Annotated in this window: 97 protein-coding genes and 2 pseudogenes (2 of these 99 only partly in view); 49 read left to right on the forward strand and 50 right to left on the reverse strand. The window is 59.9% G+C overall.

The window, feature by feature from the left end; translation table 11 throughout:
* From KI235_RS16310 to KI235_RS16320, 3 genes are all read right to left on the reverse strand, one after another.
* Window positions 1–807 carry the 5' portion of a PLP-dependent aminotransferase family protein gene (locus KI235_RS16310; protein ID WP_039012086.1) on the reverse strand. 591 nt of this gene lie to the left of the window's left edge, so 807 of the gene's 1,398 nt are visible here — the first part of the coding sequence; it begins with the start codon at window positions 805–807; its stop codon lies off the left edge, out of view.
* A gap of 96 nt (window positions 808–903) precedes the next feature.
* Window positions 904–2,394: a hypothetical protein gene (locus KI235_RS16315; protein ID WP_003202187.1), complete on the reverse strand. Its 1,491-nt coding sequence runs from the start codon at window positions 2,392–2,394 to the stop codon at window positions 904–906.
* 680 nt (window positions 2,395–3,074) lie between these two features.
* Window positions 3,075–4,100, reverse strand: a complete 1,026-nt coding sequence (locus tag KI235_RS16320) for a zinc-dependent alcohol dehydrogenase family protein (RefSeq protein ID WP_003202189.1) — start codon at window positions 4,098–4,100, stop codon at window positions 3,075–3,077.
* 257 nt (window positions 4,101–4,357) lie between these two features.
* Between KI235_RS16320 and KI235_RS16325 the strand changes: the two genes are divergently transcribed.
* Both KI235_RS16325 and KI235_RS16330 read left to right on the forward strand, forming a co-directional pair.
* Entirely contained in the window at window positions 4,358–5,272 is a 915-nt protein-coding gene (locus tag KI235_RS16325; RefSeq protein ID WP_003202191.1) for a LysR family transcriptional regulator, read from the forward strand.
* Window positions 5,273–5,786: 514 nt separating this feature from the next.
* Complete coding sequence (locus tag KI235_RS16330) at window positions 5,787–6,422, forward strand: LysE family translocator (protein WP_003202193.1); 636 nt, start codon at window positions 5,787–5,789, stop codon at window positions 6,420–6,422.
* A gap of 27 nt (window positions 6,423–6,449) precedes the next feature.
* Here the strand turns inward: KI235_RS16330 and KI235_RS16335 are convergent, their stop codons facing one another.
* The 11 genes from KI235_RS16335 to thrC all read right to left on the reverse strand — a co-directional run bounded on the left by KI235_RS16335 (window position 6,450) and on the right by thrC (window position 17,851).
* Window positions 6,450–8,339 carry a methyl-accepting chemotaxis protein gene (locus tag KI235_RS16335; RefSeq protein WP_027911546.1) on the reverse strand — a complete coding sequence of 630 codons (1,890 nt, stop codon included), beginning with the start codon at window positions 8,337–8,339 and terminating at the stop codon, window positions 6,450–6,452.
* 104 nt (window positions 8,340–8,443) lie between these two features.
* A complete protein-coding gene (locus KI235_RS16340) occupies window positions 8,444–9,205 on the reverse strand; it encodes an ATP-binding cassette domain-containing protein (protein WP_003202197.1) in 762 nt (253 codons plus the stop codon).
* A gap of 52 nt (window positions 9,206–9,257) precedes the next feature.
* Window positions 9,258–9,968 (reverse strand): ABC transporter permease, encoded by a 711-nt coding sequence (locus KI235_RS16345; protein WP_003202199.1) that lies wholly within the window; start codon window positions 9,966–9,968, stop codon window positions 9,258–9,260.
* Window positions 9,965–10,693 carry an ABC transporter permease gene (locus KI235_RS16350; protein ID WP_027911547.1) on the reverse strand — a complete coding sequence of 243 codons (729 nt, stop codon included), beginning with the start codon at window positions 10,691–10,693 and terminating at the stop codon, window positions 9,965–9,967. Before KI235_RS16350 ends, KI235_RS16345 begins: the two co-directional genes overlap by 4 nt.
* A 52-nt stretch (window positions 10,694–10,745) precedes the next feature.
* Window positions 10,746–11,528 (reverse strand): transporter substrate-binding domain-containing protein, encoded by a 783-nt coding sequence (locus tag KI235_RS16355; RefSeq protein WP_027911548.1) that lies wholly within the window; start codon window positions 11,526–11,528, stop codon window positions 10,746–10,748.
* A 173-nt stretch (window positions 11,529–11,701) separates the two neighbouring features.
* Complete coding sequence (locus KI235_RS16360; RefSeq protein ID WP_003202205.1) at window positions 11,702–12,019, reverse strand: multidrug efflux SMR transporter; 318 nt, start codon at window positions 12,017–12,019, stop codon at window positions 11,702–11,704.
* A gap of 134 nt (window positions 12,020–12,153) precedes the next feature.
* On the reverse strand, window positions 12,154–13,356 hold the full coding sequence (locus tag KI235_RS16365) for an aminotransferase class I/II-fold pyridoxal phosphate-dependent enzyme (protein WP_013693449.1): 1,203 nt from the start codon (window positions 13,354–13,356) through the stop codon (window positions 12,154–12,156).
* A 51-nt stretch (window positions 13,357–13,407) separates the two neighbouring features.
* A complete protein-coding gene (locus KI235_RS16370; protein ID WP_013693450.1) occupies window positions 13,408–14,826 on the reverse strand; it encodes an aldehyde dehydrogenase family protein in 1,419 nt (472 codons plus the stop codon).
* A 2-nt stretch (window positions 14,827–14,828) separates the two neighbouring features.
* On the reverse strand, window positions 14,829–15,878 hold the full coding sequence (locus tag KI235_RS16375) for a homoserine dehydrogenase (RefSeq protein ID WP_212795161.1): 1,050 nt from the start codon (window positions 15,876–15,878) through the stop codon (window positions 14,829–14,831).
* Window positions 15,879–15,995: 117 nt separating this feature from the next.
* A complete protein-coding gene (locus tag KI235_RS16380; RefSeq protein ID WP_003202213.1) occupies window positions 15,996–16,433 on the reverse strand; it encodes an Lrp/AsnC family transcriptional regulator in 438 nt (145 codons plus the stop codon).
* Window positions 16,434–16,447: 14 nt separating this feature from the next.
* Window positions 16,448–17,851: a threonine synthase gene (gene thrC, locus KI235_RS16385; RefSeq protein ID WP_014338220.1), complete on the reverse strand. Its 1,404-nt coding sequence runs from the start codon at window positions 17,849–17,851 to the stop codon at window positions 16,448–16,450.
* Window positions 17,852–18,100: 249 nt separating this feature from the next.
* Between thrC and KI235_RS16390 the strand changes: the two genes are divergently transcribed.
* Window positions 18,101–18,583 carry a DinB family protein gene (locus KI235_RS16390; protein ID WP_212795162.1) on the forward strand — a complete coding sequence of 161 codons (483 nt, stop codon included), beginning with the start codon at window positions 18,101–18,103 and terminating at the stop codon, window positions 18,581–18,583.
* A gap of 56 nt (window positions 18,584–18,639) precedes the next feature.
* On the opposite strand, the gene KI235_RS16395 is transcribed toward KI235_RS16390, so the two are convergent.
* Both KI235_RS16395 and KI235_RS16400 read right to left on the reverse strand, forming a co-directional pair.
* Window positions 18,640–19,533, reverse strand: coding sequence for a dihydrodipicolinate synthase family protein (locus KI235_RS16395; RefSeq protein ID WP_013693452.1), 894 nt, complete (start codon window positions 19,531–19,533; stop codon window positions 18,640–18,642).
* 29 nt (window positions 19,534–19,562) lie between these two features.
* Entirely contained in the window at window positions 19,563–20,258 is a 696-nt protein-coding gene (locus KI235_RS16400) for a B3/4 domain-containing protein (RefSeq protein WP_003202221.1), read from the reverse strand.
* Between the two features lie 160 nt (window positions 20,259–20,418).
* Between KI235_RS16400 and KI235_RS16405 the strand changes: the two genes are divergently transcribed.
* On the forward strand, window positions 20,419–21,021 hold the full coding sequence (locus tag KI235_RS16405; protein ID WP_003202223.1) for an XRE family transcriptional regulator: 603 nt from the start codon (window positions 20,419–20,421) through the stop codon (window positions 21,019–21,021).
* A 355-nt stretch (window positions 21,022–21,376) separates the two neighbouring features.
* On the opposite strand, the gene KI235_RS16410 is transcribed toward KI235_RS16405, so the two are convergent.
* Window positions 21,377–22,294: a LysR substrate-binding domain-containing protein gene (locus KI235_RS16410; RefSeq protein WP_003202225.1), complete on the reverse strand. Its 918-nt coding sequence runs from the start codon at window positions 22,292–22,294 to the stop codon at window positions 21,377–21,379.
* A 188-nt stretch (window positions 22,295–22,482) separates the two neighbouring features.
* Between KI235_RS16410 and KI235_RS16415 the strand changes: the two genes are divergently transcribed.
* The 4 genes from KI235_RS16415 to KI235_RS16430 all read left to right on the forward strand — a co-directional run bounded on the left by KI235_RS16415 (window position 22,483) and on the right by KI235_RS16430 (window position 26,513).
* Complete coding sequence (locus tag KI235_RS16415) at window positions 22,483–23,232, forward strand: SDR family NAD(P)-dependent oxidoreductase (protein WP_003202227.1); 750 nt, start codon at window positions 22,483–22,485, stop codon at window positions 23,230–23,232.
* A 95-nt stretch (window positions 23,233–23,327) separates the two neighbouring features.
* A complete protein-coding gene (locus KI235_RS16420; RefSeq protein WP_212795163.1) occupies window positions 23,328–24,629 on the forward strand; it encodes an MFS transporter in 1,302 nt (433 codons plus the stop codon).
* A 16-nt stretch (window positions 24,630–24,645) separates the two neighbouring features.
* A complete protein-coding gene (locus KI235_RS16425) occupies window positions 24,646–25,494 on the forward strand; it encodes a transketolase (RefSeq protein WP_003202231.1) in 849 nt (282 codons plus the stop codon).
* Complete coding sequence (locus tag KI235_RS16430) at window positions 25,491–26,513, forward strand: transketolase family protein (RefSeq protein WP_003202233.1); 1,023 nt, start codon at window positions 25,491–25,493, stop codon at window positions 26,511–26,513. Before KI235_RS16425 ends, KI235_RS16430 begins: the two co-directional genes overlap by 4 nt.
* Window positions 26,514–27,092: 579 nt before the next feature.
* Here KI235_RS16430 and KI235_RS16435 read toward each other — a convergent pair.
* Complete coding sequence (locus tag KI235_RS16435) at window positions 27,093–29,375, reverse strand: heavy metal translocating P-type ATPase (protein WP_039012117.1); 2,283 nt, start codon at window positions 29,373–29,375, stop codon at window positions 27,093–27,095.
* A gap of 239 nt (window positions 29,376–29,614) precedes the next feature.
* On the opposite strand from KI235_RS16435, the gene KI235_RS16440 reads away from it, so the two are divergent.
* Window positions 29,615–30,262: a BON domain-containing protein gene (locus tag KI235_RS16440; RefSeq protein WP_003202237.1), complete on the forward strand. Its 648-nt coding sequence runs from the start codon at window positions 29,615–29,617 to the stop codon at window positions 30,260–30,262.
* Between the two features lie 145 nt (window positions 30,263–30,407).
* The gene (locus KI235_RS16445) at window positions 30,408–31,775 is read left to right on the forward strand and encodes an erythromycin esterase family protein (protein ID WP_212795164.1); all 1,368 of its coding nucleotides are present in this window, start codon (window positions 30,408–30,410) and stop codon (window positions 31,773–31,775) included.
* On the opposite strand, the gene KI235_RS16450 is transcribed toward KI235_RS16445, so the two are convergent.
* From KI235_RS16450 to KI235_RS16460, 3 genes are read right to left on the reverse strand one after another with little or no spacing between them, the layout of a single operon-like run.
* Window positions 31,757–32,452 (reverse strand): alpha/beta family hydrolase, encoded by a 696-nt coding sequence (locus KI235_RS16450; protein WP_028236823.1) that lies wholly within the window; start codon window positions 32,450–32,452, stop codon window positions 31,757–31,759. The genes KI235_RS16445 and KI235_RS16450 overlap by 19 nt on opposite strands.
* Entirely contained in the window at window positions 32,445–33,149 is a 705-nt protein-coding gene (locus KI235_RS16455; protein ID WP_003202241.1) for a phosphoribosyltransferase, read from the reverse strand. The genes KI235_RS16450 and KI235_RS16455 overlap by 8 nt, the downstream gene beginning before the upstream one ends.
* A gap of 56 nt (window positions 33,150–33,205) precedes the next feature.
* Window positions 33,206–34,096 carry a universal stress protein gene (locus KI235_RS16460; RefSeq protein WP_013693456.1) on the reverse strand — a complete coding sequence of 297 codons (891 nt, stop codon included), beginning with the start codon at window positions 34,094–34,096 and terminating at the stop codon, window positions 33,206–33,208.
* A gap of 342 nt (window positions 34,097–34,438) precedes the next feature.
* Here KI235_RS16460 and KI235_RS16465 point away from each other — a divergent pair, with 342 nt between their 5' ends.
* The 3 genes and pseudogenes from KI235_RS16465 to KI235_RS30480 all read left to right on the forward strand — a co-directional run.
* Window positions 34,439–35,005, forward strand: a complete 567-nt coding sequence (locus tag KI235_RS16465) for a phosphoribosyltransferase family protein (RefSeq protein ID WP_003202245.1) — start codon at window positions 34,439–34,441, stop codon at window positions 35,003–35,005.
* Window positions 35,006–35,117: 112 nt separating this feature from the next.
* A complete protein-coding gene (prs, locus tag KI235_RS16470) occupies window positions 35,118–36,110 on the forward strand; it encodes a ribose-phosphate diphosphokinase (RefSeq protein WP_027911561.1) in 993 nt (330 codons plus the stop codon).
* A 109-nt stretch (window positions 36,111–36,219) separates the two neighbouring features.
* Window positions 36,220–37,152 (forward strand): annotated as a pseudogene (locus KI235_RS30480) (HAD-IIB family hydrolase); the annotation flags it as partial.
* 795 nt (window positions 37,153–37,947) lie between these two features.
* Here KI235_RS30480 and KI235_RS16480 read toward each other — a convergent pair.
* From KI235_RS16480 to KI235_RS16495, 4 genes are all read right to left on the reverse strand, one after another.
* A complete protein-coding gene (locus tag KI235_RS16480; RefSeq protein WP_027911562.1) occupies window positions 37,948–38,655 on the reverse strand; it encodes a haloacid dehalogenase type II in 708 nt (235 codons plus the stop codon).
* A gap of 120 nt (window positions 38,656–38,775) precedes the next feature.
* Window positions 38,776–40,224, reverse strand: coding sequence for an APC family permease (locus KI235_RS16485; protein WP_003202255.1), 1,449 nt, complete (start codon window positions 40,222–40,224; stop codon window positions 38,776–38,778).
* A gap of 204 nt (window positions 40,225–40,428) precedes the next feature.
* Window positions 40,429–41,169 carry an IclR family transcriptional regulator gene (locus KI235_RS16490; RefSeq protein ID WP_003202258.1) on the reverse strand — a complete coding sequence of 247 codons (741 nt, stop codon included), beginning with the start codon at window positions 41,167–41,169 and terminating at the stop codon, window positions 40,429–40,431.
* A gap of 58 nt (window positions 41,170–41,227) precedes the next feature.
* Window positions 41,228–42,196, reverse strand: a complete 969-nt coding sequence (locus KI235_RS16495) for a helix-turn-helix domain-containing protein (RefSeq protein ID WP_212795165.1) — start codon at window positions 42,194–42,196, stop codon at window positions 41,228–41,230.
* Window positions 42,197–42,411: 215 nt separating this feature from the next.
* On the opposite strand from KI235_RS16495, the gene KI235_RS16500 reads away from it, so the two are divergent.
* From KI235_RS16500 to KI235_RS16510, 3 genes are all read left to right on the forward strand, one after another.
* Window positions 42,412–43,785, forward strand: a complete 1,374-nt coding sequence (locus KI235_RS16500; protein ID WP_212795166.1) for an aspartate aminotransferase family protein — start codon at window positions 42,412–42,414, stop codon at window positions 43,783–43,785.
* A 44-nt stretch (window positions 43,786–43,829) separates the two neighbouring features.
* Window positions 43,830–45,284: an aldehyde dehydrogenase family protein gene (locus KI235_RS16505; protein WP_212795167.1), complete on the forward strand. Its 1,455-nt coding sequence runs from the start codon at window positions 43,830–43,832 to the stop codon at window positions 45,282–45,284.
* A 107-nt stretch (window positions 45,285–45,391) separates the two neighbouring features.
* Window positions 45,392–45,955: a cytochrome b/b6 domain-containing protein gene (locus KI235_RS16510; RefSeq protein ID WP_038858677.1), complete on the forward strand. Its 564-nt coding sequence runs from the start codon at window positions 45,392–45,394 to the stop codon at window positions 45,953–45,955.
* A gap of 38 nt (window positions 45,956–45,993) precedes the next feature.
* On the opposite strand, the gene KI235_RS16515 is transcribed toward KI235_RS16510, so the two are convergent.
* The 4 genes from KI235_RS16515 to KI235_RS16530 all read right to left on the reverse strand — a co-directional run bounded on the left by KI235_RS16515 (window position 45,994) and on the right by KI235_RS16530 (window position 50,278).
* Entirely contained in the window at window positions 45,994–47,496 is a 1,503-nt protein-coding gene (locus tag KI235_RS16515; RefSeq protein ID WP_198286651.1) for an alpha/beta hydrolase domain-containing protein, read from the reverse strand.
* Entirely contained in the window at window positions 47,493–47,867 is a 375-nt protein-coding gene (locus KI235_RS16520; protein WP_027911566.1) for a DUF6152 family protein, read from the reverse strand. The genes KI235_RS16515 and KI235_RS16520 overlap by 4 nt, the downstream gene beginning before the upstream one ends.
* A 76-nt stretch (window positions 47,868–47,943) precedes the next feature.
* Window positions 47,944–48,747, reverse strand: a complete 804-nt coding sequence (locus tag KI235_RS16525; RefSeq protein ID WP_212795168.1) for a hypothetical protein — start codon at window positions 48,745–48,747, stop codon at window positions 47,944–47,946.
* 193 nt (window positions 48,748–48,940) lie between these two features.
* Entirely contained in the window at window positions 48,941–50,278 is a 1,338-nt protein-coding gene (locus KI235_RS16530) for an alginate export family protein (protein WP_039012131.1), read from the reverse strand.
* Between the two features lie 234 nt (window positions 50,279–50,512).
* On the opposite strand from KI235_RS16530, the gene KI235_RS16535 reads away from it, so the two are divergent.
* From KI235_RS16535 to KI235_RS16590, 12 genes are all read left to right on the forward strand, one after another.
* A complete protein-coding gene (locus tag KI235_RS16535; RefSeq protein WP_028236817.1) occupies window positions 50,513–50,896 on the forward strand; it encodes a DUF6152 family protein in 384 nt (127 codons plus the stop codon).
* 75 nt (window positions 50,897–50,971) lie between these two features.
* Window positions 50,972–51,736 carry a hypothetical protein gene (locus KI235_RS16540; RefSeq protein WP_039012132.1) on the forward strand — a complete coding sequence of 255 codons (765 nt, stop codon included), beginning with the start codon at window positions 50,972–50,974 and terminating at the stop codon, window positions 51,734–51,736.
* Window positions 51,737–51,781: 45 nt separating this feature from the next.
* Window positions 51,782–53,278, forward strand: a complete 1,497-nt coding sequence (locus KI235_RS16545) for an alpha/beta hydrolase domain-containing protein (RefSeq protein ID WP_244864255.1) — start codon at window positions 51,782–51,784, stop codon at window positions 53,276–53,278.
* 21 nt (window positions 53,279–53,299) lie between these two features.
* Window positions 53,300–53,782, forward strand: a complete 483-nt coding sequence (locus tag KI235_RS16550; RefSeq protein ID WP_039012134.1) for a DUF6644 family protein — start codon at window positions 53,300–53,302, stop codon at window positions 53,780–53,782.
* Between the two features lie 40 nt (window positions 53,783–53,822).
* Complete coding sequence (locus KI235_RS16555) at window positions 53,823–54,311, forward strand: DUF6644 family protein (RefSeq protein WP_039012135.1); 489 nt, start codon at window positions 53,823–53,825, stop codon at window positions 54,309–54,311.
* Window positions 54,311–55,051 (forward strand): hypothetical protein, encoded by a 741-nt coding sequence (locus KI235_RS16560; protein ID WP_027911574.1) that lies wholly within the window; start codon window positions 54,311–54,313, stop codon window positions 55,049–55,051. Before KI235_RS16555 ends, KI235_RS16560 begins: the two co-directional genes overlap by 1 nt.
* A complete protein-coding gene (locus KI235_RS16565; protein ID WP_039012138.1) occupies window positions 55,048–55,980 on the forward strand; it encodes a zinc ABC transporter substrate-binding protein in 933 nt (310 codons plus the stop codon). Before KI235_RS16560 ends, KI235_RS16565 begins: the two co-directional genes overlap by 4 nt.
* Before the next feature lie 14 nt (window positions 55,981–55,994).
* Complete coding sequence (locus KI235_RS16570; RefSeq protein WP_235395283.1) at window positions 55,995–56,675, forward strand: metal ABC transporter ATP-binding protein; 681 nt, start codon at window positions 55,995–55,997, stop codon at window positions 56,673–56,675.
* Window positions 56,672–57,577 carry a metal ABC transporter permease gene (locus tag KI235_RS16575; protein WP_027911577.1) on the forward strand — a complete coding sequence of 302 codons (906 nt, stop codon included), beginning with the start codon at window positions 56,672–56,674 and terminating at the stop codon, window positions 57,575–57,577. Before KI235_RS16570 ends, KI235_RS16575 begins: the two co-directional genes overlap by 4 nt.
* Complete coding sequence (locus tag KI235_RS16580; RefSeq protein ID WP_235384585.1) at window positions 57,574–58,569, forward strand: metal ABC transporter substrate-binding protein; 996 nt, start codon at window positions 57,574–57,576, stop codon at window positions 58,567–58,569. Before KI235_RS16575 ends, KI235_RS16580 begins: the two co-directional genes overlap by 4 nt.
* Before the next feature lie 55 nt (window positions 58,570–58,624).
* A complete protein-coding gene (locus tag KI235_RS16585; protein ID WP_223527778.1) occupies window positions 58,625–58,915 on the forward strand; it encodes a hypothetical protein in 291 nt (96 codons plus the stop codon).
* An 8-nt stretch (window positions 58,916–58,923) separates the two neighbouring features.
* On the forward strand, window positions 58,924–59,748 hold the full coding sequence (locus tag KI235_RS16590) for a DUF4198 domain-containing protein (protein WP_027911580.1): 825 nt from the start codon (window positions 58,924–58,926) through the stop codon (window positions 59,746–59,748).
* 138 nt (window positions 59,749–59,886) lie between these two features.
* Here KI235_RS16590 and KI235_RS16595 read toward each other — a convergent pair whose 3' ends face one another.
* The 9 genes and pseudogenes from KI235_RS16595 to KI235_RS16635 form a co-directional block, all read right to left on the reverse strand.
* Complete coding sequence (locus tag KI235_RS16595) at window positions 59,887–60,873, reverse strand: MDR family oxidoreductase (protein ID WP_043042660.1); 987 nt, start codon at window positions 60,871–60,873, stop codon at window positions 59,887–59,889.
* A gap of 84 nt (window positions 60,874–60,957) precedes the next feature.
* A complete protein-coding gene (locus KI235_RS16600; RefSeq protein ID WP_043042667.1) occupies window positions 60,958–61,791 on the reverse strand; it encodes an oxidoreductase in 834 nt (277 codons plus the stop codon).
* Between the two features lie 311 nt (window positions 61,792–62,102).
* Window positions 62,103–64,439, reverse strand: coding sequence for a M10 family metallopeptidase (locus KI235_RS16605; protein WP_212795170.1), 2,337 nt, complete (start codon window positions 64,437–64,439; stop codon window positions 62,103–62,105).
* A gap of 123 nt (window positions 64,440–64,562) precedes the next feature.
* Window positions 64,563–65,870 carry a TolC family protein gene (locus tag KI235_RS16610; protein WP_123350701.1) on the reverse strand — a complete coding sequence of 436 codons (1,308 nt, stop codon included), beginning with the start codon at window positions 65,868–65,870 and terminating at the stop codon, window positions 64,563–64,565.
* A 1-nt stretch (window position 65,871) separates the two neighbouring features.
* Window positions 65,872–67,182 (reverse strand): HlyD family type I secretion periplasmic adaptor subunit, encoded by a 1,311-nt coding sequence (locus KI235_RS16615; protein ID WP_027911584.1) that lies wholly within the window; start codon window positions 67,180–67,182, stop codon window positions 65,872–65,874.
* A 19-nt stretch (window positions 67,183–67,201) separates the two neighbouring features.
* Window positions 67,202–68,916: pseudogene (locus tag KI235_RS16620) on the reverse strand (type I secretion system permease/ATPase).
* 535 nt (window positions 68,917–69,451) lie between these two features.
* A complete protein-coding gene (gene fabF, locus KI235_RS16625; RefSeq protein ID WP_043042662.1) occupies window positions 69,452–70,738 on the reverse strand; it encodes a beta-ketoacyl-ACP synthase II in 1,287 nt (428 codons plus the stop codon).
* 53 nt (window positions 70,739–70,791) lie between these two features.
* Window positions 70,792–73,872 carry an efflux RND transporter permease subunit gene (locus KI235_RS16630; RefSeq protein WP_212795171.1) on the reverse strand — a complete coding sequence of 1,027 codons (3,081 nt, stop codon included), beginning with the start codon at window positions 73,870–73,872 and terminating at the stop codon, window positions 70,792–70,794.
* Window positions 73,869–74,978, reverse strand: a complete 1,110-nt coding sequence (locus KI235_RS16635) for an efflux RND transporter periplasmic adaptor subunit (RefSeq protein WP_212795874.1) — start codon at window positions 74,976–74,978, stop codon at window positions 73,869–73,871. Before KI235_RS16635 ends, KI235_RS16630 begins: the two co-directional genes overlap by 4 nt.
* Before the next feature lie 209 nt (window positions 74,979–75,187).
* On the opposite strand from KI235_RS16635, the gene KI235_RS16640 reads away from it, so the two are divergent.
* Together KI235_RS16640 and KI235_RS16645 are read left to right on the forward strand one after the other, a co-directional pair.
* Window positions 75,188–76,648, forward strand: a complete 1,461-nt coding sequence (locus KI235_RS16640; RefSeq protein ID WP_212795172.1) for a TolC family protein — start codon at window positions 75,188–75,190, stop codon at window positions 76,646–76,648.
* Window positions 76,649–76,713: 65 nt separating this feature from the next.
* On the forward strand, window positions 76,714–77,499 hold the full coding sequence (locus KI235_RS16645; RefSeq protein WP_212795173.1) for an SDR family oxidoreductase: 786 nt from the start codon (window positions 76,714–76,716) through the stop codon (window positions 77,497–77,499).
* Window positions 77,500–77,585: 86 nt separating this feature from the next.
* Here the strand turns inward: KI235_RS16645 and KI235_RS16650 are convergent, their stop codons facing one another.
* From KI235_RS16650 to KI235_RS16665, 4 genes are all read right to left on the reverse strand, one after another.
* Entirely contained in the window at window positions 77,586–78,857 is a 1,272-nt protein-coding gene (locus tag KI235_RS16650; protein WP_003202285.1) for an outer membrane protein transport protein, read from the reverse strand.
* A gap of 52 nt (window positions 78,858–78,909) precedes the next feature.
* On the reverse strand, window positions 78,910–79,722 hold the full coding sequence (locus tag KI235_RS16655; protein ID WP_003202287.1) for a thioesterase family protein: 813 nt from the start codon (window positions 79,720–79,722) through the stop codon (window positions 78,910–78,912).
* A 133-nt stretch (window positions 79,723–79,855) separates the two neighbouring features.
* Window positions 79,856–80,476 (reverse strand): TetR/AcrR family transcriptional regulator, encoded by a 621-nt coding sequence (locus KI235_RS16660; protein ID WP_003202289.1) that lies wholly within the window; start codon window positions 80,474–80,476, stop codon window positions 79,856–79,858.
* 101 nt (window positions 80,477–80,577) lie between these two features.
* Window positions 80,578–81,003: a VOC family protein gene (locus KI235_RS16665; RefSeq protein WP_003202291.1), complete on the reverse strand. Its 426-nt coding sequence runs from the start codon at window positions 81,001–81,003 to the stop codon at window positions 80,578–80,580.
* Window positions 81,004–81,105: 102 nt separating this feature from the next.
* Here KI235_RS16665 and KI235_RS16670 point away from each other — a divergent pair, with 102 nt between their 5' ends.
* From KI235_RS16670 to KI235_RS16705, 8 genes are all read left to right on the forward strand, one after another.
* A complete protein-coding gene (locus tag KI235_RS16670; protein ID WP_003202293.1) occupies window positions 81,106–81,984 on the forward strand; it encodes a LysR substrate-binding domain-containing protein in 879 nt (292 codons plus the stop codon).
* Between the two features lie 243 nt (window positions 81,985–82,227).
* Window positions 82,228–82,992: an ABC transporter substrate-binding protein gene (locus KI235_RS16675; protein ID WP_003202294.1), complete on the forward strand. Its 765-nt coding sequence runs from the start codon at window positions 82,228–82,230 to the stop codon at window positions 82,990–82,992.
* 256 nt (window positions 82,993–83,248) lie between these two features.
* Complete coding sequence (mexE, locus tag KI235_RS16680) at window positions 83,249–84,502, forward strand: multidrug efflux RND transporter periplasmic adaptor subunit MexE (protein WP_013693469.1); 1,254 nt, start codon at window positions 83,249–83,251, stop codon at window positions 84,500–84,502.
* Between the two features lie 15 nt (window positions 84,503–84,517).
* Window positions 84,518–87,697 (forward strand): efflux RND transporter permease subunit, encoded by a 3,180-nt coding sequence (locus KI235_RS16685; protein ID WP_003202298.1) that lies wholly within the window; start codon window positions 84,518–84,520, stop codon window positions 87,695–87,697.
* The gene (locus KI235_RS16690) at window positions 87,694–89,115 is read left to right on the forward strand and encodes an efflux transporter outer membrane subunit (protein WP_003202299.1); all 1,422 of its coding nucleotides are present in this window, start codon (window positions 87,694–87,696) and stop codon (window positions 89,113–89,115) included. The genes KI235_RS16685 and KI235_RS16690 overlap by 4 nt, the downstream gene beginning before the upstream one ends.
* 328 nt (window positions 89,116–89,443) lie before the next feature.
* Window positions 89,444–90,502, forward strand: a complete 1,059-nt coding sequence (locus KI235_RS16695) for a tetratricopeptide repeat protein (RefSeq protein WP_003202300.1) — start codon at window positions 89,444–89,446, stop codon at window positions 90,500–90,502.
* Between the two features lie 152 nt (window positions 90,503–90,654).
* The gene (locus KI235_RS16700) at window positions 90,655–92,157 is read left to right on the forward strand and encodes an ATPase domain-containing protein (RefSeq protein WP_003202301.1); all 1,503 of its coding nucleotides are present in this window, start codon (window positions 90,655–90,657) and stop codon (window positions 92,155–92,157) included.
* A complete protein-coding gene (locus tag KI235_RS16705; protein WP_039012154.1) occupies window positions 92,154–93,827 on the forward strand; it encodes a response regulator in 1,674 nt (557 codons plus the stop codon). Before KI235_RS16700 ends, KI235_RS16705 begins: the two co-directional genes overlap by 4 nt.
* A gap of 164 nt (window positions 93,828–93,991) precedes the next feature.
* Here the strand turns inward: KI235_RS16705 and KI235_RS16710 are convergent, their stop codons facing one another.
* The 5 genes from KI235_RS16710 to KI235_RS16730 are packed head-to-tail and all read right to left on the reverse strand — an operon-like array spanning window position 93,992 to window position 100,529.
* Window positions 93,992–94,369, reverse strand: a complete 378-nt coding sequence (locus KI235_RS16710) for a response regulator (protein ID WP_003202304.1) — start codon at window positions 94,367–94,369, stop codon at window positions 93,992–93,994.
* On the reverse strand, window positions 94,362–95,642 hold the full coding sequence (locus tag KI235_RS16715; protein ID WP_212795174.1) for a hybrid sensor histidine kinase/response regulator: 1,281 nt from the start codon (window positions 95,640–95,642) through the stop codon (window positions 94,362–94,364). The genes KI235_RS16710 and KI235_RS16715 overlap by 8 nt, the downstream gene beginning before the upstream one ends.
* A gap of 5 nt (window positions 95,643–95,647) precedes the next feature.
* A complete protein-coding gene (locus KI235_RS16720; RefSeq protein ID WP_212795175.1) occupies window positions 95,648–96,235 on the reverse strand; it encodes a chemotaxis protein CheB in 588 nt (195 codons plus the stop codon).
* The gene (locus tag KI235_RS16725; protein WP_057449882.1) at window positions 96,232–97,047 is read right to left on the reverse strand and encodes a protein-glutamate O-methyltransferase CheR; all 816 of its coding nucleotides are present in this window, start codon (window positions 97,045–97,047) and stop codon (window positions 96,232–96,234) included. The genes KI235_RS16720 and KI235_RS16725 overlap by 4 nt, the downstream gene beginning before the upstream one ends.
* A complete protein-coding gene (locus tag KI235_RS16730) occupies window positions 97,047–100,529 on the reverse strand; it encodes a response regulator (RefSeq protein ID WP_013693473.1) in 3,483 nt (1,160 codons plus the stop codon). Before KI235_RS16730 ends, KI235_RS16725 begins: the two co-directional genes overlap by 1 nt.
* Window positions 100,530–100,813: 284 nt before the next feature.
* On the opposite strand from KI235_RS16730, the gene KI235_RS16735 reads away from it, so the two are divergent.
* The 10 genes from KI235_RS16735 to KI235_RS16780 all read left to right on the forward strand — a co-directional run bounded on the left by KI235_RS16735 (window position 100,814) and on the right by KI235_RS16780 (window position 112,330).
* Complete coding sequence (locus KI235_RS16735; RefSeq protein WP_003202315.1) at window positions 100,814–101,188, forward strand: response regulator; 375 nt, start codon at window positions 100,814–100,816, stop codon at window positions 101,186–101,188.
* A gap of 77 nt (window positions 101,189–101,265) precedes the next feature.
* Complete coding sequence (locus KI235_RS16740) at window positions 101,266–102,558, forward strand: glycosyltransferase (RefSeq protein ID WP_003202317.1); 1,293 nt, start codon at window positions 101,266–101,268, stop codon at window positions 102,556–102,558.
* 69 nt (window positions 102,559–102,627) lie between these two features.
* On the forward strand, window positions 102,628–103,533 hold the full coding sequence (locus KI235_RS16745) for an AraC family transcriptional regulator (protein ID WP_003202319.1): 906 nt from the start codon (window positions 102,628–102,630) through the stop codon (window positions 103,531–103,533).
* Between the two features lie 340 nt (window positions 103,534–103,873).
* Complete coding sequence (locus KI235_RS16750; protein WP_003202320.1) at window positions 103,874–105,184, forward strand: sugar ABC transporter substrate-binding protein; 1,311 nt, start codon at window positions 103,874–103,876, stop codon at window positions 105,182–105,184.
* Between the two features lie 157 nt (window positions 105,185–105,341).
* Window positions 105,342–106,274 (forward strand): sugar ABC transporter permease, encoded by a 933-nt coding sequence (locus tag KI235_RS16755; protein ID WP_003202322.1) that lies wholly within the window; start codon window positions 105,342–105,344, stop codon window positions 106,272–106,274.
* A gap of 10 nt (window positions 106,275–106,284) precedes the next feature.
* The gene (locus KI235_RS16760) at window positions 106,285–107,115 is read left to right on the forward strand and encodes a carbohydrate ABC transporter permease (protein ID WP_003202324.1); all 831 of its coding nucleotides are present in this window, start codon (window positions 106,285–106,287) and stop codon (window positions 107,113–107,115) included.
* A gap of 39 nt (window positions 107,116–107,154) precedes the next feature.
* Window positions 107,155–108,258, forward strand: coding sequence for a sn-glycerol-3-phosphate ABC transporter ATP-binding protein UgpC (ugpC, locus tag KI235_RS16765; protein ID WP_003202326.1), 1,104 nt, complete (start codon window positions 107,155–107,157; stop codon window positions 108,256–108,258).
* Window positions 108,259–108,273: 15 nt separating this feature from the next.
* Entirely contained in the window at window positions 108,274–109,755 is a 1,482-nt protein-coding gene (locus KI235_RS16770) for a mannitol dehydrogenase family protein (protein ID WP_003202328.1), read from the forward strand.
* Between the two features lie 136 nt (window positions 109,756–109,891).
* Window positions 109,892–111,379, forward strand: a complete 1,488-nt coding sequence (gene xylB, locus KI235_RS16775) for a xylulokinase (RefSeq protein WP_003202330.1) — start codon at window positions 109,892–109,894, stop codon at window positions 111,377–111,379.
* A gap of 12 nt (window positions 111,380–111,391) precedes the next feature.
* A complete protein-coding gene (locus KI235_RS16780; RefSeq protein ID WP_003202332.1) occupies window positions 111,392–112,330 on the forward strand; it encodes a carbohydrate kinase in 939 nt (312 codons plus the stop codon).
* 84 nt (window positions 112,331–112,414) lie between these two features.
* Here the strand turns inward: KI235_RS16780 and KI235_RS16785 are convergent, their stop codons facing one another.
* The gene (locus KI235_RS16785) at window positions 112,415–112,696 is read right to left on the reverse strand and encodes a DUF1652 domain-containing protein (RefSeq protein ID WP_003202334.1); all 282 of its coding nucleotides are present in this window, start codon (window positions 112,694–112,696) and stop codon (window positions 112,415–112,417) included.
* A gap of 31 nt (window positions 112,697–112,727) precedes the next feature.
* Here KI235_RS16785 and KI235_RS16790 point away from each other — a divergent pair, with 31 nt between their 5' ends.
* The gene (locus tag KI235_RS16790) at window positions 112,728–112,895 is read left to right on the forward strand and encodes a hypothetical protein (protein ID WP_155252630.1); all 168 of its coding nucleotides are present in this window, start codon (window positions 112,728–112,730) and stop codon (window positions 112,893–112,895) included.
* A 186-nt stretch (window positions 112,896–113,081) separates the two neighbouring features.
* On the opposite strand, the gene ilvA is transcribed toward KI235_RS16790, so the two are convergent.
* Complete coding sequence (ilvA, locus tag KI235_RS16795; protein WP_100263801.1) at window positions 113,082–114,089, reverse strand: threonine ammonia-lyase, biosynthetic; 1,008 nt, start codon at window positions 114,087–114,089, stop codon at window positions 113,082–113,084.
* A gap of 330 nt (window positions 114,090–114,419) precedes the next feature.
* Window positions 114,420–115,343 carry the 3' portion of a PQQ-dependent sugar dehydrogenase gene (locus tag KI235_RS16800; protein ID WP_212795176.1) on the reverse strand. It continues 225 nt past the right edge of the window, so only the last 924 of its 1,149 coding nucleotides appear in the window; its start codon lies off the right edge, out of view; its stop codon occupies window positions 114,420–114,422.

Genomic DNA, 115,343 nt, shown 5'->3' on the forward strand with positions numbered 1-115,343 from the left:
GTGCCGCTCCAGCAAATGCGCGATGGTACGACGGTTCTCTTCAGGAACCAGTGTCCCCCTCGGCATATTCAAGACCGACGACAGCACCACCAGGCGTACCGTTTCGTTCACCAGCAGCTGTTCCAGTTGCTCGACATTGAGTTCCCCCCTGGCCAGCAGTGGCAGCTCGATGACGTTGACCTCCGCCGCCTGCAGCAGGCGCAACACCGCCCAATCGCAGGGCGATTCGATCAGCACGGTGGCCCCCCTGAGTGCCAGCACCGCGATAAGAATTTCCAGGACGCCCCGCAGGTCGGCGCCAATGTAGACGTCATCGGCATTCCAGCAACGGGCCGGCGAAGACGTGTAGCGGGCAGCCAGCGCAGTGCGAAGCTCCAGCTCGCCCCAGGGTTGCGAGGGTGTCTGCGAGGAGCGCGGGTACTGGCGCAGCAGTTCGCGCTCGAGCAGCAACAGCGGGCTGTCCAACGGCTGCATCGACGCCGGTTCATCCGCGCTGAGCACCTGCATACCTGGTCGTCGGGCATTGACGTACAGGGTCTCGAGTAAATCGTCACCGCCGTCCAGGGTGGCCATGCTGGGCACGGGCAGCGCGTAGTAACCGGACTTGGCGATCGAATAGACCCGCCCTTCCTTTTCCAGCAGCGAATACGCGTACTGAATGGTCGATATCGACACGTTCAGACGCTCGGCCAGTTGCCGCAGCGACGGCAGGCGAACCCGCGCATCAACCTCCAGCTCGTTGATCAGCGTGGTCAGGTAGCGATAAACCGCCTGATAGGCGAAGTCTGTCTCCCGGCAATTTTTCATCGGCTCAGGCCAGGACAGCGGGTCGCAGTCAGCTCAGTCGCAACGCCGGGTACAAGGACTGGGGACGAGGTAGATGAGTCCGTCAAACCTCGTTCCTCAATGCCTTGCCGAGCGTTCGTGCAACCCATCGGCAGCCGATCCGCCTTCTGCAGCGTCAACGCCGTCATTGGCCTGCTGCGGATCGGCGCCCGGGGCGCTTTCCGCTTGTTCCGGCAGTGAAACACTCGCCCGGTACAGCTTGCCAAGGATGTCGATGGGCAAGCCGCTGACATCGACCATCCACTGCGCTACCTGATCGGCGACGGTCGCGCCCTGCATGGCCTTGTGCAGGTCCGGCATCGCCACCAGCATGCCGGGGTGGCAGCAACGCAGGAAATGCTCCAGGCCCGTGCCCTGCCCCACGAAGGGCGCGAACAGCATGCACACCAGTTGCGTTTCACTGAGCCCCAGGATCTTTTGTGCTTCAAGGGCGGCGTAGGCACGACGCTCGGGAATCGACGACGGCGAGCCGAACAGCGCCCGAGCCTGTTCGCAGACGTGTTCCGGCAATTGCTTGCGGTGCATGATCATGATCGCCCGCTGCGCGTAGTCGCCGTAGCCGGTTTCATAGCTGCGTCCGTGCAGGTAGCAGGCCTGCAGGCCGTGCAGATGGGCCGACAGCAGCGGGCTGATGTATTCGTTTTCAGGCGCCGATGGCACAAGCCCCTCGGTCTGCACCCGCAGAAACTCGTTGAAGAGCGGCCAGTTGGTTCCCTCCGAACGATCGACGATCAGGTCGTCGATGCCGACGTGGCCCACTCGCCGGCAGGCCTCGAAGTGACCCTCGGGCTTCCAGGCATCGAGGCGCTCCGGCCCATAGAAATGCCGGTAGACATCACCGCCCAGGGCGTCGAGGTGGGCAAAAAGGTTGTCGAAACCGCAGGCGTGCTCGGTCAGCAGGCCGATCTTGCGAGTCGCGCGGCGCAGGCCCGATATGAATTGTTTTTGCTGGCGCGGTGTATCGCTGCTGACCAACGAATCCACGCCCGACTCCCAGCGGGCCATGTGCCGATAGAACTCGGCCATCGCCAGGTAGCCGTCGTCCCCAATCTCCAAGGGGCTGTCGACCGCGCGAAGGTGCCCCAGGACCAGCAGGTCCATGCGATTGGCTTCGTGCCCCGCCATCGACAGGGGCTGCCGGTGATTGAACGGCAACACCTCGCGGTTATCGGCCATCAGCAATTCGACCCGGGGATCATCGTAGACAAACAGCGCGCTGTAGCAGCGGTGGATGTTTTCCAGCGTCGCCTGGGTAGTTTCGCTCAGGCGTGGCGTGGCGACGCGCAAGGTGAAGGTCACCGGATGTCGCCCCGCGATGCTCAACTGTGCGGCCCGCAAGGCGGTCAGCACATAAAAACTTTCCCTGCTCCCATTCTGGACCGTCAACACTCGGTAATCGCCAATCCGCTCGATGCCTCCGGCGGCGACAATTAAACGCTGGATCAAAAGCTGCAACGCGGTACGTTCTGCCCGGGAATAAAAACCTGACAGTCGTTGCAGTATCTGTTGATACACGTGAGTCATTGCCTGCTCATGAATTGCACTCATAGCCATTTACCTGGAAATTCAACTATCGGCGTCGCACCCGCACCAACGTGACTGCGCGACGTGTTGATCTAGATGGTTGTTCTAGCACTCAAAGAGTATTAGCAATACGCTCGAGCATTGCTTGTCGTAATTATTTGATACATATACCGAGAGTAGGCTCACGCCCCTTCACACTCCCGCCTAATGCCCCGAAAACACGGGACCCAAGCGACCGGACGGCACGTCCTAGGAGAATTCCGACAACGTCCCACAGACAATGAGCACAAGAAACAAAGAACTTGCCGAACTTTAATTGGCAGTCTACCCCGCCCCGTCTTCTCCAGGGTCGATAGATATATCTGCAGCTGTTAATGCTCGTTACCCCTTGAATGCATCTTGAAGGATGAAGACCTTCGAAAAAGTTATACCGCACCACGACTTCTTCCTTGATATGGAAATCAGCGTTCAATTATCAAGACTTAAACAATGATTAGAAGATACAGATTGAGGGCAAAAACCAGTTCAGATGTTGGCCGACAGACCGTTTCAGTCTTGAGCGAACCGGGACAGGCCATTCAAGGCGCGAGATGGTGAGGTGCGGACGCAGCACCGCCAGGCAGGAGGTGCCGTAAGAAAGGATGGGGTGTCAGGGCGAAGGCAGCGCAAGAGCCCGGGGCGATGACTCTTGCGCAAGACAGGGTTCAGGCCGGGTCGACGACCTGAAGGGCAACACGTTCACGGCAAGGGCATTCGCCCATGTAACGGTGAGCCTCGACGAACTCGGAGAATGGGAAGACCCGAGTCTTGAGTGGCAACAGCACGCGGTCGGCGGTCAGTTGATTGATATCGCGCAGTGCTCGTTGCAAGGCCACCTGGTCCTGGAGAATGCCCAGTTCCGGCTTGCCAGTGAAATTGCCGATGCAGTGCACAAAGAACTGAATGTTCTTCTGGAACGCCGCGCAGGCTGGAAACGGCGTCTGGTTGCCACCCTGCAAGCCATACAGCACCAGGCTGCCACGCGGTGCCAACACGTCACCCAGCAGCGACATCTGGGGCCCGCCGAGGCCGTCGAAGACCACATCGACGCCACGGTTGTCGGTGAGCTTGTTGATTTGCATCAGCAAGTCCTGCTCTTCGGTGACGATGACCTTCTCGGCGCCCAGCGACAACAGGTACTCACGCTCGTCAGCCGTCTTGGTGGCCGCGATCACCCGCACACCCAGGGCCTTGCCCAGTTGTACGAAGGAAGGGCCGGCGCAATGACTGGCATCGGTGACCAGGGCGAATTGCCCCGGCTTGACCCGCGCCAGGTCCATGTAGGCGAAATATGCGATCAGCAGCGGCGTGTAATGCACGGCGGCTTCGATCGGGCTGAGCACGTCGGGATAACGGGTCAGCGCGGTGCGTGGCAGCACGATGACCTCACCGTACACCGGATAATCGTTCGGGCTCTCGGCCGGGAAACTGGCGACCTTGTCGCCCACGGCCAAGTCATCGACGCCGTCGCCGACGGCCGTTACCACGCCGGCCATTTCATGGCCCAGGCCCGAAGGCAGACGTGCCTGGGACGACGCCAGGTTCTGGCGCCACAAGGTGTCGTACCAACTGATGCCGATCGCTTCGACACGGACCTGCACTTCTCCTGGCGCAGGAAGAGCCGCCGCATGCTCTTCGCATTTGAGCACCTCGGCACCACCAAACTTGTGAAAACGGATCGTGCGGGACATCGCAAACCTCGTCAAAGTAACCTCTAATGCCATGAACTCTATCCGGGCTTTGTACCCAAGACCATCAGTGGCTATTAATAGTCGACATGCCTGTCATTGATTCCGCAGTAAGAAAAACCAACCAATCCTGTAGGACTTAACCTAAGAAAACTCAATTAGCCGGTGCAGAGTACCAGCCTTTCCCCGTAAGATTCATGCCGGCCATTGTTCCCATATGGCCGCTCACGTCAAGCTTACCGAATCTGCCAGGACCCCAGATGAATCGTAATGACCTGCGGCGTGTCGATCTGAACCTGTTGATCGTGTTCGAAACATTGATGCATGAACGCAGTGTGACTCGCGCGGCCGAGAAACTGTTCCTAGGCCAACCGGCCATCAGCGCCGCGCTGTCGCGCCTGCGCAGCCTGTTCGATGACCCGTTGTTCGTACGTACCGGCCGCAGCATGGAGCCTTCGGCCCGGGCGGTCGAGATCTTCGCCCTGCTCTCCCCGGCCCTGGATTCGATTTCCACGGCGGTCAGCCGTGCAGCGGAATTTGACCCGGCCACCAGCACCTCGGTGTTTCGCATCGGCCTGTCGGACGACGCCGAATTCGCCCTGCTGCCGATGCTGCTCAAGCGCCTGCGCGCCGAAGCGCCCGGCATCGTGCTGGTGGTGCGCCGGGTCAACTACATCCTGATGCCTGGTTTGCTGGCGTCCGGTGAAATCTCCATTGGCGTCAGCTACACCGACGACCTGCCGGCCAACGCCAAGCGCAAGGTCTTGCGACGCAGCTTGCCCAAAGTATTGCGGGCCGACACCGCGCCGGGACGACTGACCCTGGACGAATTCTGCGCGCGGCCCCATGCCCTGGTGTCTTTCGCGGGTGACTTGAGCGGCTTCATCGATGAAGAGCTGGCGAAACTCGACCGCAAGCGCCACGTAGTGCTGGCCGTGCCGCAATTCAACGGTCTGAGCACCCTGCTGTCGGGCACCGACATCATCGCCACCGTGCCCGACTACACGGCCGACGCGCTGACCGCCGCCGGCGGCGTACGCGCCGAAGACCCACCCATACCGGTGCGCAGCTTCGAGCTGCACATGGCCTGGCGCGGTTCCCAGGACAACGACCCTGGGGAGCGGTGGTTGCGGTCGCGGATTCAGATGTTTTTTGGCGATCCTGAGAGTCTTTAGGCGTCGTCGGGCAGGCTGTTCAGTTGATCATTTCTGCCTTTTCATAGACCATGGAGATCTATCCACTTCCAGAGGATGAGACACCTGGGGGGCAAATCTGAGGGCATGTTTGGGATGGTTTGAAAAGGATGCCCCCAGCCTAAGGTCCAGCAGCCCAATCTCGAAAAAGTCACACACTGGTGATGGGATTGACGTGGGCAAACTCGGCTGAGGACTATGCCGTGCCAGCGTCTCACTCAGTGAGACGCTCCCAAGTCGCTTCAAGAACGCCGAAGGTTTTGTCGAGAATGGCGGTTCCCCTTTGCTCGGTCCATGCTGACCTCTTCCCTCTTCGCGGTTTTCTAAGGTGTATCACGATCCCGGACGTTGGCGATGGAAAACACCACATTCAGCGCGATCCAGTCCCATGACATGAAAATTAAATCAGCCAGAAAATGCGAGTAAAGAACGCAATGACGGATAGCTTGTGAACACTTAAGCTGCTGGTTATTACGCACCACTCAAGGGGCCATTAATGTCATTTGATTTTCACCACCTTCTACTCGTTTTTACCGCCTACATTGTTGGAGCTGCAAGCCCGGGTCCCAGCAATATGCGGATCATGGGCGTTGCCATGCACCAAGGCAGAAAACCTGCGCTGATACTTGCAGCCGGAGTTATCAGTGGTTCTTTTTTTTGGGGATCAATGGCCGCCACAGGCGTCTCGGCCATTCTGCTTCAGTTCACCCAGGCACTCTTCGTACTCAAGATCGTCGGCGGAGCGTACTTGCTGTTCCTAGCCCTGAAAGCGGGACGTTCTGCTCTGACACCTGACGAGCAAATTGAGAAAGCGCTGGCAGCAGCACCAACCGTCTCGGGCTTTGGCCTCTACCGGCGGGGCTTGCTTATGCACCTTACCAACCCAAAGGCTTTACTGGGTTGGATCGCAACGATGACACTGGGTTTAGGACCACAAGCGACGCCTGAAACGGTTGTAATCATCCTGGCTGGCTGTGCCGTGTTGAGCATTACTATTTTCTGCGGCTATGCGATCGTTTTCTCCACGGCACCGATGATTCGGGGGTATCGCAGGGCGCGCGGGTGGATTGAAGGCACCCTTGCGTTGGTCTTTGGCGCCGCAGGTTTTAGGCTGCTGTTCTCCCGCACGTGATTCAAAGCCAACCCTTGCGAGGATGGCCTAAGTTCGAAAGCCATCCACCAACTGCTTGAGTCGTGTGGCTTGCCGTTCAAGATCGTCACAAGCAAGCAGCGTGGCTTGAAGGTTTTCCAACCCTTCCTGGTTAAGGGTTTTGATCTCGGTGATGTCAACGTTCAACGAATCAATGACCGAAGTCTGCTCTTCAGTCGCGGTCGCCACCGACTGGTTGATGCCGTCAATTTCGCTGATACGCTGACTGACACTGCCCAGCCGCTCACCTGCCTGGTTGGCGATCATCACGCCGTCCTTACTGTAGCGTTCACTTTCATTCATGGTGAGTACCGCCTCCCGTGCGCCCACCTGAAGCTCTTCAATCATCGTATGGATTTCCTGGGCCGACGTCTGAGTCCGGTAAGCCAGGCTGCGAACTTCGTCAGCTACCACCGCAAAACCGCGGCCGGCATCACCCGCCCGCGCGGCCTCGATGGCGGCATTGAGTGCCAACAGGTTGGTCTGTTCGGAAATGCCTTTGATCACTTCAAGAATCCGCCCGATGTTCTCCGTCTTGCCGTTCAGCACCTCTATGTTGTTGCATGACGTGCGGATTTTTCCTGATAGCTTGTCCATGGCATTTATCGTTTGTGTCACTACCTCGCGGCCACCTTCTGCCTGACGTCGGGCATCCGACGCCTGAAGGGAAGCGTCACCAGCGCTACGCGCAATTTCCTGGGCCGCCGCACCCAGTTCATTAATCGCTGCGACAATACTGTTGGTTCGACTGGCCTGGTTGTCCGAGTTGTCCATGGACGAGCTGGAAGTCTGCATCACGCGCTTAGTCACTTCATTAACCTGCTCGGTGGCAAAAGAGACCTCACGTATTGAGTGCTGGATACGCTCAACAAAAAGGTTAAAGTCGCCGGCCAGCTCTCCGAACTCATCCTTTGAATGCACACTCAAGCGACGGGTAAGGTCGCCCTCACCCTGAGCGATATCACGCATGGCTTTACCCATCAGCCTCAGGGGCTGCATCAATACGCGAATCAGTACGCCCAGCAGAAGCAGCGTGATCACCACGGCAATGACCATCGCCAAAATGGCAGAAGCGCGAAAATCACCAAGTGCCTTGTAAGCTTTGCTTTTGTCGATAGACAAACCGACATACCAGTTCACCGAAGGCAGTCCCTTGATTGGTGAAAACATCACGATTTGAGGGACTCCTTCCTGCTCTGTCTCACTGATGTGGGTGCTGAGTGACGGTGTGCTTTGGGGATAGATATCGCTCAGCCGCTTCATCACCCGATCTTTGTCCGGATGAACCAGCACCCTGCCCTCGGCGTTGACCAGAAAGGCATAGCCGATTCCCCCCAGATCAAGCGAGCTGACGATTTTCGCCAGCGTTTGCAACGTCAGATCCCCGCCTACCACCCCAAGCGGCTGGCCGTCGCGACCGACCGGAGTTGCAATGGTCATCATCAACTGACCCGTCGTCACATCCAAGTACGGCTCGGTCAGCGTAGTCCCTCCGGCAGCCATCGCGTCCGTATACCAAGGACGGGTGCGAGGATCGTAATCAGCGGGTAAATCGTCCTTCGGTCGAATGGCGTAACTACCGTCACGACTGCCTAGATAAGTGAAGGTAAACGTTGATAGCACTGACCTCTGCTCAAGCAGTCGCGTGACGTTTTCCGGAACTGGATCGCTGGCAAAGGTCTGAGCAATATGATCAACCAGCAGTATCCGTCCAGAGAGCCAGGACTGAACACTTGCGGCCGTGATCTTGCTCATCTCTTCAAGATGGTTTTCAAGGTTCGTGCGGATCGTTTTGCGCTGAATCGAGTCGTTGTAAAGCGTAAAAAGCGAAAACGCTGCGACAACAACGAATGATGCCGCAAGCAGTACCTTATGACTGAACTTCAGGTTGGCAATCATCATGGTTTATCCATAGGTCCGGGGTGTTGTAGTTGTTATTCGATACCGAGGTAGGTTGATGACTGCTTCGTCGATATGCCCCAGAGCCCCATGGCCAAGGCGTTTCACTTCAGCCCGTTGGACAGAAACTGCTGCAGGCGCTCGCTTCGGGGGCTATCCAGAATCTCAGGTCCGCCCTGCTCTTCAACCAGCCCCTGATGAAGAAACAGCAGTTGGTTCGACACTTTGCGTGCAAACCCCATTTCATGGGTCACCATGATCATGGTTCGTCCCTCTTCAGCGAGCCCTTGGATGACTTTCAACACCTCGCCCACCACTTCAGGGTCGAGCGCCGAGGTGGGCTCATCGAACAGCATGACCTCAGGCTCCATGGCAAGGGCACGCGCGATCGCTACCCGCTGTTGCTGCCCGCCCGAAAGAAAGGCAGGGAACTGATCGGCAACACGAGCCGGCAACCCTACTTTTTCCAGATATCGCCGGGCACGGTCCTCCGCGTCTTTTTTGCTGACACCCAGCACCCTACGCGGGGCAATGGTGATGTTTTCCAGCACGGTCATATGCCCCCACAGGTTGAAATGCTGGAAGACCATGGCCAAACGGGTACGCAGTCGTTGCAGCTCGCGATCATCCGCCACACGCAATCCCGCATGATTTTTAACCATGCAGATCGGTTTGCCATCCAGGCTCATGGCACCGTCGTTAGGTGTTTCGAGAAAATTGATACAGCGCAGGAACGTACTCTTTCCCGAGCCGCTGGCGCCGATCAGGCTGATGACATCGCCCGTTTTGGCTTGCAGGGAAACGCCCTTGAGTACTTCATGGGTACCGTAACTTTTGTGTAGCCCGTCAACCGTCAATTTGTACATGTTCGCAATCATCCTCTAAGCGGATTGGGAGCAGCCCTGTCAGAAACAAGGCTCAGTGAGTCGGCCCTAAAAAAGCCAGCCAGTGACGTTCGGCAATTCGGAACAGGCCGACCAGCGTAAAGGTCACCGCCAGGTAAATCAGTGCCGCAACCCCAAACGATTGAAAGGTTAAAAAGGTCGCAGAGTTCGCGTCACGGGCGACTTTGAGAATGTCCGGTACCGTGGCGGTGAATGCCACCGTGGTCGAGTGCAGCATCAAGATCACTTCGTTGCTGTAATACGGCAGCGAGCGACGCAAGGCTGACGGCATGATCACAAACGCATAGAGCTTCCATCCCGAGAGGCCATACGCTTTTGCCGCCTCGACCTCGCCATGGGCAATGTTGCGAATGGCCCCGGCAAATATCTCTGTGGTGTAGGCGCACGTGTTCAAGGCGAAGGCAAGAATGGTGCAGTTCATCGCATCGCGAAAAAATGCATCCAACACAGGCTGAGCACGTATTGCTGCCAGGCTATAGATCCCGGTGTAGCAGATCAGCAGCTGGATATAGAGCGGTGTGCCCCTGAACAGGTAGGTGTAGAACTGCACCGGCCAGCGCACGTAAAACCTCGGCGAGACTCGAGCGATAGACAGTGGAATCGATACGACAAAGCCGATGAACAGCGATGCACTGAGCAACCACAACGTCATGGCTAGACCGGTAATTTGCTGGCCGTCGCTGTAGACGAATGACCGCCAGTACTCTTGCAGTAGTTCGATCATCGCACCGCCTCCCGTGAACCCGCGGCGTAGTGTTTTTCCAGGCAGCCCAGGACGAAATTGGAGACACTGGTGATGATCAGGTAGGTCAGTGCAGCCAGTACCAGGAAAAAGAACAATTGATAGGTGCTTTTTCCCGCGTCCTGGGCAGCTTTAACCAAGTCAGCCAGACCGATGATCGACACCAATGCGGTGGCTTTGAGAATCACCATCCAGTTGTTACCCAGCCCCGGGAGGGCAAACCGCATCATTTGCGGGAACACCACAAAGCGAAAACGCTGAGCACGACTTAACCCATAGGCGGTAGCGGCTTCGACCTGGCCACGGGGCACTGCCAGCATGGCGCCGCGGAAGGTTTCGGTGAAATAGGCACCGTAGATAAACCCAAGGGTGATAATTCCTGCGACGAAGGGATTGATTTCGATGTACTCCCAGCCCAACGCCACCGTGATGACCGTCAGCCAGGTTTGCAGGCTGTAGAAAATCAACAGCATCAGTACCAGATCGGGCACCCCACGAATCAGCGTGGTGTAGAGCTGCGCTGGCACGCGCAGCAGCTTGATGCTGGAGAGTTTGGCGCTGGCCCCGATGAGTCCGAGCAATACGCTGAGCACCAGGGAGCACAGGGACAGCTTGACGGTCATCCAGGCGCCTTCGAGCAGCAGAGGGCCGAAGCCTTGAAGGCTGAATGCAGAGAGCCCCAATGCGCCTATTAGTGTTTCGAACATGATCAACAACCTATAGCGATAAACGCCCATCCGGCGGATGAGCGCTGGGTGGTTATTTGCCGCTGTAAAGATTCAGATCGCCAAAGTGCTGCTTCTGGATCGAATCATAGGTGCCATCGTCGTGCAGGGCCTGGATCGCTTTATCCAACAAGGCCTTGAGCTCTGTATTGCCCTTGGCGATACCGATGGCTGTCTTGGAGGGAAGATAAGGACTCTCTACCGGAGGGCTCATTTCGTAATCAGTGCCCTGCGCTGACTTGATAAAGCCCAATTGCGCTTGAAGTGTATCCTGCAACGAGGCGTCCAGCCGCCCCGCTACCAGGTCGTAATACACCTGGTCCTGGTTCTGGTAGGACTGGATTTTTACGCCGGCCTTGTCCAGCACGGCCTTGGCGTAGGCTTCCTGGATGCTGCCCTGAAAGTAGCCAACCGTTTTGCCTTTGAGCGACGCCACATCAGCGCTCAGGCCCGACCCTTTCTTGAACACGTAGGAGGTGAACCCGGAAAACAGCTCGTTTGAAAAATCGATGGCTTTTTCGCGGGTGGCCGTCACGGTCATGGATGACAGGATCCCGTCGAACTTGCCGGCTCTGAGCCCCGGAATCAGGCCATCAAAATCGCTTTCCACCCATATGCATTTGACTGAAAGCTTGGCGCAGATCGCGTTACCCAAATCAATATCAAATCCCTTGAGGCTGCCATCTGCTGCCTTGGACTCAAACGGCGCATAGTTGGCATCCACGCCGAAGCGCAAGGTGGAATATTCTTTGGCCGACACTGCACTCGTGCACAACGCCAAGCACGTAATCAAGTACAACTTTTTTAGCGAAATCATAAGTACATCCCTAGATATTGTAGTTGGATTAAGGGCAGTAAACATCTGACAGCGTTAAACGTGACACTCATTATTATTTACCAAGGCCAGAGCCTCGACTTGAACATTACCCGAGTGTCGCGACTTTACGAATATGGCAAACTGAACGTTATCACGAGCAAAATGCTCGCCTTTCAAGCAGACACGAGCTTCATCATTAACAAACCACTGACAATCAAGACAGCCGCCACGATCCGCAGCAGCGTGGCGGGTTCACCCATGAAGAAAATACCCGCCGCAAACGCACCCACCGCGCCGATGCCGGTCCAGATGGTATACGCCGTACCCAACGGCAAACTCTTCATCGAGAACGATAACAACGCAAAACTGGCGATCACCGTGACAAATGTAATGACCGTTGGCACTAATCGGGTAAACCCTTCAGATTGTTTCATCGAAAAAGCCCAGACCACTTCAAACAGCCCTGCAACAATCAAACTTACCCAAGCCATAAGCAACTCCCAAGCAACAAACAGACAGTTCGTATAGACACAATTAACACATCAATCTTATTAAAAAGACCCCCGCAAGCACGGGGGTAAAGACGGGTTGACCAAACCCTGGTTGCGTGACGCCTGTATTCAAATCAGTTGAATGTCGCATCCAGCGCGAACGTAATATCCTTGATCAAGTCATCTGGATCTTCCAGCCCAACAGAAAAACGCAAATGACCGTACTGGCGGAACTCTTCAGGGTACTTGTCAAAGCCACCCCGCCCTTCTGCGCCCACGTGCACGATCAGCGATTCGTCATGCCCTAATGAAACAGCCGATGTGATGATGCGCAGGTTCGAAACAAAGCGGTTCTGGGTGTCGGGATCGCCTTCTACTGCAAAGGCCATCACGGCCCCATACCCCTTGCCCGCAAATTGCCGACGCGCCAACTCGTGCTGCGGGTGGGAAGGCAAACCTGGGTAATAGACGTAGGCAATCCGATCGTCGCCTTCCAGAAACTGGGCCAACTTTTCGGCCGTGTTCAGCAACTGCGTCAAGCGCAATGGCAACGTGACTGAACCGCGCATAATCATCCACGCATTGAACGGGGAAATGGTCGCGCCTAGGTCAACCAATGCATCATTCTTGATCTTGTTGATCAACTGATTGGAGCCGATCACCACCCCACCCATGGCATCACCATGACCATTGATGTACTTGGTCAGTGAGTGAATGACGAAGTCGACACCGTGCTCACTGGCACGGAAAAAAGGAGGAGGAGTGAATGTCGCGTCCACAGAGATAAGCGCGCCATGCGCATGGGCAATCTCAGCCAGCGCTGCAATATCTGCGACTTTGGTGGTCGGGTTGGCGATCGTTTCGGTATGGATCAGCTTGGTATTGGGCCGAATGGCGTTACGCACCGACTCCAGGTCCCCGACGTCCACGAACGTTGCTTCAATACCGTAACGTTCAGGCAGGAGTTCTGCGAAAAGCCGCCAGACCGCCTGGTAGGTGATGTCGCTGACAATGACGTGGTCGCCACTTTTCAAAAATGAAAAAAACACCGAGTGCAAAGCCGCGACACCGGTCGCGAATACCACCGCGTCGCCACATCCCTCAAGGGCTGCGAGTTTCTTCTCAAGGCAGACTTGGTTGTGGCCTTGATTGCGCGTGTACACAAGACCATCCGGGCTGGACCAGTCCATGGTCGCCGGATCTTCAGGCAGGAGATAGGAGTTTGCCATGACCAATGGCGTGCGGACGGCGCCACTGGTGACATCCGCGACATTCCCGCCATGAACAGCCAGTGTCGCTGCAGATAATGTCGAAAGATTGTGCTTATCGGGGCGCATGTCGATTCCTCTTTATTGTTGTGTGATTCGTACTTGAGTCGAGCGAGTTGTTTAGCTTCCACTCACACCGTTAATACAAATGACCTTGGGTTGCGTCATATCCTCATAAGCGAAACGCACGCCCTCACGACCCATGCTCCCGTACTTGAAACCGCCGAAAGGCATTGCATCAAAGCGATAATCGGAAGAGTCGTTGATCATCACCCCGCCCGCCTCCAGTCGTTTAGCGGCAGTCATTGCAACGTTCAGATTGCTGGTGAAGATCCCGGCATGCAGGCTGTATTCGGGTTCGTTAGCCAGCGTCAATGCCTCATCCAGAGACGCAACGCTTTGAAGGATGACAACCGGACTGAACACTTCCTCGCACCACAACTTGCAATGGCGGTCGACGCCTTCCAGCACAGTGGGGGAATAGAGCGAACCAATGCGTGTATTACCAGACAACAAGGTGGCACCTTGGGCAATGGCGTCATTTACCACCTCTTCGGTACGCTTGGCTGACGCCTCGGTAATCATGGGCCCTACGTCCGTCTGCTCATCAGCAGGGTTGCCTACGATCAACTGCCGGGTCTTTTCAACAAAGCGCGTTTTGAAGACTTCGTAGAGAGGGGCCTCGATGAGGATCCGCTGAGTACCGATGCAGTTTTGACCTGCCGCCCAAAAAGCCCCTGACACGCAGGAGTCGACGGTTTCAGCCAAATCACAATCGGCCATCACGATGACTGGCGCATTACCGCCAAGGTCCATCGCCAGTTTCTTGAGGCCAGCTGTGCGAGCGATCTGCTCACCGGTGACAAAGCCGCCTGTGAACGACACCATGCGCACGGCACGGTGAGCAACCAGGGCCTTGCCCAACGCGGCGCCGCCTGTGGCGACAGTGACGACAACCGGAGGCAGGCCCGCGTCGATCAAGCACTCCACCAGCTTGATCGCTGATAGCGGTGTGAGCTCAGACGGCTTGAGAACAACCGCATTTCCCCCCGCAATGGCAGGCCCCAATTTATGGGCGACCAGATTAAGCGGGTCGTTGTAAGGCGTGATGGCGACGATGACGCCTAACGGTTCACGAGTGAACCACCCCTGACGGGATTCAGACCCGACATAGGCATCGAAAGGGATGACTTCACCGGCATTGCGCTTGGCTTCCTCGGCCGACAACTTCAAGGTGTTGACGCAGCGCAACACCTCCTTTCTCGCCTGTTTCAAGGTTTTGCCAGACTCAGCAACGATCAGTCTGGCAAAGGCGTCCTTATCACGCTCAACCGAGTGTGCGGCCTTCTCCAGAATGCGTGCGCGTTCATGCCGCGGTAAATCCTTGGCAATCCGGGCCCCCAGGATGGCGGTGTCGACTATCGTGGTAGCTGACGATGCAGGTATATCTGCCACTTCACCCACCTTGCTGCCGTCAAACGGGCTGAGCACCGTAATGGCGTTATAATCAGCAGCGAGCGAGAGACTCAAGCTATTCATGATTACTTACCTGACGTGGTTTTGTGGTTGTGAATGCTCACGATGTCGGCCAGTAAGGCAAAGGCGGTTTCAAAACGACCTGCCCCCGCCCCCACCACAGTGACGGGACCGAGAATGGCCGTGTTGAACGTGATTGCGTTGGTGGCTCCGCTGACTGCTGACAGCGCGTCACCGGATGGCAACAACTGAGGACTCACCGAGGCCGAAATCGAGCCATCGCTCCGTTTCTCTGCACTGCCAATCAGCTTCCAACGGGCATTCGCTTTCGTTGCCTCGGCGACATCCTTGGCCGTGATTTCAGAGATCCCTTTGCACAAGACATCGCTTGGTTTGAGTTTTGCGCCCAGTAGTTCATTGGCGAGGATGACGACCTTCAAGCGCACATCGTGCCCTTCTACATCCGCTGTTGGATCGGCTTCGGCATAACCCAACTCCTGGGCTTTTGCGACAGCACTCGAGAAGTCCAACCCCGTCTCCATGCTGGAGAGGACAAAGTTTGACGTGCCGTTGAGGATCCCTTTGAAGCCGGTGATTTCCGAGCCTGCCAGTGACTCCTTGGCCAAACGGATGACCGGGGTTCCGCTCATGACAGAACCTTCAAATTCAAAGCGGGCACCGGCACTATCGGCCAGCGCCTTCAAGCTTTGTGCATGCAACGCCACAGGCCCTTTGTTGGTGGTCACGACACTGACGCCCTTCTCCAACGCCCAGCGGCAGAAGGTAGTAGCCGGTTCACCATCCACAGGATTGGTGAAGGTTGCTTCAGCCACAATATCGGCACCTGAGAAACGGATGACGGTTTCGTTCGCCGGTTCAGCACTGCCGCCGGGTAGCGTCCTGAAGCCGCCTTCAGCAGCAGGCACTGCAGCCAATTCATGAGCATCCAAGCCGTCTTTGTTAATGATTGAGCCGAGGTAAAGGTCACTGATACCGACAATCTTCAACGTGAAACCTAACTCATCCGCCCAGCGCGAATTCTTATCGGCAATAAGCTGAGTCAGCGCGCGGTTAACGCCACCAAAACCAAGCAACGCAATTTTGTATTCAGTCACGACAGGGTTCTCATTGTTATGTTGTGGTGCTGAGATAGTAATCCGCCAACTTAACTTTACGAATATGGCAAACAGAACGTTGTTACGAGCAAAATGCTCACGCAACAACGCAACTTGCTACTTAGTGCTGGACAGCACAAAAGAGGTCACGGTGTTCAGGACACCCGGCAACGCCGAAATTTCACTCCATACCCTGTGGATACGATCTGCATTCATCGCCTGAACCGTCAGTACGATATCAAGGTCGCCACTCATCACATTGCAGGAAATGACTTCAGGCATTGCACCAACGGAGCGAACAACTTCTGAATCTCGCATACGGTCTTGACGATAAACGAAGATCAATGCATTAATGGGGCCTGCATCGGCTGAGGGCATACCTTTAATAATTGTGTAGCCTCGGACATAACCATCACGTTCCAGTCGCTCAATCCGCAGCCTGACTGCATTCCTGGACAAATTAACTTTTAGGGCAATATCGTTGTGGGCCAACCGTGCATTTCGGGTGAGTTCTTCCAAAATTTTTTCATCAACTTTATCTAAAACACGTTTCATCTCTGGCTCCGAACTTATAACGAGTGAGACTCCGTGTCTTTGGATAAGGCCTTGACCAGCGAGGTCAGCGCCCTGATGTCGTTAGCAATTGAAGTACAGTCTTGTTCGGCGACTGCAGGAGCACCGCCTGTATTCAGGTGGCCGACAATCTCCGACTTATGGGTTGCAGCGCCAATCTTCGACGGATGTGTCGTCGCCAGGCAAATCATGGGGATCAGCAAGCTGCGCCTGCTCGCACGTGCAGCGCGCAAGCCGATAGCGGTATTGGGGCTGACAAGATACCCACTCTGTGCAAAGACCTCATGAATACAACTGAATGCGTCCGCATCGTCCACAGCCAGTGAGTCAAACAATTTGCGCGCCTCCAACCATTCATCCTGCTCTAAGTGGATGGTGCCCTCGCCTTCTAACAACTGCATATTACGAGCTACTTTTTCTCCACATCGATTTAAAATACTCCACTGCAAGCGCTCAAAATTAGAGGCTAATGAAACATTCATAGTGGGCGTTCTGGTCGTACGAATCTCATTTCGACTGTACAGATTTGATTGGAGAAAGTTATGCAATCCGGCGTTAGCATTCGTGGCAACGATTAGCTGTCGGATGGGCAGCCCCATTTGCTTGGCAATATAACCAGCGTACAGGGCGCCAAAATTCCCAGTCGGCACACTGAAAGCAACCTCTCTTTTAGGCGCGCCGAGCTGAAGAGCGGAATAAAAATAGAAGGACAGGTGCGCGAGTATGCGAACCCAATGCACTGAGTTGAACGAAATAAGATACTGCTGCGCATCATTATTTTGTTTCAGGAACTGCTCACACAAACGATGACAATCAGAATAATCTCCGTCGACCGCAATGTTGACAACATTTCCTTCGTCCTTACTCAGTAAACGTCGGCGATCCTCCATGGTTAAACCCTTGGCGGGATGTAACACCAACACAGTAACGCCCTTCATTCCCGAAAATGCTTTTATTGCAGCAACCCCTGTATCTCCGCCTGTACAACCTACCATCAGCGTTTTCTTTCCAAACTTCAGCAAATCGTGATTGATAAAGCGAGACATCAATTGAAGGCCAAAGTCTTGATAGACGCCTGACGGCCCATGAAACAACTCGAGTATCCACTCGTTACTTGCTGTCTGGTACAGCGGTGTCACTGCGTTGCTTTTAAAACAATCAAAGGTCTCCTCAAGCATCCGGGACAGCTGACCTTGCTCGATCCAGCCCCCCAAAAATGGCTCGATCACATAGCGAGCCAATTCATGAAAGGGCAACCATTCGAGCTTTGAGAGTTCCTCCTTTTTGAAGCGAGGCACCTTGTGGGGCACGTACAAGCCACCGTCAGGCGCGTACGACCCCATCAGCACCTCGCTGAAATCGAATGTTCTACCAGGGGTCCGTGTGCTGACGTACTTCATGATCCAAGACACCCTCAAGCCATTTCCGAGCGGGCCACCTGCAAGGTGGGGCTCTGTTGGAGTTCAATGCGGCGGCGTTAATCGCCTTTGATGAAGCTTCATACCATTGACTATAAAAGTCAATATAGTGACTATTATATCTCGCCAACGGTATTCCGCTCCGTTGCACGCCCCCCCTTTGTCCCAGCTCCTGTGATGTGCCAAGGGCCGACGACGCTTAGAAAGACGCTTAGAAAATGGGAGAACGCCATGTGTGCCAAAAACCTGTTGCACTCGCTTTATCAGTACAAGGCATGGTCTGAGGAGGCGCTATTCCGGTGCTTGAAAGCACCCATTGCACAGTCCTTCCCTGTGGAAATGGAGAAGGCCTGTTATTGGCTCAGGCACATCAATATTGTGGACCAGTTGTTCATCGCCAGACTGCAAAGTAAACCGGAGGAATTTGACGACGTTGTCACTGAGCAAAGGCAAGACTTTCGTCAGCTGGAAGAGGCATTCACAAAGGCAAATCAGTGGTTTGTTGACTACACAAAATCAGTCACCGCAGCGGAGCTGTCTGACCCGGTGGCATTTATCTTCAAGGACGGCAAACCCGGCAACATGACCAAGGAGCAAATCCTTGCTCATGTACTTTCTCATGGCCTGCAGCATCGAGGCGCTGTTGGCACAATCCTGCCAAGGGACATTCTGGAGGGGCACCAGGATCATTTCACAACGTTTTTGAAGCTGTAGATATTGGGACTTCTGCCTCACCCACCAAGGGTGAGGCAGAACATCCCTGTCAACATTCAGCTCAATTCAAGCGCCTGAATCACCGCAGCAATTTGCTCTCGTCCTTCCCCGGCGATGGTTCTGAGCGGCAGGGGTAGACTCGGAGAGTGAGTAAACCCGAGAAGCTCCGCCGCTGTTGCTATCACTCGAAAGCTACCGCCAAATTGCCTGAACAAAGCCCAGAGCGGCTTCAACGATTCAGAAAGGCGCGCGGCTTCAGCGGCGTCCCCTGACAATGCAGCTCGCGTGATTGCGAGCGCTGTGTTGGGGAACAAACCGCCCATGACGGAGTACCAGGCATCGCAGCCGGCATTCATGCCAATAGCCGCTAACGCATCGCCGCTTATTCCGATCGTCACGTGGCTCGGAATCAATTTTCGCAGACGTACCACGCGCTCCCTGGCCAGGTGCGGCGCGTCGGGGACGCCCGGAATTTTGATTGATCTGACGTTGGGTAACTCCGCGATACGCCCATGTAACTCATCGGTAAAATCGAAATGGGTGGTACCCGGATTGTCATAGACACATAGCGGGACTGAGACGTTGGCCGAAACCATTTCGTACATCGAAAAAACATCGTCCTGAGTCAGTTTTTGATACGACACGGGTGGCAGCAATAAGGCTTTGACTCCCACGGCTTGCGCATCCTCGGCCAGCAGCAAAACGTCGCGTGTACGCAGCGCTCCGATGCTCACCATCACAGGCACACCCTCCGCCGCCTCTACCACCAACTGCGCAACTCGAGAACGTTCGGCGCGAGAAAGATACGCATAACTTCCGGTGGATCCGAGAGCCCCGATGGAATCTACTTTCGCCGCCACCAGTTGCTGCACAAGACGGGTAAAAGCATTTTCGTCCACCCCTCGCTCATTCATAGGTGTCAGAGGAAATGCACTAAGGCCGGTAAACATCGTCATCACTCCTTGCAGTGGCTTGTCGACTATTTGACCCCAAGACCAATCAGTGAGCTTTCGATCTGGACGCCTGGCATCATTTGCTGCAACCCTTCGATCAGCTTGTCCCCCGCTTCCGTCAAGGCTTCAAGCGGCATCGCCGGCAAGCTCTCCAAAATGAACCACATGCTCTTCGCGTCAGCACCGAGACGGGTTCTGACACCTTGCCGCCAATTCCAGCGACGGCAGGTCACGCCTTTGTCATCGCGCCAGACAACCTCGCCGGGGTCTGGATACTCGAAAGCAGGAGCGCCCTCTTTCATGGTGTCAAAAGGCTCGGTGCCATCGGCGACTACCAGCCGTGGGGAGCCCACATAGGCTTCAATGTTTTCCCCGCCAACAGGGATGGCGTACTCAATACTGATTGCGTTGTAGAGATCGACGATGGGATCCAGGCTCGGCAAGCTTCCGTCACGTAAAACCCGTTTACGTAGCGCCTCAGCTGAACAAGGCGTCCGCTGCGGCTTTGCGCCGAACTTTCGGAATGTCTCCGCCCATGCGGCCAGGTGCGCATCTCCCCAGCTTGGCCCACCTTCCTGCACGGCCTTGCAAGCGCGATCCAGCGCAGACTGAGCAACCTCAGGATGAATCAGCGGCGCAGCTCCCACCACAATGCTCAGGGCCCTGAACTCCGGAGCCAATTCTGCAACGGCTTGATCGATCAACGGCAGTACGGACAGCATCAAAAACCTCCAGGAACCTAAATGTCATTTAATGCTAGTCAGCGACGACCAATAAAGTCAATATAATGACCACTATCATCTAATATAACGGCTGAGCCGATTGACGCAGCTACTGATAAAGGCCGAAAATCCCAGCACCTTTTTCTAATGACCTTCATCAATGACCACCAATACCAGCCTGTCGACTACCTCTGGTGCTGACGCTCAAGCCGTCAGCCTGGCCGTCGCGCGCACTCTCAAACAGGCGCGCAAAGCAAAGAAGATCACGTTGGATGAGCTTTCCCGCCGCTCAGGGGTGAGCAAAGGAATGGTCGTCGAAATAGAGAAATGTACGGCGAACCCCAGTATCGGCATCCTTTGCAAAATCGCCGCCGCGCTTGGACTGTCTGTTGCAGACATCGTCAATGTGACCGAAGCCCCATCCGCCCATATCATCGACAGCCAAGACATCCCCACGCTCTGGACCGGTGACCTGGGAGGAACGGCGCGCCTCCTGGCGGGAACGTCCGGCCCTAATATGATCGAGCTGTGGCGTTGGGAAATGCATCCAGGCGAATCTTTCGCTTCACAGGGGCATCCTCAGGGCACGCTTGAACTGTTTCATGTGGAGAAAGGCACGCTGAAATGCGTGGTAGGGGAAACAGAGTTGGTCATCCCTGCGGGGAGTTCGGCAGTGGCGAAAACCGATGTACCTCATTCCTATTCCAACGCTGGCAGATCCAAGTTGGTGTTCACCATGTCCGTGACGGAGATGCATCAGTAGATACCGGCAGACTGGCAGCCAGTGAGCATATGTAAGGCGGGCGAACCAGCCAATTTCAAAAGGGCTGTGCCACCGAAAGCCATCAAGCCCCACGTAGCATCACCGCCAGGGCGCGCACTCGCAATTGTGAGTGCATCGCATGCAACTGGGGGCAAAACTGGGGGCATATTTGATTTTTTTCTGCCTGAAAACATTGTTCTAGAGCCCAGTCAAAATGTTTTTCGGGGCTCCTGAGAGCCTTTAATGCGAAATCGCGCACTTCACAATGCAAGATTGGCTCGCTAAAACGCCTCAAAGCTCGTGGTCACGTTCGATTCCCGACATGACGGCGGCCGCCCTTCGGACAGCCATAACGTTAAAACACAAAGCCATGCCCCAACTCCCCTTCCATCCAACCCAAAAATCGCCTGACTCTGGGAAAACTGGAGTGGGCCTTCGGGAACACTAAATGGTGGGCCGCTACCGGAGAGCTCAAAGCTTCGGGGGCGACCTCAACGAGCGAACCGCTGGCGAGGTATTTTTGCGCCAGCAGCGTGCTTTCCAGGGCAAATCCCAACCCGTGGCTCGCCGCTTCCAGGCTCATGTAGGATCGGTCAAAACTCAAGGCGTAGGGTTTTTCGGGGCGCGCCAGGCCATGCTGAGCGAACCACTCAGGCCATCTGAGCAAAGTCGCTTCGGAAAGGATCAGGTCTTCTACCAGAAGATCCACTGCGCTTTTTACCGCGCAGCGTGCGATCAGCTTGGGCGAGGCCAGCACAGCGAAGCTCTCGTTACGCACGGTGCGCACTTCATAGCTGGGCCAGTTGGGCCGGCCATGGCGAATATCGACATCGATCTTGTCCTGGCTGAAGTGCAGTGATTCATAGGAGCAAGATAAATTGATTTGGATGTCCGGGTTGGTCAAGCGAAATGACTCCAGCCGGGGCATCAGCCAGAGCAAGCCAAAACTGGGGGAGGAATGCAGCCGCAGGCAATCCAGGCTAACGTCACTCGCCGCCCGCTCGGTAGCGACCTCAAGGCTTTGCAACAAACCGGAAATGTCCTTCAAGTACTGCTCACCCACCGGTGTCAGCGTCACCCCACGCGCTGCCCGCACAAACAACTGTCGACCAATCATGACCTCCAGTTTGGCCAGTTGGTGGCTGATCGCCGACGGCGTGAGGTCCAGCACTTCGGCGGCTCTTGCCAGGTTGCCAAAACGCGCGGTTTGCTCGAAGGCTTGAATGGCTCTCAGCGGTGGCAGCTTGGATGAAGGGATATCGTCCTGGCGCATCAGTATTCAGCCTATGGTTTGGGGCTCGAACGGGGAGTGCCATTCAAGCATCTGCGGTCTGTATTGACGAGTGCTGAATTTTATTCATGTAGCAGTGACGTTTGCGTTATTGCTCGGCATGTCCACGGGGACCACTCTGAGCCATCGATCGCTGAATCGAACCATAAAAACAATCAGAGGTACCCCTCATGCTTCTTCAAGGCAAAGTCGCGATTATTACTGGCGCTGCATCCGAACGAGGTATCGGCCGTGCAACGGCTGTCACCTTCGCCAAACACGGCGCCCGCGTGGTCATTCTGGATCTCGACGAATCCGCCGCCAGTGACGCAGCGGCTACCCTCGGCGAAGGCCATCTGGGTCTGGCTGCCAACGTCGCCGACGAGGTGCAAGTCAAAGCAGCCGTCGCCAAGGTTATCGAGCACTACGGCCGTATCGACATACTCATCAACAATGCTGGCATCACGCAGCCGATCAAGACCCTGGACATTCGCCCGAGCGATTACGACAAGGTCCTGGATGTAAGCCTGCGCGGCACACTGTTGATGTCGCAGGCGGTCATTCCGGTGATGCGCACCCAGGCTTCGGGCAGCATCGTCTGCATGTCATCCGTATCGGCCCAGCGCGGCGGCGGCATTTTCGGTGGCCCGCACTACAGTGCAGCGAAAGCCGGTGTGCTCGGACTGGGCAAGGCCATGGCACGCGAATTTGGCGCGGACAACATTCGCGTCAACTCCATCACCCCAGGTTTGATCCACACTGACATCACCGGCGGCCTGATGCAGGATGAGCGACGCCACGCAATCATCGAAAGCATCCCGTTGGGCCGGCTTGGCGCAGCGCAGGATGTTGCCAATGCGGCGCTGTTTCTAGCCAGCGACTTGTCCTCCTACCTCACCGGCATCACGCTCGATGTAAACGGCGGCATGTTGATCCACTGACAACAGGTGTCACCACCGCTGTCCATTCAGTTCTGGATCGACGATACGTCGGGCTTCAGGCCCGGCGTTCTATAAAAACAAGAGATCAGACCATCATGATGACCACCATGACGCTCGACGCTGTGTCCACAGTACGCTCCAGCGCGTATCGCAAAACTGCCTGGCGATTGATGCCTTTCCTGATGCTGTGCTACCTGTGCGCTTACCTGGACCGGGTAAATGTCGGGTTTGCAAAGCTGCAGATGATGAACGACCTGTCCCTGAGCGAAACCGTATACGGGCTCGGCGCGGGCATGTTCTTTCTTGGTTATTTTCTCTGCGAAGTGCCAAGCAACCTCATCCTCCACAAGGTCGGTGCCCGTCGCTGGATCGCGCGCATCATGATTTCGTGGGGCATCATCTCCGCCCTCTTCGCCTTCGTAGAAACGGCCTGGCAGTTCTATACGCTGCGCTTTCTGCTCGGTATCGCCGAAGCCGGTCTCGCGCCGGGCTTGCTGCTCTACCTCACTTACTGGTTCCCCTCCTACCGCCGCGCAAAAATGACCGTGCTGTGGTTCATCGCGATCCCGCTCTCAGGAATGATCGGCGGGCCGCTCTCAGGCTACATCATGACCCATTTCGCAGGTTTTCAAGGCTGGGCGGGCTGGCAGTGGATGTTCGTGATCGAAGCCATTCCGACCGTCGTCGTTGGCCTGATGGTGCTGGCCTACCTCAAAGATGGCGTCCACCAGGCGACATGGCTCACCGATGAAGAAAAAACGCTGATCAGCAAAGAACTGGCCGAGGACAACAGCCGCAAAGTCACCCATGCATCGGTCGGGGCGTTCCTGCGGGACCGTCGCCTGTGGATTCTCGCCTGCATCTACTTTTGCGTGGTCATGGGCCAGTACGCGATCACCTTTTGGCTGCCGACGCTTATCCGTAACGCAGGCGTAGCCGATCCGATGCACATCGGCTTGCTCACCAGTCTCCCCTACCTGTGCGCCATCGTCGCGATGGTGCTGATGGGGCGTAGCGGCGACAAGCACCAGGAGCGCCGCTGGCACCTGGTCGGGCCAATGATTGCCGGCGCGCTGGGCCTCACGTTGGCGGCGGTGTTCGGCACCAACCTGATGCTGTCGGTGTTGTGCCTGTGCCTTGCAGCAGCAGGCGTGCTGTCGGCGTCGTCACTGTTCTGGATGCTGCCTACCACATTGCTCGGTGGCGTCTCCGCCGCTGCGGGGATCGCCGGCATCAACAGCTTTGCCAATCTCGCGGGGTTCTGCTCGCCCTACCTGATTGGTTGGATCACCACCACAACCGGTTCGAGCGCCATCGGCATGTACCTGATTACCGGTGTGCTGTGCATCGGTGCCTGTCTGGTGCTGCGTATTCCTGCCGCTTCGGTCAATCGTTGAGTTAACGGAGAACTCCATGACTGTCACATTATCTCGCGTCTCGTCCACCACTCTGGTGCAGCGCGCCCATAACATTCGCCGCCATGCCTTGCGCATGGGGCAAGTCCAGGGCCAGGGCTATGTTGGTCAGGCGCTGGGCGCGGCAGACTTGCTGGCCGTGTCGTACTTTCATGCCTTGAACTACAAGCCCGATAACCCCGAGTGGGAACAGCGTGATCGCTTTTACCTCTCCATCGGCCACTACGCGATCGCACTGTATGCGGCGCTGATCGAGGCTGAAATCATTCCACTGGATGAACTTGAAACCTACGGTTCGGATGACAGCCGCCTGCCCATGTCCGGCATGGCCGCGTACACCCCCGGCATGGAAATCACCGGTGGTTCGCTGGGCCAGGGACTGGGTATCGCGGTGGGCGCCTGCCTGGGTTTGAAGCGCAAGCAATCCGCCTCATTCGTTTACAACCTGCTATCGGATGGCGAGCTGAATGAGGGCTCCACCTGGGAGGCGGTGATGTCCGCTTCGCACTGGAAACTCGACAACCTGATCGCCATCGTCGACGTCAATAACCAGCAAGCCGACGGACACTCCAGCGAGGTGCTGGCATTTGAACCCATCGTTGACCGATGGCAAGCCTTTGGCTGGTTCACCCAGCGGGTAGACGGCAACGACCTGGACGCCTTGGTCAAGGCGTTCGACGCGGCCCGCAGCCATCCCGCCGCACAACCGCGCGTCATCATCTGCGATACCAAGATGGGCAAAGGCGTGCCGTTCCTGGAAACCCGTGAGAAGACTCACTTCATCCGCGTGGACGAGCATGAATGGGATGTGGCCCTGAACAACCTCGAAGAAGGCAAGACCCTATGAGCAACGCAACCAACACGACGGCTCAGGCGCCCGAGGCGCCGAAGAAAAAGCTGACAACCTCCGCGATGATTGCTTCGATTGCCGCTGAAGGTCAGGCCACCAAATCGGCGCCCTTTGGCCACGCATTGGCCGCCCTCGCAGACCAGCGCCAGGATATCGTGGGCTTATCGGCTGACTTGTCCAAATACACCGACCTGCACATTTTTGCCAAGGCGCACCCAGAGCGTTTCTACCAGATGGGCATGGCTGAGCAACTGTTGATGAGCGCGGCAGCGGGCATGGCTCGGGAGGGGTTCGTGCCCTTCGCGACCACTTACGCGGTGTTTGCCTCGCGCCGGGCCTATGACTTCATCTGCATGGCGATTGCCGAGGAAAACCTCAACGTCAAAATCGTCTGCGGCCTGCCTGGACTGACCACCGGGTACGGCCCCAGTCACCAGGCAACGGATGATTTGGCAATCTTCCGGGCCATGCCGAACCTGATGATCGTCGACCCCTGCGATGCCCTGGAAATCGAACAGGCAGTACCCGCCATTGCCGCGCATCAAGGGCCAGTCTACATGCGGTTACTGCGCGGCAACGTACCGCTGGTGCTCGATGAATATGGCTATAAATTCGAGATCGGCAAAGCCAAGACCCTGCGTACGGGCAATGAGGTTTTAATCATTTCCACCGGCTTGATGACAATGCGCGCCCTGGAAGCCGCCAAGGAACTTCAGGCTGATGGCGTGGATGTCGCGGTGCTTCACGTTCCCACCATCAAGCCCCTGGATGAGCAGACTATTCTGGCTGAGGCCAGGAAGCCGGGGCGATTGGTAGTGACTGCCGAAAACCACTCCATCATTGGCGGACTGGGCGAAGCGGTGGCAACCGTGCTGTTGCGCAATGGGGTCACGCCGACGTTCAGGCAAATAGCGCTGCCGGACGCGTTTCTCGATGCTGGCGCGCTGCCGACGTTGCATGATCGCTACGGTATTTCCACCCAGGCTTTGCGCGCGCAGATCAAGGGTTGGTTATAGGGTTTAACCTGCAGGGGGCTGACTCAGCCCCCTGCAAGGGGGCATCCCCTTTTCGAGAAAGATACACATAACTTCCGGTGGACCCGAGAGCCCCAATGGAATCTACTTTCGCCGTCACCAGTTGCTGCACAAGACGGGTAAACGCATTTTCGTCCACACCCTGATCATTCATAGGTGTCAGGGGAAATGCACCAAGGCGAATCTTTCGCTTCACAGGGGGCATCCCTCAGGGCACGCTTGAACTGTTTCATGTGGAAAAAGGCACGCTGAAATGCTTGGTAGGGGAAACGGAGCTAGTCATCCCGGCGGAAAGCTCTGCAGTGGCTAAGACCGACGTACCACATTCCTATTCCAACGCAGGCAGATCCAAGTTGGTGTTCACCATGTCCGTGACGGAGATGCATCAGTAGAACACCCATCAGGCATCCTGTATGGCAGGCCAAACAGCCCATTTAAAAAGGGCTGTGCCACCGAGAGTCACCAGGTTCCACGCAGGATCACTGCCAGGGCGCGAGCTCGCAATTGCTCGTGCATTGCATGCGACAGGGGGAGCACAGTCTTTTTTCCCGGCTTGAATCGCTAGCGCCAATCCAGATAACGAAACAGCTCCTCCTCTTGTTCAAAGTGCAGTTGCACCAAGGTGTCCAGGCGGATCAGTTGATGCTGGATCTCATCGGCAGTTGCCGTGGCGGGGGCGCAACTGAAGTCGTCACTCATGCGTGCCAGCAAATGAATCAGGCGAAAAATCTCCCGGTGGACGTGGCTCATGGCCGATAGCGGGTCCTCACCTGTCATGTTTCGCACCAGCAGTGGATACAGTGTCTGTTCATCTTCGCGCTCATGCTGCGCCAGTGAGGTCTGCAGGTGGTTGACCAACTCCGACAGGTCAGTCCGCGCCTGCTCAGGCGGTCGTCGGGCAAAGTCGTTGGCCAGTCGATGCAGATCGCTCAGTAGAGCACCGAGTTGCTGGTGTTCAGCTTGCAGGTGATCAATATGCTCAGCGGCCAGCTTTCTTTTCCCCTGCGCCCAGAACGGCCCCAAGGCGCGCAAGGCGTTGACGATGATCACCACGTCGATGCCCTCCTGCACCACGGCACCGATCAACGGCGGTAGATAACCGAGGGCCGCCAGCGCCATGGCCAGCAAGGACATTCCCATCCCTACCAGCACGCCTTGGCGGGCGATAAAACGGGTATGCCGGGCGATGTCCAATGCCTCGACCAGACGATCGAGGCGATCGACCAGCAACACAACACCCGCCGCTTGTGCAGAAGCGGTGGCACCGCTGGCTCCCATCGCCACGCCAACGTTGGCCGCCGCCAGCGCGGGGGCGTCGTTGATGCCATCACCGACCATCAATGTGCTGGCGCGCTGGCAACCCTGCTGTACAGCCTGCACTTTGTCCTCGGGGGTCAACCCGGCACGCAGTTCATCTATCCCGGCGGACAGGGCAATCATTTCGGCAGTTTCCAGGCGATCCCCGGTGAGCATGACGATCCGTTCAATCCCTCTATTGCGCAGTCGACGCAGGGTTTGCGGGGTTTCGCGCCGAACCGTGTCGAGGAAGACCAGCAGGCCAGCGAGCTCGCCATCCACTGCGATGAAGCTTGCGCTGCATGCCTGGTAATCCATGTGGCGCAGCATGGTGGTGGCCCAGTCGGTCACAGGCGCATCGTTACTGGCAAACGCCAACGTGCCAAAACGCACCTGTACGCCGTCGACCTGCCCAGACAGCCCTGCACCGGGACTCTCCTCTACCCCTTGCGGGACGCAGAGCTGCAGTTTGCGCTGATGCGCCGCGTCGACGATGGCCTGGGAGATGGGGTGCGTCGAAGCCTGCGCGAGCGAAGCGGCGAGGCCAAGCAGGCGTTGCGGATCGATGGGGCCGTTCGTCTCGATCGACTGCAAGCGGGCATGCCCGCTGGTCAAGGTGCCGGTCTTGTCGAGGAATATCTGTTTAATGCCGGCCAGCGCTTCCAGGGTCACGCCATCCTTGATCAGTATTCCGCGTCGCGCCGCCCGCGAGATACCGGACATGATGGCAATCGGCACCGCCAGTATCAAAGGGCACGGCGTGGCCACTACCAAAACCGCCAGTGCCCGCAAGGCATCGCCGCTCATGTACCAAGCCGTGGCTGCCATCAGCAACGTCAAGGGGATGAAGAACAACGCATAACGGTCAGCCAGGCGTACGAAAGGCGCACGGGAACGGCGTGCCGCCTCGGCCAGGCGCACGATCCCGGCGTAGGTGCTTTGCGCCGCCGTGCGTGTGGTGATGAGCAGGATTGACGCACCGACATTGGAAACCCCGCTGGACAGGTGTTCGCCTTCCCGGCGCGTCTGGGGTAACGATTCGCCGCTGAGCGCCGACTCGTCGAGAACCGCCACAGGGCTCAGCAAGCGACCATCAACCGGAATCACTTCCCCCAGCCGCACCAGTAATGTTTGATTGGGCTGGACCTGCTCAACGGGGATTTTGCGTAAGCCGCTCTCCTCCTGCACCCAAGCAAAACGTGGTGCCCGATCGATCAGCGCACTGAGCTCCCGCTCGGCACGTTGCCGGGTGAAGAACTCCAGGATTCGGCCGCTCGCCAGCATCAAGGCAATCAGCGCTGCTACCAGGGCCTGCCCAAAGACCAGAGCCGCGGTGATCGACAGCAGGGCGATCAGGTCGACACCGCTCTCGCGCCGGGCCAGGCGCTTCAGGATTTCAACCAGCAGGACCCCAGACATTACCAGGCTGCCCGCCGCCCAGCATATCGACGCCCATTCGGGTTGCTGCGCAACATGCGCAACGGCCCCCGCCAGCAGCGTCAGAGCGGTGAACAGCAAAAGAACGGGGTCCAGCCATTTATCGAGCATAAGAAAAACTTCCTCAAAAACGATTGGCCTGCCTCGTTGTGCGAATCCTGGCGGCGCGCCCAGGGCTCGCCCCGCTTTCGTGTCGTTGCCCGTCGGGACATGACCCTTACCCTATCGATCCTAGCGATCAACGGCCAGCGAGCACTGTTACCCACTTGACCTAGCTCAATGTCTTGACGCTGACCGAGGGTAAAAAAGAGGAACGGGCAAATCCTGCCCCTTCTACCGAGGACATCGTCATGAGCGACCTGAGCCTGCGCAACACCATCCTGGAAGAGCTTGAATTCCAGCCCGGTATCGATGCCGCCGACATTGGCGTTGCCGTACACGATGGGGTTGTCACCCTGACTGGCCACGTCAGCGACTACGCCCAGAAAGTCAGTGCCGAACGTGCCGTCAAGGCAGTAAAGGGCGTGCGCGCAGTGGCCGAAGAACTCCAGGTAAGACTGAACAAGGTGGCCGGCACAACGGATGACGCCATCGCCACTCGCGCGCTGCACATCATTGATTGGAGTTCCGATCTTCCAATAGGCGCCGTCAAGGTGATCGTGGAGAACGGCTGGATCAGCCTGGAAGGCCAGGTGGACTGGCAGTACCAGAAGGAAACGGCAGAACGGGCCGTACGCAAGCTTTCGGGCGTGGTCGGCGTGGACAACCGACTCACGCTTCGTCCCCAGGTGGCCGTGGCCGATATCCAGAGGCGCATTGAAGAAGCGCTCAAGCGCAATGCCGAAATCGACGCCAAGGCGATTCAAATCAAGGTCGAAGGCAGTGTGGTCAAGCTTGAAGGCAGAGTGCATCTGTGGCGTGAACGTCAGATCGCGGAACGGGCCGCCTGGTCTGTACCGGGGGTCAACAAGGTGGAAGATCATTTGCTGATCGCCTGAAACTGTAGCCCGTAAGAACCCCTTGGCCCCTGCAACGCTGTCACTTAAGCAAGTAGCTGAATCTACTCTTGAACTGAACAGCATCACCTTTTCTCAGGGTTTTTTGATATTCCGCCTGCGTGCTCAACTTTGAGGGATGACGTTCATGAACTCACCTTCGCAAAAACTGATGGAAAAGCTCTACGGTCGGCAATATCACGTTGATAGAGCCCACATAGCCCCTTTGCTGCGTCAATACGCTGAACCACTGCCGGACCTGGACTCACCCGGCTTTGCCGAACTGTTCAATCGCTACGCCGACGCGCGCGTGGTGTTGATCGGCGAGGCGAGCCATGGAACCAGCGAATTCTATCGAGCCAGGGCGGCGATTACCCAACGGCTGATCGAGCATCACGGATTCAATATCGTGGCGGTTGAGGCCGACTGGCCGGATGCCGGTCATGTCGACCAGTACGTCCGGGGGCTGGCGCATTCGGCGTGGAAACGCCACATCTTCAGCAGGTTCCCGACCTGGATGTGGCGCAACAGCGAAGTCAAGGCATTCACCCGTTGGCTGCATGGACACAATCACCCCCTGGCTGCCGAACAACGAGTCGAGTTCCGTGGCCTGGACGTCTACAGTCTGCGCAACTCCATTCATGAGGTGCTGAGCTATTTGGAACGGGTCGATCCGCATCTGGCCCATGAAGCCCGGCGACGCTATGGTTGCTTGACTCCGTGGCAGGATGATCCCGCGTTGTATGGTCATTTTGTCGAGCGCGACGGTGTAATGCCCTGCGAACAAGCGGTGGTCGAGCAGCTCAACGTCATGCTGGCCGAGCAATTGGCCGGGCTCATCCGCGACGACGAAGCGTTCTTCAACGCGACGCAGAACGCCAGGGTGGTGGTGGCGGCGGAACAGTATTACCGCGCGGTTTATCGAGGATCGACGCTCTCCTGGAACCTGCGGGACCGACACATGTTCGAGACGTTGCGTGCCTTACTCGAACATCGAGGGCCGCATGCCAAGGCAGTGGTTTGGGCGCACAACTCCCATATCGGCAATGCAGGCGCCACGGAAATGGGTTGGAAGGGGCAGTTCAACATCGGTCAACTGTGCCGTAGCACCTATGGGCGTGACGCCGTCTTGATCGGCATGGCCACCGACAGCGGCCAGGTGGCTGCCGCCGATGACTGGGACGGTGAGATGCGGATCAAGGACATTCGCCCTTCCCGGCCGGACAGCTGGGAACATCAGTTCCTCAAAGCCGGGGTTGCGGCGTCCCTGACCGATTGGCGAGATCCGCAGCGAAAAGAACTGCGACGCGTGTTGTCCACCCCTTTGCTGGAACGGGCCATCGGGGTGATTTACCGCCCCGAGAGCGAGCGTTTCAGTCACTACTTCGAGTCGGTACTGGCCGAACAATTCGATGCCATGATCTGGTTCGAGCAAACCAGGCCGGTCACGGCGCTGCCCCTGCCGCAAAACCAGCAACTGGAACTGGAGGACGAAACCTATCCGTTTGGCGTATGAGGAGGTAGGCAGTTTGTTGAGGGCTTGGAAACCAGCAGGTATTTCTCAAACCAGTCGCCGGCAAGCCTGGCGACTTCCTCCAAGGTGCCGGGCTCTTCGAAAAGATGCGTGGCACCCGCCACGACTTCCAATGCCTGCTCACACCGAAGGACCCGGCGAATCTGGTCATTCAAGCCCAACACCAGTGGGTCTTGTGCACCGACAATTTGCAAGGTCGGCGCCTCCACCCTGACCAACGCCGGCCCCGCCAGGTCGGTTCGCCCTCCCCGGCTGACCACTGCCGCGACCGCATCCACGCGCTCGGCAGCCGCCACCATAGCCGCTGCTGCGCCGGTACTGGCGCCAAACAGACCGATTCGCAGCGCGCGCAGGTCAGGGTCGCGGCGGGCCCAGTCAATCACATGGATCAGTCGCCTGGCCAACAAGGGAATATCGAAACGCAACTCCCCGGTCAGATTGTCCATGCGCTGCTCCGGCCCGGTGAGCAGGTCGAACAACAGCGACCCCAGGCCACGACGGGCCAGGACATTGGCCACGTATTGATTACGCGGGCTGGCGCGACCACTGCCACTGCCATGTACGAAGATCACCAGGGCGCGGGTGTTCGCCGGCAAACGCAGATCGGCCGATAACTCCACGCCTGGCAGGTCGATGGATAGAGACTGAGGTTCAAGCATCAACATGCTCCGTCGTGCAACCGCTCGACGCTTCCCGCTGCCAGGCCTGGTGCATGAGATCGATGACTTCTTCGTCCGAAGTCTGGGCAAAATTCAAATACCAATAACCGATCGACATCATCCACTCGGGAATGAGCGGGCAAATCACTTCATTCACTTCGCTGCGCAAAACCTCGACCGTTTCCAGCGGAGCAACCGGCACCGCGACAACGATGCGCGCCGGGGACTGCACGCGTACCGCATGGACCGCAGCCATCATGGAGGAGCCGGTTGCCAGGCCGTCGTCGACCAGGATCACGACCTGGTCCTTGAGCTGCAACGGCGGGCGGGCTCCTCGATAAACCTGTTCGCGCCGGGACAATTCCTGCGTTTCCCGGGCGACCACGGCCTCGAAACTGGCGCGGTCGATCGGGTGCACCCGCAGCGCGTCGTCATTGAGGATTTGTATGCCACCGCTGGCAATGGCGCCCATGGCGAACTCCGGGTGCGATGGGATGCCAAGCTTGCGCACCAACATCAGGTCCAGGCGAACATTCAGGGCGGTAGCGACTTCATAAGCCACCGGGACGCCACCACGGGGCAAGGCGAGGACGATGACGTCAGGTCTGTTGGCGTATTTGAGCAAGGGCTCCACCAGTCGTCGACCGGCCTCGGTGCGGTTCGGCAAAGTGGTTTGCAATGAGGGGCTCTGAATCATGGGAACCTCCTGAGGCAATGATGCCTGTCGCTTCGTTATGGACGATCCTGGCCGCACTAGATGGCTAGAACGCTGCAAGGCACCTGGTAGAGGGTATGTTCCGTCGTGCTGCCCAAAAGCTTTTCCAGGCCATGGGACTGGACCCTGCCCATCACAATCACATCCATATGCTGCTCATCGGCGAACGCACTCAACACCGCCACAGGGTGCCCTTCAATGAAATGACGTCGCTCAGCAGCCACGCCATATCGGTCAGCCAGGTCGAAAAAGGATGTTTCATGTTCTTTGCGCAACTGCGCGCCGAGGTCCGAGAGCGTTAGACCGCCGCCACCCATATCGCCCATGTACACCATCGAGATGTCGCAGGCGTACAGCAAGTGCAACTCGGCATCACATTGGATGGCGAGCCCGCATGCCTGCTGGATGATCCGCTCATTGAGCTCGTTGTCCCGTGCCAGGGTATTGGACGCATCGACCGCCGCCACGACCTTGCGCGGCAAGGGCAGGTTACCTTCACTCAGCAGGTACACCGGTACCGGGCAGTGACGCAGCAAGCGCCAGTCCAGCGGGGTGAGAAAGGCCCGCTTGAACGCTGATTCGTGCTGCACCTGCTTGATCAGCAGGTCAGGCTGCATTTCGGCGACGTGATCGAGGATGTCTTGCTGCATATCATCGGCCCAGGTCACCTCCGTCGTCACGTCGATGCCTGTGTCGCGCAGGTGATTCGCCTGGTTCTTGAGCCAATCGCGATGGTCTTGCAGGTAGCCTTCGCGCGCCTGTTCCCGGTCACCTTCTTCAAGCAGTGACAACAGTTTCCAGGAAGGGATCAAGGCGGCGATGTGCAAGCTCGCACCGCTGGCCTTGGCCAAGGCTGCGGCGTGTCCCAAGGCATGGGAGTGGCGCAGGGCCGGGTTGATGATCAGCAATAACCGTTGATACTGGCTCATGATCGGACTCCATGGAACTTGCACGTTTGTCTCTGCCTGCCACGGCGGGCCACTGGCGTATCTGCCGCTGCAACGGGCACCTTCGTTGTAGATCCACCATCCTCTGTCAGGGCACCCGTGGCGTTGATATATATCAATTACTTTCGTCGGCCGGGCATTCAACGACGCATGCGCGTTGGGAGGGGTGGCGGTTCGCCCTCGTCAATGACCGGTCTTTGTTTGGACCGCGATTGATCAATGTCAATCTCGTCAATGACAACCGGATTAACTTGATTGGAAACCCAGGCACAACGGTGCAGTGCCTGGGTACCTGACCCATGGTTTACCGACAGGAGAAAGGCGATGACGGTCCTACTGGCAAGTCAGCGGGTGCGCCTGTATGACAGCAACGAGCTGGATGACGTACTGCAGGCAATGGCGCGCAAGGCCGCGACTCTCCTGCCCCCGACTCACGCGGCACTGATTGGTATCCAGCGCCGGGGCGAACCACTGGCGCAACGGTTGCGCGAGTACATTGCGCATCGGACCGGCCAGCCGCAATTGCCTCTTTACCCGCTCCGGGTCAAGCGCTACGCCGACGACCTGCAAGTGCTGCATACCTACACCCAATTGACCGAAAACCCGGCCCTGGGCGGTCTCGACCTGGCCAATACCACCTTGCTGGTGGTCGACGATGTGCTCTTCGAAGGCCATTCGCTCTTGCGCACTTGCGCCTACCTGGCGCAACTGGGGGCTCGTCGCGTCCATACCGCCGTACTGGTGGACCGGCATATCTGCCAGCAACCGATTCGGGCCGACATTGTTGGCATACATTTGCAGGTCGCCGCCGATGACATCGTCGAATGCCATGTGCCGCCCTTCGAAGAGGAGTATTGCATTGAGGTGGTGCGCCATGGCGCGGCCCGTTGAGGATGCGCTCGATCAAGGCCGGCGAGCCAGGCAGGCTCGCAATGGCAAAAATGCACATGGATACGTGCCACTGAAATGAGGCGCCTTGCCGGCAGCCTCAGAGGAGTCTTGCATGCTCACCCTGCCCCCGCTTCTTTTTGCCCTGCAAGGTAGCGAGCACTATGCCGCTCGCGTCGCTCAACGGCTTGGCTGCCCGTTGGCACGCCATGAGGAACGTGACTATGAAGACGGCGAACACAAGTGTCGCCCGTTGGATCCGGTAAACGGGCGCGAGGTCATAGTCTTCCATTCCTTGTATGGCGATGGCCGGCAGAGCGCCAACGATAAGCTGTGTCGCCTGCTGTTTTTTTGCGGCGCCCTCAAGGATGCCGGCGCGCGCCAGGTGCAGGTGGTTTCACCTTACCTCTGCTACGGGCGCAAGGACCGCCGCAGCCAGCCTCAAGACCCGACCATCACTCGCTACGTGGCGTCGTTTTTCGAAGCCAGTGGCGTGGATCGCCTGCTGACCCTGGACGTGCACAATCCAGCCGCGTTCGATAACGCATTTCGCCTGCCTGCATGGAATCTGCAGTGCGCGGAACTGTTCGCCGAGCATTTCGCGCCACGCGTCGGCGACGCCGCCGTGGTGGCGGTGTCTCCGGACTCGGGGGGGACCAAGCGCGCTGAACACTTTCGCCAGGCCCTGGAGCGGCAACTGGGACGTACGGTCGGCAGCGCCTTGATGGAAAAGCACCGTGCCCATACCACGCTCACGGGCACCCTGCTGATCGGCGATGTTGCCGGAAAGACCGCCATTATTTTCGATGACCTGATCAGCACGGGGGACACGCTCAAACGTGCTGGCCTGGCTTGTCAGCAGGCTGGCGCCACACGTTTGTTCGCCGCCGCCACCCATGGTTTGTTTACCACTGGCCCTCAACTGTTCGACCCGCCGATCTTTGGACACATCGCGATTACAGACACCGTTGTGCCGTTTCGCCTGCCGCTCGACTGCGTCACGCAACACTTGCAGGTGCTCGACAGCACCGGCCTGATCGCCACGTTCCTGGCGGAAAATGGTGCATTTGCAGGAAACGGCATGCCCAGCCTGTCGCTGCATCGATGACAACATGCAGAACAGGAATGATTCCATTCTGGTTCACCGACCGAATCCTGACTGGACGAAATCCGATTAAACCGAGCCTGGAGAGAGCATGCACTTCTTAGCCTTGGCAATGGATTTTGACGGGACCATTGCCGAAAACGGCAACGTCCCGCCGCAGGTCTGTGCAGCGCTCACGCGCCTCAAAGAGAGCGGCCGCAAGTTACTGCTGGTGACCGGCCGGGAACTGCAAGCGCTCAAGCACCAGTTTCCAAACCTTGATCTGTTTGACCTGGTGATCGTCGAAAACGGCGCGCTCTTGTACGACCCCGTCACGGACACCGAAGAACTCATCGCTGATCCAGCTTCGACCGAACTGGTGGCCAGCCTACGTGACAAAGGGGTCTCGCCGTTGTCGATCGGCCGATCAGTCATCGCCACGTGGCGTCCGTTTGAAAACACAGTGCTCAGCAGCATCCGCGAACTCGGCCTGGAGTGGCAAATGACGTTCAACAAGGATGCGATCATGGTCCTGCCTCCTTGTGTGAACAAAGCGTCGGGCCTGAGTGCTGCTCTGCGAAGACTGGGTATCTGTGAGTTGAACGTGGTGGGCGTGGGTGATGCGGAAAACGACCACGCCTTTTTATCGATCTGTGGCTGTGCCGCGGCCGTGAACAATGCCATTGCGTCGATAAAGTCCAGCGCAGACGTTTGCCTCAGCCAAGACCATGGCCGCGGGGTCTGCGAGCTGGTGGAGATGCTGCTGGAAAAAGACGCCGCGCTGGTACCCATCGAGCGCACCGGGGTCCCGTTGGGCCAGACGGTTGATGCGAACAACGCCTGGCTGCCTGCGGAGTCGGTGATGCTGGTCGTTGGCAACTCAGGCTCCGGCAAATCCAGTTTCATTACCTGGCTGACAGAACGAATGGTCCAGGCTCGCCAGGATTTCTGCATCATTGATCCGGAAGGCGACTATCTGACCCTCGACGGCGCGGTAACGGTGGGAGGCCTGACCACGCCCCCGACGACCGAGGAATCGGTACAACTGCTTCTACAGGCGCGGCTTAACGTTGTGGTCAGCGCCCTGGCCCTGGATCCGGCAGCGCGGGTGCAACTGTTTGGTGAGCTATTGCCCGCAATCCAGCATCTTCGCAACGTTTCGGGCCGACCCTATTGGCTGATCGTCGACGAAGCACACTACATGCTTCCCCACTGTGCCAGTTGGGCACCCGGCTTTCTCGGCAACATGGGGGCAATCATTGTTGCCCTGAACTTCGATCAGGTATGCCCGGCGCTCCTTGAGGAGGTCGACGTGCTGGTAACGTTGGGCAGCACTGCCCGGGAACTGGTCGAACAGTTCGCCAAACGCATACAACACAGCGGGCCCGCCTTTCCAGGGCGTTCACCAGGCCTGGAACATGGCTGTCTGTGGAATATACGAGAAGGCGAACAAGTGGTGTTGCTCGACCAGGTCCAGCCAGACCAGAAGCACCATCGGCACAGCGGCAAGTACGTCTCGGGAAATGTAGGCGCATGGCATGCCTTTCACTTTCCAGCCCTAGGCAAAAGTGCCGCGAACCTGACGGAGTTTTTGTCCCTCTCGATACAACTGCCCGATGTCGCTCTTTGCGAACATTTGAAGGCCGGCGATTTTTCCAACTGGTTCCGCCATGTGATCCGGGACGATGTGCTTGCCAACAAGACACGCCTCATTGAAACGGACAGCACCCTGGCCCCGGGAAAGCATTGGAACAAATCCAACAATGGGTGCAATCGCGCTACCACCTTTAGGGGGTCATGTCGTTTGCATCCGGGCTCAAACGCACTGTTCCCGATTCCACCTGAACAGCCCCTCAAGCAGCTAGAGCTTATGTTCAAGATCGATGAAACTATCCGCCTGCCAATCCCAATCCTGGGCGTCGGCGGCATCGGGTGCAGGCGCTCCGCCATATTCCATGGGCCGGTCGATATAGGCCGTCATCAGCCCGCAATCCCTGGCTGCCGCGAGATCGCTGTGGTGGCAGGCCACCAGGCAGAGTTCATTGGGTTTGAGATCCAGCGCCCTTGCCGTGGACAGGTAGGCGGCAGGATCCGGTTTGTAGGTTTGCGCGAACTCCGCCCCCAGTAGCGCGTCCCACTGCAAACCGTTGTAGCGGTTCATGGCGATCATCAAGGCCACATTGGCATTGGACAAGGTCACCACCGCAAAGCGCCGGCGCAGCAGGGCCAGGCCCTCGGCCACGTCAGGCCACGGGTCCAGGCGACGCCAGGCATGGGCAAGCGTGTGCAATGCCTCGGGGGCAAGCTGGTCGACTTCCAGGCCGTAAGTCGTCAACAACTGGACCAGCGTCTCGTAGTGCAATGTGTCCAGCACGACGAAGCTTCCATGCCCCTTGATGCACTCGCGCAGCGCTGGCGCATACAACCGGCGCCATTGCATTGCAAATTCGGCGGGGCTGACAGCGGGCAGGTAGGTCGACACGAATGTACTCGCCTCACGTGCGATGCCTGAATGCCAGTCAACCACGGTACCGAACACATCGAATGCCAACGCTCGTGGAAGCGTCATCGCAAGACTCCTCTGCTATTTGCGGCCCAGCCTGGCACACCGACCGCTGGGGCACTGGAACGCAGGAATCAATGAGCTTAGCTTTATCCTCGTCAAGCGCCATCGATACTGCGCAGGCGCCTATAGCTTGTGACTGCCTAACACCCGATACCGCTGCGGCGCTACTTTGCGCAGTCGCGCCGCGAGGAACACGCCAGCCAGCAGGGCTGCGGGAATGATGGCGCAGAGGCCGTACGACAAGGTCTTGCTCGCGCCCGTCAACACATCGAAATGCACCACCGCGATAAACAGGACCGTCAGTAGCGCAATGCAAGAGAACCCCGGGAAAATCCGCCCACGCCAGATCCCCAGCTTGAGCTCGGGGTGGCGCCGGGCAAAGGCCCATACTGCGGCGGACGTGAGCGCCATCAGCAAAATCACGCAAAGCGTCGCCAGGTTGGACAGCCAGGCGAACAGTTGCAGGATCGGATCGGCATCCATCGCGGCGAAAATCAGCACGACCACGGCGGAGATCAAGCTCTGCAGCGCCGAGCCCATGTGCGGGCTCTGATGGACGCGATGGGTGGTCCCCAACCGGCTGGGCAGCAAGCCGTCACGCCCGATGGCGTAGAAATAACGGGCCGCGGCATTGTGGAACGCCAGCAGCCCGGCGTAGATGCTGACCATGAACAGCACGCGGATGACCTGGGTCAGGTGCGGGCCGACAAAGTGATCGGACATGCCATAGATAAAGGTCGTCGGGTCCTGCAAGGCCTGAAGCGTGGAGACAATTTTGTCCGCCCCGACGCCAATCACCATCGACCAGACCGACAGTGCGTAGAACCCACCGATCAGCAAGACCGAACAGTAGGTGGCAATCGGGATCGTACGTTGCGGGTTCTTGGCCTCTTCGCCGTAGATGGTAGTGGCCTCGAAGCCGATGAACGCGGCGAAACAGAACAGCAGGCCGATCGACGGGGTGCCGCTGAACACGTGGCGGCCCGCAAACGCGTCGAGATTGATGCCACTGTCGCCGCCGGTCCTGAGAATGGCGAAGTCCAGGAGCAGGATCGCCAGATATTCGGCGATCACAATGACCGACAACACCCGCGCCGACAGGTCGATCTTGCGATAGCCGAGAATCGCAACGCTGGCCATCGCCATCAGCGAGTACGACCACCAGGGCAACACCAGGCCGAACACGCTTTCCATCGTGCCGCTGACCACCCCACCGAACATGCCATACAGGCCGACCTGGAGGATGTTGTAGGCAAACATCGCCAGCACTCCCGCCGCCCCACCGGCCAGGCCACCCAGGCCGCGCGAGGTGAACGCATAGAAGCCGCCGGCGTTGGTGACGTGCCGGGACATGGTCGTGTAGCCGACCGAGAACGCCAGTAACACCAGCAGGGCCAGGATCAGCAACGCCGGTGTGCCGGCACCGTTGCCCAGCATGATGCCAATGGGAAAGCCGCCGGCGATGACACTCAAGGGGCTCGCCGCCGAAACCACGAAGAAGATGATGAAGCCGACACCCAGGGCCCCACGCTTGAGCTCCGTGGAGCTGTTGACCGGGAGAGGTACACTCATGTTTTCTTGACCTTATTGTATGAGGCAGGCGTTGTAGGATCGATGCAGTCAACCGCTCACCGTCACCGGATGGCGTTATTGTTCTTGTCGCACGCTGGATTCGATCCTATGCCTCTCCCTGAACCTCCCACTATCCCAAATCGGTAACAAGAGACCTGTGCTCGGAAAAAACCGGACGGGTCATCATCCATCCCCCCTACCCCCTCATTGCAAGGCGATACGTGCCGTCAGTTCCGATGCCGCGCCGGTAACCAGGTCGCACAGGTAGCCCGGTTGAAATGCCCGAAACCGTTCACTGCGCCCGACCAGGGTCATGCTTCCAAGGACGCGCCGTTTTTCGTCGAAGATCGGCGCCGCAACGCCACTGCGTCCCGGGTGCAACTCGCTTTCGCTGATACAGTAGCCCTGCTTGCGGATGGCGAGCAGACTCTTGGTGAACGGCTTCCACGCCAACCCCAGGTGCAACAATCCGGACGGGATCGCGTGAGCGTCATAGATGCGTCGGATCTGGCGCGGCAGCAGATACGCCAACACGACCCGCGAGGTGGCACTGTGGAAAAGGTCGATCGGGCGCCCCCTGTCGCCACCGACCGGGCCGACATCGGAACCCCGCTGGATCAGCACGTTGACCACTGAATCGCCATGCCACTCACTGACCAGCGCATCCAGGCCGGTATCGTCGACCAACCTGTCGACCAGGTCCCGGCTGCACGCCAGCAACGGATCGTAGTTCGCCATCTGATGTTCCAGCGTGACGATTCGAGGGCCGAGTGCGTAGCCGCGCGGCAACCGCTTCAAGAAACCCGCGTCGCCGAGCTCGCGCAGATAACGATAGGCGGTGGCAGGCGTGTAGCCGAGCTCCTGGCAAATGATGTCCACATCGATGACCGGCTGCTCAGGGCGAAACAAGTCGAAGACTCTGAGCAGGCGGCGAAGGCTATTCATCGTTTCTACATCCTTGTGAAGTCAAGCCAGCCCGTTGCGCAGTGCAGCAGGCGGATATTCAAGCAAGTGCGCAACCGCTGATGGCAGCGCGCGCGGTTTGAGACGGCAGTTCGGCGAACAGTTCCTGATATTCCGCGGCAAAATGGCTGAGGTGATAGAAACCCCATTGGGCGGCGGCATCGCCGATCGAAAGACGCGACGCCTGGGTGGTCATCAAGGTCCGGCGTACACCGTTGAGCCGCACGGAGCGCAAGTAATTGATCGGGGTCGTCTCGGCAACCGAGCGGAAACTGTTCTGCACGGTACGTCGACTCACCTGGAGTCGCTGGCACAACTCGTCGACGCTGGGCACGTTGTTCAGTTCCGCGGTCGCCAGGCGATGGCATTTCTCGACAATGAAGCTGCGCGTGGAGCTTGGCGAACGCTGCTGCTTGTCACAGGCCGGGTCAGTCATGAGTTGCAGCAACTCGTCGAGCATGGCCTGTTCAAATTCCAGTTCCCGGTCCTGCCCATTGTCGAGTTCTTCGTTCGAGAGCGCCTGGGAGAATGCAGCCAGCATCCGACGTCGAGCGTCAGCGTAGCGTTGCGGGGGGAGCCTGATCACTGGCTGGCGGAGTAACTGGCTGATTTCCTTGGCCGACGCAGTTTGCGCCAACGCCTGTTCGAACAATTCGCGTTCGAAGGTAATGGCTAGCAGCTCCATGCCCATCGGCATGTGGAACATGAACTCCTCACCGCCATGAAGAAAGAACAGGCTGCTCTCGTCCACCTCTCGACCCTGCATCCGAATCGAACCCGGAACGGTGATCGGCACGGCAAAGCACATCTTGCCTCGGGGGGCCACGCCATGCTGCACCACGCGTTGGTTGATCTGCTCGCGGAATACGTGGCAACGCCCCGTCGTCAACTGGATGAGCGAACTCTCGGCCGTACCGGCGGTTAACTGGTTGTAGTCCTGATTCCAATCCTGGACGGTGGCGGCGTGGACGTGGATGTCACGAAAATGGCTGATGTTCTGATTTTTCATGATGACGAGCGCCTCGGCCAATATTCTTGTTTTTAGAATGCCTTGTTGCGCGATATTCTCACATTAAGAGAATTATGCAAATTCTCTTTGAGTCATGGCAGTGCTCTGGAGCTGACGCGCGAGGCGGCCCGCCCAATGTGCCGATTCGGGCTACCGGCCTGGAACGGGCCACGAGGATGATCGGGACACTGAAACCGACATCCTGAGAGACCGTCATGAGTGAAGCCAAACTAGAATCCCTCCATTTCGCGGATGCCCCGCGGATTACCACCGCCATTCCTGGCCCCAGGGCCACCGAGGCCCTGGCATTGTCGGCACGTACCGAGTCGATGGCTCGCGGCGGCGCACGCATGCCCGTCGCCATGGACCGGGCGTTCGGCGCGACTTTCAAGGACGCCGATGGCAACACCTACATCGACCTGTCCGCTGGCGTGGGCGTCAGCAGCGTAGGCCGCTGCCATCCGAAGGTGGTGCAGGCCATTCACGAGCAATCCGAAGTGCTGATGCATGCCTTGGAAGTCAACAGCACCCGGCGCACCGAACTGGCCGCCAAGCTCTCCGAGATCGCGCCCGACGGCTTGCGCGGCGACTGCATCACTTTCTTCACGCAAAGCGGCAGCGATGCGCTGGAGGCGGCGATCAAGTTCGCCAAACGCGTCACCGGACGGCACCAGATCATCGCCTTCCACGGTGGCTACCACGGCGTGTGGAACGCCTCCGGTGCGCTGACCACAGGCACGGCCTATCGCAAGGGCTACGGCGCCCAGATGGGTGGGGTCATTCATGCGCCCTACCCTTATGCCTACCGTTTCCCCTTCGACACCACGCACAAAAGCGCCGAGCAGATTGCCGGCGACTACGTGGATTACCTGCTGAACACCCCCTACACCGCCGCCGATGACGTGGCCGCCGTGATCGTCGAACCGGTGCAGGGCGAAGGCGGTTACGTGCCACCCTCCCCCGAATTCCTGCAGCTGTTGCGCAAGGCCTGCGACCGCAGCGGCGCGCTGCTGATCGTCGATGAAGTGCAGTCCGGCGCAGGGCGTACCGGCAAGATGTGGGCGGTCGAGCACTCGGGCGTGAAGCCCGACATGCTCACCTTCGGCAAGGGTATCGGCAGCGATCTGCCGATGGCGGGCCTGATCATGCGTTCGGACCTGGCAGCCGCGATTCCTGACGGATCGATGCCCAACACCTTCGCCGCCAACTCGTTGTCCGCAGCCGTGGCGCTGACCAACATCAGCATCCTCCAGGACCCGGAGCTCGATCTGCTCAACCGCGCTCACACGCTGGGGCTGGAAGCGCAGGAACGTATCCGTGGCTTCGACAGCCCGTTGATCGGTGAAGTCCGTGGTCGCGGCCTGATGATCGGGATCGAGCTGGTCGAGGACCCGGTCACCAAGGCGCCACTGGCACCGGAAAAGATCGGCCAACTCATGGGTTACCTGTTGAACCACGGGGTGCTGATGATTCCCTGCGGTCGCTATAGCAACGTGATGCGAGTCATGCCCTCGCTGACGATCTCGCGCGCGTTGTTCTTCAAGGCACTGGACATCTTTGGCGACGCCCTGGCCTCCCTCAAGGGATGAGGTGTGTATACCCCGACTACTCCACATCAATCAGGGACTGCAAAATGACTCAACACCTGAACCACTTCATCGAAGGCGCGTCCTTCGAGGCCTCCGACGGCCGTCGCATCACACTCGTCGACCCCGTGACAGAACAGATCTACGGCAGCTCCGCGCGCGGCACCGCCGAGGACGTGGACCGTGCCGTAGCGGCGGCACTCACCCAACTTGAAGGTGGCGCCTGGAGCCAGCTCGACGGCGCCCAGCGTGGCCGGCTGTTGTCGAAGCTGGCAGACCTGGTGGAGCGCGACACCGACGTACTGGCTGACCTGGACGCCAATGCCATCGGGCGCTCACCGATCGAGCCGCGCCGGCTGGACGTACCCAACGCCATTGCCAACCTGCGCGCCGCCGCCGGCTGGGCCAACCAGCTGGAGGGCCGCACCATTCCCACTGGCGGCTACTTCGGCAACAAGGCCCTCTCGTACACGATCCGGGAGCCGGTGGGCGTGGTTGGCGCCATCGTTCCCTGGAACTCGCCGCTGATGATCACAGTCTGGAAGCTCGCCGCTTTGCTGGCGGCCGGCTGCACCGTGGTCATCAAGCCTTCGGAAGAGACGCCGCAGTCGGCCCTGCACCTGGCGGCGCTGGCTCAGGAAGCGGGCTTCCCTGACGGCGTGATCAACGTGGTCACCGGCTACGGCAACGAGGTGGGGCGCGCCCTGTGCGAGCACCCGCACGTCGCCAAGATCAGTTTCACCGGCAGCCCCGAGGCCGGACGCGAGATCCAGCGCACCGCTGGCGTACTTTTCAAGCACGTGGCACTGGAGCTGGGCGGCAAAAGCCCACAGATTGTCTTCGACGACGCCTCGTTCGAGGACGCGCTGTTCGGCTGCTCGCTCGGCCTGTTCGCCAACCAGGGACAGATCTGCGCGGCAGGCTCGCGCATCCTGGTCCAACGCAACATCGCTGATCGCTTCGCCGCTGCGCTTGCCGATGCCGCGCGAGCCGTCAAGGTCGGCGACCCTCGGCAACCCGACGTACAGATGGGACCGGTGGCCAAGAAGGCGCAATTGGATCGCGTCAACCGTTACATCCAACTGGGCATAGACCAAGGTGCCACCCTGTTGGCCGGCGGCGTATCGAGCCCTGAACGGGGCTGGTTTGTCCGGCCGACGATCTTCGCCAATGCCAGCAATGACATGGCGATCGCCCGGGACGAGATCTTCGGCCCCGTCGGCACGGTGATCACGTTCGACAGCGAGGACGAGGCGATCGCACTGGCCAACGATTCCAACTACGGCCTGGCGGCCACGGTCTGGACAAGCGACCTGGTGCGAGCACACCGCGTCGCCGCAGCAGTCAAGGCCGGTGCCGTGGGCATCAACTGCTGGAGCCCGCTGGACGCCAACTTGCCCTGGGGCGGCGTCAAGTCCAGTGGCGTTGGCCGTGAAGGCGGATTTAGCGGCGCGTTGGCCTATACCGAAGAGAAAGTCATTACCGTATTGCTACCCAACTGAGAACAAAAAACCGCACTGACCGGACCACCCTCCAAGGCCCTGTGTCGTGGAGGGTGGCCGTCCAAAACGTGCATTTCGATGGCTTGATGATCGATGGAGAGACCGCGATGAATCCGGAAAATCAAACAATAATTGATCGGTATCCGACGTCCCTGCGTATGTTGCACTGGGTGCGCGCCGTGCTCATCGCCGGCCTCCTCTGGGCAGGCTGGCACATGACCGGGCTCGATGACGAAGTGGCGAGCAAATATGAGCTCTATTACCCGTGGCACAAATCCTTTGGGGTGCTGGCGTTTCTGCTGGCCCTGATTCAGATTACCCTGCGCGTGCGCACCCCCAGGCTGCCGCAACCGCCGGAGACGCTGGCGCGCTACGAGAGAGTTTCCTCATGGCTTGCGCACCGCACCTTGTATGCACTGCTGGTGATTGTCCCGTTGATGGGCTATTCGATGTCGAGCACTTACACGATGAGTGACGGGGTGTTCTTTTTCGGGATAAACCTTCCGGAGCTCCTTGGGAAAAATGACGACTGGTTCGTCGTCTTCCAATGGCTGCATAAAGTGCTCGCCTACACCCTGCTCGGCCTGATCGTGGTGCATATTGTCGGCGCCCTCAAACACCGGTTCTTCGACCGGGACCCTCGAAGCGACGTCCTGCGCCGCATGCTGTGACTTGATGAGGCGTTGGCAAAAGATGCCAACGCCTTCACTCACGGCTCGGACCGCAGAGGCCCGGTAAAGTCCGCTGGCAAAGCGACTGGCTTGACGAATACCGCATCCTCCGTCAGCAAATAGCCTTCCTTGATCGCCTGTTGTTTGGCGGCCTCAAAACGACTCGCATAATTTGCATAGCTGCCGTACAACGCCTTCAGCCGCTGCGCGGAATATGGCACTTTCGTGTCGTAGGCTGAGCCGCAGCCGGTTTCCTGATCGGTCAGGTAGGTGGCGCTCGGCACCTTGATCCACGGCGGACGTACACCTCCCAGCAGGTTGCCGGTCTGCGAGTCGCGGGCAACGCTCTTCCCCTCGCGACCGACCCGTTCAGCCTTGGGCATCGGCACACCTTCGCGCACCCAGCGATCCATCGCGTCGAGGATCGCGGACACGACCGTCTCCACCGGCTCGTCATAGAGGGACTGGCATTGCGGATCGTTGCGCTTGTCGCCATCAGCCGGGTGCGGCTCCGTTCCGTCGGAGCCCTGATCGACAAGACGCAGGTGCGGCATGCCCGCGACCTCGTAGTAACGCAGCTTCGGTTGGTCCGTATCTGACGGTAGCGCGATCTCCTGACTGGCATCGTGCACCACCTCCGTCTGACTGTAGACCGTCACGAACGGAGCATCCATGGGGATTTTGCGCGGAACCCTGAGCACCTCGCCCCCCAGGTCGCCATATACAACGTGCCCCGTCATATAGGCGTCGATCAGCGGTTTGCCGTCCGGCATGCGCCACTGCTGGTGACGGCCCTGATCGAGATAATCGAGCCAGAGCTGCCCATTGATTGCCCAGGTATTGACATAGATGCGCTTGACGTCGAGCCCTTGTGTGGGACCGTTTTCAAGGTTTGACTTGAGCAGCAAAGCCAGTTGCGCAGCAATGCCCTGCGCCTGGGGCGGATACTGATCGGGACCGCTGCCGCGTCGAAACCGGTCGCTGTCGTAGTAGCTGCCGAGCGGTGCGTAGCGCTTGTAGTCGTAGCGCCGCATAAAGTCCAGGTTCAAGTTACGGGGCTCAGGGTCCCAATCCAGTGTCTTGGGGTCGTTCGCCGGCCGATTGATGCTGAGTGTATAGCCGGCGAATGCGTAGCCCTTGCGCATCAGGTAGTTGCGGGTGAGGATCCAGCCCGCGCCGCGTTCACCCATCCAACTGAACGGCTCCATCACGACTGTGCCGTTGAAGCGACCAGGATCCTTGGGTTTGCGGATAAGAAAACGCGTCACGTAGGGCGCGTCGAACAAGTGCTCACCTGAAGCGGTGATCGCTGGCGCGAGCCCCAGCAGGTAGTACTCCTCCTCTACGTACCCGAACCGCTCAAGGTCGACATACTCTGTGCCGTGCCTTGATGCGGACGCGAGAGGCAACCGGCCACTGGGAGGTACCGGGGAGATTTGTGGCATGGATGGCGTTTGCGCGACGGCGGGCGTGCCCGTCGTCAGTACCAGCAAAGCCGCCATGGAAAGTCTGGGCAACCAAACCTCGCCCATGGGCTTCATTTCCAGGCTCCAATAGTTTTCCCATTGGGCATTCGCAGCGCCTGAAGGGCTCCCCCCGTCTTGGTCTCGTCCTTCATCGGCGCGAGCTGCAGGTCGACCTTGTCGCCCGGCTTGAGCGTATTGGCCATCCAGCCCTGACGAATCAGGATATTCGGACCGCCGGCCTCGATAGCCCAGGTCTCGCTCTTATCCCCGGCCGGCACATCGACGAACAACCAAACGTGAGGATTTTTAAACTGCACCTCACTCACTGTGCCGGCAATCGTGACGAGCTTCGACATGTCGAAGGCTGAGTAGGAGTGATGGGCAAAAACCACAGGTGCCGGCAAGCCCAGGAACGCCAAACTGAACAGCATGAATTTGAGATTCACTTCGTGTCTCCTTGATTATTGTTGTCCGCTTGGTTCAGGCTCCGTCGCTCGGGAATCGTCGTGATTTCCGCGCCCGTCACGGGATCGATCGACTCGTTATTGCTGTCCTCGCAGACGAACTCCATGAACTCGCCCCCTTGGGCGCACGGCGGAAAGTCAGCGGCGCCCATTGCCATGGTTTGACCAGCGCATCCTGATCTTCGACCCTGCCGTCCACCTGCAGCAGGCCTTGGTCGTTGATGAAGATTCTCTCTTTGATGATCATGCGCGGACCGTGGCCGAGCGAGTCGTCGGCATGCCCATACTCGCCCAACGTGGTTTCCTGCCGGATGTTGGTCGTCTCGACGACCAACACATTTCCCTCCCAGCGTGCGACCGAATGACCCTCGAACGTCGGCGGCGCTTCCTCCGGATTGGGGTGGGCGCGCCCATCGAGGTAAATGCGACGAGTCTCACGCAGGAACTCTTGCGCCCAGTTGATTTGCGTCGGCGTCTGCATGATCTCTACCGCGTAGGGCCCGACCATGTTCGTTGGCATGCCCAGCACCTTGCACGAGGTCTTGAACTCGCTGCCCACTTTGGCGAGGGCTTCAGTGCGCTTCTTGGCGCTCTCGAGGTAGACACCCTTGAGTTCCGGCGTGGTGCCGAATGGAGGGCCGACATTGGTGTCGGGGTTATCGGCACCGGTGCTGTTGACGAGGGGGTCTACGGAACTCCCCACCGGCATCCACAATCCGCTGATGTCGGGCGGTGCAGCTTTCGGTTGGGTCGCGCTGGAGGTTGCACTGGGCGTTGCGGCGATGGCGAACGAGGGATTCACCGCGGCGGCCAGGATGGCCAGCAGCGCAATGATTGCATGAGCAAGAGGGAGCATTTTCATAGGCATGACCTGCGTCTTTTTCTACACGTTGGTAGTGACTGACATCCCGATACCGCCACCTTTGAAGTGCGTGACGGCCGGTGCCAGGCGCGGGGGTGTGGTTGATTCCAGGGGGACGATATGCAAGCACTTCGTTGGGGAGATATCCCAAATCAGCATGCGCTCCACGGTGTTTGGCCGCGTGGATGGCAGCTCAGAAACTCACCCAGGCGATGAGTTGGAAGTAGGTGTTCGTTTCCGCGCTACCGCTCTGCAGCCCACCATCCCCGAGCCACTTCTTGGGCTTATAAAGACCAACGAGCGGCGAAATCGTGACGTTGTCGGTCACCATCCAATCCAGGTACAGATCGACCTCGCGTGCGCTGAAGTCTTGGGTATCCCGGTCGGAGAGTTGGTGGTAGTGGAAGTACATCGCGTTAAGCGTCAGTTTGTCGGTCGGCTGGACCGAGAACAACACATCGTTGATCTGCATGTTCGAGGTGACGGAGCCGGCATAGTTCGAGGCGACTTCACCTTGGTAGCGCTTGCGAAAGCCACCCTGGAACAGGAAGTCCCAGCCTTCGGAATAACGCGAATACCGGTAACTCACCGCCGGTTGCCATTTGACGTCGGCGAAGGTGTAGCCCGCGTCGAAGAACATCGCCCGCTGCGACCCCGACCGTTTTTCCTGGCGCGCCACTTCGAACGCGAAATCTGCGTTCTCGATGCCGGCATTGCCCTGGCCACGGATGCTGTAGATGTCCATGCCCTTGCGCTCACCCCGATCAGCAAAGACGTATCGTTCTTCGACATCCAGACCGCGCACGTACGTCGAACCGATCGAGCCGATGGGCGTCGTGTAGTCGACGGTAGCGGCCGCCACTTCGGTCTTGGACTGCCCGGGATTATCCGACTTCAGCCAGATCAGACTGCCGTGAAGGCCCTGCGTACCGCCCAGCTTCAGGACTGCCGTATTCCCGAACGCCAACCGCGGGCCGAGGTAAAAGGCACCGCCGCGATTGAATCGGCCATCCGCTACGCCCTCGATGGGGTTGAAAGCGTTCCCGGGGGCGAACCCATCATCGGTAATCAGGAAGCCGTCCACAGTAACGACCTGCCGCCCAAAGGAGAAGTCAACGCCGTCCGTGCCCAAGGCCGGAATCAGATCACCTGACTTCCAGCCCAGGTAGGCATCTTCCACAGCGGTATCTCTCTCATTTCCCGCGGTGTTCGCTCCCGCGTCCCCATCGCCCCATGACCCCGTGCTGATCAGGCTGAACCCACCGTAGACCGAACCTGCACCGATCTTGTCCGTCGTACCGTTTACGCCGTACTTCGCGAAGCCTTCTTGCCATCGCATCCTGCCGGGTTCCTTCTCAGGATTGGCGAGGTAGTTCTTTTCACTGCCGAACCAGCCAAACCCCGCCCAGAGGTCGGCATTCAGGACGGTTGCCCCATCGTCTTCGTTGTAGAACTCATAGGCCTGCGCCTGCGGCTCCAATGTGCAGAGTGCAACCAGCGAAAGTAATGGGGCGTAGTAGGGGGTGCGCATGACGTCTCTCCTGTTTTTAGATTTTATGAGGCGAGTCATGAGTGTTCCGATTCGGGTCGCCCATGCGGTAGCCCAAATCAGCATGTTCAAAGGGTTGGCCGCGCATTTCCTTGGCGCCATTTCCCCCCACCGAAAACATGTCCAGAGACATGAGCGGTTGCCGTTTTGGGCTACGGCCTGCACAGGCACCCCCCTATGCTGGGCCATAAGAACGCATAAGAACGAGGTACCGTCATGATCCCATCACCGCTGTTACGTCAGGGGCTTTGCCTGCTGACTCTCGCCGCCTGCAGTGGGCTGCCGTCCCTGGCCACCGCCCACCATTCATTCGCACTGTTCGACCAGACCAAGATGGTCACGGTCCAGGGCGTCGTCGAGCGCTTCGCCTGGACCAATCCGCACATCACGATTTATCTCGATACGCCCGGCCCGCCGGCCCAGCGCTTCAAGATCGAGACGGGCAGCGTCAACGCCTTGCAGCGCGCGGGTTGGAGCGCCGACTCGGTCAAGGCTGGCGAGAGCGCCGAGGTGTCCTTCAGGCCGCTGAAAAACGGTGACCCGGGCGGACTGCTCGTGGAGATCAAGATCGGTGACGTCGTGCTCTCAGGCGGCGGATAGGCCAAGCCCCTCCCCCAGTTTCATGGGCACCGAACCAAACCGAACCAAACCGGCCAGCAGCGTGGAGACGTTTCAATGAAACCGACACGAACCTTGAGCGCAGCAACGATTTTCCTCGGCGTCGTCCTCGTGACCGTCGCCGGGGTGTGCAACGCGGCATCGTCCAAAACCCAGAACAACGCACGTGCGGACATCAGCGGCACCTGGGAAAGAACCCCGGACGACTGGTTCGGTGAGAACCCGGACGATCCGGTGCACCCGGGCGGGCCGATGGACCTGAAGGAACCCTATGCCCGCCAATACGCCGAGCTGAAGAAGAAACAAGCCGTAGCGAACGAAGCCGGGACGCCTATAGCCACGACAAGCTCCAAGTGCCTGCCCGAGGGAATGCCGACGTTGATGGCGGCGCTTTTCCCGATCCAGATCATTCACGACGACAAACAAGTGATTGTCCTCGGCGAGTACCTCCAGCAGGTGCGCCGGATTCTCCTGAACCAGGCATTGCCGCCCAAGGAGAAGCTCGACCCCAAGTACCAGGGTCATTCGCGCGGCCACTGGGAAGGCGACACGCTCGTGGTAGAGACACAACGCGTGCGAACGGACGTGACGTTCTATGACGTTCCCCACAGTGAGGAGATGAAGATCACTGAACGCATCAGGCTACGCGGGCCGGATCACTTGGAAAACCAGGTGGTGATCGAGGACCCGCAGGTGCTCAACACCCCGTATCGGTTCACGTTCGACTACAAGCGCTCCAACTACGCCATTCAAGAGTATGTCTGCGAGAACAACCAGATTGTCATCGACAGCGAAGGCAAGGCGTCCCTCAGCCGTGAGTGAAGCCCCTATCGACGCCCCCTTGGAGGTGACCGGATGGAACGACCGATGCCCCTCAACCTCCTGCGGCCGACGCTGCAAGGGGCCCTGCTGTCGCTGATTCTCACCGCGAACACGTTCGCCGTGGTGCCCCGCATGCCCACGGCCATCGCCGTGCCGCCCTCCAGCGTGGCACCGCTGTCATCGGCTAAACGTCCGGGCACCGAACACAGCGACCTCGACAAGTACGGCTACATCGAAGAGGAGTTTTACCTGCAAGGTGTCGCCCCGGCCATTACCGCCGCGGGCAAGACTCTCTTCGAGGCGCCTTACACCACGCGCATCCTGGTACGTAAACCGGCGGACCCGGCGCACTTCAACGGCACGGTGGTGATCGAGCCGTTCAGTTGGTTTGGCGAGCGCGCCGCTGGATGGATCCTGTCCCGTGATTACTTGCTACGGCGTGGCTACGCATACGTCGGCTACACGCTGAACATGAACAAGCCGGCCGTCGATCCCAAGTTCATCTCGGAAACCCCGGCCGCCGAGGCCGAGCAGATCGGCCAGTACGGACGGATCGTCAACTTCGAGTTCATGCGCCGCTTCGACTATGCGCGCTATGCGCCGCTGGGCACCTATTACGATCCAGAGCGCTTTACCCGCGGTGAAGGCCCCGATCCATTCGTTCCACAGTCACAGGGGATCGCGGCGCAGCTGGCGTTGCTGCTCAAAACCAATGCGGCACAAGGACCGCTGGCAGGCCTCGACGTGCAGCGCGTGTACGTCAATAGCTGGGCCGTGACCGCACAAGCCTGGATGGACTACCTCGACCAGGGCCGCCACCAGCAATGGCGCATGCCCGACGAAAGGCCGCTGATCGATGCCTACATGACCGGGCGCATGGCCTATGGCGAGGTGGGTGGCGACGTCATTCGACTACCCCGGAAGATGCCCGACGGCGTGCCGTTCGTGACCGTCTACAGCCAATCCGAACTGATGCACGACGTGATCGAAGGCATCGACTTGCCGCCAGACAGCGACAGCCCGCAGCTTCGCTACTACGAAGTGACTGGCATGCCGCACCTGCGGCTGGCCGACCTCGGTACGGAACATACCGAACTGTTTGCCGCCGACGTCGGCAAGGGCGACGACCCACGGTGCCGGACGCTGTACGACGAGCCGGCGGAACTGGTCGTCTCGGCGCTCCTGGACGGCATGGACCAATGGGTGCGCGAAGGCAAGGCCATGCCGAAGTCGCCGCGGGTCGTGCGCGAGGGCAAGGCCGCCGTGCGCGACCCCGCCAGCGGCAACCTGCAAGGGGGCGTGCGTCCGCCGTGGATCCAGGTGCCCAGCGCGGCCTACCTCACGGACCAGGAGACCGGCTGCGGCCTGATCTATGACACCAAGGAGCCCTATTCCAAGGACGTGCTGCGCCAGCGCTACGGCAGCTTCAGTCACTACGAACAGGCATTCGAGGACGCCAAGCGCCTCTCGATCAAGCAAGGCTACCTCCTTCCGGAAGACGCAACGGGCCTGCGTCCGATCGCAAGACCCCAAGACTTCTAACCCCATGCGGAAGCAAAGCAAATGTCATCAGAACTCATCATCGCCTGGATCTATGCATCACCGTTGAGCACCGCCATCAGGGACCTGTCCTGGGTCGTGCCGACCATCCAGAGCGTTCATATCGTCGCCATCGCGGTGATCTTCGGCGCCGCCGTGATCTCTGATCTGCGCCTGGCCGGCGTGTTTGCCACCGACGAGCCCATGGCTGGTGTCGTGCGCCGTTATTTCCCGTGGATGCGCGCCGCGCTCATCGTCCTGCTCCTCACCGGGCTGGTCATGATCATTGGCGAGCCAGACCGTGTACTGGTCAACACGACGTTCTGGCTGAAGATGTTCCTGGTCCTCGCCGTGTTCACGCTGGCCTGGTCAATCCGGCGTCCATTGCTGCGCCCCGCCGCTCAGGCGCAAGGCGATGACGAGAAGCCTGCCATCAAGGCACTGGCCTGGCTATCGATCGCCCTGTGGTGCGGCGTGATCTTCTGCGGTCGCTGGATTGCCTACTGATCCCAGCGTTTTCAATGAACGTTTTTCTCAGGTATTCGCCATGGACATCCAATCGATACTGCAAGCCCTCGAAGACACCTCTGTCGCCGCCTACATCAGAGAGTCGGGCTCGTTTTTTCCAAACCTGGAGTCGGTGCATGTGATCGGCATCGCCCTTGTGTTCGGGACCATCACCGTCGTCGACTTGCGCTTGCTTGGCGTTGCCTCCCATCGGCGAAGCGCGCTACGGCTGATCCAGGAACTGCTGCCATTCACCTGGGTCGCTTTCGCAGCCTGCGTGGTCACCGGCCTGCTCATGTTCACCTCCAATGCCACCACCTATGCGCAGAACAGCGTTTTCTGGTGGAAGATGGGCCTGTTGCTGCTGGCGGGCGTGAACATGGGGATATTCCACCTGGGCGCCTATCGCCGGATCGACGAATGGGACACGACCCTGCCGCCTCCCAACCAGGCCCGTATCGCTGGGTTCAGCTCGTTGACGCTGTGGGTGAGCGTGATCTGCCTTGGCCGCTGGATCGGGTTCGTCTGATGGCTCGCCTGTCGCACACCTGCCCCGGCGATGACGCCAACGGCGCGATCCAGGTCGTGCGCCCGGCTTCCAGCCGCTGGGAATCGCTGGCCCTGTTGCTTGCGGCCCTGGTAATCATTGCCAGCGTGACAGGCTATGTGCTGTTGCGCCCACAGCACGCCGGCCCACCGACACCCTTGAGTTGGCAGGTGCGCTCCTTCGATGGCCTGGGTGCGGTCGACCAGGCCATCCACAGCGCCCTGCTGCCCGCCGGTGAAGAAATCATCTGGAACAACAACGACACCGGCGGTTGGATCACGCTGGAGCAGGCTCAGAAGATCTTGCTGCCGCCGTTCTATCGAGACGCCTTCTGGAAAACCAATGGCGAGGTGCACTGGCAGTTGATTTTGCCTGGCACGCACCTACCCCATGCCGGTTCCGTCGATGATCACGACGACGCCGACACCCCGCAAGCCCCTAGCCCCAGCGACGTATCGCAAGCCACCCAGGGCCAGGGCGCCACGGTCTACTACGGCTCCGGCGGTCACGCGCCCGGCCAGAGCGCCTATCTGCTCGTCATTGGGCACGCCCATGCCGGCGTCATGTGGGCCAACCAGGCAACGATCTGGGTCCATCGCGACCCGAACGCGCCCTACCCCGGCATCGTCAAGCCTGAATCGCTGGTCGGTAGCGGTTGGCGCCAAGTCATCCCTTACAACGGTGCCAGCGAAGTCGAACGTGTAAAAGGAAACCAGCCATGACCGTTTCTACCAGACACCGCGCACTGTGGCGTCGTTGCCTTGCGCTGCTGGTGCTGATACCCGCCATCGCACTCGCTGGCCCGACTGCGCCCTTGGGCAAGAAGCTCAAGATCGGCGTCACCCTGCACCCGTACTACAGCTTCGTGGCGAATATCGTCGGCGATCGGGCCGAGGTCGTTGCGCTCATTCCGGCACAGGCGAACCCGCATAACTATCAGCCGCAGCCCGACGACATTACCCGCGCGATGACCCTCGATGCCCTGGTCGTCAACGGCATCGGCCACGACGAATGGGCCTTCCAGATCATCAAGGCCGCCGGCCGCGGGGCGACACTGCCGATCATCCAGGCCAATGCCTCGGTGGCCCTCATTCCCATCGGCGGCGACCAGGACGGCGCCAAGGTGGTCAATCCGCATACCTTCGTTTCCACCACGGCCGCGATACAACAGGTCTTCGAGATCACTCGCCGGTTGGGGGAGCTGGACCCGGGCAACGCTGCGGCGTATCGACAAAACGCCCTGGCCTATGCCGCGCGCATCCGGGCGCTAAGAGCCGGCTTCATGACCCGCTTCGCCGCGCTGGATTTGTCTTCGTTCCGCTGCGCGACCACCCATGCCGGCTACGACTACATGATGCAGGAGTTCGGCCTGTTCGTGAGCGCGGTGATCGAGCCCCGTCATGGCGTCGCGCCGACCGCGCGCCAGTTGGCCAACACCATCGACGCCATCAAGAAGGCCAATGTAAGGGTGTTGTTCGCCGAGAAAAATTTCTCCCTCGATCTCGCCAAGCCTATCGAAGCCGCCACCGGCGTGAAGGTCTTCTCGCTGTCTCACATCACCGGCGATACCTACAGCGCGGACGAATTCGAGGTGGCGATGCGCGAAAACCTCGAGACCTTGGCCGAAGCCGTTGAGTTCATGCAGCGATGAAGGAGAGACAAGCGATGCGCGGTCCCGCCATAGTGTTCGATAACGTTTCCCTGCGACTGGGAGGCACGCAAGTGCTTGAAGACGTCAGTTTTCGGGTGGAAGCCGGTGCGCTGCACTGCCTGGTCGGTCCGAACGGTGGCGGCAAGACTTCCCTGGTACGCGCACTGCTGGGCCAGATGCCGCATTCGGGAACGGTCCGCTTCGAGGGCGAGGTCACCACCCCCGTGGGCTATGTCCCGCAATTGCCGGACTTCGACCGCAACGTGCCGATGACGGTCAACGATCTCATGGCCCTTCTCGGTCAACGCCGGCCAGCCTTCCTGGGCTCCAACCGATCCGCCAAGGCGGCCAATGCCGAGGCCCTGTCGCGTACCGGCGTGGCCGGAATGGGCGCCAAATCCTTTGGCAGCCTGTCCGGTGGCCAGCGCCAGCGAGTGCTGCTGGCCCAGGCGATCAGTCCGGCGCCCTGGCTGTTGATCCTCGACGAACCAACCGCCGGCATCGACGAATCGGGTGTGCGCCTGGTGGAGGCGCTGGTGGCCGAGTTACACGGCCGTGGCGTCACCATCCTGTGGATCAACCATGACCTGGAACAGGTCAGGCGCATCGCCCAATCGGTGACGGTTATCAATCGCAGAGTGCTGTTCCATGGCGCCCCCGACCAAGTCACCTACTCGCTGGAGGGGGCCCAATGAGCGCCCTGTACGATTTCATTCGCAACCACCTGCAGGCGCTCGCCGCGAGTGGCATCCTGCCGCAGCCGTTCGAGTACGAATTCGTGATCAATGCGCTGCTCTGCGCGGTGCTCATCGGACCGCTGCTGGGCGTGCTGGGCTCGATGGTGATGATCAAGCGCATGGCGTTCTTCAGTCAGTCCGTCGGCAATGCGGCGATGACCGGCGTTGCCATTGGCGTGCTGATCGGCGAATCCTACACGTCCCCCTACTTCTCGATGTTCGGCTTTTGCTTGTTGTTCGCGCTGACACTGAAGTACACGCAGCACCGCACCACGCTGGCCAATGACACGCTGATCGGCGTGTTCCTGTCCATCTCACTGGCGGTCGGTGCCTCGCTGTTGCTGTTCGTGTCGGCGAAGATCAACACCCACGTGATGGAAAGCGTGTTGTTCGGCTCCATCCTGGCGGTGGACCACACCGACATGAATGTGCTGCTTGGCGTCACGGCGATATGTGCGCTGCTCGGACTGCCGCTGTACAACGGCATGCTGTTGGCCAGCCTCAATCCGAGCCTGGCACATGCCCGCGGCGTGCGGGTGCGAAGCGTCGAGTACCTGTTCGTGGTGCTGGTCACCCTGGTGACGGTCGCCTGCCTGAAAATCATCGGCGCCGTGCTCGTCGAAGCCCTTCTGCTCATACCGGCAGCGGCAGCACGCAACATCAGTCGTTCACTCCCGGGGCTGGTGGCGCGCGCCATCCTGATCGCGACCTTTTCCTGTGTGGTGGGCATCCTGGCGCCGATGCAGTTTCACATTCCCGTGCCAACGGGCGGCGCAATCGTGATAGTCGCCGCCCTGGTGTTCATCGCCACCACCGTCATGCGCGCTACCGCGTCCCGGTTCAGGGGAGCCAGCGTATGAACAGGCAATGGCTCTACAGGTCCTGGCTGACGATGCTGGCACTGCTGTTGGGCAGCCCGCTTTCGGCCCTTGCCGACACTAGCCGGCAACAGGTGCTTGTCGCACTGCCTGCCGTGTATGCGCTCACCTCGGCACTCAGCGACGGCACGACCGTTGAGGTCGTCCGTGTTCCGGCGGACGCGGCCGTGCCCATGGAAAGCCAGGCCAACGCGCTGTCGCGCCTGGACGCCGCGGTATTCCAGCAGGCCGAAGCCGTGGTCACCCTCAGCAGTCTCTGGCGCGCGGATCCGCTGTATGCGGCGGCACGCCGGCAAAATCTGCGGATCGTCGAGATCGATGCCTCGCGCTCATGGGACACCATCAAGCCCGGCGTGGCCGCGACCCGCGCGCCATCGAACGACGTTCCCTGGGCCGCCGCGAGCGATGCCGATGAGGGGCAATCCCCGTACGCCTGGCTCGGCCCCGTCAACGCCATGCGCATGTCGGCGCTGATCGCTGCCGACCTGGCACGCCTGGCCCCCACCGATGCGCCACGGATAGAGCGCAACCTCGCCGCACTCGAAGGCCGCTTGCGCCGGCTCAAGGCCGACTACGGTGCCCGGCTGACGGCAGTGCCGGACCTGCGCGTGCTGTCGCTGGCCAATGAGTTCATCTACCTGTTCGGCGAGTTCGGCGTCTTTGTCGACGGCTGGTTCGTCCAACAGGACATCGACTGGAGCGACGCTGACTGCGCTGCGCTGACCCAATACCTGCGCGAGCGTGACATCCGCGTGGTGGTCCACAAGTGGGCACCGGACGCCAGAATCGCCAAGGCCATCGAGGACGGCGGCGCACGGCTGCTGATACTCGATACGGGCAACCCGGGAATGCTCGCCGACAAGGCCAACGGATACGAAGCACTCCTGGGTTCGAACCTGGAGGCCCTGCTGGCGGCCTTTGCTACGACTGGCAACAACAACACGAGGGGCGATGGTCAGTCGCCTCCCCAATGACCGATCTTGGCGGCGAGACGTTATGAAATTCATAGGTTCAGCATTGCGGCTAGCGATGGCAGGCGCTCTGGTGTTCTGCCAGGCAACCTTCGCCCATGGCCCGGTCTTCGATTGCTACATCGAGGGCGATAACCAGGTGAAGTGCGAGGCGGGCTTCACCGATGGCAGCTCGGCCACCGGCAGAAAAATCCATGTCCAGGACCCGAGCAACAAGGTGTTGCTCGAAGGCGAGGTTGGCAAGGACAACACCTACATGTTCCAGCCCCCCGCCGGAAACTACTCCGTGGTGTTCCTCGGTGGCGCCGGCCATGAAATCACGATTCAGTCTTCCGACATTTCAAGGTGAAAGCGACTATGACGTTCAAACGAAAACTGCTCCAGGCCCTTGCCGCTACGACACTCACTGGCTTGACCGGCGCGGCACAGGCCCATTTCCAGATGCTTTACCTCGAGGAAACGGCGCTGCAGCGCGCAGAAAAACTCGAGTTCGCCCTGGTGTTTACCCACCCCTTCTCCGGCGGCCCCACCATGGCCATGAATGAACCTCGCGCCTTCAGCCACAGCAGCTCCCATGGCGGGGAAAAAGTCGATCTGCGCAAATACTTGCGCCCCGTCGAGTGGCAAAGTCGCGACAACCGAACGACAGCCTATCGTGCCTCGATTCCACGAGAGCTGGTGCGCTCACTGGGCGACCACATCTTCGTCCTCGAACCCGAGCCCTACCTGGAGACCGAGGAAGATGTCTATATCCAACAGTTCGCCAAGCTCATCGTGAACGTCGGTGGAGTCCCCAGTAACTGGGCAGAACCACAAGGGTTGCCGGTGGAAATCCAGCCATTGAACAAGCCTTATGCAAACTGGACCGGCGGCGTGTTCCGCGCCGTGGTGCTGGCCGATGGCAAGCCTGTTCCGTTCGCCGAAGTCGAAATCGAATACGTCAACCATTCCGTTGATCTCGAGAAAAACGCCTTCGGCCAGCAAGACTATGTCACAGCCCCCCAAGCGTCATTCAAAGCCCAGAACACCTACGCGGACGCCCAAGGTATCGTGACCATCGGCCTGCCCCGGGCCGGCTGGTGGGGCATCGCCGCGCTCGACATCGGTGCGACGAAAACCTACAAGGGCAAACCCCTGTCGCAAGACGCGGTGCTGTGGGTGCAGGCCAGGGACATGAAGTGACCCGACGCCAAGGCTCATAGCGTTTTCATCCGCAGATGTTTACCAGTGAGCCTTTGCCCTGCCCTCACCGCTTACGGCGAACAAAAATGCCAGCGCCAGGGCAGCTCGCCAGGTAGCGGAACGCGCGAGAAGCGTTGCTCATGCATTCACGTCCACGACAGTGCGTCCGCGCACCTTGCCCTCCAGTACCCGAGCGGCAACGGTCGGCACCTCTGCCAGGCCAACCATCTGGGTGGTGCGGGTCAGCTTGCTCAAATCAAGGTCCTGGGCGAGTCGCGACCATGCCTGCAGGCGCACCGCTTGCGGAGCATTGACCGAATCGATACCGGCCAGGGTTACGTTACGCAAGATGAAAGGCAGCACCGAGCCAGGCAGATCCGCGCCCTGGGCCAGGCCGAAGGCAGCGACAACGCCGCGATATTGGGTTTGAGCCAAGGCATTGGCCAGGGTGTGGCTGCCCACCGAATCAATGACGCCAGCCCAGCGTTCCTTGCCAATCGGTGCGCCCGGCTGCGACAAGGTGTTGCGGTCGATGACCTGCGTCGCCCCAAGGTCGCGCAGGTAGTCGCCCTCCTCTTGCCGTCCGGTCGAGGCGATCACTCGATAGCCCAGGCCCGACAGCAGTGCGATGGCCACCGAGCCGGCGCCGCCGCTGGCACCGGTGACCAGGATATCGCCTCGATCCGGGGTCAGCCCGCCATGCTCCAATGCCAGGACACTGAGCATCGCCGTGTAGCCTGCGGTGCCGATGGCCATGGCCGCCTGGGTCGAGAATACTTCCGGGATCTTTACCAGCCAGTCACCGCTCACCCGCGCCTTCTGCGCAAAGCCACCGTGGTGGGTCTGGCTCAGCCCCCAGCCGTTGACCAGCACACGCTCGCCGGCCTCGAACCCCGGGTGACTGGACGTCTCGACGATACCGGCGAAGTCGATGCCCGGAATCAGCGGAAACTGGCGAATGACAGGTGAACGGCCACTGAGGGCCATGGCGTCCTTGTAGTTCACGGTCGAGAACTCGATCGCGACGGTAACGTCACCGGGCATCAGGTCCTCTTCCTTGAAGTCGACCAGATGGGTCGAAATCGCTTCGCCGGTTTTGGTCGTGAGCAGCGCCTTGAATGTCATTGTTCTTGTCCTGTTCGTTCAAACGGATCGTCATCGCTGCCCTGCAGATGCAACAGACACGGCAACGGGTATGGCCAGGCCGAGTCAGTGTGCCTGAGAAGGCCGTTTGGTTTCGAGTTGCAGCGCCCTGCGGATGCCCGTGTCCAGCAAGCGCGCCGGAGCAAAGCTGCGCATGAACTGCAACTGGCCGGCCGCTTTGCCAGCGGTATAGCGCAACTTCGGACGCTCGGCACGCGCGACCTGGAGTACCACTTCAGCCACCACGTCGGGGCCGTCGGCGGTCGCCATGGCCTGGTTCACCACTTTCGTCACTTTTATCCGAATGTCTTCATACACGTCGAGCTTGGCATCGGGTTGGAGGTTGTTGCTCTCGAATTGAGTCTTGGTATAGCCGGGCTCGACGACCGTGACCCTGATGCCGTGGGTACGCAATTCGTGATCCAGGGCTTGCGAATAACCTTCCACCGCATGCTTGCTGGCTGAATAGAGGGCCGCGTAAGGAACAGGCACGATGCCGAGGATTGAGCCGATGTTGATGATGCGGCCAGCACCCTGGCGGCGCATGTGCGGCACCACCGCGCGCGTCGTGCGTACGATGCCTAGGAAGTTGGTATCGAAAAGGGCCTTGGCCTGCTCGACAGAACTCTCCTCCGCTGCGGCGGGCGCGATGCCGAAGCCGGCATTATTGACCAGCAGATCAATCCGCCCCTCCAACGTCAGCAGTTCCTGGATGACCGCTTCGACGCTGGCATCGTCAGTGACATCGAGCACCAACAGCGGAAACCCTTGCTGCCCCGCCTGCCCGCCTCGTCGGCTGGTGCCGTAGACGCTGTAGCCTGCGGCCACGAGCTTGTGTGCAATGGCTTCCCCGATACCGGATGAAGCGCCGGTCACTAACGCTACGCGTTTGTTGATCATCATGAATGTCCTTCCGGTTATCGACGTTATCCGGTCAGAGATCGCAACTGTGGTCCTGGATCATCGACTGGCAGCCTTATGATGATGATCATAATCGTAGCGGTCAATTATTTTGATGCTGATCGACATCAATAATGTCGACAGCAGCGTTGCTCCAGCGCTTGAATGGATCAGTGCGCATGAAATCAACGAATTAATAAGGAGTCGACGAACCTGTGGCGAGGGCGCTTACTCGCGCCCTCGCCACAGGCTTACCATTTTCTTGAGTGAGCGGCATTACTCCGGTCCAGCCGGGAGCCAGAACCATTCTATCAAGCGACTAGATCATTGGCGCTGAGTGTATTGACACCCACCAATTGGATTTCAAAATCCGCCCCAAGGTCGCCGTTGACATTGCCATAAAGAACATGGTCGACAAAACGCAGCTGTCCGGCGCTCGTGAAATCATCCGAATTGATGAAGCTGAACTTGTCGATCAACGAGGTCTGGAAATTGGCATCCAGTCTCGATAGGTCAATTTTATCGCCCTGGAGGCTGCTGAAGTCGAAAATGGTGTCGCCGGTACCGCCTTTGCCCAGTTCGTTCAATGCACTGAAGACGAATCGGTCGGCACCGGTGCCACCAATGAGCATATCAGTGCCTGTGCCTCCAACCAGGATATCGTTGCCAGCACCACCGTCGAGCCTATCGTTTCCCGCTCCACCGGCCAGCACATTATTGCCGGCGTTGCCGGTCATCACGTTGTTCAGGAAGTTGCCGCCGCCATCGACCTGGGCACTGCCGGCCAGCGTGAGGTTTTCCAGATTGGCCCCAAGGCTCCAGCTTATCGAGGAGATTACGGTGTCGAGCTCGCTCGCCGACGTGCTGGTTTCGCGGATAACGTCGTTGAGGTTGTCGACCACATAGATGTCGTTGCCAGTGCCACCAATCAGCGTGTCGTTGCCACTGCCGCCATCCAGCACGTTGTTGCCGGCGTTGCCGGTCAGCACATTGTTCAGGTAATTGCCGCCGGCGTCTTGGGCACTGCCGGTCAGCGTGAGGTTTTCAAGGTTGGCCCCCAGGCTCCAGCTTACCGAGGAGATGATGGTATCGACCTCACCCGCCAGACTGCTGGTTTCGCTGATGATGTCCTTGAGGTTGTCGACCACGTAGATGTCGTTGCCAGTGCCACCGATCAGCGTGTCGATGCCGCTGCCGCCGTCCAGCACGTTGTTGCTGGCGTTGCCGGTCAGCACGTTGTTCAGGTAATTGCCGCCAGCGTCCTGGGCACTGCCGGTCAGCGTGAGGTTTTCCAGGTTAGCCCCCAGGCTCCAGCTTACCGAGGTGATTATGGTATCGACCTCACCCGCCAGACTGCTGGTTTCGCTGATGATGTCCTTGAGGTTGTCGACCACGTAGATGTCGTTGCCAGTGCCACCGATCAGCGTGTCGATGCCGCTGCCGCCGTCCAGCACGTTGTTGCTGGCGTTGCCGGTCAGCACGTTGTTCAGGTAATTGCCGCCAGCGTCCTGGGCACTGCCGGTCAGCGTGAGGTTTTCCAGGTTAGCCCCCAGACTCCAGCTCACCGAGGAGAGCACGGTGTCGATTTCGCTGGCCAGGGTGCTGGTTTCACTGGCGATGTCCGCAATGTTATCAACCACGTAGATGTCGTTGCCGGCCCCACCGGTCATGACATCCTTGCCAGCCAGGCCATTCAGGACATTCTCCAGCGCATTGCCAATCAGGGTGTCGTCATTGGCTGAGCCGACGGCGTTCTCGATTTTAGCACCGTACGCGATCGCCAGCCCTTCATTGAAGGCCGTCTGGGTGCTGAGGTCCATGAACGCCTGGCCAATTTTGCTGAACTGGCCTTCATTCAAATTGATGCGCACAGCCGCGCTCTGATTGCTCGCATCGATCGTGTCAGTGCCGCCGGCGTCCCAAATTGTCTCGAAAACCGATTGGCTGGCCCCCCAGCTATACGTGTTATTACCGGTCTGCCATTGAGTATTGGCCCCATAGAGACTCTGGATGGCGGCAATGTCCAGCAGCATGGGGGTGGTCGGTTCATAAGAATACGAGGTGTTGTAACTCATGATCGTATTGCTGACATCATCGAACTGACTTGCAAGCACTGTGGCGTTTGACAGGCTTTGGGAGAACGGGTGCTTGAGGCCAAGTGCATGGCCGATCTCATGCATAAAAACCAGGTAGTCGTATGTGCCCTTGTCAGGGGTCGGGTTGTTCGTCACTGGCCCGAGCCAGACATCACCGCCGCTGGGCGTATCTGCGGGAAAATAGCCCCAGGCTGCGGTGTCACTATCCATATTCAGATAACCGCCGAATCGCAGGTCGCCTACGGTGGTGGTGGACTCGCTGACCTGGGTGAATTTGATATTGGCAACCGAGCTCCACATGCTGAGCGCACTGGTAATGCCACTTTGCTGGGCTGACGTCAGGACGTAGCCGGCCTCATACTCATTTTCACTGCTGTAGATGCTGGCAAAACGCGAAGTCTCAGTCATGAAACTGTACGTCAGCGGCGTGGTGAACGTACCAGTGCTCCAGGTGTTGCCCATCCAATAGGTACCGACCAGCAAGCTGTCGACTTGCGCATTGCCGGTCAGTGTTGCCGACGAAGAAAATGAATAACCAACTGGAGTAGGCATGCGAAGCTTCCTGTGAACGATCTGCGGCCTTCCGAAATGCGGCCGCTACAAAGGGGTTATTTTGCATCAGAAACAGTGAAAGCGATATCACTTAGCCACTATTCCATGCCTTGAATCCACTAATTATGGTGCAACCAGCCATTCATTGGCCTGGCGAATATCCCCATCTCCCAATCTTCCGCTCCAGCGATGCAGCACCAGCAAGCTGGTCACGAACGTGTATTGGGACTGATAGAAATCACGCCGTGCACGAAACTCATCCTTGATACTGTCCAGCACATCGACTGCATTCTTTACGCCGTAGCCGAAGGCTTTTTCCGTGGCTACCCGAGACTTTTCAGCCGATTCCAGCGCACGCCGTGTTGCCTTGATCCGGCTGAGTTCGGCCGTCATGCCGAGATAAGCGGTGCGGGTTTCCTTGATGACCTGGCGACGCAAGGCTTCCAGCTCTTGCTGGGCGGCTTCCTTGTCACTTTCGGAGCTCGATACCCGTGCGCGGGTGGAGCCCCCGCTGTAGAGCGGCATCTGCAAGTCCAGGGATGCGACGAGGTTGTCCGAGCGAGGCGTCACGGCGCCTTCATAGCCAATATCACTGCGTTGCGCCGTCAGGTTCAGGCCCAGCCGAGGAAGATGACCCGCCTTGTTTTCATCGATAGCCGCCTCGGCGGCGCGGACACTGTGCTCGCGGGCGTGCAGTGCCGGGTTGCTGTCGAGCGCCGTCTGCACCCAGTAATCTTGCGCCTGGGCCGGCAGGCTGAAGGCTGGATTGTCGCCGATGCGCTTGAACCGCTCGCTGACATCGCGCCCCACCAGTTCGGAAATGGCTTCACGACTGACCAGGACTTTGTTGCTGGCTTCGATCTCGTCAGCCTTGAGCGCATCCACTCGCGCCTCAAGGTCGAGTGTGTCGGTCACCATCGCCATCTGCCGCGCGTACAAGGCCTTGACTCGCTTGAGGTTACGTTCGGTCGCCTCCAGCTCGCTGCGCACCAGCGACAGCTCGTCCTCGGCCGCAAGAACAGCGAAGTAACGCTCGGATAAATCAATGCTGGCCTGCACCTGCGTATCGGCCGACTCGTAGCCACTCTGCCGGGCCAACTCAATGTACTTCTGGTAACTGCGCCAGACCTGCGGATCGTAGATCACCTGATTGAGCACCACTGCCATGCGTTTGCCGTTGTACTGGATACGGTTCAGTTCGTCGTCGCGCCGGCTGCGGTTGACGCTGCCGCTGGCGTTGAGCTGTGGCAATAATTGACCAAAGGCCGCGCGCTCCTTGCCCTCGCCGCTTCGAACCAGGGCTTGTGCCCGCAGGACACGCGGATCAGCGCCCTGCGCTTCCTGGTGCAATTGCCACAGGTCGACATAAGTATCGTCAGCGAGCGCTCCCAGCGGCATGAGGGTCAGGCACAGCGTGATCAGGAACTTCATCTCAGTCCTCGATCAACGAACGGGCGAACACATTGCTCGCCGGCTGTATCAAGTATTGCAACAGCGTTCGCGCGCCCGTATTGACCAGCACTTCGACCGGCATTCCCGGCACCAGGGTCAGGTTGCCCAGTGTCTGACGCCCTTTGTCCGTCAGCGCCACGCGGGCCAGGTAATAGGCCGTGCCGGTGTCCTTGTTGATCAGGCGGTCGGCGGAAATCTGCAGCAACCGCCCTTCGATGACGGGCGTGGTGCTGCTCTTGAACGCGCTGAAGCGAATGTCCGCCAGCTTGCCCAATGCGATGCGGTCGATGTCCATCGGCGACACTTGCGCCTCGACGATCAGTTCCTCGTTCGCCGGAACGATGTCCAACAGCGCAGTGCCTGGGCTGACCACGGCGCCGAGGGTATGGACCGTCATGCCCATGACCATTCCGGACTCGGGCGCGAGGATATCGGTCCGTTGATCGCGGTCCTGCAGGGTAGCCAGTCGCTCGCGCAGTTCGTACACCTTGGTCCGTGCATCGCCCAACAGGCCGGCGACTTCGCTGGCGAAGGTCTTTTTCAACTGCAGTATCTTCAATCTCGCCTCGTCGATATGGACATGCGCTTGCGCAATCTCGGACTGGCTTTCAGCTATTTCGGTTTGCAGGCGAGAGAGGCTGCGCTCCTGCTCGCGCAGTCGCTGTTTGTCCACGTAGCCTTCGGCAAGCAGTGCCCGCAAATCGACTATTTCTTCTTGATAGGAAGCCGCCAGCGCCTGCTTGCTGGCGATGATGGCCTTGAATCCGCGAATCTGTTCTTCGATTTGTCCGATGGTCTTCTCTTGCAAGCCGATTTCGCCCAGCAGCGAGGTCCGTCGGGCCTGGAAGATCCGGGCTTCACTGTCGCGGGCCTCTTGTACTCGCGGGTCCGCGGGATCCAGGGCAGGCACCGCCAGAGGCTCGGGCAGTGCGTCACGTTCAGCCTCCAACCGGGCTTGCAGTTCGAGCGTGGCGATCAACTGGCTGCGCATGGCTTCCATTTCCGAACGGGCCTGGGTGTTGTCCAGCACCAGCAAAACATCGCCGGCTTTCACCCGATCACCGTCATGCACGCGCAGTTCGCGCACGATGCCGCCTTCAAGGTGCTGCACCGTCTTGCGGTAGCTTTTGACCGTGACCACGCCCGGCGCGAGTGCCGAACTCTCGAGCGGGGCCAACGCAGCCCAGCCACCGAACAGGCCAAAGGTGACCAGCAGCATGAGGTAGCCGACGCGCCTTACCGGCGTGTCATCGACAAGCAACGTGGTGGATGAGTGTTGACTGTTTTGCATGAATTCGCTCATCCGCTTCCTACGGTTGAATTGCGGCAGCATGGCGGGCCGCAGGTGTCGCATCGCGCAAGCGGGCCAGGACCTGGTCCCGCGGCCCGAACAGACTTAGTTCGCCATGATTGAGCACCAGCAGTTTGTCCACCTGCGCCAGCACCCCGGGTCGATGGGTAATGACAAACACCGTGGCCCTGCTCTGCTTGAGTTTTTGCAGCGCCTCGGCGAGCATTTTTTCGCCGGCCTCATCCAGGTTGGAGTTTGGTTCATCGAGCACCACCAGGCGCGGCTCACCGTACAAGGCGCGCGCCAGGCCGACACGTTGCCGCTGGCCGCCGGACAATCCGCCGCCATTGGCGCCGATCAAAGTGTCGTAGCCATCGCTCAGTTGCAGCACCAGCTCATGCACACCCGCCATGCGCGCGGCAGCGACCACGGCAGGTGCGTTCACCGGGCCGAAGCGGGAAATGTTCTGGCTGATGGTGCCCTCGAACAACTCGATGTCCTGTGGCAGATAGCCGATGTACGGGCCCAGCTCCTCCCGACGCCATTGGCTGATGTCCGCGCCGTCCAAGCGTACGGTGCCGGCCAGGCTAGGCCAGACGCCCAGCAGCGCCCTGGCCAGGGTCGACTTTCCAGCACCACTGGGACCAATGATGCCCACCACTTCGCCCGCAGCCACCTGAAAGCCCACGCCGCGAATAATCGGCTTACGAGCGTCGGGGGCCCGGCCGAAAGGCCCTCGACGCAAATCGCCCCTTCAGGTGCCGGTAGCGACATGCGTTCAGGCTCGGCGGCAATCTTGAGCAGCAATTCGTGCAGTCGGGCATATTGCGAGCGAGCGCCCAGGAAACCTTTCCATACGCCGATCAACTGATCGATGGGCGCCAGCGCGCGCCCTAGCAAAATCGAGCCGGCAATCATCAGCCCGGACGAAATCTCGTGATTGATCGCCAGATAGGCGCCCAGGCCCAGCACCAGCGATTGAACGATCTGTCGGAATGTCCTGGAAACCGACGTCATGGTTGCGGCGCGGTCACTGGCCAGGCTTTGCAGCGCGAGGACCTTGTGGGTTCGCCCGCTCCAGTGCTGGCGCAGGCTGGCAAGCATGCCCATGGACTGCACCACTTCGGCATTGCGCAAGCTCTTGTTGGTGAACGCAGTGGCCGCCATCTGTTCACGGTTGGCAGTCTGTAGCGGCGAGTGGGTGAGCTTTTCGTTGGCAAAGGCCAGCGCGCCCAGCAACACGGCACTCACGATCCCCATCCAGCCGTACCAGGAATGAAACATAAACATGACAGCCAGGTAGATCGGGATCCACGGTGCGTCGAAAAACGCAAACAGGCCATTGCCCGTCAGAAACTGGCGCAAACCGTTCAGATCGCTCAAAGGCTGGGCGGTGGCATTCATGCCACTGGTATTGAGCGCCTGCTTGAAACTGGCGTCGAACAGGCGCTGGCTCAGCAGCGTGTCCAGGCGAGTGCTGATCCGCACCATGATTCGCGAACGCACCCACTCCAACCCCCCCATGGTGATCATCAACAGCAACATGATCAGCGTCAGCATCAACAGCGTCGACAGGCTGGCGCTTCCTACCGCGCGGTCATACACCTGCAGCATGTAGAACGAAGGAACCAGCATCAGCAAGTTGACGAAAAAACTGAAAAAACCAACAGAAAGAAAACTACCTTTGCAGACGGCAAGGGCGCCTTCCAGTTCGGTTCTGGAATGGGCTGACATGGATCATTACCTGAGGTCCGATTCTGATCAAACCTGAAAAATCACAAGGGCACAGGTGCGTGGGCGCCTGGAGTATCTTTCGGCGGCCCCCCACTGGAGCGCCCGCGAAATCGGATCTACCGCGTTGTATCGGCACGTTTGAGCGGTTCTTAAAGAAAAATTGAAAATGAAAAGCGCCCTTTTTGGCCTAGGTTTTATGAGTAGGTCTTAGGGGGTAGGAGCGAACTTGCTCACGAATGCGGTGGTTCAGTCAGATGGATATTGGGCTTGCTGGCCTCATCGCGAGCAAGCCGACTCCTACAGAAACGCGGTCCACATCAAGAGCCAGGTCGGCTGTAAGGCCGCCTCGCCGTGGACGTTGATCTCGGGCACACCGAGCCTAGGCGAAGTGCCGAGTGGTGAGGCATGAGCGCTTTGGTTACTTTCGCCTGGGCCGGCATTCCGGCTTTTCGAAAGTGACCCGCCGTAAGGGCGGAACCATAAGCGGCCGTTACCGCAGCAACGGATACACACACCGCCCCCCAACTACCCACCCTCACGCCTCCCAACGACGAAACAACACGCTGGCATTGACCCCACCGAACCCAAATCCATTGGAAAGCGCATGGGTAATCGGCATCTTCCTGGCCTTCAGACCAACCAGATCAAGCCCCGCAGCAGCCTCGTCAGGATGAACCAGGTTCAGGGTAGGCGGGACAATCTGGTCCCGAAGCGCCAACACCGTAAAAATAGCCTCAATACCACCAGCCGCCCCCAGAAGATGCCCTGTGGCCGATTTGGTAGAGGTAATCGCCACACCGGAGTCCGTGCCGAACACCGAGCGAACGGCGGCCAGTTCCCCGCTATCGCCGACCTGGGTGGACGTCGCGTGAGCATTGATATGTTGCACATCCGAGGGGCTGACAGAAGCCTGGCGCAGCGCCTGTTCCATCGCACGCCGAGCGCCGTTGCCGTCTTCCGGCCCCGCCGTCAGGTGATAGGCATCGGCGCTGGTGCCATAACCCACCAGTTCCGCCAGGGGCTTGGCGCCACGTGCGAGAGCGTGCTCCAGCGACTCGATCACCAGCAATCCAGCGCCCTCGGCCATGACAAAGCCGTCGCGATCACGATCAAAGGGCCGCGAGGCCTCTTGCGGGCGCTCGGCAAAACCGGTGGACAGTGCGCGGGCGGCGGCAAAGCAACCCAGGGTCACGCGATCTATCGCCGCTTCCGTACCGCCGCATATGGCGATATCCGCTTCGCCGCTTCGGATGAGCCTGGCCGCGTCGCCAATGGCCTGAACCCCGGCCGCACAAGCGGTTACCGGCGCGCCCAGAGGTCCTTTGAAACCGTGCCGGATGGATACGTGCCCGGCCGCCATGTTGGCGAGAAAAGCCGGTGCCGTGAACGGCGACAATCGGCGCGGGCCACGCTCATCGGTGGTGCGTACGGCACCGGCAATCGCGCCAAAGCCACCCACGCCCGAGGCGATGAGGGTCGCCGTCCGCTCCTGGTCGTGGGCATCGGTCGGTTGCCAGCCAGCCTGTTGCAACGCTTCCTCGGCCGCCACCAGCGCGAACTCGATGAAGCGATCCATCTTCTTGCGATCCTTGGCCGGGATGATGCGTTCCGGGTCGTAACCGGCGATGGCGTCCTCCTCCAACGAAGGTACCTGGCCGCCCACGGCCACGCCAGTTCCCTCGGTAAGATCGCCAGACAGGATGCGAATGCCGGAGCGCCCGGCCAGCAGGCGCTGCCAGACTTCTTCAACGCCACAGCCCAACGGGCCGACAATGCCCACGCCAGTGACGACGATGCGTTTTTGACCTTGGGAAGTCATCATTGAAACCTCTTCATATCTCAGTCGATGTTCACTAAAAAGCACAAGTGCACTGCTTAAACCTGCACAGCTGTGTGAGCGTGCGCTGAAGGGTCAGGACGAATCCTGAACCAGATGGAATACATCGCCGGCAGGAACACCAGCGTCATGATGGTGCCAACGAACGTACCGCCGATCAGTGTGTAGGCCAGCGTCCCCCAGAACACCGAATGCGTCAGCGGAATGAAGGCCAGGATCGCTGCCAGCGCCGTCAGCAGGACCGGGCGGGCCCGTTGTACCGTGGCTTCGATGACCGCGTGGAACGGGTCCAGCCCTTCCTGTTTGTTGTGATGGATCTGCCCGATCAGGATCAATGTGTTGCGCATCAGGATGCCCGAGAGTGCGATCAGGCCGACCAAGGCGTTGATCCCGAACGGCTGCTGGAAAATCAGCAGGGTCGGCACCACGCCAATCAGGCCCAGCGGTGCGGTGAGGAACACCATGATCATTGCCGAGATCGAACGCACCTGCGCGATGATGATCAGCAGCGTCAGGGCCACCATGATCGGCACCAGCGGCACGATCGCCTTGCCGGCCTTGCCCGACTCCTCGATGGCGCCCGCCTGCTCGATCCGGTAGCCGCTCGGCAGCGTCTCGATGACCTGCTGCAGTGCCTTTATGATCGCGCTCGAGACGTCCGGTGGCTGCAAGCCTTCGGCAATGTCGCCACGTACCGTAATGGTCGGGGTGCGATCACGACGACGAAGGATCGGATCCTCCATGCGCACATCGACTTCGCCCACCTGGGACAGCGGAATGCGCTGGCCCGCCGCGCCCACCAGGGTGAACCCTTCGATCCTGGCCGGATCGAGGCGAATGTCACCGGCAGCACGACCGACCACCTGCACCGAACGAATGTCCTCGCGAACCGCCGTGATCGGCACCCCCGTGAGCAGGAACTGCAATTGCTGCGCGACGGCATTTGACGTCAGGCCGACCGCCTGCAAACGATCCTGATCCAGGGTGAAATGCAACGTCGGCGCCAGCGGCCCCCAGTCGGTATTGACGGTTCGCATCAGCGGGCTCGCCTGCATGACATCCTGGACCTGGCCCGCGATCTCGCGCAATTTCGACGGATCAGGCCCCATCACCCGGTAGGCAACCGGAAATGGCGAATACGGACCGAACACCAATTGCGTCACCCGGATCCGCGCCTCTGGGGCGAGCCCCTGGGCAGCCGCCTCACGGAGACGGAACTTGAGGGTCTCGCGCGCTTGCTGGCTGTCGGTCAATACCACGATCTTGGCGAACGAAGGATCGGGCAGTTCCGGCGCCATCGCCAGGTAGAAACGTGGCGCGCCTTGGCCGATGTAGGCCGTGACGATTTTTGCCTCATCCTGTTTTTGCAACCAGGCCTCGACCTTGGCGGTGGCGGCACTGGTCTGCTCGATGGAGGTTCCATAGGGCATCTGCACCTCGACCATCACCTCGGGACGATCGGAGGTCGGGAAGAACTGTTTCTTGACCAGCCCCATGCCGAGAATCGCCACGACGAATGTTGCGATCACGGTGCCGGCTACCCACCATTTGCGTGCGATGACGCGGGTCAGGACCTGGCGGAAACGATTGTAGTGGCGGGTGTTGTAGATGGTTGCGTGGCCGCCTTCGACCTGCTTGATGTCCGGCAACAACTTCACCCCCAGGTATGGGGTGAAGGCCACCGCCACCACCCAGGAAGCGATCAGGGCAATGCCGACGATCCAGAACATGTTGCTGGTGTACTCACCGGCGGTCGACTGGGCGAAGCCGTTAGGCATGAATCCGATGGCCGTCACCAGCGTGCCGGACAGCATCGGCGCGGCCGTATGGCTCCAGGCATACGCGGAGGCCTTGATCCGGTCGTAGCCCTCCTCCATCTTCACCACCATCATCTCGATAGCAATGATGGCGTCGTCCACCAGCAGCCCAAGCGCCAGGATCAACGAGCCCAGGGTGATCCGGTCGAAGTTCTTTCCGGTGGCCGCCATCACCACAAACACTATCGCCAGTGTCAACGGTACGGCGGCTGCGACCACAACGCCTACACGCCAGCCCATGCTGAGAAAGCAAACGAGCATTACAACCAGCAGCGCGACAAAAAACTTGACCATAAACTCGCCGACGGCCGAGTCAATGTTCACGGCTTGATCGGTGACCTTGGTCAACGTCATGCCCAGTGGCATGCCTTCATTGATCCTGGCCGTCTCCGCGTCCAGGGCCTTGCCCAGGTCCAGGCCGTTCCAGCCCTCGCGCATTATGACCCCTAGCAACAAGGCCTCTTCGCCGTTATTGCGCACCAGGAAGGTGGCCGGGTCTTCATATCCGCGCTCGACTGTCGCGACGTCCGAGAGCTTGAGCGTGCGGCCTTGAATCGCCAGGGGCGTGTCACGGATTTTTGCCAGCTTATCGAAGGCGCCGTCTACCCGGAGGAAGACCTGCGGCCCGTTGGTTTCGATGGAGCCGGCGGGCGTGAGTAGGTTCTGGCTGTTCAGCGCGGCGAAAATATCCTGGGGCGAAACGCCCAAGGTGGCCAGCCGGTCATGGGAGAAGGAAACAAAGATGCGTTCGGCCTGTTCGCCGATGATGTTGACCTTTTTCACACCTGCCACGTGCAACAGGCGTTGGCGCAACGCTTCAGCATCGCGCACCAGCAACCGCTGTGGCTCGCCTTTGGCTTTCAGGGCGAACAGCGCGAACGTCACATCGGAAAACTCATCATTGACCATCGGCCCGATCACGCCCGCCGGTAACTTGAGTGCTTCGTCCTGGAGCTTTTTACGCGCCTGATAGAACTCCTCCTGCACTTGCGAAGGTGGCGTGCGATCGACCAGCGACACCATGGTGAAGGCCAGGCCGGGACGGGTGTAGGTGTCCGTGCGGTCGTACCACTTCAGTTCTTGCAGGCGCTTTTCAAGCGGCTCGGCGACCTGGTCCTGCATCTCCTGGGCGGTCGCGCCTGGCCATGCCGTGATGACGGTCAACTGCTTGACCGTAAACGGTGGGTCCTCGGCACGTCCCAACTGGAAGAATGCCAAGGTGCCTGCGACGGCAATCAGGAAGATCAGGAACACGGTAATGGAGCGCTCGCGAACGGCGAGTGCCGACAGGTTGAGGCTCATGGACGGCCCCCGGCAACCTTCACATCACCCGGTTGAGCCAGCCGCACTTCCTCACCTTCACGCAGCAGATGGGTGCCGAGCCCGACAATACGCTCGCCCACATTGAGCTTGCCGGCGACTCGTGCAGCGTCATCGCTCAAACTCAGGATCTGCACAGGTCGCCAGGTGACTTTCGCAGGCTCCCCGTCTATGACCCACACGCCGGTGCCGTTGCCCGAGTCAAAAACGGCAGCGATCGGCACTTGCAGCGCCTGCCGTTGCGCGCGGTCTTCGGCGATGCGAAGGGTGACGGTCGACCCCAGCGGCGCATTGGCCAGCGCGCCCTCCAGCACGTACCGCGCCTCGAAGGTCCGCGTCACGCGGTCAGCCGAATCCGAAAGCAGCCTCAGCTTCGCGGTGACCGCCCCCGTGGTGACGCCATAAAGCGTCGCCTGTGCGGTGGCGCCTGCGGCAGGCCGCAAGGTCTCGGGCAATTGCACAACGGCTTCGCGCTGCCCTGCCCGCGCCAGTCGAACCACGGTTTGCCCGGGGCTGACGACTTGCCCGGGCTCGGCCAGCGTGTCCATCACAACACCGTCGGCATCGGCGAGCAGCACGGCATAACCCGATGCGTTCCGGGCGACGTCAGCCTGCGCTTGCGCAGCGCTGAGTTGTGCCTTGGCAGTATCGGCAGCAGCTTTTATCTGGTCATAGCCCGATGCGGAAATAGCGCCTGCGGCGACCAGGTCGCGATAGCGTGCCTCGTCATCGGCGGTCTGCTTGGCCCGGGCCCGAGCGGCAGCGACTGCCTCTTGTTGGGCTCGCGCCTGCAGCCCAAGGTCGATGGGGTCGAGGCGCATCAACGGCTGCCCCCGTTTGACGACCTGTCCGCTATCGACCAGGCGCTCAAGCACCTTGCCCGCGACCCGAAAGCCCAGGTCACTCTGGACCCGAGCCGCCACGACGCCGGTAAAAGATCGCGAGAGATCAGACGAACCCTGGACTTCAGAAACCCGCACCAGGGGCGCAAGCGTGCGTGGATCTTTAGCGGTGGATGAGTCGCCACACGCCGTCAGGACGAGAGGCAACAAGCAAGCGGCAAAGGTGACAGGTCGAAGCCGGAGCATAGGTTCCCTTTTGGGCAGATAGGACAAGAGCCTCATTCTCAATCCAGTGACTATTTCTGTCAATCGTCACAGATCATCCCGCTGTGCTAGTTGCAGCAGCGCTTAACGATTAATGGACATACTTACTATTGCGCCCTATGAGTGTTCATTGACAGGATGTGACCATAATATAATATGGTCACAAATCATCCATGACTCCAGGAGTCTCAATGTCGCCCCTCCACCCCGCCGCTTTGCTGGTGAGCTTCAGCTTGATGACAGGCTGCACGGTCGGTCCGGACTACCAGCGTCCGGACGCTGCGCCAGGGCATCGCTACCTGGGCCAGGCGTCTGTCGAGCAGAGGTCCGCAGCGACATCGGCCAGCCTCGTCGCGTGGTGGGAAGGCTTTGCTGATCCAGTGCTCAGCGACCTGATTGCCCAGGCGCTTGAGCAGAACCTGGACCTGGCCCAGGCTTCGGCCCGCGTCACCCAGGCACGGGCGGGCCTGGGTGCTGCAAATGCCGCGTTATTGCCCTCTGGAAACATCAACGGCCAGGCCGCGCGCTCATACCAATCCGTGGAAACACCCCTTGGCCAAGTGCTGAACTCGACGCCTGGATACGATCGGTACGGCAACGCCTACGAACTTAACGTGGGTGCCAGCTGGGAAATCGACCTCTTCGGCGGCCTGCGCCGTGGACGCGAGGCCGCATTAGCCCAATACCAGGCGTCCGAGGCTGGCGTCGCGGCCACACGACTGGTCGTTGCCGCGCAGACCGCTGATCTCTACATCACCGCCCGCGGGCTGCAGGCACGGCTGGACATCGCCAATCAACAAGTCAAGACACAGCAGGATCTGTTGGAGAAAGTCCAACTGCTCTACAGCAAGGGCCTTGCGGCCAACTATCAGGTTCACCAGATCGAGGGCGCCCTGTCACAGGTCCAGGCGACGGTGCCCGTGCTGCAGACCGGCCTGGATGCCGCCATGAATGCGCTGGATGTCATGCTTGGCACGCCGCCCGGCACCCATCGCACGCAACTGGTGAACGGACGAAGCATCCCCCTGGCGCCACAGATAACAGCCATGGGAACCCCCGCCGATCTGCTGCGCCGCCGACCAGACCTGATCGTGGCCGAGCGCCGTCTTGCCGCCTCCAATGCGCGTATCGGCGAGGCCGTCGCTGAGTACTACCCGAAATTTTCCCTCAGTGCGTTACTGGGCAGTGCCACAGCGGTTTCCGGCGGCAACCTGTTCACCGGCGACGCCAGCCAGGCGGCCGGCGCACTGGGCCTGCGCTGGAGACTCTTCGACTTTGGCCGCATCAATGCGCAAATCGACCAGGCCAAGGGGCAGGAAGCCGAAGCGCTGGCGGCCTACCGTCAGTCCGTATTGCGCGCCACCGAGGACGTCGAGAATGCCTTCTCCGCGCTGGTGAATCGAGAATCCCAGGCGAGCACCCTCACCCAGGGCGAAACCTCGCTGACGCAGGCCCGCCAATCGTCATTCATTGCCTATCAGAAAGGCACAGCCAGCCTGATCGATGTTCTGAATGCCGACGCGACGCTGCTGCAAGTCTCCGATGCGCGGGCGCAAGCGCGCATGGAGTCGGCACGGGCGGCGGTTGCAGCATTCAGGGCGCTAGGTGGCGGCTGGCAACCTCCTGAGGCCGAGCCGGTGGCAATTCGCTGAGCTGACCAGATAACCCGACACTTGCGCCCCCTCTCTCCTTCAGCTCACAACCAGAGAACAACGATATGAAACCTAACGAACGCTCCTGGGTGCTCATCACTGGCGCCTCAAGCGGATTTGGCGAAGAGTTTGCCCGGCAATATGCAGCGCAGGGAAAATCGCTCGTCCTGGTAGCACGCAGGTTGGATAGACTCGAGGCGCTGTCGGCGCAGTTGCGCGAGCGGTTCCACATCGATGTGCTCGTCGAACAAGTCGACCTGTCCTCGATCCCCGCGATCATCGATCTGCACGCGCGACTGAGCGAGCGCAATATCCTGATCGATGTGCTCATCAACAATGCCGGCCATGGCTTGCAGGGGCCTTTCCTGACTCAGTCCCTGGACCAATCGCTGGCGATGATCGCCGTGGATATTGCCAGTGTGACGGCCCTGACCCACCTCTTCGCAACTGACATGCGAATCCGCCAACGTGGACACATCCTTATGGTCGCAAGCCTGCTGTCCTTCCAGGGCGTAAAGAACTTCGCCGTTTACTCTGCCGCAAAAGCCTACGTGCTTCGTTTCTCCGAAGCCCTGCACCGCGAACTCAAAAACGAAGGCGTCGCCGTGACAGCCCTTTGCCCCGGCATGTCGGACACCGGGTTTGCAGAGAGCGCCAGACAAAAGCTCACACCGGCTTTGAAAATGGTGATGATGCAACCCCAGCCTGTTGTGCGCGCAGGAATCCTGGCGCTGCAAGCCGGACGCATGAGTGTCGTTCCGGGGTTTGGCAACAAGGCAATCACCGTCCTGACCTGGGCCACGCCACGCTGGTTTCATCAAGGCCTCATGGCACGCATCATGGGCGTCTGAGCAAGGCTGCTTTTACCCTGGGAAACGGCATTCTGAAGGTCGGGGGACAATGCACGCGCGCCCCCGACCTTTAGAGCGGTGATCGATCAGAAGCGATAGCTGACGGAAGTACCCAGGCCGCTCGCGCTGTTCCTGTACCTGGAGCTGTAGGCACCTCTGGTCGGCGAGGTTTCGTTGACCCGTACGCTCTCCTCCCACAGATAGGAATAAGCGACATCGATCGTGACGTTGTCCACTGGCGTCCAGCCGGCGCCGAAGCTGATGATTTTTCGGTCGCCGGTAGGAATACGTGGCCCACGGTTGGTGTTGTTGGCGGGCGACTGGTCGACCGAGAAGCCTGCGCGCAGCACCCACTGGTTGTTCAACTGATACGACGTGCCAATGGCGTGAGCCCACGTATCGTGCCAATTCTGCTCTTCTGTGATGGTACCCAGCGCGCCGCTCAATAAAGGTGGCAAGCCCGTGTTCTCGATGGTCAGTTCCTTGAAGCGACTCCAGCGTGTCCAGGTGCTGCCCGCGTACAAGGTCCAGTCATTGTCGAGCTGGTGAGTCAGCGAGATGTCCACGGACTCCGGAGTATCCACATCCAGTGAAGCATCATAGCTGCGCCCGCTAAGCCCTATCACACTGAAGATGCCGTTGCTGACCTTGGTCTTGGCATCCAGGTGGTAGCTGACCTTGGAATGGTAGGTCAATCCCACACGGGTTCGATCTGTCGCCTGCACCAAGACACCGGCATTGAAACCAAGGGCCGTATCGTCGCCGTTGCTTTTGAGTTTTCCATCATTGCGACCCGGGCTCAGTGGGTTGGGTACTGTGCCGGTTATCTCGCCACTGATACGGTTGACCGTCGGGCCGAAACCGATCGAAACCCTGTCATTGAAGGCATAGCTGATGGTGGGCTGGAACGTGAGCGTCGTGACCTCGCTTTTGTTGCCGTAATAGCGCCCGGCAAAGTCGCTGCCGTAATCGGTAATCAGGCCGAACGGCACATAGAAACCCACGCCGAACGCCCAATGTTCATCGATGGGCTTGACGTAGTAACCCATGGGCACAGTGGTCGTGGGCACGACGTCGCCGTCTTCCTGGCCGCCAAAAGTACTGCGGGTCTGGCTGATGTCGTTCTTCGCGAAGAGCGTCGCCGCCCCCAGGCTGACCTGCTCTGACTTGAGGCGAGACATGCCCGCGGGGTTACCGAAGACGGTGCTCGCATCCTCGGCCGAGGATGAGCGACCGGCAAACCCCGATCCCATCCCGCTGATGCTCTGTTCATTCAGGGCAAAACCGCTTGCAAGCACATGAGAAGTGGCGAGCGCAACGACGAGGCCCACGGGGGCCTTGAATATTATTTTTTTCATTATTGGGACTCTTGGATTGGAACTCTGGGGGGTGCAGCCTGGGTTGTTTGTATTAGGTAAAAATCGCCACTGTCTGGCGCGCCCAAAGCACACGACGGCCGCTTTCGTCCCATATTTCCATGTCCTGTAGCGAGTACCCTTCCAGCGCCTGCTGGCTGAAAGAGCTCACAAGAAACCATTCGCCGGCAGCGGCTGGCTGCGGCAGGTCAATCATCCAGGACGCAGAGCTGATAGCCGCGGGTTCGGTGAAACAGGTCATGGCGGCCGGCGGCAAACTGTCAGCCAGTGCAATCAGGGCAACGGCCGGATCCACGCCCTGGGCATCCAGGTGGCGTACCCACATCAATAATTCAGGACTTTCGGCACCGGACACCGGCAACGAACCGCCCGCAGGACGCATCTCGAAGTTATAGGCGCAAGCCGGAGCAATCTTGCTGTCCAGCGCCAGGGTGGCGTAGTGGGACGGTCCCTCCACAAACGGCCGACCCCAGGAATCATGCGTAATCCTGCTCGCCCGGGGCTGGGCGAACAGCAGGATTGTGCGCAACGCAAGGTCATCACCCGACAGACAGTCGACGGATACCGAGGTGACTGATCGTCCTTGGCGCAACACGCTTACATCGAACGTCTGGGCCTGTGTCACCGGGGCGATGAATGACACCTGGGCGGACTTGAACGGAGGGAAGTCCGCCGGACGTTCCCGCAAGACCGCCTGCAGCGACAGCGCCGCTGAAAGCCCGCCAAAGATGGTACGACCTTGCTGCCAGTTGGGCGGAGAAACAAAGGGGGCGTCTGGATCGAATTGCTGCAGCAGTTTGGCAAAGCTCGTCATACCGACGCCCCAGGCTAAGAGCAGATACGCCATATTTATTCATGTGACCATTTGTGTCAATAGTCACAAACTGGATAAATAAAGGCGACCATCAGCCGCTGGAGCATGGGGCGAATCGGATGGATAAAGCGCCTGCAATGGCCTGGGTGCAATCTTCAGCCACAGCTCAAGGCATGAGGCTGCGCAAGATTAGGTTGCAGGTGAGCGTGGGGGCAACCTCGACGTAATCGAGGCTGTACTGCAGCAACAACGGATTGACGAAAGGCCGCAGCGCCAGATGGATCGCGTCTACGGTTTCGTCCAGGGGCGTCTTGCGCTCGAACTCGCCCAGCTCGCGCCCCTCGCGCACGATTTGCAACACGAAGCTCTTGATCCGAGCGTTGTAGACTTGCGAACTGGGCCATTGCTCAGACGCGGAAAACGCTGCAATGTCATAGAGCTTGCGATCATTGAAAAACAGGTTAACGCCTGTGGTGATCAGCGCCTTGACCAAGCGGCGAAAACGCTCCGTCGCTGAAAGCCCGTCTTCACTGATGGCCTGCTCCACCGCCGCGACGATTTCTGCCAGGCACTGGCTACAGATGGCCTCGCCAATCGCCTGCTTGGAGTCGAAGAACTTGTAGATGTAGGCCTTGGAGAACCCGATAGCCTTGGCCAGGTCGGACACCGTGGTCTTGCCGTAGCCGTATTGACTGAAATGCTCGTTGGCCGCCGCGACAATCTGGTTTCGAATGTCGTGATCGGCGGGGCCGCGGGTGCTGGGCGAAGGTATTGAGGGCTGGTTCATGGAGGCAGCTTACGCATCCTGAAGATCGTTGACAACTTGTGACCATTAAGTAATAGCGTCACAAGCCAGCCACTATCAAGCTGCCGGCACGCCCCTTCCTTCTATTTAGCGAAAATCTGGCTCATATCCTTGAACGCCTTGAATTCCAGCGCATTACCGCAAGGATCGAACAGAAACATTGTCGCCTGCTCTCCAACCTGTCCTTTGAAACGTATGTAAGGTTCGATCACAAACTCGGTGCCAAAGGATTTCAGCCTCTCGGCCAGCGCTTCCCACTCCTGCCAACCCAGAATGATGCCGAAGTGAGGCACCGGCACGTCGTGCCCATCGACCGGATTGCTGTGGGCGCTCTCTTGGGAAGCGGTCTTCGGCTGTTCATGGATAACCAACTGATGGCCGTAGAAGTTGAAGTCGACCCAGTGCGCGCTGGAGCGACCCTCTTGCAACCCAAACACTTCGCCATAAAAGGCTCGAGCGCCTGGAAGGTCATAAACAGGGATTGCGAGGTGGAAGGGAGAAAGGCTCATCATGGCTCCTGCTGCTTTCTGTAAGGACCTGGCCATCGTAAGGCCGGGCTCAAAACAAGAAAAACAATATATTTCTCTCAGTAACACAATTAATATTTGTGAATGATCAAAGAACTCAAGACCCTTATCGCCGTAGCACGGGAAGGTACTTTCGCTGCCGCAGGCAATAAAATCGGCCTCACCCAGGCGGCGGTCAGCGCACAGATCCAGCGCCTGGAGGCCGAGCTTGGCTTCGAGATTTTCGACCGCAAGGGACGCTCGGCTCATCTCAATCGGATGGGCCATCAAATACTCTTGCAAGCCCAAGAATTGTTGCGCCTTTACGACAATCTTGGCGCGAGTCCTGCCGGGCTTGCCCCCAGCGTCCTGGTGAACATTGGCGCTATCGCTTCGGTGCAGCGCTCCTTCCTGCCAGACGCGCTCGCCAGGTTTCACCAACAATGTCCGCAGTGCCGCACGCGGGTCCTTCCTGGCGTGTCGATGGAGTTGATCAACCTGGTGGATGCCGGCGAAATCGACATGGCCGCCATCATCCGCCCGCCGTTCTCGCTGCAAAGCGACCTGCGCTGGATGACCCTGGCGCTGGAGCCGTATCGACTGATCGTTCCAAGCGCGCTCCCCGGAGACGACTGGGCTGAACTGCTTGGCAGCCAACCCTTCATTCGTTATGACCGGGCGTCGTTCGGTGGCCGGCAGGTGGACCGTTTCCTGCGCAAGATGCATTTCGCCTTGCACGAAGTCAGCGAGCTGGATGAACTGGAGGCCATCATCAAGCTGGTTGGAAATGGCGTCGGTGTGGCCCTGGTGCCGCAAACCGCGACCCACCACAAATGGCCAGAGGGTGTGCGCGCCCTCGACCTGGCGGAGCACACCTTCCACCGTGACGTCGGGCTCGTCCATCGACCTCGACAAAGCCTCACCGAACCCGCGGGGATACTGGTGCAATTGATTGCCGAGCAGGCCCGAGCCAACCCCGTATGAATCACACCTCTTTGCACCGAAACAAAAACCCGTGCGCTGGCTCAAGGTTTTTGTCGAGCGGATGATCTATACCTTCAAGTACACGCAGTCAGGCCAAGGCAACAGACTGGCGTGTCCTGATAAGACGACTGTGGCAAACCCGCTTCGGGTGCGCTGCATGACATAAAAACGTCGGCCTGCAAGACGCTGTTTCCGCGCCCCCTTTGAATGGCGCACCACTTTCCAATGCCTGAAGTATTGATCATGAGCCCGAGCAAACGCGTCTTGAATGCCCCCACCAGAGCGCTACCCAGGCTTTGTCTGTTGTTACCGCTGTTGGTTGTCAACAACGCACGCGGTGAACCCTTGGAGATAGAACTGCATATCCTCGACGCGCCGCCGCTGACATTCGTCAACGACCCCAGGGGCCACGGAATCGTTGGCGATGTCGCCGTGGCGGCCATGACCAAGGCCGGGTACGCCGTAAAAATCCATCTACTCCCCTGGGCCAGGGCACAGAAACACGTCAGTGAAGAACATGACCACTTGATCGCGCCACTGTCGCGCATCCCTACCCGCGAGGATCGCTTCACCTGGATCGCTTCGATCATGCCTATGGAGCGTGCTTTTTTCAGCCTTGAGCGACGGGTGAGCAGCTTCGCCCAAGCGAAGGAAACCTATCGCAAGATCGGCGTCGGCCTGGGCAGTGCACAGGAAGATATCCTGCGCACCGAAGGGTTCAGCGATGAACAGATCTATCCGCTGGCCATCGGCGACAACCCCGCCCAGATGCTGTTGATGGGGCGTATCGATGCCTGGTTCAACGGCGTGCCGGAGAGTCTGTACATCTGGCCGAAGGTGTCCAAGCGCAAACTGCTCATGAGTAAGGTCGGCAGCAGCGCTGACCTTTACCTGGCCTGCTCGAAGCAATGTTCGCCAAAAATGGTCGAGGACTTGCGCGAAGCGGTTGAAGCGCTTCGCGCGGATGGGACAGTCAAGCGAGTCCATGACATCTATTTGCCGCAGTAGGCTGTGGCGAGGGGATTTATCCCCGTTGGGTTGCGCAGCAACCCTGAATCTTTTGGGGTCTGCTGCGCAGCCCAGCGGGGATAAATCCCCTCGCCACAATAAACTCAACATCCAATGGATAGCATCGCCGGACTAGAGGCCTTATCGATGGCTTATATCATTCTGAATGATAGTTACCTTTGCTTCATTCGATTCGTTCCTCTGCCTTGCGCCACGCATCATCCGCCCATTCTCAATACATTGGCGGATGCTATCCATGGAACATTCACTTTCAAAACTGCGTTTTCCCCTCGCGCTGCTGGCGGTGCTGGTGATGAGCGCCTGCGGCAAGACTCCCGACACGGCAGCGTCCATGCCGCCGGCCAAAGTCAGTGTGGCCAAGGTATTGGAGCAGCCCGTCAACGAATGGGATGAGTTCACCGGCCGCCTGGAAGCGCCGGAAACCGTCGAGATCCGCCCACGGGTTTCCGGGCAGATCGACGAAGTGGCCTTCACCGAAGGTGCGCTGGTCAAGAAAGGCGACCTGTTGTTCCAGATCGACCCACGCCCCTTCCAGGCTGAAGTACGTCGTCTCGAAGCCCAACTGGCCCAAGCCCGCGCCACCGCCACCCGCAGCGAGAACGAAGCCCAGCGTGGCGAACGCCTGCGCTTGAGCAATGCCATTTCCGCCGAGCTGGCCGACTCGCGCACCAGTGCCGCCCAGGAAGCCCGCGCCGCCGCTGCGGCCATCCAGGCACAATTGGACCTGGCCAAGCTGAACCTGAGCTTCACCCGGGTGACCTCGCCCATCAGCGGTCGCGTCAGCCGGGCGGCCATCACCGCCGGCAACCTGGTGACCGCTGATGTCACCCCGCTCACCAGCGTGGTCTCCACGGATAAGGTCTACGCCTACTTCGATGCCGACGAACGCGTCTTCCTCAAGTACACCCAACTTGCCCGCCAGGGCCAGCGCGGCCAGGCCACACCGGTCTACATGGGCCTGTCCAACGAAGACGGCAACCCGCACCAGGGCCAGATGAACTTCGTCGACAACCAGGTCAACCCGCAGACCGGCACCATCCGTGGTCGTGCCGTGTTCGACAACAAGGACGGTGCCTACACCCCAGGCCTGTATGCCCGCCTGAAACTGGTGGGCAGCGGCACTTACGCCGCCGTGCTGATCAACGACGAAGCCGTCGGCACCGACCTGGGCAAGAAATTCGTGCTGGTGATGGACGCCGAGAACAAGCCGGCCTACCGCGCCGTCGAACTGGGTCCGAAGATCGAAGGCCTGCGCATCGTGCGCAGCGGCCTGAGCAAGGACGACACCATCATCGTCAAGGGGCTGCAACGGGCTCGTCCGGGTGCACCGGTCACGCCTGAAACCGTGCCGATGGCCAGCGACGAAACCATTGCCGCCCTGGCACAACAACGTAAAGCGCTCGAAGCCAGCAACCTGCCCCAAGTCGCGCCATCCAAGGACGCGTCAGGGGCGGCAGGCAAATTGGCCGCTGCGACCCCACGCGGTTAAGGGACTGAATCCAAGATGAAATTTTCCCAGTTCTTCATTTCGCGGCCGATCTTCGCAGCAGTGCTTTCGCTGCTGATCCTGATCGCCGGCGCCATCTCGCTGTTTCAATTGCCGATCAGCGAATACCCGGAAGTCGTGCCGCCGACCGTGGTCGTGCGCGCCAACTTCCCGGGCGCCAACCCCAAGGTCATCGGCGAGACTGTTGCCGCGCCCCTGGAACAAGCCATCACCGGCGTCGAGAACATGCTGTACATGTCCTCGCAATCCACCGCTGACGGCAAGATCACCCTGACCATCACCTTCGCCCTGGGCACCGACCTGGACAACGCCCAGGTGCAGGTGCAGAACCGCGTCACCCGGACCGAGCCCAAGCTGCCGGAAGAAGTGACCCGGATCGGCATCACGGTGGACAAGGCGTCGCCCGACCTGACCATGGTCGTGCACTTGACCTCGCCGGACAAACGCTACGACATGCTCTACCTGTCCAACTACGCCCTGCTCAACATCAAGGATGAGCTGGCGCGCCTGGGTGGTGTGGGTGATGTGCAGCTGTTCGGCATGGGTGACTACTCCCTGCGAGTCTGGCTGGACCCGAACAAGACCGCCTCGCGCAACCTGACCGCCACCGACGTGGTTACCGCGATCCGTGAACAGAACCGCCAGGTGGCGGCCGGCGCCCTGGGTGCACCGCCAGCGCCCAACGCCCAGGCTTTCCAGCTCTCGATCAACACCCAGGGTCGCCTGGTGAACGAGGAAGAGTTCGAGAACATCATCATTCGTTCCGGCGCCAACGGCGAGATCACTCGCCTGAAGGATATCGCCCGGGTCGAACTGGGTTCCAGCCAATACGCCCTGCGCTCGCTGCTGGACAACCAGCCGGCAGTGGCGATCCCGATCTTCCAGCGTCCGGGCTCCAACGCCATCCAGATCTCCAACGACGTTCGCGAGAAGATGGAAGAGTTGAAGAAGGGCTTCCCGGCCGGGATGGACTACAGCATCGTCTATGACCCGACGATCTTCGTCCGTGGCTCCATCGAGGCGGTGGTGCACACCCTGTTCGAAGCGCTGATTCTCGTGGTGCTGGTGGTGATCCTGTTCCTGCAGACCTGGCGCGCCTCGATCATTCCATTGGTGGCGGTGCCGGTTTCGCTGATCGGTACATTCGCGGTGATGCACCTGTTCGGCTTCTCGTTGAACGCCCTCTCGCTGTTCGGCCTGGTACTGGCGATCGGTATCGTGGTGGACGACGCGATCGTGGTGGTGGAGAACGTCGAGCGAAACATCGAACTGGGGCTCACCCCGGTGGAGGCGACCAAGCGCGCCATGGGCGAAGTGACCGGCCCGATCATCGCCACCGCCCTGGTGCTGTGCGCGGTATTCGTTCCGGCGGCGTTCATCAGTGGCCTGACCGGGCAGTTCTATAAGCAGTTCGCCCTGACCATTGCCATCTCCACGGTGATTTCGGCCGTCAACTCCCTGACCCTGTCGCCAGCCCTGGCTGCGGTATTGCTCAAGGGTCATGACGCGCCCAAGGACCGTTTCTCCAAGTTCCTCGACAAGCTCTTCGGTGGCTGGTTGTTCCGTCCGTTCAACCGCTTCTTCGAGCGCGCCAGCCACGGTTACGTGGGCACCGTCGCCCGAGTGATTCGTAGCAGCGGCATCGCCCTGGTGCTCTATGCGGGCCTGATGGTGTTGACCTTCTTCGGTTTCTCCACCACCCCGACCGGTTTCGTGCCCGGCCAGGACAAGCAATACCTGGTGGCCTTCGCCCAATTGCCGGACGCCGCGAGCCTGGACCGTACCGAAGACGTGATCAAGCGCATGTCGGACCTGGCCCTCAAGCAACCGGGCGTTGAAAGCGCCGTGGCCTTCCCGGGCCTGTCGATCAACGGTTTCACCAACAGCCCGAACGCCGGCATCGTGTTCGTGACCCTCAAGCCCTTCGACGAACGCAAGGACCCGAGCATGTCGGCCGGCGCCATCGCCGGTGCCTTGAACGGCCAGTACGCCGGGATCCAGGAAGCCTACATGGCGATCTTCCCACCGCCGCCGGTACAGGGCCTGGGTACGATCGGTGGTTTCCGCCTGCAAATCGAAGACCGGGGCAACCTGGGCTACGACGAGCTGTACAAAGAAACCATGAACATCATCACCAAGAGCCGCAGCGTGCCGGAACTGGCCGGGTTGTTCACCAGCTACACCGTGAACGTGCCCCAGGTCGATGCCGCCATCGACCGTGAAAAAGCCAAGACCCACGGCGTGGCCGTCAGCGACATCTTCGACACCCTGCAGATCTACCTGGGTTCGCTGTATGCCAACGACTTCAACCGCTTCGGTCGCACCTACCAGGTCAACGTCCAGGCCGAGCAGCAGTTCCGTCTCGAGTCGGACCAGATCGGCCAGCTCAAGGTGCGCAACAACCGTGGCGAGATGATCCCGCTGGCGACCTTCATCAAGGTCAGCGACACCTCGGGGCCAGACCGCGTGATGCACTACAACGGCTTCATCACCGCTGAAATCAACGGTGCCGCCGCCCCGGGCTACAGCTCCGGCCAGGCTGAAAAAGCCATCGAGAAACTGCTCAAGGACGAACTGCCCAACGGCATGACCTACGAGTGGACCGACCTGACCTACCAGCAGATCCTCTCGGGCAACACCGCGCTGTTCGTGTTCCCGCTCTGCGTATTGCTGGCGTTCCTGGTGCTCGCGGCACAGTACGAAAGCTGGAGCCTGCCATTGGCGGTGATCCTGATCGTACCGATGACCCTGCTGTCGGCCATTACCGGGGTGATTCTCTCCGGCGGCGACAACAACATCTTTACCCAGATCGGCTTGATCGTACTGGTGGGGCTTGCCTGCAAGAACGCGATCCTGATCGTCGAGTTCGCCAAGGATAAACAGCTCGAAGGCATGAACCCGCTGGCGGCGGTGCTGGAAGCGTGCCGCCTGCGTCTGCGGCCAATCCTGATGACCTCCTTCGCCTTCATCATGGGCGTGGTGCCCCTGGTGTTCTCCAGTGGTGCCGGTGCGGAAATGCGTCATGCCATGGGTGTGGCGGTGTTCTCCGGGATGCTCGGCGTGACCTTCTTCGGCCTGCTGCTCACCCCTGTGTTCTATGTACTGATCCGCAACTTCGTCGAGCGCAGCGAGGCCCGCAAAGCGGCCCGGGCTTTGAAACTGGAGGCGCAACAATGAGTTTGAAAGCGTTCGTGCCGAGCTTGCTGGTGTTGGCCTTGAGTGCCTGCGCCGTGGGCCCGGACTACAAGGCCCCGCAAACGGAGGCGGCGAATATCACCACCGCCACCGACGGCGCCGCCGGCCAGAAGAATTTCGACCGTGCCCGGTTCGAAGGCATCTGGTGGCAGCAGTTCGACGACCCGACCCTTAACGCGTTGGTGACCCGTTCCCTGGAAGGCAACCGCGAGTTGCGCGTGGCCTTCGCCCGTTTGCGGGCCGCCCGGGCGATTCGCGATGACGCCAGCAATGACGCCATGCCGACCATCACCAGCCGTGCCAGCAGCAATCTGGGCAAAGGCCAGATCCCGGGACAGACCACCGACCGGGTCAATACCGAGCGTTACGACCTGGGCCTGGACATGGCCTGGGAACTGGACTTGTTCGGACGCATCCAGCGCAACCTGGAAGCCACCGATGCCAATCAGCAGGCGATCGAAGCCGATCTCTATCAGTTGCAGGTGACCATGATCGCCGAACTGGTGGACGCCTACGGTCAATTGCGCGGCGCGCAACTGCGGGAAAAGATCGCCCTGGCGAACCTCAAGAACCAGCAGGATTCGCGCAAGATCACCGAAAGCCTGCGTGATGCCGGCGTCGGCGATCAGCTCGATGTGGTGCGGGCCGATGCGCGCCTGGCCTCGGTGGAAGCCAGCGTGCCGCAGTTGCAGGCCGAACAGGTGCGTCAACGCAATCGCATCGCCACGTTGCTGGGCGAGCGTCCGGACAAACTCAGCGTGGACCTGAGCCCGAAACAGTTGCCGGCCATCGCCAAGGCCCTGCCCATCGGCGACCCGGGTGAACTGCTGCAACGGCGCCCGGACATTCTCAGTGCCGAACGCCAACTGGCCGCTGCCACGGCGCGCATCGGCGTGGCCAAGGCCGACCTGTTCCCACGGGTCAGCCTGAGCGGTTTCCTCGGCTTCACGGCTGGCCGCGGCTCGCAGATCGGCTCCTCGGCGGCCAACGCCTGGGCGCTGGGCCCGAGCATTACCTGGGCGGCTTTCGACCTGGGCAGCGTGCGGGCTCGCTTGCGCGGTGCCGACGCCGAGGCGGACGGCGCCCTGGCGACCTACGAACAGCAAGTGCTGCTGGCTCTGGAAGAATCGGAAAACGCCTTCAGTGACTACGGCAAACGCCAACAACGGCTGATCTCGCTGATCCGCCAGAGTGAATCGAGCCGCGCCGCCGCCGACCTCGCCGAGATTCGCTACCGCGAAGGCACTGTGGACTTCCTCGTGCTGCTCGACGCCCAGCGCGAACGCCTGGCCGCCGAAGACACACAGGCCCAGGCCGAAGTGGACCTGTACCGCGGCATCGTCGCGATCTACAAGGCCCTGGGCGGCGGCTGGAAACCGGAAACCGTCGCCAGCAACTGATCCCCCTGCTCAACCGAGCTCCTTTGGTTGGCCGCAACCAGCCAAATTTTTGCCCCGCTTCTCATTTGGACGCGGGGCTTTTTTTCGGCTGGCGCTAACCTCCACCTCCTCTTGGAGGAGCACCCTGTGGGAGCAAAGCTTGCTCGCGATAGCAGTGTGTCAGTTGCATTGCTGCAAAATGTGCCACCCTCATCGCGGGCAAGCCTTGCTCCCACACTGACTCGGGCAAGCTTACCCTCGGCCCATGAGATGCTTCACAGGGTTTGACTCAAGCCCCCACCTGACCGAAGCTTGCGGCATTTCACGCTTCTGGTAATGGATTCCCTGCATGCTCTCGCCTCGCCGCCGCTATCTGCTCCTCAGCCTCTGTGTCCTGTTGGTGATTGGTCTTGTCGCGGTATGGCTACGCAGCACCACGCCGCAGATCCCTGAAGCGATCAAACGTGGCTACAGCGAAGCCTTGGGAAGCGCCCGCAACGGGCAGCCAGGGGCAGCGCGGATGCTTTACCAGCAATTGGGGCGTCCGGACCTTTCGCCCAAGCGCCGCGTGTGGCTGCACGCCGAACTGCCCAACTACCCCAGCCCCCAAGCTCTGAAGCTGGCGGACGCGGACCTGCACAGCGAATCACCGGACGTGCGTCGGGCCGCCATTGGCAGCATCGTCGGGCTGGTGCCGACGGGTCAGCGCAGCCTGTTGCTCGGCCCGCTCCTGGATGATGACGACCAGAATGTCCGGTTCGCCGCCGTGAACGCGCTGCTGGGCTTGTCGCCGGATGACCTCGGCCTGTATTTCGGGGCGATGCAGTTAGCCATCGACACCTGGGAACAGGTGCTCGAGGACGGTCCGAAAACCGCTGAGACCCACTACCAGCTCGCCCGACTGCACCTGCACAACGCCGAACTGAAGAAAGCCCAACAAGCCCTTGAACAGGCCTTGCGCCTGCAACCGGACAACCTGCCGGCGCTGGTCATGCAGATCGAGGTGCTGGACAAACAGGGCCAAAGCGAAGCCGCACGATTATTGCTCGCCCGACAGTTGCAAACCCAGCCCGCGTCGGCTTATCTGCAACATGCGCTGGGCATGTGGCTGCTGCAACACGGCCAGAACGAGTATGCGGTGCTCGGCTTGGCAAAAGCGGTGGAACTGGAGCCCGAGAACCGCCATTACCGCTATGACCTGGCGACCACCCTGCATGCCGAGCAGGAAGTGGAAGCGGCGCTGAAACAGCTGCAGGAAATTGTCCAGCGCTACCCCGCCGACCGCAAGGCACGGGTGCTGCTGATCAACTATTGGAAGGAGACCGGCCAGTTGCAGAATGTTCAAATCCTGCTGGCGCAACTTGAACAGTTGAACCCCGACGATCCGGCGCTGCAACAGGGTCTGTAGGCCCTTCGGTGCATGCCGAAAGTTGTGCAATACACCGCGTTTTATCGATGTAAGCGGAACCGCCATCAGCGCCAAAGGTCAAGTGTTCAGGCAGTTGAATTCAGGCGTTACCCCGCCTGCTGCCCACTTCCCTAGTCATGAGAGGGCTATTTTTGTCTACATCTAACGAGTTGATCAGTGCAAAAGCCGCCACCGGCATCGAAGGACTGGACGATGTCCTTTCCGGTGGTTTGTCCCGCGGCCATGTGTTCCTGCTTGAGGGGGAACCGGGGACTGGTAAGACCACGGTCGCGCTGCATTTTCTGTTGGCCGGCGCCAAGGCTGGCGAGCGCTCGTTGTACATCACGCTATCGGAAACCGAGCGTGAACTGCGTCAGGGCGCAACCTCCCACGGGTGGACGCTGGACGACAACATTCATATTTTCGAACTGACCCCGCCCGAAAGCCTGCTCAATGCCGAGCACCAGCAGAGCCTGCTGTACTCCTCGGACCTGGAGTTGGGCGAAGCGACCCGACAGATCTTCGAAGTGGTCGAACGGGTCAAGCCGACCCGGGTGGTGCTCGACAGCCTGTCGGAGATTCGCCTGCTGGCGCAAAGCTCCTTGCGCTATCGTCGCCAGATCCTCGCAATCAAGCACTACTTCGTGCGCTACGACGCCACAGTCCTGCTGCTCGACGACCTGACCACCGAGTCCCTCGACAAGACCGTCCACAGTGTCGCCCACGGGGTGATTCGCCTGGAAGAACTGACCCCCAACTATGGCGCCGAACGACGCAGGATCCGGGTGGTCAAGTATCGCGGGCAGAAATACCGTGGTGGTTACCATGACTTCACCATCATGGGCGACGGCGTACACGTCTTCCCACGCCTGGTGGCCGCCGAACACCGTGGCCAATACCTGCGCCAGCAACTCTCCAGCGGCATCGGCGAACTGGACGCCCTGCTGGGTGGCGGTATCGAGACCGGTTCCAGCACGTTGATCCTCGGCCCGGCGGGGACCGGCAAGTCGCTGATAGCACTGATTTTTGCCGCAGCCGCCGTGCATCGCGGCGAGAAGGCCGCGCTGTTCATCTTCGATGAAGAACTGGGCTTGTTGTTCGAACGCATGAAAAACATCGGCATCGACCTGCAAGCCCTGCAAGAGACCGGCAACCTGCTGATCGAACAAGTGGACGCCGCCGAGCTGTCCCCTGGCGAGTTCTCCCACCGCGTGCGCCGTTGTGTCGATGAGGGCGATATCAAGACCGTGGTCATCGACAGCATCAATGGCTATCAGGCGGCCATGCCGGAAGAGAACGCCCTGGTGCTGCACATGCATGAATTGTTGCTCTACCTCAACCGCAAGGGCGCGGCGACCTTCATGACTGTTGCGCAGCACGGTCTGGTCGGCGACATGCAGGCGCCCGTGGACATTACTTACCTGGCTGACACGGTGATTCTTTTGCGTTATTTCGAAGCACTGGGCAAGGTGCGCCGGGCGATTTCCATCATCAAGAAACGTACGGGCAGCCATGAGTCGACCATCCGCGAATACCGCATCAGCGGCTTGGGCATGACCATCGGCGAGCCGCTCGAGGCGTTCCAAGGCGTCTTGCGAGGGGTTCCCACTTACATGGGCGAGAGCAACCCGCTGCTCAGGGATGAACACCGGTGACGCTGGCCGAGCCCCTGTCCGAGCGGGCGCTGATCCTCGCGCCGCTTGGGCGGGACAGCCAGATCGCCTTGATGATCCTCAATGAGGCCGGTTTTGCCGGCCTCATCTGCCGTCATCTGGGCCATTTGTGCGAAGAACTGGAAAAAGGTGCCGGCCTGCTGGTGATTTCCTCGGAAGCCCTGGTGGGGCCCGATCTGGAAGCGCTATTCCTGCACATCGAGCAGCAACCGGCCTGGTCTGACCTGCCCATTGTCTTGCTGACCCATCACGGCGGCCCGGAACAGAACCCGGCGGCGCGTATCGGTACGCAACTGGGCAACGTGACCTTCCTTGAGCGCCCTTTCCACCCAGTGACCCTGATCAGCCTGGTGACCACCGCCCTGCGAGGCCGTCGAAGGCAGTACGAAGCCCGCGACCGCCTGATCGACCTCAGCAACAGCGAACTGCGCCTGCAAACCACCCTTGAAACCCTTGAACAGCAAGTGGAAGAACGCACGGCCCAGTTGCGCCATAACGAAGAGGCACTGCGCCAGTCGCAGAAAATGGAAGCAGTCGGCCAACTCACCGGCGGTATCGCCCACGACTTCAACAACATGCTCACCGGGATCATCGGCAGCCTCGAACTGCTGCGCCGGCGCCTGGCCCGGGGCCGCACCGAGGACCTGGACAGCCTGATCGACCTGGGCGTGACCTCGGCCAACCGCGCCGCCGGCCTGACCCATCGCCTGCTGGCGTTTTCCCGTCGGCAATCACTGGACTCCAAGGCCGTCCAGATGAATACGCTGGTGCTGTCCATGGGCGAGCTGCTGCAACGCAGCCTCAACGAAAGCATCCGCCTGGACATGCAGCTGGACGAACAGCTCTGGATCGCCGAAGCCGACCCCAACCAACTGGAAAGCGCCCTGCTCAACCTGGTCCTCAACGCCCGGGATGCCATGCCCAATGGCGGGAACCTGGTGGTAAAGACCTGCAACCAGCACCTGGGCGCCGATTTCACCGACGCCTACACCAACCTGGAACCCGGCGACTATGTGGTGCTGAGCGTGCAGGACAGCGGTTGCGGCATGCCCGAAGCGATCATAGGTCGTGCGTTCGATCCGTTCTTCACCACCAAGCCAATCGGCCAGGGCACCGGGCTGGGCCTGTCGATGATCTATGGGTTCAGCAAGCAATCGCGCGGGCATGTGACCATCGACAGCGAAGTCGACAAAGGCACCACTGTGAACCTTTACCTGCCGCGCTTTCGCGGTGAGGAAATCCACGAGCCCCAGGTCAACACGCCACACGCCCCGTATGCGCAGGACGGTGAGACCGTGCTGATCGTCGAGGACGATCCAGCGGTGCGAGTGCTGGTGAGCGCGGTGTTGAGCGAGCTGGGTTATGCCTTTGTGGAAGCGGCCGACGCCAACGGCGCAGTACCGATCCTCCAGTCAGGCCAACGCATCGACCTGCTGATCAGCGATGTGGGCCTGCCCGGCATGAATGGCCGGCAACTGGCGGAAATCGGCCGGCAGATCCGCCCGGACCTGCCGATACTGTTCATCACCGGTTACGCTGAACATGCAGCCGTACGCGGCGGTTTCCTTGACCCGGGGATGCAGATGATCACCAAACCGTTCACGTTTGATCTATTGACGGCCAAGGTCCGGGAGATGATCACGGTTCCTTGATTTTGTGGGAAGGCCCTTAACCCTGTGGAAAGGTCCTTGATTCTGTGGGAGCAAAGCTTGCTCGCGATGAAGTCGCCTCGGTTTCAGGAAGACCCAGTGGGCCTCATCGCGGGCAAGCCTTGCTCCCACAAAGCCTTGCCCAATCCAAACAATACTTATGAAACCTACGACAACATCGACTGCATGATGGCCTGCAGCTCATCCAGGTCGAACGGCTTGTCCAGGATCGGTGCCTTGCGGGTAATGGGGCTGTCAGTGTCGCGCACTTCCTGCGCGTAGCCACTGATGAAAATGACCTTCAGCTCGGGACGCAACTTGACCGCAGGCTCGGCGATCTGCACCCCGGAGATACCACCCGGCAGGCGGAAATCGGTAATCATCATGTCCAGATGAGGCTTGCTCGCCAGGATCTCGAACGCCTGGGCACCGTTTTCGGCCTGTAGCACCCGGTATCCCTCGCCCGACAGGTAGGCCGACAACACCATCAGGATCGACGGGTCATCCTCGACGATCAATACAACATCTTGCGCATCTTCACTCATGAGAAGCCTTTGTTCGATCAATAGCTGCTGATACGACCTTGGGGTCTCTCAGAGGTTGCGTCTGTTCGGCGGTTTTGTCCAAGACAGTTTTCTGCAAGGGCAGGCAAACACGAAACAACGCCCCTTCATTGAGGCGACTGTTGACCGTGATGGTCCCGCCATGAGCCGCGACAATCTGCTCGGAAATGAACAGCCCCAGCCCAAGGCCAGCAGCGACCGCCTTGGACGATACGCGCTCGAACTGCTGGAAGATACGTTTCTGGTTTTCCTCGCTGATACCGATGCCATGGTCCTGGACCTCGATACAGGCGTGGTCGGGCGTCTTGTAGACGCGCACCTCGATCGGGCCCTTGCCACCGTAGCGCAACGCATTGGTCAACAAGTTCGAGATCACCTGCTCGATACGAAACTCATCCCAAAGTCCCTCCACCGACGGTTCGGCCAGGCAGGTCAACGAGCACTCGGCGACGGCTATCTGCGGCTGGAAATTGCGCAGCAGGTTCTCCACCAGTGCCGTCAGGTTGAAGCGGGTCGGGCGGATCGACAGCTTGCCGGTGCGAATCCGCGAGACATCCAGCATGTCCTCGATCAACCGGATCAGGCTCTTGATCTGGCGCTCGTCGCGCTCGACCATCGCCCGCACCTTGTCCAGGCTGAAGGCTGCGGCGTTGTCCCGGGCCAGGTGCATCTTGCGCAACTGTGTCTCGAGAATGAGACCATTGAGGGGCGTTCGCACCTCATGGGCGACGATGGACATGAAGTCGTCACGCATGCGCACCGCTTGCTCCAGCTCCCCACGGGTGGCCTCCAGTTGCTGCAACAGAACCTCCTGCTCGCGGCGACTCTGCTCAAGGGCTACGACCTGCTCCTTCATGGCCTTTCGTTGACGGTACAACTCGACGAACACATTGACCTTGCTTTTGACCGCTTGGGTGTCCAGCGGCTTGTGCAGGAAGTCCACCGCACCGTTTTCATAACCGGTAAAGGCATAGTTGCGTTCACGACCTGCGGCACTGACGAAAATGATAGGGATGCTGCGGGTCTTCTCCGTGCCGCGCATCAGCTCGGCCAGTTGGAAACCGTTCATGTCCGGCATCTGCACATCGATGATGGCCAGGGCAAAGTCGTGTTGCAGCAGCAGGGACAGCGCTTCGTCCGCGGACAGGGCCTTGAAGACCTCGCGGTCGCCGCCCTTGATCAACGCTTCCAGGGCCAACAGATTCTCAGGCAGATCATCGACGATCAGCAGTTTGGCTTGAATATCTCTTGGCATGTGGTTCATTCCAGCCCGGCCAGCAATTGGCCGATGCCTCGCAAAGTAAGGATATGGTCGGGCTCGTGCAGGGCCAGCGCCGCCTCGGGCATGGTCGAGACCTGGGCTTCACCGGGGTCCTGGACCACCGTGATCCCCCCCAGCGCCCTGACCTTCGCCAAGCCACAGGCACCATCGTTGTTGGCGCCGGTCAGCACCACGGCCAGCAATTTCTGGCCGTAGACATCGGCGGCCGATTCAAACAACACATCGATGGACGGCCGCGAATGATGCACCGGCTCCTCCAGGCTCAACGACAGGCTACGGTCAGCCTCGACCGACAAGTGATAGCCGGGCGTGGCGACATACAAGGTGCCCGGCACGATGTCTTGCTTGTCCCGGGCTTCCTCCACCGGCACCGCCAGACGATGTCCGAAGACACGGGCCAGTTGGCTTTCGCGCTCGTCCGGCAAATGCAACACCACCAGGATGGGCACGCCAAAGCCTTTGCGCAGGTGTCCGAAGACCCTGAGCAGTGCCTCGACGCCACCGGCCGATGCACCGACGACAATGGCTTCGATGGGCGGATTGGATCTGTCCTTGGTCTGGTTCATAACTTGCGATAGATCCGTTCCTGTTTGACCAACGGTTCGAATCGATGGCCGTAAGCCGAGAAATCCAACGTCTCCTTACTGCCCAATACCAGGAAACCACGGTGACAAAGGGACTCATGAAACAGTCCAAACGCACGATCTTGTAGTTTCTTATTGAAATATATCAATACGTTACGACAGGAAATTAACTGAGTTTCTGAAAATACACTGTCGGTCGCCAGGCTGTGATCGGCAAAGGTCACGTTCTCGCACAGGGTTTTGTCGAACATCGCATAATCGTAGGCGGCGGTATAGTAATCGGCAAACGAGCGCCGGCCTCCGGCGGCCTGGTAGTTCTGGGTGTAGGTGCGCACGTTTTCCAGGGAAAAAATCCCCTGCTTGGCTTTTTCCAACGAGCGCGGGTTGATATCGGTGGCATAGATGAGCGTGCGGTCCAGCAGGCCTTCTTCGCGCAACAGGATCGCCATGGAGTAGACCTCCTCCCCCGTGCTGCAACCGGCGATCCAGATCTTGATCGAAGGATACGTCCTGAGCAGCGGCACGACTTCCTCGCGTATGGCCAGGAAATGCGAGGGGTCGCGAAACATCTCGCTGACCGGGATCGTCAGCAGTTGCAGCAGTTGCATGAACGCTCCCGGGTCGTGCAGCACGCGCTCCTGCAAGGCCGAAATGGTCTTGCACTCGAACTGGCTCAGCGCATGGTGGACCCGGCGCTTGATGGACGCACCGGAATAGTCGCGAAAATCGTAGCTGTACTTGAGGTAGATCGCTTCGATCAACAAACGAAGTTCAATGTCAGTGTCTCGTTCCACTAAATTCTTTCCATATTCGGCAACCACACGCGAATCAGCGAGAACAGACGATCCAGATCGATCGGTTTGGCCAGGTAGTCGTTGGAACCCGCCGCCAGGCAGCGTTCCTGATCATCCTTCATGGCCTTGGCCGTCACGGCAATAATGGGCAGCTTGCGCCAGCGTGGGTCCTTGCGGATCAGCGCGGTGGCTTCGAAACCGTCCATCTCCGGCATCATTACATCCATCAGCACCAGGTCGATGTCGTCGAATTCGTTCAGGCGATCGATCGCCTCCAGGCCGTTACGGCCGATGACAACGATCGCCCCCTTCGCCTCCAGGGCGCTGGTCAGGGCAAAGATGTTGCGCACATCGTCGTCCACCAGCAGCACCTTGCGGCCTTCAAACACCTTGTCGCGGCTGCGGGCGGTCTTGAGCATCCGCTGCCGTTCATGGGACAACCGGGATTCGACTTTGTGCAGAAAGAGTGTCACCTCGTCCAGCAGGCGCTCTGGCGAGCGGGCGCCCTTGATGATGATCGAGCGCGAATACTTGCGCAGTTCGGCCTCTTCGTCGCGGGTCAGGTTGCGCCCGGTGTAGACGATCACCGGCGGGAAGGAACAGATGTCTTCACTGGACATGCGCTTGAGCAGGTCATTGCCGAGCATGTCCGGCAACTTGAGGTCGATGATCATGCAGTCGTAGACGTTGCTCCGCAGCAGGTCCAGGGCTTGCTGGGCCAGGCCAACGGCGGTGATCTCGATGTCATCGTCGCCGATCAGGCGGGTAATGCTATCGCGTTGCAGGTCATCGTCCTCCACCAGCAGCACCCGCTTGACCTTCTGGGTCAGCTTGGCTTCCAGGCGGGCGAACACATCCTTGAGTTCTTCGCGGGTGGTCGGCTTGACGGCATAGCCGATGGCGCCCATGTGCATGGCGGCTTCGACGCGGTCTTCGACGGAAATCACGTGCACCGGGATGTGCCGGGTTTCGGCCCGTTCCTTGAGCCGCTGCAACACCGTCAGCCCGGAATGATCCGGCAGGCGCATGTCCAAAAGGATCGCGTCGGGAGCCAGTTGCAAGGCCAGGTCGAAGCCTTCATCGGCACCGTGGGCCACCAGGCACTGGTAACCGAGCTCATGGGCCAGGTCGAACAGGATCCGGGCGAACTTGGGCTCGTCCTCGATCACCAGGATGCACCGGGTGTCGAACGGCGCCTTGTCGCGGTCGTCGGCAAATCGGGCAATCGACGTATCCACTTCAGCGATCAGCGGTGCCGGGGCGGCTTTGGGTGCAGCCGGCGCTGGCGCAGTGGCCGTCGGGGTGAACGTCATCGGTTCCATCGGCGAGTCCCCGGGCTCGACATAACGTTCAGGCATTACCAGCGTAAACACACTGCCCTGCCCCGGCTCGCTGGAAACGCAGATCGAGCCGCCCAGCAACGTGGCCAGGTCCCGGGAAATCGACAACCCCAGGCCCGTGCCGCCGTAACGACGATTGGTCGTGCCATCGGCCTGGCGGAACGCTTCGAAGATGCTTTGCTGCTGATCGGCGGCGATGCCGATCCCGGAGTCGCGCACCATGAACGCGATGCCCGAGCCCGGCTGCCCGGCCACCGACAGGCTGACGGTGCCTTGCTCGGTGAACTTCACGGCATTGGACAGCAGGTTTTTGATCACCTGCTCCAGGCGCTGGCGATCGGTGTAGAGCATCGCCGGCGCATCGGGCAATACCTGGACCTCGAACCCCAGGCCCTTGTCGGCTGCCAACGGCTCGAACATGTCCCGCAGGCCTTCCACCAGACGCTGCACGCTGGTGTTTTCCGGGCGCACTTCCAGCTTTCCGGCCTCGACCTTGGAGATGTCGAGAATATCGTTGATCAGGTTCAACAGGTCGTTGCCGGCGGAGTAGATCGACTCGGCAAACTTGACCTGTTCCTCGCTGAGGTTCTGCTGCGGGTTTTCCGACAGCAGCTTGGACAGGATCAGCGAGCTGTTGAGCGGCGTGCGCAGCTCGTGGGACATGTTGGCCAGGAACTCGGATTTGTACTTGCTCGAACGCTGCAACTCTTCGGCGCGCTCCTGCAACTGGATCTGGGCCAGGTTCAGCTCGCTGTTCTTCTGGTCCATGGCGTCGCGCTGCTCGGCCAATTGCTCGTTGGTCTGCTCCAGCTCCTGTTGCTGGGCTTCCAGGTGGGCCTGGGACTCCTTGAGAATGCGCGACTGCTCTTCCAGTTCCTCGTTGGCGGTCTTGAGCTCTTCCTGCTGCACTTGCAGTTCTTCGTTCAACTGCTGGGTTTCGGCCAGCACTTCCTGCAAGCGCTGGCGATAACGGGCGGCCTCGATGGAGGTGCCGATATTGCCGGAAATCAGCTCCAGCAGCTCAATGTCGCGCTCGGTCAATGGCCGCAGGAAGCCCAACTCGATGACACCGTTGATCCGGTCATCGTCACTGGTGGGCGCTACCAGCACGCTGTTGGGCAGCCCTTGTCCCAATCCGGAGCTGACTTTCAGGTAATCGTCCGGTACGTCATCCAGGCGAATGAGACGCCCCTGTTGCACGGCCTGGCCGGCGATGCCTTCACCGTCGACAATCTTCTGCTGCTGCGCGTCATCCTCCCGGGACAAACCATAGGTGGCGACGCGCTTGAGCACGCCATTTTCTTCTCGCACATAGAGCGCAGCGACCGCCACATCCAGGTACTTTGCACAGAACTGCAAGATGTTGCGGCCCAACAGGTTCAGGGACAACTGCCCCAGGACCTGCTCGGCCAACTGCGTCTGGCCATTGCGCAACCAAGCCTGCTTCTCCAGGTGCAAGGCGCTGCGTTGCTGGACCTTCAGGCTGGCGCCGTAGCTCTCGGACAAGCTCAACAGATCCCGGCGGCCGACGTAGGCCAGCAACCCACTGACTGCGGCGACGAACAGCAGGTACAGGGCAATGCTCCAGACAGTGGTGGTGCGCACGTCCTGGCTACGCGCCGCACGCAGTTGCTGCTCGGTATCGACGATTTCCTCGAAGGTTTGGCGGATCTCGTCCGTCAAGCGCTTGCCGCGCCCGGACCTCACCGCACTCCGGTAATCCCCGCTGCTGCGTTGCAGGTCGATCAAGCCCTGGGCGTACTTGGACCATTCCGCCTGGATCGCTTGTATCTTGTGCAGCCGGTCGGTCTGGACGGGGTTGTCGGCTGTCAATTCCAGCAGTGTATCCAACGCGACGGCGATCCGCGGCTTGGCCACTTCATAGGGCTCGAGAAAGTGCTCGTCACCGTTCAACAGGTAGCCACGCATGCCGGTTTCCAGGTCCACGCTCAGCTTGAGCGCCTCATTGGCATTATTGATCACCCGGTCGGTATGCCCGACCCACTGGATCACCGACAGCAAGTACGTGACAAGGATGATGAAAAACACCGAGCTGAGGGCGCCCATGCCCAGCGGCAGGCTGATATTGCGGCTCAGGAGCTTGCGAAAACTTTGCTCGTCGACCGAAGACGAAGGAGTCATGGAAAGGGCCTTGGTGGACAGTTGAAAACCGTGGAGTTTGCCCGAAAAACGGCGCTTGGATCCACATTATCTGACGAGTCAAAGGCGCAACTCCCGCGACGATCTACCTTGTAGCAAGGAAGCGACTATCCTTGTCAGCTCTTGTACTATAGATCCTTTCTTGTACAACCTTGGGAACTTGTGCCGCCTCGGTACTTACTCATAAAAGAGGCTCATAAAAGAGGCTCATGAAAGAGACTTTTTTTCGAGTCTCCCTCCCGCTCCCTTCTTCGAGAATGTCTACTATGTCCACCCCTCCTCCTCCTGCCACCCAGTCCACCATCCTGGTCGTCGAAGACGATGACATTGTGCGGATGTTAATCGTCGACGTGCTGGAGGAGCTGGAATACCAGGTGCTGGAGGCGGATGGTTGTGAGCAGGCGCTGGCATTTTTGCACAACGACGCGCAGCCCATCGCACTGATGATGACTGACGTCGGCCTGCCGGTCATGGATGGGCGCGAATTGGCGAAACAGGCCCGAGCCGTGCGACCACAACTGCCTGTGCTGTTTGCCAGCGGTTATGCCGAAAGCATCGATGTGCCTGAAGGCATGTCGGTGATCGGCAAGCCCTTCTCCATCGATCAGTTGCGAGACAAGGTCAAACGCATTCTTTCTTGAGCCGGATCGTATTCTTGGTCACTATCGGCGCCCCGCGCGCCGATGGCGCCTGATCCGCTTCGAGGAGCCCCCTGCTCATGCATCACCCCACCGCCACCAAGGTCCTGGTCATCGGCTATGTCTGGCCCGAGCCGCGTTCATCGGCTGCCAGTGGGCATGTCATGCAGATCCTCGACACGTTCCTCGGGCAAGGCTGGGACATCACTTTCAGCAGTCCGGCAGGTCCAGGCGAACACCGCGCCGACCTGCTCGCGCTGGGTATCCGCGAAGTGCCGATCGAACTCAATAGCAGCAGCTTCGACGCCTTCATCAGCGAGCTGGCGCCGGACATCGTGCTGTTCGACCAATTCATGATGGAAGAACAGTTCGGCTGGCGGGTCGAGAAGCACTGCCCCGGCGCCCTGCGGGTGCTGGAGACGTCAGACTTGCAGAGCCTGCGCCACGCTCGGCACCAGCGTTTGAAGGACCGCCTGAAACACGATGAGGCTGGCGAGGATTTCAGCGACCTCTTCGCCCCGGCCCTGGGCGAGGAGTTCCAGCGGATGGCCGATACCGACCTGGCCAAGCGGGAAATCGCTGCTTTGTACCGCTGCGACCTCAACCTGATGGTGTCCGAGGTTGAAATCGAACTGTTGGTGGAGCACTTCAAGTTGCCCCGTAACCTGCTGCACTGGTGCCCGTTGATGCTGGACCTGCCCGGCGAGCCGCCGGTACCGTTCGAGGACCGGGCGCATTTCCTGAGCATCGGCAACTTTCGCCACGCGCCGAACTGGGACGCCGTGCTCTGGATGAAAAACGCCATCTGGCCATTGATCCGCCAACAATTACCCGGCGCGCAACTGCACCTGTACGGCGCCTACACCCCGCCCAAGGCCGCCGCGCTGCATAACCCGGCCCAGGGCTTTCACATCATGAACTGGGCCGAGGACGCCTTGCAGGTGATGTCGGCGGCACGCATCTGCCTGGCGCCGCTGCGTTTCGGCGCTGGCATCAAGGGCAAGCTGATCGACGCCATGCTCTGCGGCACCCCCAACGTCACCACACCCGTGGGGGCCGAAGCCATGCACGGCGACATGCCCTGGCCCGGTGCGATTGCCCAGAGCGCCAAAGGCATCGCCAATGCGGCGGTGCAGTTGTATCGCGACCAGGCGCGCTGGACCCAGGCCCAGGATGCGGGCCTCACTTTGCTTGCCAGCCGCTACCGACAACAGGTGCATGGCCCGGCGCTGATCGACAGCCTCAACGCTTGCCGGGTGGACCTGGCGCAACGACGCCGGGACAACTTCACCGGCAGCATGCTGCGTCACCACCAGCACAAAAGCACCCAATACATGTCCCAGTGGATCGAAGAAAAAAACCGCAACGGTTAGACGTCAGAGTGGCAGCCGCCTGGCGAAGGGGGCATTATCCGATGGCGATAACAATAAAAGCGCCAGGCCATGACCCGAACAGCCAGAATCACCGACCCCTCCTACGAGTTGATGGACGACCATAACGGGTTGTCCATCATCTACCGTCAGCACGGTTTTCCCTGCCCGCTGGTGCGCTGGCATTTCCACAAGGAATACGAGTTGCACTTGATCGTCGCCAGTTCCGGCAAAGTGTTCATAGGCGACTATATCGGCAACTTCTATCCCCAGTCGCTGTTCCTCACCGGCCCCAACCTGCCCCATAACTGGATCAGCCAGGTGGCCGAGGACGAAGTGGTGCACAAGCGCGACATGCTGGTGAACTTCACTGATGAGCTGTTCGAAAGCGGCCACCAGGTATTCGCCGAACTCAAGACGGTCGCACCGCTGCTCGAACGTGCCCAATACGGCATCGAGTTCCGCTGCAAGCGCACCATCCGCCAGGCCATGACCCTGATGCAGCGCATCGCCGATTCCCAAGGCATGAGCCGCCTGGGGCATTTTTTCATCCTGATGGAGCTGCTGGCCGCCACGGATGACTACCAACTGCTTTCCGGCGCGACCTCTGCGCAAGCGGCGGACGAACACAGCGTCGACCGCACCAACCGCGCGGTGGACTACATCTTTGCCCACTACGCCCGGGAACTGTCCCTGGAAGAAGTGGCCGAGCACCTGGGCATGAAACCCACCTATTTCAGCCGGGTGTTCAAACAGGCCACCGGTCGCTGCTTCATTGAATTCGTCAATCGCCTGCGCATCAGCAAATCCTGCGAGTTGCTGGCCGACGGCGATAAACCGGTGACAGACGTGTGCTTCGAATCGGGTTTCAACAACATTTCCAATTTCAACCGGCGTTTCCAGCAGCTCAAGGGCATGACCCCGTCCCACTACCGGCGGCTGGCGGTGCAGCGATTGACCGAGCAGAACCAGGGCTGAGAATCTCGAATCATTTCTGTGACGGGATTTATGTGGGAGCAAGGCTTGCCCGCGATGCAGGCGCCTCGGTTCCCCAAGAGACCGCGTCATCTTCATCGCGGGCAAGCCTTGCTCCCACAAAGCGGGGCGATGCGACATTTCGATAAATCCTCTCGCCACAGGGTCCTTTGTTTGGCTTGAACCCTCATCAGTGCAAAAAAGTATCAGCACAAGTGCGACGGATGATTTGTCACGCCGTCCATTGAGGGCTGTAATCAGCGCACATTCTTCCCTTCATCCGGAAGACACAAAAACAATAACTGTCCTTCTGCAGCCTTCGGGCGCGGAAAAGGAGTGCGCGATGAAACCTTCGGTAAAAGCTCTGCTTGTCTCCACCTGCATGACCCTCAGCAGCGTCAGCTTTGGCGCACAGACCCTCACCATTGCCACCGTCAACAACAGCGACATGATCCGCATGCAAAAGCTCTCGAAAACCTTCGAGGCCGAGCACCCGGACATCAAGCTCAACTGGGTGGTGCTCGAAGAAAACGTCCTGCGCCAGCGCCTGACCACCGACATCGCCACCCAGGGCGGACAGTTCGACGTGCTGACCATTGGCATGTACGAAGCTGCACTCTGGGGTGCCAAGGGCTGGCTGGAGCCGATGAAAGACCTGCCGGCCTCCTACGACCTGGACGACGTTTTCCCTTCCGTGCGCGATGGTTTGTCGGTCAAAGGCTCGCTGTACGCCCTGCCGTTCTATGCCGAAAGCTCAATCACCTATTACCGCACGGACCTGTTCAAGGACGCCGGGCTGACCATGCCCGAACACCCGACCTGGACCCAGATCGGTGAGTTCGCTGAAAAACTCACCGATAAATCCAAGGAACAATATGGCCTGTGCCTGCGGGGCAAGGCTGGTTGGGGCGAGAACATGGCGCTCATCACCACCCTGGCCAACGGTTATGGCGCGCGCTGGTTCGATGAGAAGTGGCAGCCGCAATTCAATGGCCCCGAGTGGAAAGACGCACTCAATTTCTATGTCGACAACATGAAGAAATCCGGCCCGCCGGGTGCTTCCAGCAACGGTTTCAACGAAAACCTGGCGCTGTTCAACAGCGGCAAATGCGCGATCTGGGTGGATGCCAGCGTCGCCGGTTCGTTCGTCACCGACAAGACCCAGAGCAAGGTGGCCGATCACGTTGGATTCACCTTCGCCCCCCACGAAAAAACCGACAAGGGCACTTCGTGGATGTACTCCTGGTCCCTGGCCATCCCGACCAGTTCCAAAGCCAAGGACGCAGCTACGGTCTTTACCACCTGGGCGACGTCCAAGGAATACAGCCAATTGGTCGCCAAGACTGATGGCATTGCCAACGTACCGCCAGGCACCCGCACCTCGACCTACAGCGACGAGTACATGAAGGCCGCGCCGTTTGCCAAGGTGACCCTGGAGTCGTTGAAAGTCGCCGACCCGAAAGCGCCAACCCTCAAGCCTGTGCCCTACATCGGCATCCAGTTGGTGACCATTCCCGAGTTCCAGGCCATCGGCACCCAGGTGGGCAAGTTCTTTTCCGGCGCACTGACCGGCCAGCAGACCGTGGACCAGGCGTTGACCGCCGCGCAGTCCACCACCGAACGCGAGATGAAACGCGCTGGGTATCCCAAGTAGTCGGCTCATTGAGGCCCGCTCCCGATTCCCGTGGGAGCGAGCTTGCTCGCGATGAGGGCCTTGCAGCCCATATCGCGGGCGGCTGACACGACGCTATCGCGAGCAAGCTCGCTCCCACAGTGGATCTTCATAGGCCCGCAAAAATCGGTTCAATGCCATGAATAGCTCAACAACAACTGCCAAAGCCCCCATCGAGATTGCCCCGCCGGCACGCAAGATCCGCCTGGCGAACCCCGGTTGGTTCCTGGTCAGTCCTTCAGTGGCCTTGTTGCTGCTGTGGATGATCGTGCCGCTGGGCATGACCGTCTACTTCTCGATGATCCGCTACAACCTGCTCTACCCCGGCGAAAACGAATTCGTCGGGCTGGAGAACTTCACCTACTTCCTGACCGACTCGGGTTTCATGCCCGGTGCCACCAACACCCTGTTGCTGGTGGGCAGCGTGCTGCTGATCAGTATCGTGCTGGGGGTGTTGATCAGCGCGCTGCTGGAGGCCAGTGAGTTTTTTGGTCGCGGCATCGTCCGTGTGCTGCTGATCTCGCCGTTCTTCATCATGCCCACCGTCGGCGCGCTGATCTGGAAGAACCTGATCTTCCACCCGGTCTCGGGCATCCTCGCCTCGGTGTGGAAACTATTCGGCGCCCAACCGGTGGACTGGCTCGCCCACTATCCGCTGCTGTCGATCATCATCATCGTGAGTTGGCAATGGCTGCCCTTCGCGATCCTGATCCTGATGACCGCCATGCAGTCGCTGGACCAGGAACAGAAAGAAGCCGCGCGCCTGGACGGTGCCGGCCCGATTGCGATCTTCTGGCACCTGACCCTGCCGCACCTGGCCCGCCCGATTGCCGTGGTGCTGATGATCGAGACGATCTTCCTGCTGTCGGTGTTCGCCGAGATCTTTACCACCACCAACGGTGGCCCCGGCTACGCCTCCACCAACCTTGCCTACCTGATCTACAACCAGGCGCTGGTGCAGTTCGACGTCGGCATGGCTTCGGCCGGTGGCCTGATTGCCGTGGTCATTGCCAATATCGCCGCCATCATCCTGGTCCGGATGATCGGCAAAAACCTCACCGACAAGAACTGAGGCCGTCGCCATGACTCTTCAACAATCCCGTCGCCTGCAAAGCCTGCTGCTGGGCACGTTGGCCTGGGCCATCGCGATCCTGATCTTCTTCCCGATCTTCTGGATGGTGCTGACCAGCTTCAAGACTGAAATCGACGCGTTCGCCACGCCACCGCAGTTCATCTTCACGCCCACGCTGGAGAACTACCTGCACATCAACGAGCGCAGCAACTACTTCAGCTTCGCCTGGAACTCGGTGGTGATTTCCTTCAGCGCCACCGCCCTGTGCCTGCTGATTGCGGTGCCGGCGGCCTACTCCATGGCGTTCTATGAAACCCAGCGCACCAAAGGCACGTTGCTGTGGATGCTCTCCACCAAGATGCTGCCGCCAGTGGGCGTGCTGATGCCGATCTACCTGCTGGCCAAGCAATTTGGCCTGCTGGACACGCGTCTCGCGTTGATCGTCATCTACACGTTGATCAACCTGCCCATCGTGGTCTGGATGATTTACACCTACTTCAAAGACATTCCCCGCGACATCCTCGAGGCCGCACGCCTGGATGGCGCCACGCTGTGGCAGGAGATGGTCCGCGTGCTGCTGCCGATTGCCAAGGGCGGCCTGGCCTCTACCGTGTTGCTGTCACTGATCCTGTGCTGGAACGAGGCCTTCTGGTCGCTGAACCTCACCTCCTCCAAGGCCGCGCCGCTGACGGCGTTGATTGCCTCCTATTCCAGCCCGGAAGGTTTGTTCTGGGCCAAATTGTCGGCCGTCTCGACCCTGGCCTGCGCGCCGATCCTGATCTTCGGCTGGATCAGCCAGAAACAGCTGGTGCGCGGTTTGTCCTTCGGCGCGGTGAAATAACGCGCCCTACCCAATAATCAGAAGTGGAGGCCCATCATCATGGCCAACCTGAAAATCAAGAATCTGCAAAAGGGTTTCGAAGGCTTCTCCATCATCAAGGGCATCGACCTTGAGGTGAACGACCGCGAGTTCGTGGTCTTCGTCGGCCCGTCGGGCTGTGGCAAGTCCACGCTGCTGCGGCTGATCGCCGGCCTGGAAGAAGTCAGTGACGGCACCATCGAACTGGATGGCCGGGACATTACCGAAGTCAGCCCGGCCAAGCGTGACCTGGCGATGGTGTTTCAGACCTACGCCTTGTACCCGCACATGAGCGTGCGCAAGAACATGTCCTTCGCCCTGGACCTGGCCGGCGTGCCCAAGGCCGAGGTCGAGAAGAAGGTCAACGAAGCGGCGCGCATCCTTGAGCTGGGGCCGATGCTCGAGCGCAAGCCCAAGCAACTGTCTGGCGGCCAGCGCCAGCGTGTAGCGATTGGCCGGGCCATCGTGCGCAACCCGAAAATCTTCCTGTTCGACGAACCCCTGTCCAACCTCGACGCGGCCCTGCGGGTGCAGATGCGCCTGGAACTGGCACGCCTGCACAAAGAGTTGCAGGCGACCATGATCTACGTGACTCACGACCAGGTCGAAGCCATGACCCTGGCCGACAAGGTGGTGGTGCTCAATGGCGGGCGCATCGAACAGGTCGGTTCACCGCTGGAGCTGTATCACCAGCCAGCCAACCTGTTTGTCGCCGGGTTCCTCGGCACGCCGAAAATGGGCTTTCTCAAAGGCAAGGTCACCGGCCTGGACAGTCAGGGCTGTGAAGTGCTGCTGGACGCCGGCACCCGTATCAGCCTGCCCTTGAGCGGTGCCAGCCTGAGCGTCGGCGGCGCGGTGACCCTGGGGATTCGCCCCGAACACCTGAATCTGGCGCAACCGGGTGATTGCACCCTGCAAGTCACCGCCGACGTCAGCGAGCGGCTGGGCAGCGACACCTTCTGTCACGTCGTCACGGCCTCCGGCGAAGCCTTGACCATGCGCGTTCGCGGCGACCTGGCGAGCCGTTTCGGCGAGCAACTGAGCCTGCACCTGGACGCTGAACACTGCCACTTATTCGATGCCGAGGGCGTTGCGGTGACCCGCGCGCTGCGCGCCGCCGCCTGATTGCCGAGACCTGCGATGAAACTCAACCGACAAAACCTGCACAACCTCAACCCTGGCGTCGCCCTGCCCGCCTACCCTTTGGGCGACGTCCGCCAGGGCATCGCCCACATCGGCGTCGGCGGTTTCCACCGGGCGCACCAGGCCTATTACACCGACGCGCTGATGAATACCGGCGCCGATCTGGACTGGGCCATCTGCGGCGTGGGCCTGCGGGCCGAGGATCGCCGTGCCCGGGATGACCTGGCCGGCCAGGACTACCTGTTCACCCTGTACGAACTGGGCGACACCGATGACACCGAAGTTCGCGTGATCGGCGCGATCAATGACATGTTGCTGGCTGAAGATGGCGCCCAGGCGCTGATCGACAAACTCGCCGATCCGCAGATCCGCATCGTCTCGCTGACCATCACCGAGGGCGGCTATTGCATCGACGACAGCAACGGTGAGTTCATGGCCCACTTGCCGCAGATCCAGCACGACCTGGCCCATCCTGACGCGCCGAAAACCGTCTTCGGTTTCCTCTGCGCCGCCCTGGCCAAGCGCCGCGCGGCCGGCACCCCGGCGTTCACACTGATGTCCTGCGATAACCTGCCTCACAACGGCGCCGTGACTCGCAAGGCGCTGCTGGCCTTCGCCGCGCTGCGCGATGCGGAGCTGGGGCAATGGATCGACCGCAACGTCAGTTTCCCCAACGCCATGGTCGATCGCATCACGCCCATGACCAGCGTGGCCCATCGCCTGCAACTGCATGATGAACATGGCATCGACGACGCCTGGCCGGTGGTCTGCGAACCGTTCGTGCAATGGGTCCTGGAAGACAAGTTCGTCAACGGTCGCCCGGCCTGGGAAAAGGTCGGCGTGCAGTTCACCGATGACGTCACCCCCTATGAAGAGATGAAGATCAAGCTGCTCAACGGCAGCCACCTGGCGTTGACCTACCTCGGCTTTCTCAAGGGTTATCGCTTCGTCCACGAGACCATGAACGATCCGCTGTTCGTGCGTTACATGCGCGCCTACATGGACCTGGACGTGACGCCGCAACTGGCGCCAGTGCCGGGCATCGACCTGACCGACTACAAGAACACCCTGGTGGAGCGTTTTTCCAACCAGGCCATTGCCGACCAGTTGGAACGGGTCTGTTCGGACGGCTCGTCGAAGTTTCCAAAATTCACGGTGCCGACCATTAACCGCTTGATCGCCGACGGTGGCGAAACCCGCCGCGCGGCGCTGGTGGTGGCCGCCTGGGCCGTGTACCTGAAGGGCGTTGACGAGAACGGCGTGACGTATTCAATCCCGGACCCACGGGCAGCGTTCTGCCAGGCACTGGTGGCTGACGATGCGCTGGTGACCCAGCGGGTGCTGGAGGTGGAAGAAATCTTTGGCACCGCCATTCCCCGCTCGCCGGAGTTCGTGGCAGCATTCGAATGGTGCTGCAACAGCTTGCGCGAACACGGGGTAACGCGAACGCTTGAGCGGATACTGACTGACGTGAACTGAGGTTTAATCGTTCCCACGCTCTGCGTGGGAACGCCTCGACGGACGCTCCGCGTTCGGCTTCTTGGGGACGCGGAGCGTCCCGTGCTGCATTCCCACGCAGAGCGTGGGAACGATCTGACCACTCAGGGGTTTTTCCATGGCAAACCAACAACTGTTCCTGGGCATCGACTGCGGCACCCAAGGCACCAAGGCGCTGATCCTGGACGCGACCAGTGGCCAGGTCCTGGGCCAGGGTGCCGCGGCGCACGCCATGATCAGCAGCCCCAACGGTCGCCGCGAACAAGACACCCAGCAATGGCTCGATGCATTCACCCAGGCGACGCACCAAGCCTTGGCGGACGCTGGGGTCGATGGCCAGGCGATCCTCGGCATCGGCGTCTCCGGCCAGCAACACGGCCTGGTGTTGCTCGATGACCAAGGCCAGGTGCTGCGCCCGGCCAAGCTGTGGTGCGACACCGAGACAACGCCGGAAAACGATCGGCTCCTGGCGCACCTGGGTGGTGAAGACGGCAGCCTCGAACGCCTCGGCGTGGTGATCGCGCCAGGCTACACGGTTTCCAAGCTGCTCTGGACGCGGGAGCAGCATCCCCAGGTTTTCGAACGCATCGCCAGCGTCCTGCTGCCTCACGACTTCCTCAACTACTGGCTCACCGGCCGCCATTGCAGCGAATACGGCGACGCCTCGGGAACCGGCTACTTCAACGTACGCACCCGCCAATGGGACGTGCAACTGTTACAACACATCGACCCCAGCGGTCGCTTGCAAGCAGCGCTGCCGGAACTGATCGAGGCCCATCAACCGGTCGGACGCATCCTGCCGGCCATTGCTGCGCACTTGGGCATCAACCCCGAGGCGGTGGTGGCCAGTGGTGGTGGCGACAATATGATGGGCGCCATCGGCACCGGGAACATCCAGCCCGGCGTGATCACCATGAGCCTCGGTTCCTCCGGTACGGTCTACGCCTATGCCGCCGAACCTGCGGTCAGTCCACAGCCGTCCGTGGCGACGTTCTGCTCCTCCAGCGGTGGCTGGCTGCCGTTGATCTGCACCATGAACCTGACCAACGCCACCGGGGCGATTCGCGAATTGCTGGCGCTGGACATCGACACGTTCAACGCCCTGGTGGTCCAGGCTCCGATTGGCGCCGAGGGCGTGTGCATGCTGCCGTTCCTCAACGGCGAGCGTGTTCCCGCCCTGCCCCACGCCACCGGCAGCCTGCTGGGCCTGACCACTACCAACCTGACCCGGGCCAACCTGTGTCGCGCCGTGGTCGAAGGCACGACCTTCGGTTTGCGCTATGGCTTGGACCTGCTGCGGGCCAACGGACTCCAGGCCCAGAGCATTCGCCTGATCGGCGGTGGTTCGAAGAGCGCGGAGTGGCGGCAGATCGTCGCCGACATCATGGACACCACGGTCATTTGCACCGAACAGAGCGAAGCAGCTGCCTTGGGGGCGGCGATCCAGGCAGCATGGTGCCACTCCGGTTCACAGACAGGCTTGGCCGAACTGTGCGAGCGCTGCGTCAAGCTCGACCCGAGCAGCGAAACCCGGCCAATCGCCGCGCATGTCGCGGCGTCGCAACAGGCTTATGAACGTTATCGACAACACGTCGCAACCCTTTGAGAGCGGGAAACTATGTATTTGGTGTGTGGTGAAGCGCTGTTTGATTTTTTCAGTGAGACCGAGGCGGATGGCCCGGCCTCGCAAGTGAACTACAAGGCTATTGCCGGTGGTTCACCGTTCAACGTGGCCGTGGGGCTGCGTCGCCTGGGTGTTGAATCGGCGCTGTTTACCGGGTTGTCCACCGACTACCTGGGACGACGCTTGCAGCAGGTTTTGCTCAATGAAGGTGTCAGCGCCCAATATCTGGTGGACTTCGACGCACCAACCACCCTGGCGATGGTCGCCGTAGGCGCCAATGGTTCGCCCCACTACAGTTTTCGCGGCGACGGCTGTGCGGACCGACAACTGAGCCTGGCGCATCTACCGGACCTGGGCCCCGAGGTACGCGGCTTGCATTTCGGCTCGTTCTCGCTGGTGGTCCAGCCCATCGCCGATACGCTCCTGGCCCTGATGCAACGCGAAAGCGGCCGCCGCCTGATCAGCCTCGACCCGAATGTGCGACTCAACCCGCAGCCGGATATCGAGCTGTGGCGCTCGCGGATTGCGACGCTGGTGCAATATGCCGACCTGGTCAAGGTCAGTGACGAAGACCTGAACCTGCTCTACCCCGGGAAAGAACCGGAGTCGATCATCGAAGGTTGGCTGGGGAACCGCTGCCAATTGGTCTTCCTGACCCGTGGCGGCCAGGGCGCTACGGTCTTCAGTCGCCAACACGGCTCATGGTCGCTGCCGTCCTGTCCGGTGACGATCGCCGACACCGTGGGTGCAGGCGATACCTTCCAGGCCGCACTGATTGCGTGGTTGACTGAACAACAATTGGATTCGGTCGAGGGCTTGCACACCCTGACCCGGGAACAGATCAGCGCAATGCTTGAGTTCGCCATTCGCGCGGCCGCCCTGACTTGCGGCAAAACCGGGCCAGACCTGCCCTATAGGCAACAATTGAACTGAATGGCGCATCGCAGCTAAAAAACTGGACGCCGGGTTCGGACATGACCGGACCCGAGCGTCAGGCTTACAAGGACAAGGCCTTTATCAGCGGCCAGTCATCCGCTGGTGTTGCTGATGAAAGTGATTGCCAGCGGCAGGGTTGTGGTCGAGCTCGGTACGCAGCTCCGCGATCAGGTCGTTGATGGCCCGGCAACCGGTGAGTTTATTGGCATCGATGTCGGTTTTGATCAAAGCCACGCGATCGGTTGCATGATCGTCGTAAATCTTGACCGTCATCTTGAGCTCAGGTGACAAGGTGCATTGCGAGCGCTTGGGCAACAAGCTGCTTTCAATGATGTTTCGCATTTCGAGGGCAGATAGAAACATGGCGACTCTCTCCTGTTGAGGCGGCCAACTTATGTTCACGCCGGCGGTATTTTCGTCCGTTTTCTTCCCTGCGGACTGGGACTACGAATACCGTGCCGTTCGTTCGTTCTTTTTAGCGTTTTCAGTCAACGAGTTCGCCAGGCGAACTCTTGAATCATCCCGCAAGAAGTATGCCTGTATTGAAGACCTTGCGGATTGATCTGAATCAAGCGCTTAGCTTCGTCCCGCGCCAGAGAGCTCGTGCAAAATGCAAGGAAACGCTACTTTTTCCATGCAAACTGCAATCGCTTTTATCCTGCTCGCAACCTAGAGTAGCCCCTATTGCGAAGACGCAAACGGGCATCCGTCGCCTGCTTCAAAAAAAGTGTGACGTAGCGTAAAAAACTCAAAACGCGCCCACCGCCGCACGCTCGGCCACGTGGCGCAAGCTGTCGAAATTGATATTGGCACCGGAATCGATCGCCACCAGCGTCTGGCTTCGCGCCCCCGTGTGCGCCACGTACTGCTTGATGCCTGCCACCCCCAGTGCGCCCGACGGTTCGGTGATGGAGCGGGTATCGTCATAGATATCCTTGATCGCGGCGCACAGTTGATCGTTGCTCACGGTTATCACTTCATCGACACAGAAACGGCAGATATCGAAGCCATGGGCGCCGATCTGCGCCACGGCCACGCCATCGGCGAAGGTTCCCACCTCTGGCAAGGTAACCCGCTCACCGGCTGCCAGCGCCGCCTGGAGACAGGCAGAATGCTGCGACTCGACGCCGATGATACGTACTTCCGGGCGCAGGTACTTGACGTAGGCCGCGATCCCGGCGATCAGCCCACCGCCGCCGACCGGGACGAAAATCGCATCCAGCTGGCCGGGGTGCTGGCGCAGGATTTCCATGGCGACGGTACCCTGCCCGGCGATCACGTCCGGGTCATCGAAAGGCGAGACGAACTCCCGCCCGGTCTGCTCGGCCAGGTCCAGCGCGTGCGCCAGGGCAAACGGAAAGCTTTCCCCGTGCAGAATCGCTTCGGCGCCTCGGTTGCGCACGCCCAGCACCTTCAATTGCACAGTGGTCACAGGCATGACGATGCTGGCCGAAATCCCCAATTCCCGTGCCGCCAGCGCGACACCCTGGGCATGATTGCCGGCGGACGCGGTGATGACGCCACGGGCACGCTGCTCCGGGGTCAGTTGCACGAGTTTGTTGTAGGCACCGCGGATCTTGAAGGAAAAAGTCGGTTGCAGGTCTTCGCGCTTGAGCAGGATCCGGTTACCCAAGGCCTCGGACAATGCGGGAGCCGCTTGCAGTGGCGTGCGCACGGCCAGCTCATAGACCGGTGCGGCGAGAATCTTCTTAACGTAGTGCTCAAGCAGGGCTTGCTCGGTGCGGGTAACGGTCATGGCGATCTCCTGGTTCGGGCAGAGCCCAGGAGACAGAAAGAAAAAACCCGCCTCCAGGGCGGGTTGGGTGCAGCCGTCAGCTAACCCGCCAAATAAGGAATGGCGGTAATAATGCTTGGCTGGCTGCGCAGTACGGTTGAAGTCATGGGTGGAAATTAGCGGTGCGTTGTTGGCAAGTCAATGGCAAATATTGATTAGCTGTGGCGACAGTCTCAAGTGAACAGCATTACCTGTGGGAGCGAGCTTGCTCGCGATAGCGGTGTGTCAGTCAGCATCAATGTCGGTTACCCAAAGCCATCGCGAGCAAGCTCGCTCCCACATTTTCTACAATTACTTGAGTCCGACTTTATACAACGCCCCGTCGTCCTCATCCGTCAGCACATACAGGTAACCGTCCGGGCCCTGGCGAACATCCCGGACTCGCGCCTTGAGCTCACCCAGCAAACGCTCCTCGTGGACGACCTTGTCGCCCTGCAATTGCAGGCGGATCAGTTCCCCGGGCACCAGCGCCCCGATGAACACGTTGCGCTGCCAGGCCTTGAAACGATCATGGTCGTAGAACGCCATGCCGCTGAGCCCCGGTGACACCTGCCAGACGTGGTGTGGGCCAACGGTGCCCTCGACAGTCTTGCCCTGGGCTTCGGGAATCGGGGCACCGGAGTAATTGATGCCATGAGTCGCCAGTGGCCAGCCGTAGTTCTTGCCACGCTCGATGATGTTCATCTCATCACCGCCCTTGGGCCCGTGTTCGTTCTCCCACAACGTGCCATTCCAAGGGTTGAGGGCCGCCCCCTGGGGATTGCGCATGCCGTAGGACCATATCTCGGGACGGACGTTTTTCTGGCCGACAAAGGGGTTGTCGTCGGGCACCTTGCCGTCGGGGTAGATACGCACGACCTTGCCTTGCAGCTTGTCCAGGTCCTGGGCAGTGGGCCGCTCGTTGTTTTCCCCCAAGGTAATGAACAGATAACCGTCCCGGTCGAAGACCAGGCGCGAGCCAAAGTGGTTGCCCGTGGACAACTTGGGCTGCTGACGAAAGATCACGTCGAAATTCTTCAGGCTCTTGAGGTCTTCGGACAGTTGCCCGCGCCCCACGGCGGTGCCGGCATTGCCGTCTGCGCCCGCCTCGGCATAAGACAGGTAGACGGTGCGATCCTGCTTGAAGTCGGGCGACAGCACCACGTCCAGCAGACCGCCCTGGCCCTTGGCCCACACTTCTGGCACGCCACTCAAGGGTGCGGACAATTGGCCATC

The sequence above is a fragment of the Pseudomonas sp. St386 genome, from assembly GCF_018325865.1.
GTDB lineage: Bacteria > Pseudomonadota > Gammaproteobacteria > Pseudomonadales > Pseudomonadaceae > Aquipseudomonas > Aquipseudomonas brassicacearum.

Bases quoted from the DNA above. Each gene is read 5' to 3' on its own strand.
- KI235_RS16420 (WP_212795163.1), top strand. From the start codon at position 23,328: ATGATGACCACCATGACGCTCGACGCTGTGTCCACAGTACGCTCCAGC.
- KI235_RS16600 (WP_043042667.1), bottom strand. From the start codon at position 61,791: ATGATCAACAAACGCGTAGCGTTAGTGACCGGCGCTTCATCCGGTATC.
- fabF (WP_043042662.1), bottom strand. From the start codon at position 70,738: ATGATGACTTCCCAAGGTCAAAAACGCATCGTCGTCACTGGCGTGGGC.
- KI235_RS16365 (WP_013693449.1), bottom strand. From the start codon at position 13,356: ATGCGCCCCGATAAGCACAATCTTTCGACATTATCTGCAGCGACACTG.
- KI235_RS16560 (WP_027911574.1), top strand. From the start codon at position 54,311: ATGGCTCGCCTGTCGCACACCTGCCCCGGCGATGACGCCAACGGCGCG.
- KI235_RS16670 (WP_003202293.1), top strand. From the start codon at position 81,106: ATGATCAAAGAACTCAAGACCCTTATCGCCGTAGCACGGGAAGGTACT.
- KI235_RS16320 (WP_003202189.1), bottom strand. From the start codon at position 4,100: ATGTCCCGCACGATCCGTTTTCACAAGTTTGGTGGTGCCGAGGTGCTC.
- KI235_RS16665 (WP_003202291.1), bottom strand. From the start codon at position 81,003: ATGAGCCTTTCTCCCTTCCACCTCGCAATCCCTGTTTATGACCTTCCA.
- KI235_RS16750 (WP_003202320.1), top strand. From the start codon at position 103,874: ATGAAACCTTCGGTAAAAGCTCTGCTTGTCTCCACCTGCATGACCCTC.
- KI235_RS16555 (WP_039012135.1), top strand. From the start codon at position 53,823: ATGGACATCCAATCGATACTGCAAGCCCTCGAAGACACCTCTGTCGCC.
- mexE (WP_013693469.1), top strand. From the start codon at position 83,249: ATGGAACATTCACTTTCAAAACTGCGTTTTCCCCTCGCGCTGCTGGCG.
- KI235_RS16605 (WP_212795170.1), bottom strand. From the start codon at position 64,439: ATGCCTACTCCAGTTGGTTATTCATTTTCTTCGTCGGCAACACTGACC.
- KI235_RS16630 (WP_212795171.1), bottom strand. From the start codon at position 73,872: ATGAGCCTCAACCTGTCGGCACTCGCCGTTCGCGAGCGCTCCATTACC.
- KI235_RS16645 (WP_212795173.1), top strand. From the start codon at position 76,714: ATGAAACCTAACGAACGCTCCTGGGTGCTCATCACTGGCGCCTCAAGC.
- KI235_RS16650 (WP_003202285.1), bottom strand. From the start codon at position 78,857: ATGAAAAAAATAATATTCAAGGCCCCCGTGGGCCTCGTCGTTGCGCTC.
- KI235_RS16425 (WP_003202231.1), top strand. From the start codon at position 24,646: ATGACTGTCACATTATCTCGCGTCTCGTCCACCACTCTGGTGCAGCGC.
- KI235_RS16635 (WP_212795874.1), bottom strand. From the start codon at position 74,978: ATGCTCCGGCTTCGACCTGTCACCTTTGCCGCTTGCTTGTTGCCTCTC.
- KI235_RS16790 (WP_155252630.1), top strand. From the start codon at position 112,728: ATGTTCACGCCGGCGGTATTTTCGTCCGTTTTCTTCCCTGCGGACTGG.
- KI235_RS16490 (WP_003202258.1), bottom strand. From the start codon at position 41,169: ATGAATAGCCTTCGCCGCCTGCTCAGAGTCTTCGACTTGTTTCGCCCT.
- ugpC (WP_003202326.1), top strand. From the start codon at position 107,155: ATGGCCAACCTGAAAATCAAGAATCTGCAAAAGGGTTTCGAAGGCTTC.
- KI235_RS16745 (WP_003202319.1), top strand. From the start codon at position 102,628: ATGACCCGAACAGCCAGAATCACCGACCCCTCCTACGAGTTGATGGAC.
- KI235_RS16590 (WP_027911580.1), top strand. From the start codon at position 58,924: ATGACGTTCAAACGAAAACTGCTCCAGGCCCTTGCCGCTACGACACTC.
- KI235_RS16580 (WP_235384585.1), top strand. From the start codon at position 57,574: ATGAACAGGCAATGGCTCTACAGGTCCTGGCTGACGATGCTGGCACTG.
- KI235_RS16350 (WP_027911547.1), bottom strand. From the start codon at position 10,693: ATGTTCGAAACACTAATAGGCGCATTGGGGCTCTCTGCATTCAGCCTT.
- KI235_RS16740 (WP_003202317.1), top strand. From the start codon at position 101,266: ATGCATCACCCCACCGCCACCAAGGTCCTGGTCATCGGCTATGTCTGG.
- KI235_RS16360 (WP_003202205.1), bottom strand. From the start codon at position 12,019: ATGGCTTGGGTAAGTTTGATTGTTGCAGGGCTGTTTGAAGTGGTCTGG.
- KI235_RS16400 (WP_003202221.1), bottom strand. From the start codon at position 20,258: ATGCTGTCCGTACTGCCGTTGATCGATCAAGCCGTTGCAGAATTGGCT.
- KI235_RS16595 (WP_043042660.1), bottom strand. From the start codon at position 60,873: ATGACATTCAAGGCGCTGCTCACGACCAAAACCGGCGAAGCGATTTCG.
- KI235_RS16370 (WP_013693450.1), bottom strand. From the start codon at position 14,826: ATGAATAGCTTGAGTCTCTCGCTCGCTGCTGATTATAACGCCATTACG.
- ilvA (WP_100263801.1), bottom strand. From the start codon at position 114,089: ATGACCGTTACCCGCACCGAGCAAGCCCTGCTTGAGCACTACGTTAAG.
- KI235_RS16690 (WP_003202299.1), top strand. From the start codon at position 87,694: ATGAGTTTGAAAGCGTTCGTGCCGAGCTTGCTGGTGTTGGCCTTGAGT.
- KI235_RS16345 (WP_003202199.1), bottom strand. From the start codon at position 9,968: ATGATCGAACTACTGCAAGAGTACTGGCGGTCATTCGTCTACAGCGAC.
- KI235_RS16495 (WP_212795165.1), bottom strand. From the start codon at position 42,196: ATGAAAAATCAGAACATCAGCCATTTTCGTGACATCCACGTCCACGCC.
- KI235_RS16530 (WP_039012131.1), bottom strand. From the start codon at position 50,278: ATGCGCACCCCCTACTACGCCCCATTACTTTCGCTGGTTGCACTCTGC.
- KI235_RS16540 (WP_039012132.1), top strand. From the start codon at position 50,972: ATGAAACCGACACGAACCTTGAGCGCAGCAACGATTTTCCTCGGCGTC.
- KI235_RS16430 (WP_003202233.1), top strand. From the start codon at position 25,491: ATGAGCAACGCAACCAACACGACGGCTCAGGCGCCCGAGGCGCCGAAG.
- KI235_RS16445 (WP_212795164.1), top strand. From the start codon at position 30,408: ATGAACTCACCTTCGCAAAAACTGATGGAAAAGCTCTACGGTCGGCAA.
- KI235_RS16685 (WP_003202298.1), top strand. From the start codon at position 84,518: ATGAAATTTTCCCAGTTCTTCATTTCGCGGCCGATCTTCGCAGCAGTG.
- KI235_RS16315 (WP_003202187.1), bottom strand. From the start codon at position 2,394: ATGAGTGCAATTCATGAGCAGGCAATGACTCACGTGTATCAACAGATA.
- KI235_RS16330 (WP_003202193.1), top strand. From the start codon at position 5,787: ATGTCATTTGATTTTCACCACCTTCTACTCGTTTTTACCGCCTACATT.
- xylB (WP_003202330.1), top strand. From the start codon at position 109,892: ATGGCAAACCAACAACTGTTCCTGGGCATCGACTGCGGCACCCAAGGC.
- prs (WP_027911561.1), top strand. From the start codon at position 35,118: ATGCTCACCCTGCCCCCGCTTCTTTTTGCCCTGCAAGGTAGCGAGCAC.
- KI235_RS16675 (WP_003202294.1), top strand. From the start codon at position 82,228: ATGAGCCCGAGCAAACGCGTCTTGAATGCCCCCACCAGAGCGCTACCC.
- KI235_RS16710 (WP_003202304.1), bottom strand. From the start codon at position 94,369: ATGAGTGAAGATGCGCAAGATGTTGTATTGATCGTCGAGGATGACCCG.
- KI235_RS16415 (WP_003202227.1), top strand. From the start codon at position 22,483: ATGCTTCTTCAAGGCAAAGTCGCGATTATTACTGGCGCTGCATCCGAA.
- KI235_RS16455 (WP_003202241.1), bottom strand. From the start codon at position 33,149: ATGATTCAGAGCCCCTCATTGCAAACCACTTTGCCGAACCGCACCGAG.
- KI235_RS16390 (WP_212795162.1), top strand. From the start codon at position 18,101: ATGTGTGCCAAAAACCTGTTGCACTCGCTTTATCAGTACAAGGCATGG.
- KI235_RS16615 (WP_027911584.1), bottom strand. From the start codon at position 67,182: ATGCAAAACAGTCAACACTCATCCACCACGTTGCTTGTCGATGACACG.
- KI235_RS16550 (WP_039012134.1), top strand. From the start codon at position 53,300: ATGTCATCAGAACTCATCATCGCCTGGATCTATGCATCACCGTTGAGC.
- KI235_RS16720 (WP_212795175.1), bottom strand. From the start codon at position 96,235: ATGAACCAGACCAAGGACAGATCCAATCCGCCCATCGAAGCCATTGTC.
- KI235_RS16340 (WP_003202197.1), bottom strand. From the start codon at position 9,205: ATGTACAAATTGACGGTTGACGGGCTACACAAAAGTTACGGTACCCAT.
- KI235_RS16395 (WP_013693452.1), bottom strand. From the start codon at position 19,533: ATGTTTACCGGCCTTAGTGCATTTCCTCTGACACCTATGAATGAGCGA.
- KI235_RS16405 (WP_003202223.1), top strand. From the start codon at position 20,419: ATGACCACCAATACCAGCCTGTCGACTACCTCTGGTGCTGACGCTCAA.
- KI235_RS16480 (WP_027911562.1), bottom strand. From the start codon at position 38,655: ATGACGCTTCCACGAGCGTTGGCATTCGATGTGTTCGGTACCGTGGTT.
- KI235_RS16325 (WP_003202191.1), top strand. From the start codon at position 4,358: ATGAATCGTAATGACCTGCGGCGTGTCGATCTGAACCTGTTGATCGTG.
- KI235_RS16465 (WP_003202245.1), top strand. From the start codon at position 34,439: ATGACGGTCCTACTGGCAAGTCAGCGGGTGCGCCTGTATGACAGCAAC.
- KI235_RS16435 (WP_039012117.1), bottom strand. From the start codon at position 29,375: ATGCTCGATAAATGGCTGGACCCCGTTCTTTTGCTGTTCACCGCTCTG.
- KI235_RS16500 (WP_212795166.1), top strand. From the start codon at position 42,412: ATGAGTGAAGCCAAACTAGAATCCCTCCATTTCGCGGATGCCCCGCGG.
- KI235_RS16755 (WP_003202322.1), top strand. From the start codon at position 105,342: ATGAATAGCTCAACAACAACTGCCAAAGCCCCCATCGAGATTGCCCCG.
- KI235_RS16380 (WP_003202213.1), bottom strand. From the start codon at position 16,433: ATGAAACGTGTTTTAGATAAAGTTGATGAAAAAATTTTGGAAGAACTC.
- KI235_RS16510 (WP_038858677.1), top strand. From the start codon at position 45,392: ATGAATCCGGAAAATCAAACAATAATTGATCGGTATCCGACGTCCCTG.
- KI235_RS16335 (WP_027911546.1), bottom strand. From the start codon at position 8,339: ATGATTGCCAACCTGAAGTTCAGTCATAAGGTACTGCTTGCGGCATCA.
- KI235_RS16450 (WP_028236823.1), bottom strand. From the start codon at position 32,452: ATGCTTGAACCTCAGTCTCTATCCATCGACCTGCCAGGCGTGGAGTTA.
- KI235_RS16485 (WP_003202255.1), bottom strand. From the start codon at position 40,224: ATGAGTGTACCTCTCCCGGTCAACAGCTCCACGGAGCTCAAGCGTGGG.
- KI235_RS16545 (WP_244864255.1), top strand. From the start codon at position 51,782: ATGCCCCTCAACCTCCTGCGGCCGACGCTGCAAGGGGCCCTGCTGTCG.
- KI235_RS16785 (WP_003202334.1), bottom strand. From the start codon at position 112,696: ATGTTTCTATCTGCCCTCGAAATGCGAAACATCATTGAAAGCAGCTTG.
- KI235_RS16515 (WP_198286651.1), bottom strand. From the start codon at position 47,496: ATGAAGCCCATGGGCGAGGTTTGGTTGCCCAGACTTTCCATGGCGGCT.
- KI235_RS16735 (WP_003202315.1), top strand. From the start codon at position 100,814: ATGTCCACCCCTCCTCCTCCTGCCACCCAGTCCACCATCCTGGTCGTC.
- KI235_RS16640 (WP_212795172.1), top strand. From the start codon at position 75,188: ATGTCGCCCCTCCACCCCGCCGCTTTGCTGGTGAGCTTCAGCTTGATG.
- thrC (WP_014338220.1), bottom strand. From the start codon at position 17,851: ATGAAGTACGTCAGCACACGGACCCCTGGTAGAACATTCGATTTCAGC.
- KI235_RS16575 (WP_027911577.1), top strand. From the start codon at position 56,672: ATGAGCGCCCTGTACGATTTCATTCGCAACCACCTGCAGGCGCTCGCC.
- KI235_RS16505 (WP_212795167.1), top strand. From the start codon at position 43,830: ATGACTCAACACCTGAACCACTTCATCGAAGGCGCGTCCTTCGAGGCC.
- KI235_RS16655 (WP_003202287.1), bottom strand. From the start codon at position 79,722: ATGGCGTATCTGCTCTTAGCCTGGGGCGTCGGTATGACGAGCTTTGCC.
- KI235_RS16410 (WP_003202225.1), bottom strand. From the start codon at position 22,294: ATGCGCCAGGACGATATCCCTTCATCCAAGCTGCCACCGCTGAGAGCC.
- KI235_RS16440 (WP_003202237.1), top strand. From the start codon at position 29,615: ATGAGCGACCTGAGCCTGCGCAACACCATCCTGGAAGAGCTTGAATTC.
- KI235_RS16760 (WP_003202324.1), top strand. From the start codon at position 106,285: ATGACTCTTCAACAATCCCGTCGCCTGCAAAGCCTGCTGCTGGGCACG.
- KI235_RS16535 (WP_028236817.1), top strand. From the start codon at position 50,513: ATGATCCCATCACCGCTGTTACGTCAGGGGCTTTGCCTGCTGACTCTC.
- KI235_RS16660 (WP_003202289.1), bottom strand. From the start codon at position 80,476: ATGAACCAGCCCTCAATACCTTCGCCCAGCACCCGCGGCCCCGCCGAT.
- KI235_RS16715 (WP_212795174.1), bottom strand. From the start codon at position 95,642: ATGCCAAGAGATATTCAAGCCAAACTGCTGATCGTCGATGATCTGCCT.
- KI235_RS16355 (WP_027911548.1), bottom strand. From the start codon at position 11,528: ATGATTTCGCTAAAAAAGTTGTACTTGATTACGTGCTTGGCGTTGTGC.
- KI235_RS16770 (WP_003202328.1), top strand. From the start codon at position 108,274: ATGAAACTCAACCGACAAAACCTGCACAACCTCAACCCTGGCGTCGCC.
- KI235_RS16585 (WP_223527778.1), top strand. From the start codon at position 58,625: ATGGCAGGCGCTCTGGTGTTCTGCCAGGCAACCTTCGCCCATGGCCCG.
- KI235_RS16610 (WP_123350701.1), bottom strand. From the start codon at position 65,870: ATGAAGTTCCTGATCACGCTGTGCCTGACCCTCATGCCGCTGGGAGCG.
- KI235_RS16695 (WP_003202300.1), top strand. From the start codon at position 89,444: ATGCTCTCGCCTCGCCGCCGCTATCTGCTCCTCAGCCTCTGTGTCCTG.
- KI235_RS16570 (WP_235395283.1), top strand. From the start codon at position 55,995: ATGCGCGGTCCCGCCATAGTGTTCGATAACGTTTCCCTGCGACTGGGA.
- KI235_RS16460 (WP_013693456.1), bottom strand. From the start codon at position 34,096: ATGAGCCAGTATCAACGGTTATTGCTGATCATCAACCCGGCCCTGCGC.
- KI235_RS16565 (WP_039012138.1), top strand. From the start codon at position 55,048: ATGACCGTTTCTACCAGACACCGCGCACTGTGGCGTCGTTGCCTTGCG.
- KI235_RS16525 (WP_212795168.1), bottom strand. From the start codon at position 48,747: ATGAAAATGCTCCCTCTTGCTCATGCAATCATTGCGCTGCTGGCCATC.
- KI235_RS16780 (WP_003202332.1), top strand. From the start codon at position 111,392: ATGTATTTGGTGTGTGGTGAAGCGCTGTTTGATTTTTTCAGTGAGACC.
- KI235_RS16730 (WP_013693473.1), bottom strand. From the start codon at position 100,529: ATGACTCCTTCGTCTTCGGTCGACGAGCAAAGTTTTCGCAAGCTCCTG.